Origin of the sequence: Aeromonas rivuli, assembly GCF_000820045.1 — a bacterium.
GTDB lineage: Bacteria > Pseudomonadota > Gammaproteobacteria > Enterobacterales > Aeromonadaceae > Aeromonas > Aeromonas rivuli.
On the sequence record NZ_CDBJ01000055.1, the window covers coordinates 57,188 to 150,459 of the forward strand.

Sequence of the window (93,272 nt, forward strand, 5' to 3'; positions counted from 1 at the left end):
GCCTGATTCGTCACGGCAGATTAATGCACGAACACCATGTAGACGGCGAAGGCGACGACGAAGCGATAGATGGCAAAAGGCACGAAATCGAGGCGACGGATCAGCGCCAGGAAGGTGCGGATGGCGAACATGGCCACCACGAAGGCGGTGACAAAACCGACCGCAAACATGGGGAAGTCGGTCATGGAGAGGAAGTCCCGGCTCTTGTAGAGATCCAGGCCGCTCGCCGCGATCATCATGGGGACCGCCAGTATGAAGGAGAACTCGGCCGCCGCCTGGCGACTGATCCCCATCAGCATGCCGCCACTGATGGTGGCTCCCGAGCGGGAGAAACCGGGCCAGAGTGCCAGACACTGGAACAGGCCTATGCCAAAGGCTTGCTTGTAGCTGATGTCATCCAGGGTTTCGGAGCGCACCGCAGGGCGTTTCCATTCGGCGATCAACAGCAGTATGCCGCCGGCGACCAGGGCATACATCACCGTCTGGGGGCCGAACAGATTTGCCTTGATCCAGCTATGAATGGCGAGGCCTATCACCACGGCGGGCAACATGCCGAGGATGATGTGCACCAGAGAGAGGGTGGCGTGATCCTGAGGGGGCTTCTGGCCAAAATGAATGCCGATGAGGCCGAACAGTCGGCGCCAGAACACGACGACGACTGCCAGGATGGAGCCCAGCTGGATCACCACCTCGAAGGTGGCGGCCTTGGGACCTTCGAAGCCCAGCAGATGGCCGACGATGATCAGATGGCCGGTGGAGGAAACGGGCAGAAACTCGGTCAGGCCTTCCACTACGCCTAACACGAATGCGACAAACAGGGTGTAGTACTCTGTCATGGATCGGATCTCTTGGTTGTCTGGATATGATGCGCCCCCGCAAGCGGGGGCGCGCCAATGATGGCGGAAAACCACGCAGGCAACCAGAGAATATTGCCGCTGGCTCAGTCGAGGGCGGTCAGGATCCGTTGCTGCCAGGCTGTATCCAGAGGGGGCTGACCCAGGGCCTGAACGGCGCTGACGATCTGTTCTGGCCTGCTGGCGCCAATGAGGGCGCTACTGACCACGGCATCGCGCAGCACCCACTGCAGCGCCAGCTGTGACAGGCTCTGTCCGCGCTCCTCGGCCAGGGCGTGCAGGGCACGTATCCGGGCCAGTTTTTCCGCCGTGAGCTGGTCCGGCTTGAGGAAAGGGCTGGGGCTGGCGGCGCGGGAATCGGCCGGAATGCCCGCCAGGTAGCGGTCGCTGAGCAGGCCTCCCGCCAGGGGCGAGAAGGCCACCACGCCCATGCCCTGTTCATGGCAGACCGGCAGGGTCTGCTCTTCAATCTCCCGCTGAAACAGGGAGTATTTGAGCTGATTGACCAGGCAGGGAGTGCCCAGCTCTGCCAGCCGGATCGCGGCCTGACGGGCCAGCTCGGCGGGATAGTTGGAGAGACCGACATAGAGCGCCTTGCCCTGACGCACCATGAGTGCCAGGGCCTGACAAGTCTCTTCCAGGGGCGTGTTCGAGTCCGGCCTGTGGTGATAGAAGATGTCCACATAGTCGAGGCCGAGGCGGCGCAGACTCTGGTGCAGGCTGGCAAACAGATACTTGGCACTGCCGCCATCGCCATAGGGGCCATCCCACATCACGTAGCCCGCCTTGGTACTGATGATCAGCTCATCGCGATGGGCGGCCAGATCCTGCTTGAGCAGGCGACCGAAGCTTGTCTCGGCACTGCCCGGCGGTGGCCCGTAGTTGTTGGCCAGATCGAAGTGAGTGATACCCAGGTCGAATGCCTGACGCACCATGGCGCTCATCTGCTGGGGGGCGGCCTCTGCCCCGAAGTTATGCCAGAGCCCGAGGGCGATGGCGGGCAGGCGCAAGCCGTGGCGACCGACGGCGCGATAGGGCTGCTGCTGGTAGCGAGCCGGGTTGGCCTGATAGGGCTGATCCATACAAGTTCCTTTTGAATATCAATGTCATCGGTTTCAGTGGCTCGGGCCAGTCATGCCCGACATGGCAGACCTCTCCTGATCGCTCAGGGTCAGCGCCTCTCGCTGATCGCTCAAACCCGTGCTGGTTCAGCGAGGCTCAAAGCGGTAGCGGGTGAGGTGGTGATAGCGCTGACCCGGCAGCAGCCAGGGATCCCCCAGCTCGGGTCTGTTCGGGCTGTCCGGCAGCTGCTGGGCCTCCAGGCAGAGGCCGTCGTAATCCTGATAGCGCTGCCCGTCACGACCCAGGGTCTTGGCCAGCCAGTTGCCGGTGTAGAGCTGCAGCGAGGGCTGGTTGGTATGCACTTCCATCACCAGCTGTCCGTCACCCGAGACCAGCAGGGCGGCCCATTCCGATGGTGGCCCATTGAGCAGGAAGGCGTGATCGTAGCCCTTGGCCTGACGTTGCTGGGGGTGGCTCAGCCACTCATCCCCAAGGAGGCGACCGCCACGAAGATCGAAGGGGCCCTCGACAGCGTGGGGCGCCAAGGGCAGGCCGCTGGCATCCGTGGCGAGGAAGCGGTCCGCCTTCAGGGTGAGCTTGTGATGACGCACATCTCCCCCCCCATCGAGGTTGAAGTAGGCGTGGCTGGTCAGGCTGACCGGGGTCGGCGCATCGGTACTGACCCAGCACTCCACCACCAGATCCCGCTCCTCAAGCCGGTATTCCAGCGCCACCCTGAGGTTGCCGGGAAAGCCCTGATCCCCATCCGGGGAGAACAGGCTGAGCCGCACCCGGCTGGCCTCCAGGGTTTCAATCTGCCAGGGTTGGCGATGAAAACCCCCCGCCCCCCCATGGAGGGTGTGGGGAGGCTGATTGGCATCCAATGGCCAGCATTGGCCGTCTCGCGCAAGGGTTGCGCCCCCGATACGGTTGGCAAAACGTCCCGCCACCGCCCCCAGCCACACCTGCTGGGTCGGATAGTCGGCGTCGGAGCAGCCGAGCAGCAGCTCCCGCCTCATCCCACCAACCGGCAGACTCAGGGAGCTCAGGGTGGCACCAACATCGAGGCCGCGTAGCCGCAGCCCGCACTCATTTTCCAGCTCGAAGGATCTCACAGCCGACCCGCTCCGGCGCTGGCGCGGCAGACATAGCTGTCGGCCTGCAGGCCAAAACGGGCGGGATATTCGACGTCGATGGCGGCGATCACCTCATTCAAGCGCTCCGGGCGCAGCAGGGCGACCACGCAACCCCCGAAGCCACCGCCGGTCATGCGTACCCCGCCTTCGCTGCCAATCTTTGCCTTGATGATCTCCACCAGGCCATCGATGGGGGGCACTGTGATTTCGAAGTCATCGCGCATGGCGGTATGGGACTGCGCCATCAGTTCGCCGAGGCGTACCAGATCCCCTGAGGCGAGCGCCTCGGCGGCGGCCAGGGTGCGGCCATTCTCGCCGACGATGTGGCGGGCACGGCGATAGCAGGCCTCGTCCAGTCCGGTCTTGTTCGCCTCCAGGGTGGCGGCATCGAGGTCGCGCAGCGCCTTGACGCCGTAGTGACGGGCCGCGGCCTCGCACTGCTGGCGGCGCAGGTTGTATTCGCTGTCCACCAGGCCACGGCGCACGTTGGAGTTGATGATGAGCACAGCGAGATCCATCGGCATGGGGATGAGCCGACTCTCCAGGCTGCGGCAATCGAGCAGCAGGGCATGGTCCGGCTTGGCGCAGGCCGAGATCATCTGATCCATGATGCCGCAGTTGCAGCCGACAAACTGGTTCTCCGCCTGCTGACCGTTGAGGGCGATCTCGGCCTGGCTGAGGTCGAGGTTCAGCGCCTCCTTGAAGGCCTGGCCTATTGCCACCTCCAGGGAGGCGGAGGAGGAGAGCCCGGCCCCCTGGGGCACATTGCCGGAGACCACCAGATCCAGGCCGCGCAGGGGCTGGCCCCGCGCTTGCAGGTACTTCACCACGCCACGGATATAGTCGCTCCAGCGCTGGTCCGGGTGGTGCTCGATGGGAGCATCCAGGGAGAACTCGTCGTGCTCCTCCCCGTAGTCGGCGGCGATGACCCGCACCCTGGCATCCTGGCGCAGGCCGATGGCGACGCAGGTCTCGTAATCGATGGCGCAGGGCAGCACGAAGCCGTCGTTATAGTCGGTGTGCTCGCCGATGAGGTTGACCCGACCGGGCGCGCGGATCATCAGGTCGGCGGCCCGGCCAAACACCTTGTGGAAGAGGGCGCTGGCCCTGTGGCTGGGGTGATTCATGGGGTGGATCCTCGCATCTTGTAGTGGATGGGGCTCAAGGTACGCAGTCGCTCGGCGGCCTGCTCCGGGGTGAGATCGCGCTGGGTCTCGGCCAGCATCTCGAAGCCCACCATGAACTTGCGCACAGTGGCAGAGCGCAGCAGGGGCGGGTAGAAGTGGGCATGAAGCTGCCAGGCCTCGGGGCAAGTCGAGTGCGGCGGCGCGAAGTGCCAGCCCATGGAGTAGGGGAAGCTGTACTCGAACAGGTTGTCGTAGCGGCTGGTGAGCTCCTTGAGGGCCAGGGCCAAGTCCTGCTGCTGCGCCGGGCTGAGATCCAGCATGGAGGGCACATGGGCCTTGGGCAGCAACAGGGTTTCGAACGGCCAGGCGGCCCAGAAGGGGACCACCGCCAGCCAGTGTTCGCTCTCCACCACGATGCGGGATCTATCTTTCAGTTCCCGTTCCACATAGTCGAGCAGCAGGGGGCGGCCATGCTCGGCCAGCCACTGCTGCTGGCGCTCCTGCTCCCTGGCTATCTCGTTGGGCAGAAAATCGCTGCCCCAGATCTGACCATGGGGGTGAGGGTTGGAGCAGCCCATGACGGCGCCCTTGTTTTCAAAGACTTGCACCCAATCCCACTGCTGGGATAGCTCGGCCACCTGGTCGCGCCAGGTATGGATCACCGCCTCTATCTCGGGCAGGGCCAGCTCGGGCAGGGTCTTGCCGTGATCCGGCGAGAAGCAGATGACCCGGCTGGTGCCACGGGCCGCCTCCAGTTGCAGCAGCGGATCCTGGCCCTCCTGCGCAGCCGGGGTGTCCTGCATCAGGGCGGCAAAGTCGTTGGTGAAGACGAAGGTGTCGCTGTAGTCGGGGTTCTTGTCGCCACTGACGCGGGTATTGCCGGCGCAGAGAAAACAGTCGGGATCATGGGCGTGGCCCGGCGCCTCGCTTATCTTCTCAATCTGGCCCTGCCAGGGGCGCTTGGCCCTGTGGGGGGAGACCAGCACATACTGGCCGGTCAGGGGATTGAAGCGGCGGTGGGGGTGATCCAGGGGATCGAACATCATCACACCTCGTGACTGTCTGTCATGGAAAGGGAGGCTATGGCACCGGGCCGTAGCGAGCGGGTAGCGGCGGTCAGCAAGCGGCTCATTGGTCATAACCCTGGGGGTTGAGGGATTGCCAGCGCCAGCTGTCGGCGCACATGGCCGGGAGATCCCGGGTGGCATGCCAGCCCAGCTCACGTTCGGCCTTGGCGGGATCGGCCCAGCACTCGGCGATGTCTCCCGGGCGCCTTGGTTCCAAGGCGTAGGGAACAGGTCGGCCGCATGCCTGCTCGAATGCCTGAACCATTTGCAATACGCTCTGGGGCTGGCCCGTTCCCAGGTTATAGGCATGAACGCCGGGGCGACTGACGCAGTGTTGCAGCGCCTTGACGTGGCCCTCTGCGAGATCCATCACATGGATATAGTCGCGAACACCTGTGCCATCCAGGGTGGGGTAATCGTTACCAAATACCGATAATTGCGGGCGTCTGCCGATGGCCACCTGAGTCAAAAAGGGCATGAGATTGTTGGGCATGCCCTGGGGATCCTCCCCCATGGTGCCGGATTCATGGGCACCAACCGGATTGAAATAACGCAGTTGCGTCATGCTCCACTGGGGTTCGGCGGCCTGCAGATCCTCGAGGATCTGCTCGATGATCAGCTTGGATCTGCCATAGGGGTTGGTGGCCGAGCGGGGGAACTCCTCGCGGATCGGCACGCTGGCCGGATCGCCATAGACAGTAGCCGAGGAGCTGAATACCAGGTTGTGCACCTGGGCCCGCGCCATGGCCTGTAGCAAATCCAAGGTACCGGCGACATTGTTCTGGTAATAGGCCAGCGGGATCCGGGTCGATTCACCGACGGCCTTGAGCGCGGCAAAGTGGATGACGGCGCTAATCTCATGCTCGGTGAAGATGCGATCCAGCAGGGCGGAATCCCTGATATCCCCTTGATAAAAAACAGGCTTCTGACCAGAAATGGTGGCGATGCGATCCAGCACGGCCAGCTTGCTGTTGCAGAGATTATCCAGGATCAGCGGTGTGATACCCGCGGCCTGCAGTGCGAGGCAAGTGTGGCTGCCTATGTAGCCGCAACCGCCTGTGACCAATACCTTCATCCCTTGTCTCCGGTAAAGGGGGTGTGGATCAGGAGTCTAGCCGAGCCTCTGATGGCTAAACTGTGAGCGGGTTAACAATATTGTGTAAACGATTACACTCTTTTGTTTATAGCCGACTCGGGGGCAGTGCGCTTTTCCCCTGTTATCAAAGGGATTGCTGGTTATAATGACCCGGTCGCGGTCAGTGAAAAGAGTGAAAACAGCATGAGCACCATCAAGGATGTCGCCCGTCTTGCCAATGTCTCGGTGGCAACGGTTTCACGGGTGATGAACAACTCTCCCAAGGCGAGTGCCACCTCGCGCGCCCTGGTCCAGCAGGCCATGGCGGAGCTGGGTTACACCCCCAACGCCAACGCGCGGGCCCTGGTCAGCCGTACCTGTGACACCATGGGGGTGGTGGTCAATGATGTGGCCGATCCCTTCTTCGGCGCCCTGATCAAGGGGGTGTCCGGGGTCGCCGTGGAGCGGGGCTTGCACCTGTTGATGGGTAATGGTTTTCACAATGCGGAGCAGGAGCGGGGCGCCATCGAGCTGCTGATCGGCAAACGCTGTGAGGCCCTGGTGGTTCACAGCAAGGTGCTCAGTGACGAAGTGCTGATTGATTACGCCATGCGAGTACCAGGCATGGTATTGATTAATAGAGATATTCCCGCCTTGAAGGGGCGCTGTATCTCCCTCAACAACAGCTTGGGGGCCGCCACCGCCACGCGCCATCTGCTGGAGCTGGGTCATCGCCGTATTGGTTTCCTCGGTTCGGATCACGCCATCGAAGATGCCAGCTCCCGGTTGCAGGGCTATCGCGACGCCCTGAGCGATGCGGGGGTGGTGGCAGATGCCGAACTGGTGGAGTGTGGCACCCCCAATGAAGAGGGGGGAGAGCGCGCCATGCTCAATCTGCTCGCCAAGGGGCTGAAGGTGACCGCTCTGGTGGCCTACAACGACGCCATGGCGGCCGGCGCCATCTCCGTGTTGGCCGATAACGGCTTCAAGGTGCCGGAGGAGGTGTCCGTGGTTGGCTTCGATGACATCATCTACGCCAGATACCTGAGACCCAAACTCTCTACCATGCGCTACCCCATCGAGCTCATGGCGGCCCAGGCGGCCAAGTTGGCGCTGCAGCTGGCCGCAGGTGAAGGTGAGGCGCAACAGAGCCGCATCTATACGCCGACCCTGATCAATCGTCACTCGGTCGCCCCCCTGCGCAGTTAAATCCCCACCTTGGCCTCGTTTAGACAGCAGACCCGCCTGATGGCGGGTCTGCTGTTTCTGGCATATTCAGCGATGCCACCGTGGCAGGAGGTTGAGGGATCTGCGGCCAGCTCCCCCGATCGACGGGACAATGCGGGTTGCTCGCATGATGACTATTGTGACTCTCACCCCGCATTATTCTGGCCTTATCTATCGAAGTGTAATCGTTTACATCTTTGTGAGGCAGATCGCCGTTTCCCCATAAAAACTTCACTACACTGCAGCTGTTTTCCGAATAATCAGGGAGAGGAAACATGCTCAGGGAGATTCTGGCGCGCCGAGACTGGCAGAACCAAGGGGTAACCTCGGTCAATCGCCTAGCGGCGCATACCCCCCTCGCCAGTTGGCGCGACGAAGAGGCGGCACGTGCCGATCTGCCCTCCGACTCCCGCTTGCTGCTCGACGGCGACTGGCACTTCTCCTTCTTCGAGACTCCCGAGCTGGTGCCCGAGCAGTGGGTTCAGCAGGATCTGGCCGATGCCTGCCTCATCCGGGTGCCCGGCAACTGGCAACTAGATGGTGCCTATCCGGGCACACGGCCGCAGACCGATGGCCCCATCTACACCAATATCAAGTACCCCTTCCTCTGTGATCCTCCTCGGGTGCCAAGCCAGAATCCGACCGGTTGCTACTCTCGCAACCTGCATTTACCCGCCAATTGGCTGGCTTCGGGACAGACGCGCATCATCCTGGATGGAGTCAGCAGCGCCTGCCATCTGTTTTGCAACGGCCACTGGGTTGGTTATTCCCAGGACAGCCGCCTGCCCGCCGAGTTCGACCTGACTCCTTGTCTGCGCGAGGGGGAGAACCGGATAGCCCTGTTGGTGCTGCGCTGGTCCGATGGTTCTTATCTCGAGGATCAGGACATGTGGTGGCTTTCCGGCATCTTCCGCTCGGTCACGCTGCTCCATAAGCCTGAGCGCCACATCGCCGATCTGCGTATCACCCCGTTGCTCGATGCCTGCTACCGGGATGCGCGGCTCACGCTGGCGGTGCGGGTGGCGGGTGGCGCCGGACTGAGTCTGAGAGCCACCCTCTATCAGGGTGATCAGCCGGTGACCAGTCTGGAGCAGGGAGTGGGTACGGCCATCATCGATGAGAAAGGGAGCTTTGAGGACCATGCCGAACTGATCCTGAAGGTGGACAATCCCGCCAAGTGGAGCGCCGAGACCCCGCACCTCTATCGTCTGACCCTGACCCTGCTCGATGAGCGGGGTACCCCCATAGAGAGCGAGGCCCATGATGTGGGCTTTCGGGCGGTGGAGATCCAGGGCGGCCTGCTGCGGCTCAACGGTCAGCCCTTGCTGATCCGTGGCGCCAATCGTCATGAGCATGATCCCGCCCGGGGTCATGCCATCGATGTGGCCAGCATGGCGCGGGATCTGATCCTGATGAAGCAGCACAACTTCAACGCGGTGCGCTGCGCCCATTACCCCAACCATCCCGAATTCTACCGGCTCTGTGACAGGCTGGGTCTCTATGTGGTGGATGAGGCCAATCTGGAGACCCACGGCATGAGTCCCATGGGGCGCCTGGCGCAGGATCCCGACTGGAGCGGGGCCTTTTTGGAACGGGTCACCCGGCTGGTCGCTCGCGATTTCAACCACCCCAGCATCATCATCTGGTCCCTGGGCAATGAGTCCGGCTATGGGGCGGCCCACGATGCCATGTATGCCTGGGTCAAGCGGGCAGACCCGAGCCGACCGGTCCAGTACGAGGGGGGCGGTGCCGACACCCCGGCCACCGACATCATCTGCCCCATGTATGCCCGTACCCATCAGGATCAACCCTTCCCGGCGGTGCCCAAGTGGGCGCTGACCAAGTGGATCGGCCTGCCTGGCGAGCAGCGGCCGCTGATCCTGTGCGAATACGCTCACGCCATGGGCAACAGCCTGGGTGGCTTCGCCGAATATTGGCGGGCATTTCGTGACCATCCTCGCCTGCAGGGTGGCTTTGTCTGGGATTGGGTCGATCAGGGACTCGACAAGTTGACCGAGGATGGCCGCCATTTCTGGGCCTATGGCGGTGATTTTGGCGATCTGCAAAACGATCGCCAGTTCTGCATCAACGGCTTGCTGTTCCCGGACAGGACGCCCCATCCCGCATTGTTCGAGGCCAAGCGGGCCCAGCAGCCGTTCCGCTTCGAGCTGCTGTCACACAGCCCTCTGGTGGTACGCATCGAGAGCGAGCTGCTGTTTCGCGTGACGGATAACGAGCGGCTACGTTGGCGGTTGTGCGAGCAAGGGGTGGTGCTGCAAGAGGGTGAATGCCCACTCACCTTGGCGCCTCAGGCGGCGCTGACCCTGACCCTGCTGCCCACTCTGCCTGCTTTCGCTGCCGGCACGCTGGCCTGGCTGGATCTCTGCATCGAGCAAGTGAATGCCACCCCCTGGTCAGCCCCGGATCATGACGTAGGGCGCCAGCAGTTTTCCCTGCCGACCCCTCTCGCACTCCCTCAACCCCGGACATCGGCTCGATTGATGGAGCAGGCTGAGAGTTGGCACGTGCTGGCCGGTGAGAGCCAATGGTGTCTGGACAAGGAGAGTGGCCGCATCACGGGTTGGCGCAAGGGTGGCCGTGAGCGTCTCCTCGGGGAGCTGGCGGATCACTTCTACCGTGCGCCACTGGATAACGACATCGGCACCAGCGAGGCGGATCATCAGGATCCCCACTCCTGGATTGCTCGCTGGCAACAGGCCGGGCTCGGTGAGCTGAGCCACCGTTGCCTGGGGATAACGCGAGTGGGGGAGGCCAGCCTGCTGGTGGAGCATGGCTACTTCGTCGGCGAGCAACTGAAGATCCTGACTCACTGGCGCCACGACTTCGAGGCAGGCGGCGCCATGAGGCTTGCCATCGACGCCCTGGTGAGTGATGACTTCCCCTCCTTGCCCCGGATTGGCGCCAGCCTCTGGTTGGCGGAGACAGTCGACAGTATCGAGTGGCTAGGCCGTGGCCCTCATGAGAACTATCCGGATCGCTGTCTGAGCGCGGACCTCGGTCGTTGGCAACTGCCCATTGCCGCGCTGCACACCCCCTATATTTTCCCCACCGACAATGGCCTGCGTACTCAGGTTCGGGCGTTGCAGCTCGCCGACCTCAGGGTCGAGGGGGAGTTTCACTTCAGCATCAGTCCCTACCGTCAGTCGCAGCTGACCGAGGCCCGCCATCAGACCGACCTGATTGCAGAGGGGGGTCTGCACCTGTGCCTCGATGGTTTCTATATGGGGATCGGGGGGGATGACTCCTGGAGCCAGAGCGTGCGCCCTGAATATTGGCTGACACCGGGGAGATACTATTGGAACTCTGTACTAAGCTGACTTCGGCGACAGAAGCTGACATTTACCCCAGTGACAGAAAGGTTCAAACAGGCCTCAAGTTAATATAACCATTTGTTTTATATCAAACAAATCACAATGTAACAGAGTGTAAACGTTTTCATTTTGTCGTCAGGATCACAGATTAAATGACAACAACCTGATTACATTAGACTTACACCAGCTCGATTGGTGTACAGCTTTCCTACAAAACAGATAGACACACCGGAGCATAACAATGAGAAAAATCACGACAGTTGCCGCCCTGCTGATGGGACTGACGGCAGGCGCCACCGCCCACGCTGAAACCCGTATCGGGGTTACCGTCTATAAGTACGACGATAACTTCATGGCAGTTGTTCGCAAGGCGATCGAGAAGGAAGCGGCGGCGACCCCGAGTGTGGAACTGCTGATGAATGACTCCCAGAATGACCAGTCCAAGCAGAACGACCAGATCGACGTGCTGTTGGCCAAGGGCGTCAAGGCCCTGGCGATCAACCTGGTCGATCCGGCCGCAGCCCCTGTCGTGATTGAGAAGGCCCGTGGCGAAGAGATCCCGGTTGTGTTCTACAACAAGGAACCGAGTGCCGCCGATCTGGCCAGCTATGACAAGGCCTACTACGTGGGCACCGACTCCAAGGAGTCGGGCATCATCCAGGGTCAGCTGATCGCCAAACACTGGAAAGCTCACCCTGAGTGGGACTTGAACAAAGATGGCATCATCCAGTTCGTACTGCTCAAGGGCGAGCCGGGCCACCCGGATGCGGAAGCCCGTACCACCTACGTCATCAAGACCCTGAACGATGGCGGCCTCAAGACCGATCAACTGCACATGGATACCGGTATGTGGGATACCGCCATGGCCAAAGACAAGATGGATGCCTGGATCTCCGGCCCCAACGCCAACAAGATTGAAGTCGTCATCGCCAACAACGATGGCATGGCAATGGGCGCCGTCGAGTCGCTGAAGGCGCAAGGCAAGTCAGCGATTCCGGTATTCGGTGTCGATGCGCTGCCCGAGGCGCTGGCTATGGTCAAGAGCGGTGCCATGGCAGGTACAGTGCTGAACGATGCGGCCAACCAGGCGAAGGCCACCTTCGATCTGACCAAGAATCTGGCGGAAGGCAAACCGGCCGGGGAAGGTACCAAGTGGAACATCGTCGACAAGGTCGTCCGTGTTGCCTACGTGGGTGTAGATAAAGACAACCTGTCTCAATTCGAGTAATCCCCCCTCCAGGGCAAGGGAGATCCCCTTGCCCTTTTTTCAACCAGATGTGATGGCTGATATGACAACACAGCAACAATCAGAATGGCTGTTGGAGATGATTGACGTCAGTAAGAGTTTTCCTGGCGTCAAGGCACTCGATAATGTCAATTTACGGGTCCGTCCTCATTCTGTGCATGCGTTGATGGGCGAGAACGGGGCAGGGAAATCCACGCTGCTCAAATGCCTGTTCGGCATCTATGAGAAAGATCAGGGCAAGATCTTCTTCAAGGGACAAGAGATCAACTTCACCTCCTCCAAAGAGGCGTTGGAGAATGGCGTTTCCATGGTGCATCAGGAGCTGAACCTGGTATTGCAACGCACCGTGATGGACAACATGTGGCTCGGCCGCTACCCCACCAATGGTTGGTTCGTCGATCACAACAAGATGTACCAGGACACCAAACACATTTTTGACGAGCTGGATATCGACATCGATCCCCGGGTCAAAGTGGGCACCCTGTCGGTGTCCCAGATGCAGATGATCGAGATCGCCAAGGCATTCTCCTACGATGCCAAGATCGTCATCATGGATGAGCCGACCTCCTCCCTGACCGAGAAAGAGGTCAACCACCTTTTCAAGATCATCAACAAGCTGAAAGAGAAGGGCTGCGGCATCGTCTACATCTCCCACAAGATGGAGGAGATCTTCCAGCTATGTGACGAGATCACCATATTGCGGGATGGCCAATGGGTGGCGACTCAACCGCTCAAGGGCATGACCATGGATCAGATCATCGGCATGATGGTTGGCCGTGAATTGACCCAGCGCTTCCCGGAAAAAACCAACCAGCCGAAAGAGGTGATCCTCGAGGTCGAGCACCTGACGGCCAAGAACCAACCCTCCATTCAGGACGTGACCTTCAACCTGCACAAGGGCGAGATCCTCGGTATCGCCGGGCTGGTGGGGGCCAAGCGCACCGACATCGTCGAGACCCTGTTCGGGATCCGCGACCACAGCGAAGGGGTCATCAAGCTTCATGGCAAGCAAGTGGCGAACCATACGGCCCACGAGGCCATCTTGAACGGTTTCGCCCTGGTGACGGAGGAGCGCCGCTCCACCGGTATCTATTCGCGCCTCGATATCGCCTTCAACTCCCTGATCGCCAACATGGACAGCTACAAGGGCTCCATGGGGCTGCTCAGCAACAAAAAGATGAAGAGCGACACCCAGTGGGTCATCGACTCCATGCGGGTCAAGACCCCGACCCAACAGACGCAGATCGGCTCCCTGTCCGGCGGCAACCAGCAGAAGGTCATCATCGGCCGCTGGCTGCTGACTCAGCCGGAAATTCTGATGCTGGATGAGCCGACTCGCGGCATTGATGTGGGCGCCAAGTTCGAGATCTACCAACTCATCCTGGAGCTGGCCAAGAAGGACAAGGGCATCATCATCATCTCCTCAGAGATGCCTGAGCTGCTGGGGATCACAGACCGCATCATGGTCATGAGCAATGGCCGGGTCGCCGGGATCGTCAATACCAAAGAGACTGACCAGAGCGAGATATTGCGCCTGGCCTCTCTGTACCTCTAGAGACAGGAAGATATTTATGGAGTCGGCTAAAAATTTCAATCTGATGCAGGCGCTCAAAGAGAACGCCATCTACCTGGTGCTGCTGGTGCTGCTCATGATCATCGTGATCCAGGAGCCATCCTTCCTGAGCCTCACCAACCTCAGCAACATCCTGACCCAGTCTTCGGTGCGGGTCATCATAGCGCTGGGTGTGGCAGGTATCATCATCACCCAGGGCACCGATTTGTCGGCGGGTCGTCAAGTTGGCCTGGCGGCGCTGATCGCCGCCACCATGCTGCAGTCGCTGACCAACGTCAACAAGGTGTTCCCCGCCCTGGGGGAGGTGCCCATTCCCATGGTGATCCTGCTGGTCTGTGCCGTGGGTGCGCTGATAGGTCTCGTCAATGGCCTGATCGTGGCCTACCTGAACGTGACGCCCTTCATCACCACCCTGGGCACCATGATCATCGTCTACGGCATCAACTCGCTGTACTTCGATTCCGTGGGCGCCTCTCCGGTGGCGGGCTTTGACCCCCGCTTCTCCAGTTTCGCCCAGGGGTTCATCAGGATAGGTAGCTTCAAGCTCTCCTATCTCACCTTCTATGCAGCCATCGCCAGCGTCTTCGTCTGGGTGTTGTGGAACAAGACCCGCTTTGGCAAAAACATCTTCGCCATCGGCGGCAACCCTGAAGCCGCCAAGGTGTCCGGCGTCAACGTGGCCGTCAACCTGGTGATGATCTATGCCCTGGCCGGTGTCTTCTACGCCTTCGGCGGCATGCTGGAAGCGGGGCGGGTCGGCAGCGCCACCAACAACCTCGGCTTCATGTATGAGCTCGATGCCATCGCGGCCTGCGTGGTGGGCGGGGTGTCGTTTGCCGGTGGTGTGGGCACGGTTGCCGGGGTGATCACCGGGGTGCTCATCTTTACCCTGATCAACTACGGCCTGACCTATATCGGCGTCAGTCCTTATTGGCAGTTCATCATCAAGGGCGGCATCATCATCTTGGCGGTGGCGTTGGATTCGATGAAATACGCCAAGAAGAAGTAAGCAGATTGGCAGCTAGAAAACGCAGGTTCGCCCTGCGTTTTCTTTTGGAGGTACCATGGCTTTTAAGATCAAGATATATGCGCTCCTGCTTCTGGCCATTTTGATCACGGTCGCCACCTCCTGGGTGAGCGTCAATCACTTCATCAGCGGTTACATCCGTGACCAGGCAAGCCACAACATCGATGAGCAGATCACCCTGGTCAAAGAGAAGCTGGCGGGGGACATCAATCAGAAGATAGTGCTGGCGGCCAACCTCAACTTCGGGGTGACCAACGTCAAGAAGACCCTGGAGGAGACGGGGTTCCTCAACATCGTCAAGGTGATTGGGGACATGGCCTTCGACACCAACGGCGTCATCAAGGAGCCGGCCCGGGTCGAGGCGCTGCGCCAGCTGATCCCCCAGGCCCGCAATCAGATCCAGGTAAGCGGTTTGCAACAGATAGAGGGCAAGCCTGCCATCTCCATCCTGGTGCCGCGCGGTGATGATTCTGCCTACATCTATTACCTCGACATGAGTGAGTTCAGCGCCCTGCTGCAGAAGATGAGTGGCGAAGGACGTCACTTCGAACTGGCCGATAGCCAGGGGCAGCTGCTCTATAGCGACAAACCGGATGGCGAGTCCTTCCCCAAGCTGCATGAGCTGGACATTCGCGGTCAGCCATGGCGACTGACCGGCTTCGTCGACCAGACCTACATCCGGGCCATGACCCAGGCCATCAACGGCAAGATCACCCTGGCTCTGCTGGGGGTGGCTCTGGTGGTGATGGTGCTGGCCATGGTGGCGTTCAACCTGGCTTATAGACCTATTTTGTCCTTGAAGGGATTGGTGCTGGCCCTCTCCGAGGGGAATGGGGATCTGACCCGGCGTTTACAGGTGACAAGCCATGATGATCTCGGCCAGATCTCGGCGGGCATCAATCGCTTCATCGCCCAGCTGCAGGAGATGATGCAGGAGGTGAGCCAGGCCAGCGGTCAGTTGCATAGCGAGATAGGGGGACTGACCGGGCAAACCCAGGCAGCTCAACGGCTGCTGGCAACCCATGTCAGCGAGACGGAACAGGTCGTCACGGCAGTCAACGAGATGAGCGCCACCGCCGTCTCAGTCTCCCGTAGCGCCGCCGATACTGCCACGCTCACTCGCCAGAGCGAACAGCTTGCCAATGCCTCACGGGCGGTGGTGGATGACGCCATGCGCAGCGTCATGGCCCTGGTGGACGAGGTGGAAGCGACTTCGGGTTCGGTACAAGCCATGCAGCAAGAGGTGCAGCAGATTGGCTCTGTCTTGGGCGTCATCGGCAGCATTGCCGAGCAGACGAATTTATTGGCGCTCAATGCCGCCATTGAAGCGGCGCGTGCCGGCGAGCAGGGGCGGGGATTTGCGGTGGTGGCCGATGAGGTTCGCTCCCTGGCGGCACGCACTCAACAGAGCACGGCAGAGATACAGGCCATGCTGACCCGTTTGCAGCGCGGCAGCAGTGGGGTGGTTGAGGCCATGTCCATGACAAGGCAACGCTGCCAGAGCGCCGCCGAGAACACGACACGGGTCAATGAATCTCTGGATACGATGATGGGCGAGGTGGTGGAGATCAATGGCCTCATCACTCATATCGCCACTGCCGCTGAGCAGCAGAGTGCCGTCGCTGAGGAGATCAATCGCAACATGAGTGCCATCGCCGAGGTGATCCGCCAACTGAAGGGTAATGGTGAGGCGACGGTGGCAAGCTCGGGGGCCATGAAGCAGACTTATGACCGGCTGGGCCGGATAGTGGCGCACTTTCGTCTGGCGTAGCCAGAGGGGAGATAAGCAGAAGAGTGAGTAGGCATCACGGAGTGATGAGCGGGGTGGCGAAAGCCGCCCTTTACTATTGATGCGGGGAGCTTATGGCAAAAATCCAAAAAAGATGGGGGCGACTTGCGTCGCCCCCGATAGTCTTATCGTTCATATCCGTGAACGAAGTTGCTCCCTGCAATCCCTGACTATACCTCTTCCTTTAGGTTTCCCCTTCCCAATCCTTTGGGGTGTCCTTTAGCCATCATGGCCTGACGAGTCATCCATTCCCGTCGCACTTTCTCCATCCTGGGAGGTGTCCTTTACCACATCCTGTGGTGAGTCCATTTGCCCAACCCTGGCAGCCAATCTTCCTGATTGACTTCAACTGCGTCCGTGCAGGAGTAACTATAAGGATTTTCGACTGGCTCACAACGTCATCTTGAAAAACGTTTTGGCCGCTCGCCTTGTCATTCATGTGTCGCTGTATTTTTTTTATTACAAATCAATTTATTACAATTTATTTGTGCTGTTTATAAGATCTATCAATCCGATTATACCTGCCCAGAGATGGGCGTATTGCTCACGCATTAAATGGCGAATATCTCACAACTGTTTCAAGCCAGTCTCAGTCGGGCTCACTCGAATGGATTAAGCCACAGGATCTGCATCTGTTGGTGCGGGTGATGACGTCGGGAGCAGCTGCCATGGCGGCATGGGTTGTGGGGCTTGGTGCCCGGATTCTTGTTCAGGATACCGGGGTGAACCGCCAGGCAAGTTTCAGCAAGGTGCCTCTCAAGACGGGGAAGGCGAGCGATGCAGCCCGTGCCATGCCGGTCACCATGGCGACAGGAGGCGAGGGGTAGCCGTCGGGGGACGCAGGGCGCTCTGGCAGCGAGCGAATGGCAGGGCAGCCAGCGTAACGATCGGATATGGCTATTGGGGGATGGGGAGAAGATGCAAGGGAAGGCTCGCCTTCCCTTGCATTGCATTGCAGCTTAGTAGTGTTGAGTGCCACCGCGCCAGATGCAGACATATTCGGGTACCAGCATTTGCGGCATGTTGTCGACATGGCATACCACCAGCGGCATGGCGGGGGCACCGTCTGCCTGAGCCAGGGTTGGCGTCATGGGCAGAACCAGCGCGGCAAGCAGAAGCAGGGGTTTGATGTTCATGGAACTCTCCTTGATGACATTTATGACGGAAGCGTTAACGTCATATGGATACCGTTGTGATCCGGATCACTTTTCTAGTTAAGTTGAGCAAACCCCCACTGCAAGGATTTGTCATAAATTCAACTAATGAAAAAAGTTTCAAAATAGTGGAAGTCGATGTCATGGGAGGGACAAGCCGCAAGATGCGGTTTTATTGCATAGTCAGCCGGACAGCCCCATTTCTCTTGGGGCCAGCAGCCCTTCCCCCACTATCCTGAGTCCCTTGCTTTGATCCAGAACAATAAAATATCTATGCACGAAATCGTAGGGAGATGACTTTTTATCTCGCTGAGCTCCCCGCAATGGCGAGTGAAAAATTCAAACTCTTGCATATAAAGCCAGTCATGGCTGAGCGTCACAGTTAAGTTGTTGTATTAATTTAATTAAAATTGTATTTGGTACTTATGTAATATGAGTTTACCCCATGGCAACCTGGCCGAGAAAAGGAATAAAAGCGTATGGAAATGAATGATTATGCGATGCGTCCAGGAGCTTAATTGCTGGTTATGTCGGTGGGGTCAAATAAATGCGCTGCATTTTATTCAGCTATAGCTCGATGTGATCTAAGTCTGGTTTTTCATGTTTTCACAGACCTAATCTCTACCTCGAAAGGCAGAGGCAGGATAGAACACAAGCCGAATACCCTACAAAAAGAATATCCCGCCTTGGCCATGAGAAAGAATAGAAGGAGTCTATTCAATCACTCGCATGGACCCCAGAAAGACGGAATATAACCATGAGCAAATTTTATGTAGGTTCTGAAGTTGGCCAACTGCGTCGTGTCATGTTGCATCGCCCCAATCTCAGTCTCAAGCGTCTGACCCCTTCCAACTGTCAGGACCTGCTGTTTGACGATGTCCTCTCTGTTGAGCGGGCTGGCGAGGAGCATGACAAGTTCGCCCAAGTGCTGCGCGATCAGAATGTCGAAGTCTTCCTGCTGACCAACCTGCTGGCCGAAACCCTGGATGTGCCAGAAGCCAAAGCCTGGCTGCTGCAACATCAGGTCTCCGATTATCGCCTCGGCACCGCCCTGGCCAATGACGTGCGCTGCTTCCTGGCTGACATGCCGCACCGCGAGCTGGCCCGCATCCTCTCCGGCGGCCTGACCTACGCCGAGATGCCCTTCAGTGGCGTCAACATGGTGGTCGGCATGCACGCCCCGACCGACTTCATCATAGAGCCGCTGCCCAACCACCTCTTTACCCGTGACACCTCCTGCTGGGTCTACGGTGGCGTCTCCATCAACCCCATGGCCAAGGCCGCCCGTCGCCGTGAGACCAACCATGTGAAGGCCATCTACCGCTGGCACCCGCAGTTCGCCGGTCAGGACTTCATCAAGTACTTCGGTGACGAGGATCGTGACTACGACAACTCCACCATCGAAGGCGGTGACGTGCTGGTCATCGGCCGCGGCGCCGTGCTCATCGGCATGTCCGAGCGCACCACCCCCCAAGGGGTCGAACACCTGGCGCGCAGCCTGTTCAAACACGGCCAGGCCAAGCAGGTCATCGCCATGCAACTGCCGAAACATCGCAGCTGCATGCACCTCGACACCGTCATGACCCACATGGACATAGACACCTTCTCCGTCTATCCGGAAGTCATCCGCAAGGATGTGAACTGCTGGAGCCTGACCCCGGGCGGTGCCAGTGGCATGAACATCAAGGAAGAGGGTTACTTCGTGACCGCCATCGAGAAGGCGCTGGGTGTGGATCAGCTCAAGCTCATCACCACCGGTGGCGACAGCTTCGAAGCCGAGCGCGAGCAGTGGAACGATGCCAACAACGTGCTGACAGTGCGTCCTGGCGTGGTCGTGGGTTACGAGCGCAACACCTACACCAACGAGAAATACGACAAGGCCGGCATCACTGTGCTGTCCATCCCGGGTGAAGAGCTGGGACGTGGCCGCGGCGGCGCCCGCTGCATGAGCTGCCCGATGGAACGTGACGGCATCTAACAAGACGGCGTGGCGCCGGCAGAGGCTGGCGCCACACAGACCCCGAATCGAGATCAACCACTATGAAAAAACCAACTGTCGTCGTCGCCCTGGGGGGCAATGCCCTGCTCCGTCGCGGTGAGCCGCTTGAAGCTGATATCCAGCGCAAGAACATCGCCACCGCCGCCAAGACCATCGCCCAGATCGCCCAGGAATACAACGTGGTACTGGTGCACGGCAACGGCCCGCAGGTCGGCCTGCTGGCCCTGCAAAACAGCGCCTATACCAAGGTGTCCCCCTATCCGCTGGATGTGCTGGGCGCCGAGACCCAGGGCATGATCGGCTACATGCTGATCCAGGAGCTGAAGAACCTGATGCCGAGCAGCAACGTCACCGCGCTGCTGACCCAGGTGCAGGTCGACCCCAAGGATCCTGCCTTCGCCAATCCGACCAAGTTTATCGGTCCCGTCTATGAAGAAGCCGAAGCCCGCGCCCTGGCGGTCGAGAAGCAGTGGAGCGTCAAGGCTGACGGCAAGTTCTTCCGCCGCGTGGTGCCGTCCCCGCTGCCCCAGCGCATCGTCGAAGGCGATGCCATCGAGACCCTGATCGCCCAGGGACACCTCATCATCTGTACCGGTGGTGGTGGCATTCCGGTGACCTGGGATGGCCAGCGTCTGACCGGCATCGAAGCCGTCATCGACAAAGACATGTCTGCCGCCTACCTGGCCAAGCAGATCAAGGCCGACGCCCTGCTGATCCTGACCGACGCCGATGCCGTCTACCTGGATTGGGGCAAGCCGACCCAGCACCCGCTGCGGGTCACCAGCCCGGCCGAGCTGGCTGGCGTCCAGTTCGATGCAGGCTCCATGGGGCCGAAGATCGAGGCGTCCTGTGAATTTGTCAAAGCGACCGGCGGCATGGTCGGGATCGGCTCCCTGGAAGATGGTCTGGCCATCCTCAGGGGCGAGGCGGGCACCAATATAGTCGCCACCCATACCGTGAATGCCTGAGTAACCGAACAACTTTGTACTGTGTATGCGTAGTCAATAACACTGCCCAAATTGGTCTGAACAAATATAGAGAGAACTCATCATGGCTTTTAATCTGCGTAACCGTAACTTCCTGAAACTGCTGGACTTCACCCCGCGCGAAATCCAATACATGATCGACCTGGCCATCGACCTGAAGAAGGCCAAATACGGTGGCTATGAGCGCAAGCATCTGGGCGGCAAGAACATTGCCCTGATCTTCGAGAAGACCTCCACCCGCACCCGTTGTGCCTTCGAAGTCGCGGCCTTCGACCAGGGCGCCCAGGTCTCCTACCTCGGCCCAAGCGGTTCCCAGATTGGCCACAAGGAGTCCATGAAGGACACCGCCCGTGTGCTGGGCCGCATGTATGACGGCATCGAATACCGTGGCTACGGCCAGGAGATAGTGGAAGAGCTGGGCGCCTATGCCGGTGTGCCGGTCTGGAACGGCCTGACCAACGAATTCCACCCGACCCAGATCCTGGCCGACTTCATGACCATGCTGGAGCACGGCAAGGGCAAGCGCCTGGACCAGATCAAGTTCGCCTACCTGGGTGACGCCCGCAACAACATGGGTAACTCCCTGATGGTCGGTGCCGCCAAGATGGGCATGGACATCCGCCTGGTGGCGCCGAAAGCCTTCTGGCCGGAAGAAGAGCTGGTCGCCCAGTGCCGCCTGATCGCCGAAGAGACCGGCGCCCGCATCACCCTGACCGAAGATGTGAAAGAGGGTGTGCTGGGTACCGACTTCCTCTACACCGACGTCTGGGTCTCCATGGGTGAAGCGAAAGAAGCCTGGGATCAGCGGGTGAAACTGATGACCCCCTATCAGGTCAACATGGACGTCATCAACGCCACCAAGAACCCGGATGTGAAGTTCATGCACTGCCTGCCGGCGTTCCACAACGATGAGACCACCATGGGTAAGGAAGTGGCTGACAAATATGGCATGAAGGGTCTGGAAGTGACCGAGGACGTGTTCGAATCCGAGCACAGCATAGTATTCGACGAGGCCGAAAACCGGATGCACACCATCAAGGCAGTGATGGTTGCTACGCTGGGCGACTAAGGTCGCAGTAGTGGTGCCGGGGGGCAACCCCCGGCTTTTCGACCATGTGACGGCGGCATAATACCTCGAACCCTACGACCCGCAGCTTGCATGGATACCGCAGAAGGAAGCTGGACCATGACTAAATTCAAGTTCCCATCAGCCTACACGATATTGTTTGTGCTGATCGCCCTGGTGGCCGCCCTGAGCTGGGTAGTGCCGGCCGGCAAATACGACATGATAATGAACGACGCCCTCGGCAAGGAAGTGCCGGTGGCGGGGACCTACAAGCTGGTAGAGGCCAATCCCCAGGGCATCGTCGACGTGCTGCTGGCACCCATCGATGGTCTCTACAACCACGACACCTATGAGGCAGGCGCCATCGACGTCTCCCTCTTCATCCTGATCATCGGTGGCTTCCTTGGCATAGTGACCAAGACCGGCGCCATCGATGCCGGTATCGAGCGCGTCACCGATCGGCTGCGTGGCCGCGAGGAGTGGATGATCCCGATCCTGATGGCGCTGTTCGCCGCAGGGGGCACCATCTATGGCATGGCCGAAGAGTCGCTGCCGTTCTACACCCTGCTGGTGCCGGTGATGATGGCCGCCCGCTTCGACCCCGTGGTCGCCGCCGCGACCGTGCTGCTCGGCGCCGGTATAGGTACCCTGGGTTCCACCATCAACCCGTTCGCCACCGTGATCGCCGCCAACGCCGCCGGCATCTCCTTCACCGACGGTATCTGGCTGCGAGTCGCCATGCTGGTGGCCGGCTGGCTGCTGTGCGTGGCCTATGTGATGCGCTACGCCAAGATGGTGCGCAACGACCCCAGCAAATCCCTGGTGGCTGACAAGTGGGAAGAGAACCGTGCCCACTTCCTCGGCAACAAGAGCGATGAGATGCTGGAGTTCACCCTGACCCGTAAAATCGTGCTCGGCATCTTCGTCGCCGCCTTCGCCGTGATGATCTACGGTGTGGCCGTGCTCGGCTGGTGGATGGCGCAGATCTCCGGCGTCTTCCTGGCCGCGGCCATCATAGTCGGCGTCATCTCCCGCATGAGCGAGGAGGAGCTGACCACCAACTTCATCGACGGTGCCCGTGACCTGCTCGGCGTGGCCCTGATCATCGGTATCGCCCGCGGTATCGTGGTGGTGATGGACAACGGCATGATCACCCACACCATCTTGCACAGCGCAGAAGGGATAGTGACCGGCCTCTCCACAGTGGTGTTCATCAACGTGATGTTCGTGCTGGAAGTGGTGCTCTCCTTCCTGGTGCCGTCCTCCTCCGGCCTTGCGGTGCTGACCATGCCGATCATGGCGCCCCTTGCCGACTTCGCCAACGTGGGTCGCGAACTGGTGGTCACCGCCTACCAGTCTGCCTCCGGCCTGGTGAACCTGGTGACCCCGACCTCCGCCGTGGTCATGGGTGGCCTGGCGATCGCCAAGGTACCCTATGTCCGCTGGTTGAAGTGGGTCGCCCCGCTGCTGGGTATCCTGACCCTGCTGATCGTGGTCTGCCTGAGCCTGGGTGCCATGCTCTCCTGAGTGAAGTAGCACGAGAAGACGAGTCGAATGAAACGGGATCCAGCGGGCTCCCGTTTTTTATGGTGAGGGCAGTCAGAGCGTGGCCGCCGCGCTTGGTGGGCGGAGCGGTACTCGCCCTGAGGCAGAGGTGAAACAGAGTGAGGCAAGCAAGATAGGCAGTAAAAAGGCGACCCCGGGGTCGCCTTTTGTATTCGGGGGAGGTAAGTCGTCAGCGCGCCTGCGCCAGGGTGCGCACCACGGCGGCGTGGGCCAGGCGGGTGCGGCTGATATGGCGGGGGGCGACCAGCACCACGTCGTTGCCGGCCACGGCGCCCAGGATCTCGGGATCGGCGTTGCGATCCAGCAGGCGGGCCACCACGGTCGCGGCACCAGGGGTGGTGTGCACCAGCACCATCTGCTGGTTATGGACCACTCCGCGCACCATGTCGTGGATGGAGCGGGTGCTGCCGGCGGGCTCCAGCTGGTCATCCACTAGCGTGTAGACTTTCTTGCCGTTGGCGTTCTGGGCCTTGGCCACGCCGAGGCGGCGCAGCAGGCGGGAGATGGTGGATTGGCTGATGTCGGCGAAGCCCCGTTCGGCCAGCTCGCGGCGGATCTCTTCCTGGGTGCTGTAGCAGTGTTGGCCGATGATCTGGCGACAGGCATCCAGCTGGGCCAGGTCCGATTCTTGTTCAACGGGACGACTGGGGGTCTTGACCACGATGGCTTCCTTTGACTATGACCAATGGCTATCGAACGAAACCTGCCATCAGTGCTTTTAATAGCAAAAAACTCTGACTGTAAGGTGAGAGGCAGGGAATGAACGATGTCTAGCCGTTGCGGGATGGCAAATTATAACCAAAAGGGGAATGAGTGATGTGACAGGGGTCAAAAATGGGCCCCAGAGGGCCCAGCTGAATATCAATAACGTTCGCTGACGATGTCCTGGGTGAAGGACTTCTCGCAGTATTTGCACTTCATGCGTACCACTCCCTTCACCTCGCGCACCCGGAAGTAGCTGTCCACCGGCTCGTTGTGGGAGATGCAGTTGGAGTTGGGGCAGTGGAACACGCCCGTGATGAACTCCGGCAGCTCCAGCTGGTGCTTCTTCACCACGGCGAAGTCTTCGATGATGTTGACGGTCGCCTTGGGGGCGAACAGCGCCAGCTGGTTGGCCTGCTCTGCGGTCAAGCGGGTGTTCTCGATCTTGATGAGATCCTTCTTGCCGAGCGCGCCGGATTTCAGGTTGAAACCGACGGTGATGCGCTCCTGGGTCTCGATCAGCTGGAACAGCTTGAGGATCTTGATGCCCTGGCCGGCGGGGACGTGGTCGATGACGGAGCCGTGACGGATGGCTTCGACTTGCAGTTGATTCTTCTCGGACATGATGTGTTCCCCTCGGCTCAGACAGTTTCGTTCAGTACCAGTGCCAGCAGTGCCTGGCGCGCGTAGACCCCGTTTTCCGCCTGCTGGAAGTAGTAGGCGTGAGGGGTCTTGTCGACCGCCACCTCGATCTCGTCGACGCGGGGCAGGGGATGCAGGATCTTCATGCTGGGCTTGGCCCCTTCCAGGGTCGTCAGTTCCAGCACGAACTTGGCGGCCATGTGCTTGTACTCGGTCTCGTCGAAGCGCTCTTTCTGGACCCGGGTCATGTAGAGGATGTCGAGCTCCGGCATCACCTCTTCCATGGTCTCGTGCACGCTGAACTGGATGCCCTTCTCTTCCAGCTCTTCGCACAGGTAGTCCGGCATCGCCAGCGCCTCCGGGGAGATGAAGAAGAAGCGGCAGTTGAACAGGCTCAGGGCCTGGGCCAGGGAGTGGACGGTGCGGCCGTACTTGAGGTCACCGACGAAGGCGACGTTGAGGCCGTCCAGCTTGCCCTGGGTCTCGTGGATGGAGAAGAGATCGAGCAGGGTCTGGGTCGGATGCTGGTTGGAGCCATCGCCGCCGTTGATGACCGGCACCCGGGAGAACTCGGAGGCGAGGCGGGCGGCGCCCTCCTTCGGGTGGCGCATCACCACGGCATCGGAGTAGGAGCCGATGATCTTGATGGAGTCGGCCAGGGTCTCACCCTTCTTGGCGCTGGTATTGCCGCCGTCGGCGAAGCCGATGATGTTGCCGCCAAGGCGCTGGACCGCGGTCTCGAACGAGAGGCGGGTGCGGGTGGAGGCTTCGAAGAAACAGCTGGCGACCAGCTTGTCTTTCAACAGGCGGGTGTCGGGTTCGGCCTTCAACCGCTGGGCGGTTGCGACCACCAGTTCCATGTCGGACCGGGTCAGATCCGAGATGGAGATGACGTGTTTGTTATAGAGTGGATTGGCCATCGTCTGCATTCCCTTTGACATCAATGAAGGTTTTTCGGGCACAAAAAAAAGCCCCTGAAACAGGGGCTCTTTTTAAAAATAATTGGGGATCTGTGGGTCGGGAACCGGAAACAACGACTCGACGCTGGTGAGTTCCACCCGGCTGCGAGGCTATTTTCTGAGTGTGTGACTGCGTCAACATATCCCGACCTTTTTCAAAACCGGACAGATTATAGAGTCGCTTTTTGAATTGTCAAAAATTTATTTATTAGGCACTTTTACGGCAAAAAAACGTTTAACTGTTGCGAATGGGGCGACAAAGCCAGATCTGGTGCAGAGGCTGCAGCGAGGCCCCCTCGAAGGCCATGGCTCGTAAATAGGCGAGCCGATGATGTCCCTCCAGCAGACAATAGGGGGCAGGCATGGCTCGGCCGTCCGGGTACCGGCTCTGCTCATCGGTCGCCAGCACTATGATGGGCTCGGGCCAGCTACCCTGACTCAGCATGTAGTCACCGAGCCAGGAGCGGCGCACGTAACTGTTGTGGTTGAGCAGCTCCTGCCAACGTGCGATCGCCTCCATGTGGCGGGAGCCGACCTGGGTGACAATCTGCGCCGTGGGCCAGGCTTCACACTCAAAGCGGTGCTGGGCGAGGTCGATAAAGCTCCAGTTGGACTCAAAACCGCGCCAATGACGGTAAATCCACTGGGCCAGCACATTTTGGGGAATGAAGGGCACCAGCGGGGCGACCCGATCGAGATAGTCGGGCAGGGACTCGGTGTTGCGTTCATCCCTGAAGTTGAGCGGTGCAAGTTGTTGAAGTAATCGGTAATTGAGCATGAGCAGCCTCCTCTTGCCAAGATCCACCCTACCCCCATTAGTGGGCCTTTCCTACCCTGGCAAGGCTGCAAATACAGCAAGTTACCCGGTGAAGTTGTGCAAATAACCCTGAGTTGCTCGTCATTTGTGCAATCGCATCGAAAGTGAGAAAAAAAGCCTTTACCTTTGATCCCGGCTTTGTATAATTCGCCTCGTTTGTTGCAGGGGCGTAGTTCCAATTGGTAGAACAGCGGTCTCCAAAACCGATGGTTGCGGGTTCGAGTCCTGCCGCCCCTGCCATTTTTAGAAAGGCCAGCTCATTGAGCTGGCCTTTCGCATTTCTGCGTTTCCTGCTCTCCAGGGCGACCTTGCTCGTTTGTTTCCCCTGACGCCTGCTGCTCACCCCCGGTGCCCCCTGCTTTTCGATGGCTTGGCCAGGTCGCCCTTCACTCGTCCCTGTTGCCGTTTTCTACCCTGCGGTTTCCGGCAATGGTGCCATCCGTTTCCTTGCGCGACACCACATGGACTGTGCCACCCAGTGCCGGGAGGTTGCGTGAGCGGTTCGTCGGCCTGGCTGCTCCAGCCGCAGGCGGGCGGCCTGCCTCATTGTGCGTTTTGCTCTTCGGTGGGCGTGGTGGCGGGCACCGCCTATTGACCTATCAAAAATTAAGCAGTGGCGGTTCATGGTCGGGTGTTTCCGGTCGATATAGACCACATAAGGTGTGCAGTTTTTATTTGACACCCTCTCTACCGTTATGAGGAGTTTCCATGAACCTTTCCCTTCGCGGCAAGTTGCTGGCGACCAGTTTGGGGGTCGTAGTGCTGACTGTCTGCCTGCTGGGCTCGATCGTCTACTTCAGCCTGAAGAGCCAGACCCTGAATGCCATCGACAGCGAGGCACGCAACTACGCTGGCGCCTACGCGGAAGGGATAGGCAACTGGATGCAGGACAGGCGGGAGAGCCTCAGTGCCCAGGTGGATGTGATAGCCCGCTATCCGGAGGCGGATCTTGTGTCTCATCTGCAGCAGACCCTGCGCTCCGGTGGCTTCGGACTGGCATACTACGGCTCGACCGAGGGGGTGATGACCCGCAACGATCCCTCCCTCAACAAGGGCAACTACGACCCGCGCGAGCGCCCCTGGTACCAGGATGCGGTCAAGGTGGGCGGGCTCATCATCACCGAACCCTATGTCAGCGTCACCATGCAGCAACTGGTGGTCACCCTGGCCGCGCCCGTGATGCAGCAAGGCAGGCTGGCCGGCGTGGTCGGTGCCAACCTGGCATTGGACAAGTTGATCAAGGACGTGCTGGCCATGCGGGTACAGGGGGATGGCTACGCCATGTTGCTGGACAAGAACGGCCTCATCGTCACCCATCCCGACCAGGCGCTGACCCTGAAGCGGAGCCAGGATCTGGATGCCAATCTGGATGTCGCCCATCTGCAAGCCATGAGTCAGCAGGGGTCACTGCAGGAGGTCGAGATAGGCGGCCAGGCCAGCATGGTGCTGGTGCGGGCCATTCCCAATACTGACTGGCTGCTGACCATGGTCATGAAGCGGGATGTATTGCTGGCCCCCCTCGACAGCCTGCTCTGGCAGCTGGTGATGATAGGCGGCGGCCTCTTGCTGCTGTTTGGGCTGATCCTGACCAGCACCTTCAAGTACCTGTTCCAAGATCTGGGCCGGGTGGCGAGCGCTCTCAATGACATCGCCCATGGCGAGGGCGATCTCACCGTCCAGATCCAGACTCGCAGCCAGGATGAGGTGGGCCAGCTTGCCCGCAGCTTCAACCAGTTTGTGGCCCGGTTGCACGGTATCGTCAGCCGGCTGCGGGAGGTGGGTCAGCAACTGGCCGAACAGTCTCGCAGTCAGGCAGCCGGTGCCCAGGCCCGCAGCCAGCAGGTGCGTCAACAGCAGGACGAGATCGTCATGGTGGCCACCGCGGTGACCGAGATGGCGTCAGCCACCCAGGAGATAGCGGGTAATGCCGAATTTGCTGCCACCACCTCGGGGGAGGCGGTCAAGCTGGCCGTCGCCGGTCAGTCCCAAGTCGGTCAGAGTCAGCGCAGCATCACCGGGCTGGCGGACGAGGTGGCCGATGCCAGCCAGATCATCCACGAGCTCGATGCCCACGCCCAGAAGATCAGCGGCATCCTGGCCACCATCAGCGGCATCGCCGAGCAGACCAACCTGCTGGCGTTGAACGCCGCCATCGAGGCGGCCAGGGCCGGTGAGCAGGGCCGTGGCTTCGCCGTGGTCGCCGACGAGGTACGGGTACTCTCCAAGCGGACCCATGACTCCACCGACGAGATCCAGCAGATGATAGAGACACTGCAGCAGACCACTCGCCGAGCGGTGAGCGGCATGGAGACCAGTCGTCAGCTGGCGGGCACCAGCGTCGAGGATGCGGAATCGGCCAACCAGAGCCTGAGCCGGATCAACGAGGCCATCGGCACCATCAGCGACATGGCGACCCAGATAGCGGCGGCAGCGGAGGAGCAGACCTCGGTCACCGGCGAGATCAGCCGCAACACCGAAAATATCCGCCATGTCTCCCAGGAGCTGGCCGAGCAGGCGCAGGAAGAGGCGGCTCAGGCCGCCGAGCTCAAGTCGTTGACCGAGCGCCTGGCCGAGGAGTTGGGGCGCTTCCGGCTCTAAACCGGCAAGCAAGAAACAGGGCAGCCCGCGGGCTGCCCTGTTCTATTTCGGCGTCGGGGCAGGGGCCTGCCTGACCCAAATAAGCTGGTCGGTGGCAAAGCCCAGCCCCCTGGCCTTGGCGATCAGCGCATCCACCTTGGCCTTGGGCGGCTGGGGGGAGCGGGAGAGGATCCACAGGTAGTCGTGGTTGTAGCTGGTCACCAGGGAGAGCTGGTAGTCGGGGTCCAGATCGATGACGTTGTAGCCGCCGTAGAAGGGGCCGAAGAAGCTCACCTTGAGCCGCGCCTCGTCAGGACTACCGACGAAGTAGGCTTTGCCTTCGGCCTCCCGCCAGTTGCCATCGCTCTGCAGGCCGCGGTTGAGCACCTTGACGCCGCCGTCGTCACGCAGGCTGTAGCTGGCGCTCACCTCTTCCAGCCCCCGCTCGAAGCTGTGGTCGAGACGGGCGATTTCGTACCAGGTGCCGAGGTAGCGATCGAGCTGGAAGCCGGTGACGGGGCGGATGCCGTCGGCGAGGCCGGTGCAGGCCGTCAGTAGCCAGGCGGTGAGCAGACAAAGCAGTGAACGCATGGGGGATCCCTCTCTGTTAGCCTTCGATGATGTGCAACTGGCCTTCCCGGAAGCGGGAGGCCTGATCCGTCGGCGTGCTGCCGAAGAAGCGCTTGTACTCCCGGCTGAACTGGGAGTTGCTCTCGTAGCCGACCCTGGCCGCCGCCGCCCCCGCCTTGATGCCGTCGTGCAGCATCATCATGCGCGCCTTGTGCAGGCGAAACGACTTGATGTACTGCAGGGGCGAGGTGGCGGTGACCGCCTTGAAGTGGTGGTGGAAGGCGGAGACGCTCATGTTCACCTCCCGGGCCAGCTCCTCCATGGTCAGGGTGTCGGCGTAGCGCGCCTCTATCATACGCAGCACCCGGGCTATCTGGCCCACATGATTGTGACGATTGGCCAGCGCCTGCAGCGCCGGGCCGCCCCCCTCGTGCAGGGCGTAGAACAGCATCTCCCGCACCGTCTGCGGCCCCAGCACCCGGGCGTGGTGGGGCTTGTCCATCAGATCGATCAATCGCTCGGCGGCACAGAACATGTCTTCGGACAGGGGGACAGAGTGCACGCCGCTCTTTTGCACAGCCGGGGCGGGCAGGGCATCCCCCAGCTCCAGCAGCAGTTCTTGCAGGGTGGCGACGTTGATCTCCAGGGAGAAGCCGATGAGGGGCTGCTCGGGGGAGGCGAAGCACTCGCACTCGCAGGGCAGCGGCAGTGTCATCAGCAGGTAGTGGCTGGGGTCGTAGCGAAACACCTGATCCGCCAGATAGCCCACCTTGTGTCCCTGCAATATGACGATCATCCGGGGCTGGTAGAGCACGGGCGTGCGGCCGTGATACTCGGTGGTGTAGATGAGGTTCACCTGATCCACCGGGGAGGGGGTGATGCCCGGGGTGGTGACGTGGCGGGCCAGCCTGGCGGCGAGATCGGCGTAACGGTTGGACATGGTCGCTCCGGGTGGATTCTGATGGTTTGTAGAAATAGGCAAACAATGTGCAGAATGTTGCCTTGATGGTAGGTGTTGTCTGTAGAAAAATGCAATCAACATTTTGCGGCCAGGCCGCCGGACTATCAGAAGAAGGCAATGTCGATGAACAACTTTACTCTCCATACCCCCACCAAGGTGCTGTTCGGCAAGGGCCAGGTGGCCCAGCTGCGCGGCCAGATCCCGGCCGACGCCCGTGTCCTCATCACCTACGGTGGCGGCAGCGTGGTGCGCAGCGGCCTGCTGGCGCAGATCCGCAGCGAGCTGGCGGGCCTGACCCTGTTCGAGTTCGGCGGCATAGAGCCCAACCCGGCTTACGAGACCCTGATGGGGGCGGTCGAGCTGGCCCGTGCCGAGCAGATCGACTTTCTGCTCGCCGTCGGCGGCGGCTCGGTGCTCGATGGCACCAAGTTCATCGCCGCCGCCGCTCACTACGATCTGGCCAGGGAGCCCTGGCACATCCTCGAGACGGTCGGTGGCGAGGTGGCTTCCGCCATTCCCTTGGGCGCCGTGCTGACCCTGCCGGCCACCGGCTCCGAGATGAACATGGGGGCCGTCATCACCCGCAGAAGCAGCGGCGACAAGCAGCACTTCTTCTCGCCGTTCGTGATGCCGCGCTTCGCCGTGCTGGATCCCGTGCTCACCTACACCCTGCCGGCCCGCCAGGTGGCGAACGGCGTGGTGGATGCCTTCATCCACACCCTGGAGCAGTACCTCACCTACCCGGTCAACGCCAAGGTGCAGGATCGCTTCGCCGAAGGCCTGCTGCTGACCCTGGCTGAAGAGGGCCCCCAGGCGCTGGTGGAGCCGGAAAATTACGACGTGCGCGCCAACATCATGTGGAGTGCCACCCTGGCGCTCAACGGCCTGATCGGGGCCGGCGTGCCCCAGGACTGGGCCACCCACATGCTGGGCCACGAGCTGACCGCCCTGCACGGCCTCGACCACGCCCAGACCCTGGCGGTGGTGCTGCCCGCCCTGCTCGCTGCCAAGCGTGAACAGAAGCACGCCAAGCTGCTGCAATACGCCGAGCGGGTCTGGGATCTGCGCAGTGGCAGCGAAGAAGAGCGTATCGACGGCGCCATCAAAGCCACCCGCGACTTCTTCGAGCGGATGGGGGTCAAGACCCGGCTGCGGGACTACGGCCTGGCCGACGCCAATATCGACACCCTGCTGGCCAAGCTCGAAGAGCACGGCATGACGGCGCTCGGGGAACACGGTGACATCGACCTGGTGCAGAGCCGGCATATTTATGAAGCCGTCTGGTAAGGGGAGTATTCACCTTACCACCGCACTAAACGACTGACAGTAGGGGCCGGATCCTGCCATTTTGGCGGGGGATCGGCCCCTTCCTTGTTACGAAACCGTTACTTTTACCCTGTTCACTCCGATATCTGCGATTGGAGTGAATTTCGTAAGAACAAAAAGCGCTAAGATAGAGGGCCAGCAAAACATTTTTTTTGACTGGTTGGATCACTTTTTCCAGTGCTTTTTACTGGTATAAGTAGCTAATTTGGTTTGTTTTTTTAAATCACGGTCCTGGATGGGCTGATTTCTGTACGCGTACCATCCGGACGGCGGTTGTAATAAAACTCCAAAATTTGATACTAATCACCTTCGCACCTGAAAAGCGGGGGCCTGACCATGACAGGAGGTTGCGGAAGAGCCTGCTGATTTTCATAACAAAGAGTCCTTGGCCTGCAATTTGGCCGCGCCTTGTTTCGCGAGAGATGAGACACTAGGTCGCGATTATTTATTAACCATCAGGGAATAGTCATGCAGATTGGAATACCGAGAGAGAGTCTCGCCGGTGAGACCCGGGTCGCAGCGACCCCGGCCACCGTTGAGCAGCTGAAAAAGCTCGGCTTCGAGGTTGCTGTCGAGACTGGCGCCGGCCAGCTGGCCAGCTTCGATGACGCCGCCTTCGAGGCTGCCGGTGCCAGCGTGGTGCCGAGCGTCTGGCAAGCCGACCTTATCTTCAAGGTCAACGCCCCGACCGACGCCGAGATCGCCGAAATTAAAGATGGTGCCACCCTGGTGAGCTTCATCTGGCCCGCTCAGAACCCCGAGCTGGTCAAGAAGCTGTCGACACGCAACATCAATGTGATGGCGATGGACATGGTGCCGCGGATCTCCCGTGCCCAATCCCTCGACGCCCTCTCTTCCATGGCCAACATCGGTGGCTATCGCGCCGTGGTCGAAGCAGCGCACCAGTTTGGTCGCTTCTTCACCGGTCAAATCACCGCAGCCGGCAAGGTACCCCCTGCCAAGGTCTTGGTGATCGGCGCCGGTGTGGCCGGTCTGGCTGCCATCGGCACCGCCGGTTCCCTGGGCGCCATAGTGCGTGCCTTCGATACCCGGCTGGAAGTGGCCGAGCAGATTGAGTCCATGGGGGGCAGTTTCCTCAAGCTCGACTTCGGCGGCGAAGATGGTGCCTCCAGCGATGGTTACGCCAAGGTCATGTCCGATGAGTTCATCAAGGCCGAGATGGAGCTGTTTGCCCAGCAGGCCAAGGAAGTGGACATCATCATCACCACCGCCCTGATCCCGGGTCGTCCTGCTCCCAAGCTGATCACCAAAGAGATGGTCGACAGCATGAAGCCGGGTTCGGTGATCGTGGACTTGGCAGCGGCCACCGGTGGCAACTGTGAATACACTGTGCCGACCGAGTTGTTCGTGACCCCGAACGGCGTCAAGGTGATCGGTTACACCGACCTGCCTGGCCGCCTGCCTGCCCAATCCTCCCAGCTCTACGGTACCAACCTGGTCAACCTGATGAAGCTGATGTGCAAGGAGAAGGACGGCCAGGTTGCCATCGACTTCGAGGACGTGGTTCAGCGCAACATGACGGTGATCCAGGCCGGTGACGTGACCTTCCCGCCCCCCGCCATTGCCGTCTCTGCCGCGCCGCAAAAACCGGCAGCCGCCCCGCTCAAGAAGGCCGAAGCCAAGAAGCCATCCAACAAGAAGTATGTGTTTGGTGCCCTCGGCATCGCCGCCTTCGGTTGGGTCGCCGCCGTGGCACCCGCCGCCTTCTTGTCCCACTTCACCGTATTTATCCTGGCCTGTGTGGTCGGTTACTACGTGGTGTGGAACGTATCTCACTCCTTGCACACGCCGCTGATGTCGGTCACCAATGCCATCTCCGGCATTATCGTGGTCGGTGCCTTGCTGCAGATTGGTCAGGGTTCGACACTCGTCACCGCGCTCTCGTTTGTCGCCGTGCTGATTGCCAGTATCAACATCTTCGGTGGCTTCACCGTGACTCAGCGCATGCTGAAGATGTTCCGTAAGGATTAAGGGGGTTTAACGTGTCTCAAGGACTGGTAACAGCATCCTATATCGTTGCCGCCGTGCTCTTCATCCTCAGTCTCGCCGGACTGTCGAAGCAAGAAACGGCCAAGCATGGCAACCTGTTCGGTATCGCGGGGATGGCTATCGCCCTCGTCGCCACCGTACTCAATCCGGAAACCAGTGGTGTGCACTGGATCATTCTGGCCATGGTCATCGGCGGCGCCATCGGCGTGCGGCTGGCACTCAAGGTCGAGATGACCGAGATGCCCGAGCTGGTGGCGGTGCTGCACAGCTTCGTGGGGATGGCGGCGGTGCTGGTGGGCTTCAACAGCTTTATCGATCTGCACCCCTCCGCACCGGCGGCTGTCGTGGTCTCTGTCGGTTCCAATCTGGATGCGACCCTGGCCGCGGCCCGGGCGGCGTTCGAGCAGGCGGCCAGTGCCGCTCAGGCCGAGCACCTCACCGGCGCCATGCTGAACATCCACCTGGTGGAAGTCTTCCTCGGTATCTTCATCGGCGCCGTGACCTTCACCGGTTCCATAGTGGCGTTCGGCAAGTTGCGTGGCCTGATCTCCTCCAAGCCGCTGATGCTGCCCCATCGCCACAAGCTGAACCTGCTGGCCGTGCTGGTTTCGCTGGCGCTGATGGTGCACTTCGTCAACGCCGGTGGCTCCACCATGGCGGTGGTGCTAATGACCCTGATCGCCTTCGCGTTCGGCTGGCATCTGGTGGCCTCCATCGGTGGCGCCGACATGCCGGTGGTGGTCTCCATGCTCAACTCCTACTCCGGTTGGGCGGCGGCGGCGGCGGGCTTCATGCTCTCCAACGACCTGCTGATCGTGGTCGGTGCCCTGGTGGGCTCCTCCGGTGCCATCCTCTCTTACATCATGTGTAAAGCGATGAACCGCTCTTTCATCTCGGTTATCGCCGGTGGCTTCGGCTCCGACGGTGTCGCCTCTACGGCTGATCAGGAGATGGGTGAATACCGCGAAACCAACGCCGAAGATGTGGCCGACATGCTGAAGAACGCCAGCTCCGTCATCATCACTCCGGGCTACGGCATGGCGGTGGCGCAGGCCCAGTACCCGGTGGCCGAGATCACCCAGAAGCTGCGGGATCGCGGCGTCAAGGTGCGCTTCGGTATCCACCCGGTTGCCGGTCGTCTGCCAGGTCACATGAACGTGCTGCTGGCGGAAGCCAAGGTGCCGTATGACATCGTTCTGGAAATGGACGAGATCAATGACGACTTCACCGATACCGACGTGGTACTGGTGATCGGTGCCAACGACACCGTCAACCCGGCCGCCATGGAAGATCCGGGCAGCCCCATCGCCGGCATGCCGGTGCTGGAAGTGTGGAAAGCGCAGAACGTCATCGGCTTCAAGCGCTCCATGAACACAGGCTATGCCGGTGTCCAGAACCCGCTGTTCTTCAAGGAGAACACTCAGATGCTGTTTGGCGATGCCAAGGCCAGCGTCGAGGCTATCCTCAAGGCGCTCTGATCCAGGTCACAGCAAGAGTATTCAAGGGGGCCAAGGCCCCCTTTTCTGTGCCTGTCGTTTGGCGTTCTGATGGCGTCGGGCCCTGTGGTGCCTTGCTCTGAGCATGTCTCATCACCTGACAGACGCCAGGTGGTGGCCTCGTTGAAGTGGATGGCCGAGCGCGATAGCCACTCGGCCCTCACTGCCGATTCTTCAGATTTGATCCCGCCATTATTCCCAGGGCTTGGTTGTGGTAATCGCTCAAAAGTCGGGCATAATGCCTGCCATCACGCCGGGGTTTATCAACTAATTTTTAGTTTTCCCGCAATATTTAGTATGTCGGACATAGAAGAGGCGCCGCGCCAGACCATGGAGCACTTGCAGATGAAGTCACAATGGATCGAATTTATTGCCCTGCTCAAGCGTGAGGTAGTGCCGGCCCTGGGGTGCACCGAACCCATGTCGGTGGCCCTTGCCGCCGCCAATTGCCGCAAGCTGCTGGGGCAGGATCCGACCCGCATCAGCGTCTGGGTCAGCGGCAATCTGTTCAAGAACGGCATGGGGGTCGGGGTACCCGGCACCGGCATGATAGGTCTGCCGGTCGCCGCCGCCGTCGGCATCACGGGGGGTAACCCCGATGGCGGACTGGAGGTGCTCAAGCAACTCACTCCGGCCCAGGTGGAAGCCGCCAAGGCGTTGCTGCCTCTCATCAAGGTCGATGTGAAGGATGTGCCGGACGTGCTCTACGCTGAGGTGCTGGCGGAGGCTGATGGTCACAGTGCCCGGGTGGTGATTTGCACGGATCACACCCGCATCGTGCTGATGGAGAAGGATGGCGAGGTGCTGATGGAGCAAGCCAGCGCCCCCGGGGTGCAGATCCAGCCAGCCAGATCGGCCAAGCCCGCCCTGACCCTGAAGGAGATAGTCGAGTTTTCTCTCGAGGTGCCGCTTGCCGACATTACCTTCATTGGCGAGGCGGCCAGCATGAACCAGGCCCTGGCTGACGAAGGGTTGCAGGGTTATGGCCTGAGCATCGGCAAGATGTTGACCGATCAGGTGGAGCGCAAGCTGCTCTCCGACGATCTGATGACCCTGGCCATGCGACTGTCGTCTGCCGCCTCCGATGCGCGCATGGACGGCGCCATGCTGCCCGCCATGTCCAATTCGGGCTCGGGCAACCAGGGCATTGCCGCCACCATGCCGGTGGTCGCCGCCGCCCGCTTCCTCGCATCGAGCGAGGAGCAGCTGATCCGGGCACTGGTGATGAGCCATCTGGTGGCCATCTACATCAAGATGCATCAGAACAAGCTCTCCGCCCTCTGCGCGGCCAGTACCGCTGCCATGGGGGCGGGATCCGCCATCACCTGGCTGCTGGGCGGCAAGTTCGAACAGATAAGCCACTGCATCAACAACATGATTGGCGATGTTTCCGGCATCATCTGTGACGGCGCCGGCAGTGCCTGCTCCATGAAGGTGTCGACCTCTACCTCGGCGGCGGTCAAATCCTCCCTGATGGCGATCAACAACCTGCGGGTGCCTCAGAGCGAGGGCATCGTCTCGGACGACGTGGATCAGACCATTGCCAACCTGGGTCAGCTATCCAGGAAGGGCATGCTGGATACCGATATCGAGATCATCAACATCATGCGAGCCAAGCAGCGCAACTGAGTCAGTCGTGTGGCGGGGCGCGAGTTGTAGGCTGCTGTGCCCCTACCCGAAGAGGATACTGCCGGGCAGCGTCGGATCGACAGGCAAAAAAAACCGATGGCCGGGGCCATCGGTTTCTGTTCGGGTAGAGGTGATCAGCCCTTGGCGTGCCGGTTTTCCGGGTAGTTCTTGCCAAGCACTTCGCGGGCGTGCTGGGCCAGAGTTGGCATCTTGAGGGTGTCGTAGGACTCGATCATGATCTCCAGTGCCTCTTCGGTCTCCGGTGTGTCCGGGTAGGTCTCAACCACCTGCTTGGCGCGGTTGGCGGCGGCGATCAGCGCATCACGCTTTACATAATATTTGGCCACGCTCAGATCGTAGCGCGCGAGGCGGTTTTTCAGGCCTATCATGCGCGCACGGGCATCGGCGGCGTAACTGCTGTTCGGATAGTTCTGCAGCAAGGTCTTGAAGTCCTGGAACGCCTGACGGGCGTAGGAGGGATCCTTGTCATCCCGCGCTATGCCGAGCTGATCCTGGAAGAAATTGTAATCGCCCGCCATGTTGGTCAAGCCACGCATATAGAAGACGTAATCTATATTTTTGTGCGCGGGATTGAGGCGGATAAAGCGGTCGATATTGGCAGTCGCCTGGGCGGTATCATCCTGCTTGTAATAGGCATAGATGAGGTCGAGCTGCACCTGATTAGAGTAGGCGCCGAAGGGATAACGAGAGTCCAATGCTTCCAATAACTCGATAGCATTCACATAGTTACCGGCATCCAGCTTGAGGCGTGCTTTCTGGTACAGGGTCTCCGGCGGTTCGTCGGGTACCTTGGGTTTGGTGCTGGAACAGCCAGTGATCAGGGTAGCGACCAAGGCGAGCGACATCAGCAGGTGAGACTTCTTTCCCATCAACAACATCCGGTCCATTTCCACGAAATTGGCAAAGTATCCGTTATGCTTGGCTAAAAGAAAAGCTAGAATACCCGGATTATTTCGAATTGAAACCCCCGCTCAAGAGACCATACATGAGCCAGCATATTGAATTAACAGGCGAATTCCAGGATCACCAATTCGGGCAGCGACTCGATCAGGCTCTGGCAGAAATATTTCCCGACTACTCCCGCACCCGGATCAAGGAGTGGATCCTGCAAGACAGAGTGACCCTGGATGGTCAGGTTGCCAACATCCCCCGTGAGAAAGTCATCTCGGGGCAGCAGGTCCATGTCACAGTCGAGCTGGAAGACGACACCCGCTGGGATGCCCAGAATATAGCGCTCAACATCGTTTTCGAAGATGAGCATATTCTGGTGATCGACAAGCCGGCTGGTCTGGTGGTTCACCCGGGGGCAGGCACGCCGGACGGCACAGTGCTGAACGCCTTGCTGCACCTCTATCCCGAGATTGCCGAAGTGCCTCGCGCCGGCATTGTCCACCGTCTGGACAAGGACACCACTGGCTTGATGGTCATCGCCAAGACAATCCCGGCGCAGACCCATCTGGTGGAGGCGCTGCAGGCCCGCCAGATCACCCGTGAGTATGAAGCGGTTGCCATCGGTCACATGACCGCTGGCGGTACCGTGGATGCGCCCATAGGCCGTCATCCTACCCAGCGTACCCACATGGCTGTCATTCCCAATGGCCGTGATTCCGTGACCCACTATCGGGTCCATGAGAAGTTTCGTGGCCACACCCGCCTGCGACTGCGACTGGAAACCGGTCGTACTCACCAGATCCGGGTACACATGGCGCACATCAAGCACCCGCTGGTAGGCGATCCCGCCTACGGTGGTCGCATGCGTCTGCTGCGCAACGGCACCCCCGAGCTGACTGCTGCCCTGCGCGGCTTCCACCGTCAGGCCCTGCACGCCACCATGCTGCAACTGGCTCACCCCATCACCGGCGAAGTCATGCAGTGGCACTCCTCAACGCCGCAGGACATGCTGGATCTGATGGAGGCAATGCGTGCCGATACCCTGGCCAATCCGGATGATCTGATCTGGGGCTAAGCGCGTCGACCAGGCCGGATGATACGGAGTGGTCCAAGAGAGTGCGAAGGGCGGGGTACCCAGTGGGTGCCCCGTTTTTTATGGTATTTTTTCATGATTGATAAGGAGTCAGTGATGGAGACGATAGTACCGAACTGGCCTGCCCCGGCGCGGGTCCGGGCCCTTTCCACCACCCGGGATGGCGGCCTGAGCCAAGGCGCCTTTGCCGGTCTCAACCTGGGGGCCCATGTCGGGGATGAGGCTGCCTTGGTCGAGGCCAATCGTGGCTTGTTGCAACAAGCCGCCGGGATCCCGGGTCGGCTCAACTGGCTCAATCAGGTGCACGGCATCGCCGTCCACCCCGTCAGCAACGAATACGACGGGGCACCGGAGGCCGATGCGGCCTGCGCCCACGAGGCGGGGTTGGCCTGTATAGTGATGACGGCCGACTGCCTGCCGGTGCTGCTGTGCGACCGGGCGGGCACCCTGGTGGCTGCCGCTCATGCCGGTTGGCGTGGTCTGCAAAATGGCGTACTGGAGGCCAGCATCAAAGCCATGGGCTGCAAGCCCGCCGAGATACTCGCCTGGCTGGGCCCGGCCATAGGACCCAGTGCCTTTGAAGTCGGTGGCGAGGTGCGCGACGCTTTTCTCGCCGAGCAGGCCGAAGCCGTTGCCGCCTTCATCCCGTCTGCCAACGAGGGCAAGTGGCTGGCAGATATCTACCAGCTGGCCCGGCTGCGCCTGGCCCGCGCCGGAGTGAGCGCCGTCTATGGGGGCGAGCACTGCACCTTCAGCGACCGCGAGCGTTTCTACTCCTATCGCCGGGATGGCCAGACCGGCCGCATGGCCTCCCTCATCTGGCTGGCAGAGTAGACAGGTGGGCGCTCAGCGAAGCCGGTGAGTGCCCACCTATGAATGCCTGTCTCTCTGGCCGGAACAGCGCACCGGCTCGCCCCTTGCCGGATAACGCGCGGCCCTCTCTGAAACCGCCATTGAGGAAAAAATAAACAACCACTCCCCTTGAAATCCTGGCTGCAGACCTCATCTTCCTTATCAGAAAGTTCCGTTGTTGCCGCCCAAGGCGGCGTCTGTTTCAAAGGGAGGAGTGCAATGCGCCTCGATCGCCTGACCAGTAAATTCCAAGTCGCTATTTCCGATGCCCAGTCTCTCGCACTGGGTCGTGATCACCAATTTATCGAACCCGTCCATCTGATGACTGCCCTGGTCAATCAGGATGGTGGGTCTAGCCGTCCCTTGCTGACCCTGTGCGGGATAGACATCAATGCCCTGCGCTCCCGCCTCGGCGAGGAGCTCGATCGCCTGCCCAAGGTGAGCGGCGTCGAGGGCGATGTACAGCTCTCCAATGGCCTGGGTCGCCTGCTCAACGTCTGTGACAAGCTGGCTCAGCAGCGCAAGGATCAGTTCATCTCATCCGAGCTCTTCCTGCTGGCGGCCCTCGACGAGAAGGGCAACCTGGGCGAGCTGCTGCGCAGCCAGGGTCTGACCAAAGAGAAACTCGAGCAGGCCATCGACAAGGTCCGTGGCGGCAAGAAGATCGATGACGCCAATGCCGAGGAGAATCGCCAGGCGTTGGAGAAGTACACCATCGATCTCACCGAGCGCGCCGAAATAGGCAAGCTTGACCCCGTGATCGGCCGGGACGAAGAGATCCGTCGCACCATCCAGGTGCTGCAACGCCGTACCAAGAACAACCCCGTGCTGATCGGTGCCCCCGGGGTCGGCAAGACCGCCATCGTCGAGGGGCTGGCTCAGCGCATCATCAACGGCGAGGTGCCGGAAGGGCTCAAGAACAAGCGGGTGCTCTCCCTGGACATGGGGGCCCTGGTCGCGGGCGCCAAGTATCGCGGTGAGTTCGAAGAGCGGCTCAAAGCCGTGCTCAGCGATCTCGCCAAGGAGGAGGGCAACGTCATCCTCTTCGTCGACGAGCTGCACACCATGGTCGGCGCCGGCAAGGGCGAGGGAGCCATGGACGCGGGCAACATGCTCAAACCGGCCCTGGCGCGGGGTGAGCTGCACTGCGTCGGCGCCACCACCCTCGATGAATACAGACAGTATGTGGAGAAAGATGCCGCGCTGGAGCGCCGCTTCCAGAAGGTGCTGGTGGAGGAGCCCTCGGTGGAGGACACCATCGCCATACTGCGCGGGCTGAAGGAGCGTTATGAGCTGCACCACCATGTGCAGATCACCGACCCTGCCATAGTCGCGGCGGCTCAGCTCTCCCACCGTTACATCGCCGATCGCCAGCTGCCGGACAAGGCCATCGACCTCATCGACGAGGCGGCGGCCAGCATCCGCCTGCAGATCGACTCCAAGCCGGAGTCGCTGGATCGGCTGGAGCGGCGCATCATCCAGCTCAAGCTGGAGCAGCAGGCGCTGCTCAAAGAAGATGACGACGCCAGTCGCAAGCGCTTGGAGTTGCTCAGTCAGGAGCTGACCGAGAAGGAGCGCGACTACAACGAGCTGGAAGAGATCTGGAAGGCGGAGAAGGCGGCGCTGGCCGGTACCCAGCACATCAAGGCCGCGCTGGAGCAGGCCCGTCAGGATCTCGACGTCGCACGCCGCGCCGGGGACCTGGCCCGCATGTCCGAACTGCAATACGGCCGCATCCCCGAGTTGGAGAAGCAGCTCGATCTCGCCACTCAGGCCGAGATGCAGGAGACCAGCCTGCTGCGCAACCGGGTCACCGATGTGGAGATCGCAGACGTGCTGGCGCGCTGGACCGGGATCCCGGTGGCGCGGATGCTGGAAGGGGAGCGCGACAAGCTGCTGCGGATGGAAGAGCAGCTGCACAGCCGGGTGATCGGCCAGGAAGAGGCGGTGGAAGCCGTGTCCAACGCCATCCGTCGCTCCCGTGCCGGGCTGTCCGATCCGAACCGCCCCATCGGCTCCTTCCTGTTCCTCGGCCCGACCGGGGTGGGCAAGACCGAGTTGTGCAAGGCGCTGGCCGAGTTCCTGTTCGATACCCAGGATGCCATGGTGCGCATCGACATGTCCGAGTTCATGGAGAAGCACAGCGTGGCCCGGCTGGTGGGGGCACCTCCCGGCTATGTCGGTTATGAGGAGGGGGGTTATTTGACCGAGGCGGTACGCCGTCGCCCCTACTCGGTGATCCTGCTGGACGAGGTGGAGAAGGCGCACCCGGATGTGTTCAACATCCTGCTGCAGGTACTGGACGATGGTCGTCTGACCGATGGTCAGGGCCGCACCGTCGATTTCCGCAATACGGTGGTGATCATGACCTCCAACCTCGGCTCGGATCTGATCCAGGAGCACTATGCCGAGAAGGACTATGAGGAGATGAAGGCCCTGTTGATGGAGCTGCTGACCCGCAGCTTCCGACCGGAATTCATCAACCGGATCGACGAGACTGTGGTGTTCCACCCCCTCGGAGAGGATCACATCAAGTCCATCGCCCGCATCCAGCTCAAGAGCCTGATGGGCCGTCTGGAGTCCCAGGGCTTCGAGGTGGAGGTGAGCGAGGAGCTGCTGACCAAGCTGGTCCACGCCGGGTTCGATCCCGTCTACGGGGCGCGACCCCTCAAGCGGGCGATCCAGCAGAAGGTGGAGAACCCCTTGGCCCAGGCCCTGCTCAGTGGTCGGGTTGTCCCAGGCAAGCTGTTGAGCCTGGGGGCCGACAGCCAGGGTCTCACCATCTCGCAATGAGGCCAGTGATCTCATCCGTTATAACAACGCCAGCCCTCGGGCTGGCGTTTTCTTTGACCAGATCGGACCACTGGAGAGCAGCTATGCTATGGCTACCCCTCTTCGATAGGGGGTCTTACCCTGACAAGTATTATGGACTTTACCGCTGTTGATTGGAGATACATCCTTGTCGATAAAGATGCGAGCACTGCTCACCACCCTGTTGACCTGTCTGGTACCCCCTTTGGCCCAGGCCGCTCAGGCAACCCAGGATGTACCCCAAATCTGTGCCACCTGCCATGGTCTGAATGGCGTGCCGAAAGAGTCCAACATCCCCAGCCTCTGGGGACAATCAGAAGCCTATCTGACTGAGCAACTGCACGCCTTTCGCAGCGGCAAGCGAGTCAGCGACTTCATGAATCCCATCATCTATCAACTCAGCGACGAGCAGATAAAGCGTGCAGCCAACCACTTCGCCAGCCAGTCGGCGGCCAAGGAAGTGGCGCTGCATTGGAGCGGAGACAAGTGGCCGGGAGATATGGAGGCTGGTGAGCGGCTGGCTCTGGCGGGCAAACCGGATCGTAACTTGCCTGCCTGTGTTGCCTGTCATGGGCCCAGTGGCATAGGGGTCATGCCCCTGTTTCCCCGCCTCGCCGGCCAGGATCCGGCCTACCTCAAGCGTCAGCTGATGTATTGGAAAGCGGACAAGCGTCCGGCGGGCGCCATGGGATCCATGTCCGCCATCGCCAAGTCGCTTAGCGAGTCAGAAGTGGAGGCCGTAGCCAACTACTTCGCCGCCCAGGGGGTGACGAAATGAAATATCTCTATCTGATGAGCTGCCTGCTGGCTGGGCTGGTCCATGCCGAATCCTTTGATGATCAGTTCAGCGTCCCCCTTGGAGAGAAGGCGCCGGATGGCAACTATCACAAGGTGCCCGACTGGTCTGCGGTGCCGGATGGTGAGATGGGTGCCGCCATCAAGCGGGGCTACAACCTGTTCGTCAACACCCAGCAGCTCAAGGGGCAGGGTCAGCCCGGTAATGGCCTGCAGTGCAGCAATTGCCATCTGGGTTCCGGCATCATTCCCGGCGCCAGTCCGCTGTGGGGTGCCTATCCTTCCTATCCCGCCTATCGCAAGAAGAACAACAAGGTGAACACCTATGAGGATCGGCTGCAAGGCTGCTTCCTCTATTCGATGAATGCCAAGGGGGGGCAGCCTCCCGCCTATGACAGCCCTGCCATCCGCGATCTGGTGGCCTACTCCTACTGGCTGGCGAGCGGTGCCCCCATCAGTGACAAGCTGCCGGGTCGCAACTTCTTTACCATCGCCACCCCTCCCCAGTCCCCCGACTTCAAGCGGGGCCAGAGCGTCTATGCCGAGCGGTGTGCCGATTGCCACGGCGCCGAGGGGGAGGGCAAGAAGGTAGCGGATCGCTACGTCTTCCCGCCATTGTGGGGCAAGGAGAGCTACAACTGGGGCGCGGGTATGCACGGCATCGACAAGGCGGCCGCTTTCATCAAGAGCAACATGCCGCTCTCTCAGGGGGGAAGCCTGAGCGACCAGCAGGCCTGGGATGTGTCGCTTTACATCAATAGTCAGGAAAGGCCCCAGGATCCCCGCTTCAAGGGCGACCTTGGCCAGACCACCAAGGCGTTTCATGGCAAGAACTCCCAGTACGGTTTACCCTCGCCGGTCGATGGTCACTTGCTGGGCAGCAAGGCATATTGAGCCTTCATGGGAGACAAGCTCGCTGAGACGCCACGCGCAGTGTCAGTGAGCCGCCAGGGCTAACGTTAGCCTGACAAGCGTCGACACTATCCGCCGTTTTTCGCATTGCAGCGAAAGACGGCGGATTTTTTCATGGCATTGCCAAGTCCGAAGGGGGCCGCTGTGTGCTGAGCCGCTGCCGTTGGGATCATGATGGGGCTGGCAAAGGAGGAGCTTGAAATCGCAGCATGGCGGGCCCCCCTTGTGGCTGGGGGCCAGCCGAGCTCAGGAAAATCGAGTTCTTTCAGCTTGCGGGTGAGGGTTGCTCCAGCGCCGTCTCCAGCATGATGCGTTCGGGCGTTGGAGCCTGGCGTTGGGTACTCAGGAGAAATCGAGCTCCTTGAGCTTGCGGGTGAGGGTGTTACGGCCCCAGCCGAGCAAGCGAGCCGCTTCCTGCTTATGGCCATGGGTATGCTCCAGCGCCGTCTCCAGCATGATGCGTTCGAACTGAGGCATGGCATCGGCCAGTATGTCTATCTCTCCCAGAGCCAGCTTGGCTGCGACCCAGTCGCGCAGCTGTTGCTGCCAGCCACCGGCCAGTGCAGGCTGACCCGGCTCGGCGACGCTGGTGATCGGGGTCAGCAGTTCGGGAGGCAGATCGGCGACCAGCACCTCCTGTCCCGAGGCCATGACGGTCAGCCAGCGGCAGACGTTTTCCAACTGACGGACGTTGCCAGGCCAGGGGAGCCGGCTGATGAACACCTGGGTATCCGGGTGCAGACTCTTGGCCTCGACGTTGAGCTCCTTGGCGGCTCGCAGCAGGAAGTGGTGCGCCAACTGGGGGATATCCTCACGGCGCTCCTTGAGGGCCGGGATATGGATGCGGATGACGTTGAGGCGGTGGAACAGATCCTCCCGGAATTCGCCATCGGCGACCCGCTTCTCCAGATTCTGGTGGGTGGCGGCGATGATGCGCACGTCCACCTGTACCGGCTGATGGCCGCCGACGCGATAGAACTGGCCATCGGCCAGTACCCGCAACAGCCGGGTCTGCACATCGAGTGGCATGTCGCCGATTTCATCGAGAAACAGGGTGCCGCCATCCGCTTGCTCGAAGCGGCCATGGCGAATGTTGTTGGCCCCGGTGAAAGCGCCCTTCTCATGGCCGAACAGCTCAGATTCGATGAGATCTTTCGGGATGGCCGCCATGTTGAGGGCAATGAAGTTTTTGTGGGCACGCGGGCTGTGGCGATGGAGGGCGTGGGCGACCAGCTCCTTGCCGGTGCCGCTCTGGCCGTTGATCAGCACCGAGATGCTGGACCGCGACAGCCGGCCTATGGCGCGAAACACCTCCTGCATGGCGGGGGCTTCACCGATGATCTCCGGGCTGCTGCTGGCGTCTTGCGGGCGGGTCTTGCGTTTGGTGCGCTGCTCTTTCAGGTGATTCTCGGCGCGGCGCACCAGGGTGACCGCCTCCTCGATATCGAACGGCTTGGGCAGATATTCGAAGGCGCCACGCTGGTAGGCGTTGACGGCGGAATCGAGATCCGAGTGGGCGGTCATGATGATGATGGGCAAGTCCGCCTGACGACGATGGATCTGTTCCAGCAGGCTGAGGCCATCGATGCCGGGCATGCGGATGTCGGACAGGATCACATCGGGAGATCGTGCCTCCAGGGAGTGCAGCAGGGCCTCGCCATCGGCGAAACTCTCGCACTCGAAACCCTCGTTGCCCAGGGTGCGCTCCAGCACCCAGCGGATCGAACTGTCGTCATCGACGATCCATACTTTTGCGGTCATGACGTTCCCTTATTTGCGAAGCGGTAGATAAACGGTGAACTCGGTATGTCCTGGCCAACTGATGCAGTCGATACGGCCCTTGTGCTGATCGATCAGGTTCTGGGCGATGGAGAGGCCGAGCCCCGTTCCCCCCTCTTTACCGGTGATCATGGGGTAGAAGAGGGTGTCACGGATGGCATCCGGGATGCCGGGTCCGTTGTCGATGATCTTTATCTCGGCGGCGAGCCGGTAACGCTGGCCATGGATGGTGATCTGGAACACGGTGCGGGTGCGCAGGCTGATCAGGCCTGTCTGGCTGACCAGTGCCTCGGCGGCGTTGCGCACTATGTTGAGGAAGGCCTGTTGCAGCTGATCCGGTTCCATCTCGAATTCGGGAATGCTGGGGTCATAGTCCCGCTCTATGCGGATCCCGGCGGGCAGTTCCAGCTCCACCAGGCGGCGAACCTGCTCCAGTACCGAGTGGACATTGTGAACCTGATGGCGGCCGGGACGCTGGGGGCCAAGCAGGCGATCGACCAGCAACCGCAACCTGTCAGCCTGCTCGATGATGATGCCGGTATATTCACGCAAGGCCGGATCCGGCAACTCCTTTTGCAGCAACTGGGCCGCACCACGCAGGCCACCCAGGGGATTTTTAATCTCGTGGGCCAGACCGCGCACCAGCTCTCTGGCCGCCTGCTGTTGAGCATGCTGCTGCAACTCCTGACTGATCTTCTTCTGCTGGTCGATTTTGCGCAGCTCTACCACGATCAAACGCTGTTCATGGTCGGCCAGGGGGCTGGCACTGAGTTCGACCAGGCGGGGTTCCCCTTCCACGACCAGGGTCACCTCGCTGTCGGTGAAGCCTTGCCCCGAGATGAGGCACTGACGAAAGCGTTGCAAGTCGAGGGAGATGTGTTCCAGCAGATGGGGCAGCTCCAGCCCGATCAGCCGGCGTTGACTGAGGGAGAGCAGCTGTTCTGCCGCAGGATTGACGTGCTGAATGCAGAGACGTTCGTCCATCAGGATGACGGCAGTCAGCAGGTTGTCGAGTAATGTCTTGGCTTGATCCGAGCGGACTGGCACAGGTTTCTCCCTAAAACGGTGCTACACACCGGCAATGCACCAATATAGTGCATTCAGTCTACCCGCATAGGTGCAGAGGATCACCCTTTATGAGGCGTAGGGCCCAGGGTGGCTGCCTGATTGGCTCTGGTTCTGTGCAGATAGAAAGTCACAACTTCTGATTTAGCAAGGATCGTACCGTCTTTTGCCAGTAGCTCGAGCTGCACCCTATGGGTGCCCCGATCCAGGTTTTCCAGGCGGATGATCAGCGTGTTGTGGATCCGGACCCGCTCCTTGCCATCGAGCAAGAGGCGCAGGTCGAACTGGGGTGGGGGGACTGGGGTGACCTGGGCTTCGAACACTATGTTGCCCGTGTTGTCGCGCAGGGTGCTGTCTGGCTCGGGGGAGAGCAGGGAGATGGCCAGTTCGGCCTGTCTGACATCGGCGCCAATGAGGTGGTTGTAATTATCGACCTGTACCGAATGGGTGTTGGTGCCGACCAGGGGGGCGACCCGCAGATCGATCTCCTGAGTTTGCTGACCGGCGGGAGGGGTGCTGGTGTAGTGGGTGATCCCTCTGCTGTCGATCCAGGAGTAGATCTTGGCCCCCTGGGCGTTCAGGCAGATCAGCAGCAAGAACCCGGCATAGCGGCTCATTCTCATCCATCTCTCCTTGGTGGGATCTCGCCTAAAGCCTATCAGAGAAAAAACCCGCCATGAGGCGGGTTTTGTATCTATTGGGTTCTGACTGTATCTGTTAGACAGAGTAGTACAGTTCAAACTCCAGCGGGTGCGGGGTCATGCGGACGCGGTCCACGTCGTGCTGCTTCAGCTCCAGGTAGGAGTTGATGAAGTCATCGCTGAACACGCCACCGCGGGTCAGGAACTCGCGATCTGCATCCAGACCTGCCAGGGCTTCGTCCAGAGAGCCGGCAACGGTCGGCACTTCTGCGGCTTCTTCCGGCGGCAGGTCGTACAAGTTCTTGTCCATGGCATCGCCCGGATGGATCTTGTTGATGATGCCGTCCAGACCGGCCATCAGCTGGGCCGCGAAGGCCAGGTAGGGGTTGGCAGCCGGATCCGGGAAGCGCACCTCGATGCGACGGGCTTTCGGGCTAGGTACGACCGGGATGCGGATGGAAGCGGAACGGTTACGTGCGGAGTAAGCCAGCATGACCGGGGCTTCGTAGCCTGGTACCAGACGCTTGTAGGAGTTGGTGGTCGGGTTGGCGAAGGCGTTGATGGCCTTGGCGTGCTTGATGATGCCGCCGATGTAGTGCAGTGCCATCTCGGACAGGCCGCCGTACAGGTCACCGGCGAACAGGTTGACGCCGTTCTTGACCAGAGACTGGTGGCAGTGCATGCCGGAGCCGTTGTCGCCAAACATGGGTTTTGGCATGAAGGTGACTGTCTTGTTGTAGGCGTGGGCCACGTTGTGGATCACGTACTTCAGCACCTGGACTTCATCAGCCTTCAGGGTGAGGGTGTTGAAGCGAGTGGCGATCTCGTTCTGACCGGCGGTAGCCACCTCATGGTGGTGCGCCTCGACGACCTGACCCATCTCTTCCAGCACCAGACACATGGCGGCGCGGATGTCCTGGGAGGAGTCAACCGGTGCAACCGGGAAGTAACCACCCTTGACGAAGGGACGGTGGCCCTTGTTGCCGTGCTCGTAGGCGGTACCCGAGTTCCAGGCGGCTTCTTCGGATTCAATCTTGACGAAGCTGTGACCCATGGTGTTCGAGAAGGTGATGTTGTCGAACATGAAGAATTCGGGCTCTGGTCCAAACAGGACGGTGTCGGCGATGCCGCTGGACTTCAGGAAGTCTTCGGCACGCTTGGCGATGGAGCGCGGATCGCGATCGTAGCCTTGCATGGTGGCCGGTTCCAGGATGTCACAGACGATGTTCAGGGTGGTCTCTTCGGTGAACGGATCCAGCTTGGCGGAGGCCGCATCCGGCATCAGCACCATGTCAGACTCGTTAATACCTTTCCAGCCGCCGATGGAGGAGCCATCGAACATCTTGCCGTCTTCGAAGAACTCTTCGTTGACCTGGTGGGAAGGGATGGAAACGTGCTGCTCTTTACCCTTGGTGTCGGTAAAGCGCAGGTCGACAAACTTGACTTCATGTTCCTGGATCAAGGCCATTACGTTCTGAGCTGACATGCTAAGTAACCTCCGGTGTTAAAACTCTTTGGGTGAATTCGTCATCACATTCACATAAGCGAGTATCGTGCCAAGTTTGTGACAGCATGATTTCAGGGCAGTTGCCGCATCTTGGCGTCCCAAAATCTGCTGCTCCCGCCCTACATTGCACCAACTTGGTGCTATCCAGGATCTTTTTGGTGCGCCAAACAAGTGCAAGAGGGCAGGAACCCCATATAAACAGGCTTGTTGGCGCGGGTCTATGATCCAGATCCATTGCAGTGCGTGAATCTACTGCGATTCTGCTAGGCAGATCACAAAGGCGAGAGTACAATTAGCGCCCAATTTTACCCGGTGATTGAGGCGAGAATGTTAGAGAATTTACGCAATATTGCGATTATTGCGCACGTAGACCACGGCAAAACTACCCTGGTTGATAAACTGCTGCAGCAGTCTGGAACCCTCGACCGTACCACTGATGGTCAAGAGCGTCTGATGGATTCCAACGATCTGGAAAAAGAACGTGGTATTACCATTCTCGCCAAGAACACTGCAATCCGTTGGAACGACTACCGCATCAACATCGTTGATACCCCGGGTCACGCCGACTTCGGTGGTGAAGTAGAGCGTGTCATGTCCATGGTTGACTCCGTGTTGCTGCTGGTTGACGCCGTTGACGGCCCAATGCCGCAAACCCGTTTCGTCACCCAGAAAGCATTCGCCCAGGGTCTGAAGCCGATCGTCGTCATCAACAAGATCGACCGTCCGGGTGCTCGCCCTGACTGGGTAATGGATCAGGTCTTCGATCTGTTCGACAACCTGGGTGCCACCGATGAGCAGCTGGACTTCAAAGTTGTCTACGCCTCTGCACTGAACGGTTGGGCCACCATGGACCAAAGCGTTGAGTCCGACAACATGGAACCCCTGTTCCAGGCCATCGTTGACAACGTGGAAGCACCTGCGGCTGATGTCGACGGCGGTTTCCAGATGCAGATCTCCCAGCTGGACTACAACTCCTACGTCGGTGTTATCGGTATCGGCCGTATCACCCGTGGTCGTGTCAAGACCAACCAGCAGGTCACCATCGTCGGTGCCAACGGCAAGAACCGGACCGGTAAAGTGGGTCAGGTACTGGGCTACCTGGGTCTGTCCCGTACCGAAGTGGCCGACGCGCAAGCGGGCGACATCATTGCCATCACCGGTCTGGGCGAGCTGAAAATCTCCGACACCATCTGTGACAACAATGCTGTCCAAGCCCTGCCGCCGCTCTCCGTTGACGAGCCGACCGTGAACATGACCTTCCAGGTCAACACCTCACCGTTCGCCGGTAAAGAAGGCAAGTTCGTGACCTCCCGCAACATCATGGAGCGTCTGACCCATGAACTGGTCCACAACGTGGCCCTGCGCGTGGAAGAGACTGAAGATCCGGACAAGTTCCGCGTCTCCGGCCGTGGTGAACTGCACCTGTCCATCCTGATCGAAAACATGCGTCGCGAAGGTTACGAGCTGGCGGTTTCCCGCCCGGAAGTTATCCTGCGCACCATCGACGGCGTCCTGCACGAGCCGTTCGAAACCGTTACTGTGGACGTGGAAGAGACCCACCAGGGTTCTGTCATGGAGCAACTCGGCCTGCGTAAGGGCGAGATGACCAACATGACCCCGGATGGCAAGGGTCGTGTCCGTCTTGACTTCATGATCCCGAGCCGTGGCCTGATCGGTTTCCAGACCGAATTCCTGACCATGACCTCAGGTACCGGTCTGCTGTACCACACCTTCGACCATTACGGCCCGCACAAGGGTGGCAGCATCGGCGAGCGTCAGAACGGCGTGCTGATCTCCAACGCGACCGGTAAGGCCCTGACCTTCGCCCTGTTCGGTCTTCAAGACCGTGGTCGTCTGTTCATCGGTCACGCGACCGAAGTGTACGAAGGCCAGGTGATCGGTATTCACTCCCGTTCCAACGATCTGACCGTGAACTGCCTGAAGGGCAAGCAGCTGACCAACATGCGTGCCTCCGGTACCGATGAAGCTCAAGTGCTGACTCCGCCGATCCGCATGACCCTGGAACAGGCTCTCGAGTTCATCGACAACGATGAATTGGTAGAGATCACTCCCAAGGCAGTACGTATTCGTAAGAAGCTGCTGACCGAGATGGATCGCAAGCGCTCCGGTCGCGCCTGATCTCTCTCCCATCAGGCCGCTAATCCGGTCTGATGGTGGTGATAAAAAATCCGAACACCCCTGGTGTTCGGATTTTTTTATGGGCGCATGGCAAGGAAGGCGTCGGGAATGGGGTGGTGATCCGGGCTCGGTGACCCTCATCGGGGCAGTCGCAGAGATGACGCCGTCAGGTCGGAAACAGGACTCATTTTATCTGGGGTCGGGCAATCCCGTGGCGAGTCTGACACAATAGGGGGCAGGATCTGTCTCGTAGGACGTTAATATGCAACATCATTTTCGCCAGCAACTGGCGCACGCCTCCGCATTCTTGCGCCACGATGGCCGCCATTTTGCCCACTTCGTCTGGGGTCGTTTTCAACAAGACCGGCTGACGGTCACTGCGGGCTATCTGGCGTATGTGACCCTGCTCTCCCTGGTGCCCATGATAGCGGTCGTGTTTGGCATGATGTCGGCTTTCCCGGTGTTTGAAGGGATCAAGCAGGCGATGGAGCAGTTCGTCTACGTCAACTTCGTGCCGACGGCGGGAGATGCCCTCAAGCAGTACATCGATGGCTTCGTTGCCAATGCCACCAATACCACGGCCGTGGGGATAGGGGCGCTGGTGGTGGTGGCGCTGATGCTCATCTCGGCCATCGACAAGAACCTCAACTACATCTGGCGCTCTACCCGGGGCAGGCCCCTCGGCCAGGCATTCGCCATGTACTGGATGATCCTGACCCTGGGCCCTGTGCTCATCGGGGCCAGCATTGCCGTCTCCTCCTATATCATCTCGCTGCGGATCTTCCAGGGAGAGGCGCTGTTCGGGGTCGGTTACTGGCTGCTGCGGGGCCTGCCTTTCCTCTTCTCCGTCATTGGTTTTCTGCTTATTTATACTGTGGTGCCCAACTGCAAGGTGCGGCTCTCCCACGCCCTGGTCGGTGCCCTGGTCGCGGCCGTGTTGTTTGAGTTAGCCAAGCGTGGCTTCGCGCTCTACATCACCAATTTCCCCTCTTATCAGGCCATCTATGGTGCCTTGGCGACGATCCCCATCCTCTTTGTCTGGGTCTATCTGAGCTGGCTGGTGGTACTACTGGGCGCCGAGACTACCGCCTGCTTGGGAGAGTACGAGAAGCCGGGCGCTGAAGAGCTGGGCTAGCTCGACAGGCGCCCTCCGGGCCTATCCTGTTTGTCTGGCTATGTGAGCTTGTTCAGCTCGCTGCCGAGACCACGGCCTGTCTCGGGGGGATGAGAAGCCGGCCATTGAGGAACTGGGCTGACTCGGCCTCTTGTTGGTAACATGGACGACCGCCCCGGGGCGGTCGTTTCATTTCAAGCTGTACCAGGCAAAGGAGTCGCGGATGATTGCATTGATTCAAAGGGTTAGCGAGGCCAGCGTCACCGTTGAGGGAGAAGTGGTTGGCGCCATAGATCAGGGGCTGCTGGTGCTGCTCGGGGTGGAGCAGGGGGATGACGAGGGCAAGGCCGACAAGCTGCTGCACAAGGTGAGTGGCTATCGCATCTTCTCCGACGAGAACGGCAAGATGAATCTCAATGTGAGCCAGGTGGGGGGCAGTCTGCTGGTGGTATCCCAATTTACCCTGGCGGCGGACACCGGCAAGGGGATGAGGCCCAGCTTCTCGGGGGGCGCCAGGCCGGAGGAGGCCAACAGGCTCTATGAATACTTTATCGACCAGGCCAGGGGGGCGGGTCTGCGGACCGAGACCGGGCGATTCGCCGCCGACATGAAGGTGGCACTGCTCAACGATGGCCCCGTCACCTTCTGGTTGCAGGTATGAGGCTTCTCAGGCTTGGCGAGCATGGACTATCTGGTTGATGCAACCCGGCACTCCCCTCAACTGCGGCTGGCCTATCCAGCGCTCGACCAGCAGCAGCACCTGATCCCGCTCTCGTCCGGTTCTGGGCAGCAGATTGATGATGAGTTCACCGCGCAGTCGACTCGCCAGGGCTTGATAGAAGTGGGGGCTGAACAGCAGGGGCGGGTTGCCGTCCTGACTGAACAAGTCCACCAGGATGAGATCGTAGTCACCGCTCTGCTCGAGCAGGAAGGCGAGGGCATCGGCCTGATGCAGGCACTGGCGCTCCGCACTTCCCGTCGTCATGAAGAAGTCGCGATAGAGGCTGATCACCTCGGCGTCGAGATCCACGCTGTCGAGGCTGGCCTCTGGCCAGCGACCCAGCAGGTGACGGCCTATGTCGCCGCCGCCGAGACCCAGCTCAAGTATGCGTTCGGCCCTTGCTGGCAGCAGGTTGGCGATGGCTTGCTGGTGGGGCAGACAGAGCTGTTGCGGTGCGGTGCGCACCATGGCGGATTGCACCACGCCATCTATCTCCAGCCAGCGATGAGCGCTATTTTGCTGAACGCAGATGCGGCGGCTCGGACTGACTCCCAGATGTAATAACTGTTCGGCCTGATACGTCTGTAGATTGAAGTCCATGAAATTGCACGGCAAGATGGCTTTCGACCAGTGTAACCCAAGGATGTCGCTATGTACCGGGTGGTAACCCCTCAAACAGAGTCAGAGCTGGATGCTTATTACCAACTGCGCTGGGAACTGCTGCGCAAGCCATTCAACTTTCCCCCTGGCTCCGAGCGAGACGAATATGACTCAGTCGCCATTCATCGCATGATGCTGGCCCCCGATGGTACCCCCATCGCCGTGGGCCGCCTGTTCGTGGGTGGGGACGAGGCCCAGATCCGCTTCATGGCCATGCTGCCCGAGTACCGTGGTCAGGGGTTGGGGATGCGCATGGTCGCGGATCTGGAACAGCTCGCCTGTGAGGAGAAGGTCAAGCGACTGGTGATGAATGCCCGCCAGGAGGCGGTGGAGTTCTATCGCAGATGCGGCTTCATCGAGGTGGGTGAGGGCCCCGTCTCGTTCGGTCGTATTCCCCACCGTCAGATGATCAAGTCCCTGAGCCCGCTGCAGACCATAGAGTACAGACCCCAATGGTGCCAGGATCTCACCACCCGCTGGTCGAGGGGCATTCCCATCAGCGAAAAGATGGGGGTACACATCACCCATTACGACGGCCAGACCTTCCATCTCAAGGCCAATCTGGCGGCCAACCTCAATGTCCATGACACCATGTTCGCCGGCAGCATCTATAGCCAGTGCGTGCTGGCAGGCTGGGGCCTGATCTGGCTGCAACTGAAGGAAGAGGGACTGGTCGGTGATACCGTGCTGGCGGAGGGGGATATCAAGTATTACCGCCCGGTGACCAAGGAGCCGGAGGCCAGGGTGGCTCGTGAGGGGATGCCCGCCGTGCTGCAACCGTTGCGGGAGGGGAAATCGGCCAAGTTCAGCCTCAAAATAAAGCTGTTCAGCGGCAGCCAGCTCGCCGCCGAGTTCCTCGGCCGCTATGTGGTGCAGCCAGCGAAGCGCAGCTAGGACGCAAGCATCAGAGGCCTCCCCTGGGAGGCCTTTGATGCTGATGGGGAGAGCATCTGCAGGGCTCAGCCACCTGAGTTCGTCGCCGACGGACTATCGGGGGGTGGGGGGCGATGGAGCGGGGTGTCACGCCCCTGAGCGGGGTAGCTGACCCCAACCTGCCAGTCGCAATTTGCCTTGGCTGCACTGAACTGCCAGGCGAGTTCGGGGGCCGCGAGCGGACCGCGCCATTGACCGATGAGCTCGGCGCACCCCTCTCGATTGAGGGCGCCTATGTCGACTTGCCACAGATCGCCGCCCAGATCCAGGCCGCCGCTCAAGGCGAGCAAGTGGGTGATGGTGGAGGCGCCGCCGCGGGTCAGTTGTAGCTTGCCCCCCTGAATCGTTGCGGCCAGGGCTAGTTGGTAGAAGGGGGTATCGCCCCCCTGCATGGCTTGCCAAAGGGCGTCCTGAGTCAGGCCCGGGGGCGTGGCTTGGGCAAACCACTCATCGAGGAGAGGATCCAGTTTCACACCGTCCCAGAAGGGGTCCTTGGCATCCAGGCTCAGGGTACCGCTCAGGCTGGTGCGCCACTCTGGCAAGCTGGCTTGCAGATCCATGGCGAGATCGGCCTTGCCGGCAAAGGAGAGCGGGCTGTGGAGCAGCTTGCCCCATTGAGCCAGATCCAGTTTTTCGCCCTTGAGGGTGAGGCTGGAGGGGAGTTGCGCCTCGCGGCTCCACTGGCCATTGATAGCCAGACTGCCCTCATCGGGCAACTGGCTGCTGAGCTTGCTCAGCTGCCAGAGCCCAGGGGCCGCGCTGAGGGCCAGCTGACCATTGCGGGCCGAGAGGCCGTCCCAGGCCAGCTCTATCCAGTCGCTATTGAGGAGCCCCTGTTCGCTCAGGGCCAGGGGCTGTCTGCCATCCAGCCCCAGCTGCTGCAGATCCAGGTTCCAGCCGCTCAGGGAGAGTGGCAGGGCCTCATCGAAGGAGAGCACCCTCAGCTTGTCGAAATGGAGCTGGCTTATCTCGAGCCGCGCTGGACGCGCGGCCTGCCAGGCTTGCCACCACCCCTGGGGCAGGTTGATGTCCATGCCAGTCAGGCTCAGCTGGCGCAGGCGCAACTGCTGGCGATCGGGATCCAGGCTGAACATGGCATCGAAGCTGCCGTCATAGCCTTTGCCCTTGAGAGTGGCGTTGATCTGCTGACCGGAGAAGCTCAGCTGCCCCTCGATATCTTCCAGCTGAAACAGGCCGCGGCCCGCATCTCCCAGGCTGCCGAGCAGCTGGCCGCTGGCCGCGCTGCCCCTCTGCCACTCGAACTGGCTCAATTCACCATTGAAGTCATTGAGGGAGAACTCGTCGGTCAGGGAGTTGAGGCTGACATGCTGGAAGTCGCCGCGATCCAGACTGACCCGGCGCAGGGGCCAGGGTTGGTCGCCAAGGTCCGCCAGCTCGATGCGCAGCCCCCTGGCCTTGAGATCCTGCAGGCGCAGGCTGCGGGCGGGCCAGTCCAGCACCACGCCAGCCTCGGCGACACCGTCAAACAACTGAGTCACCAGTCTATCCGTGGTCAGCACCTGACCCTGCAGCTTGCCAGCCAGCGCCAGGCGGGTCAGGGTCAGTTTGGGCGTCTCCAGCCGGTTGATGTTGAGCGAGAGATCCGCCAGCACGGGTTGGCCCGGGCTGAGCAGCTGCCAGTTGCTCAGGGTGGCGCTGGCCCCCTGCAGCTTGAGCTCATCGCTGATGAGGTTGAGCCCGTCAATCTTGCTGTCTTGCACTGTGAGGGAGCGCAGCGGCAGGCTCGGCAGCTGGTTGGGCAGTGGCCAGCGAATGCTGGGCTTGATCAGGTCCAGATGGGCGAGGCGCACATCCCGGCTGAGCCAGTCTATGCTGTCGACCTCGATGTAGACCTTGTCAAACTTGACCGCCTCGCCATAGCTCACCTGTTCCGCCAGCAGGGTATAGGGGTGGAGCGGGTTGAACACCAGCCGGCCTATGGCCACGGGTTCACCGGTCTGGCGGCTGAGCCAGTTGGCGATGGGGTCCTTGGCTCGCTCGGCATCGAACAGCCCCAGTCCCATCCAGACGAACAGCAACAGGAAAGCGAGAGTGTAGAGCAGGGCGCGTAACCAGGCATTCATGAGTCACAGCCTCCTTGGCATCAGATTAAGTGGCAACAGAGTGGGGCTCCCCGGGGTCAGGCATTGGAGTAGTGATCCCGCAGACCCAGCCAGCGGCGGATCAGGGGCTCGACATGACTAGGGTGCTGATCCATCAGATAGCGGGCCAGCTTCTGCACCTGGGGAATGAGCGCCTGGTCGCGTACCAGATCGGCTATCTTGAGATCCGCCAAGCCGGTCTGGCGGGTACCGAGCAGCTCGCCGGGGCCACGCAACTCCAGATCGCGCTGGGCGATCAGGAAGCCGTCATTGGTCTCCCGCAACACCCCGAGCCGGCTCTGGGCCGTCTTGGAGAGGGGGGCGTGATAGAGCAGCACGCAGTGGGAGGCGACCGATCCCCGGCCGACCCGGCCCCGCAGCTGATGCAACTGGGCCAGCCCGAGTCGCTCCGGGTTTTCGATGATCATCAGGCTGGCGTTGGGCACATCCACCCCCACCTCGATGACGGTGGTGGCGACCAGTAGCTGCAAGATGCCCGCCTTGAACTCCTCCATGACCCGCTGCTTCTCGATGGGGCGCATCCGGCCGTGGACCAGACCGATATGCAGGCCGGGCAGCAGGGTCTGCAGCTCGCTGGCGGTATCTTCGGCGGCCTGGCACTCGAGCACCTCGGACTCCTCGATCAGGGTGCAGACCCAGTAGGCCTGCTTGCCCTCCTGGCAGGCGAGCTTGACCCGCTCTATCACGTCGCCACGGCGGCTGTCCGGCAGGGCGACCGTGGTGACTGGAGTGCGGCCCGGCGGCAGTTCATCGATGACGGAGGTATCGAGATCCGCATAGGCGGTCATGGCCAGGGTGCGGGGAATGGGGGTTGCGGTCATGATGAGCTGGTGGGGGTGGACCCCCTCCCGCTCTCCCTTCTCGCGCAGGGCGAGGCGCTGATGCACCCCGAATCTGTGCTGTTCGTCTATGATGACCAGCCCGAGGCGCTCGAACACCACCTGCTGCTGGAAGATGGCGTGGGTGCCGACAATCATGCGCACCCTGCCATCGGCAATGGCAGCCAGCGCCTCCTCCCTCGCCTTGCCTTTCTGCTTGCCCGCCAGCCAGCCGACCTGGATCCCCAGGGGAGCCAGCCAGTGATTGAAGTTGATGGCGTGTTGTTCGGCCAACAGCTCGGTCGGCGCCATCAATCCCACCTGGCAGCCGCTGCCGATGGCCTGCAGTGCCGCCAAGGCCGCCACCAGGGTCTTGCCCGAGCCCACGTCCCCCTGTACCAGCCGCATCATGGGATGGCTCTGTTGCAGATCGTGGCTTATCTCCGCCACTACCCGGCTCTGGGCGCCGGTGGGGCTGAAGGGCAGGGCACCCAGCAGGCGCTGAACCAGCTCGGGGGCGGGCGCCAGGGCGTGGGCATGCTGGGTCTGGGCCTGGGCCCGAACTTTCAATATCGACAGGTTGTGGGCCAGCAGCTCTTCGAGCACCAGACGGCGCTGGGCCGGATGTTGACCGCTGTCGAGTTGATCCAGGGCGACCGAGGGCGGTGGCCTGTGCAGCAGTTGCAGGGCGGCAGCCAGATCCGTCTGCTGGGGATAGAGACCGGCGGGCAGCAGCTCTTCCACCCCGTGTTGTGCCAGCAATAGCAACGCTTGATCGGTGAGATTGCGCAGGGTGAGCTGACGCAGCCCCTCGGTGGCGGGATAGACGGGGGTGAGCGCCTCTTCGGTCTGACCGGCCTGCTCCTCACCGAGCAGCTTGTATTCGGGGTGGGCCATCTCCAGGCCGAACTTGCCGGGTCGGGTCTCGCCGAAGCAACGGATGAGTCTGCCCTGGGCCAGGCTGTTTTTCTGGGCGGCGGTGAAATTGAAGAATCGCAGGGTGAGGGAGCCGGTGCCGTCGCTGATGCGGCACACCAGCATGCGGCGACGGCCCATCACCAGCTGGGTATCCTGGATCTCTCCCTCGACCGCCCCATGCAGACCGGGAATGAGATCGCCGATGGGCCACACCTGAGTGCGATCTTCGTAGCGGTGGGGCAGGTGGAACAGCAGATCCTGCACGGTGGCCAGTCCGAGCCGCTCGAACTTCTCCTGCATCTTGCTGCCGACGCCCTTCAGGCTATCGAGAGGAATTTTATCCAATTTCATCAATCAGATGCCCGCGAATACTGTAAATATGTCCAGATGATAGGGGTTATTGAGGTTGCGGTGCAAGCCGCGTTGCAGCGACAAGCAGCCAGCCGCCATGACAAAGGCCTGCCGAAAACGGCAGGCCTTTGGTGTTAGGCGCAGCATGGGCAGGGGATCAGATAATGCGTTTCAACAACAGGTGCGCCTTGACCCTGTGGATCCGGGCAAGCAGCTTGCGCACCTGCTCCGGGTAGTCCTTGGGCTCTTCCACCTGGCTGTAGTTGCCGATGCGGCTGGTGTTGGCCAGTATGTTGGCCTTCTCGGTGGCAAACTGTTCGGCCAGCCGGCGATCCCTGTCCTGAATGAGCAGGCCATTCTCGAGATCCAGCGCCCAGGCGCGCGGGTTGAGGTTGTTGCCGGTGAGCAGGGCCCACTCCTCATCGACGAAGATGCCCTTGAGGTGATAGGAGTTGCGCTCATGACGCCACAGCATGAGGTTGAGTCGACCCGCATCGATGTGATGCTGATTGCGCTCGGCGAACTTGCGCAAATTGGTCTCATACAGATAGGGCAGGCCGCCGATGGTGCTGAACTTCTCACCGGGGGGGATAAAGAAGTCGTTGGCCGTCTTGTCACCCACCACTATGGTCACCTTGCAACCCCGGTTGAGCAGGGACTCTATGTCCTTGTTCAGCTCCTTGGGCGGGTTGAAATAGGGGGTGCAGATAAAGATCTCCCGCTCGGTGGCGCGCACCAGATTACGAATGGTGCGGTTGAGCAGGTTGTTGCGCTTGCCCAGGCCCGCCAGCGGCGTGATGGCGATCTGCTGGCCATCGGCCTTGCTGGTGTTGAAGCGGTATTGGCTCTGGCGCAGGCTCATCTTGAAGCGGCGGATAGGTCCCTTGAGCTGCTTGGCAGTCGGGATCTCGGCACTGTCGAGGCGCTGCACGGCGGGATTGGCGACGAACTGGTCATCCACGTAGTTGACCATGGCGCGGCACAGCTCAGTGCTCTCTATTTGGTGGTAGCGGTCGAAGCGGTAACGTTCCTGCTGATGCAGATAGATGTCATTCAGGCTGGCACCGGAATAGAGCAGGGTGTCATCGAAGATGAAGCCCTTGAGGTGCAGCACCCCCAGCAGCTCGCGCCCCTTGACCGGTACGCCGTAGGTCTCGATCTGGTACGGATACTGGGCAGCCATCTCTTGATACATCAGATGGTTGCCCCCCTGTTTGCCCTTGCCGATCAGGCCGCGCTGGGCACGGTGAAAGTCGACGAACAGCTTGATGTCGAGGGCTGGATTGCGTTGTTTGGCGGCGTAGAGGGCAGCCATGATTTCACGGCCAGCCTCGTCATCTTGCAGGTAGAGGGCGACCAGATAGATGCGTTGGCGGGCGTGCTGGATAAGCGACAGGATCCGGCTCTTGAAATCCCGGGCACTGTAGAGTGTCTGGAACTGTTGTGCGGCGACGGCAATCTGGGGCAAGTTCGCCAACAGGTGTCGATAATGGGCCGATGAATACATAGAGAAACCTGATATCACTGAGTTAAGCGTTCCACTCGGGGCGACGAATAGGCGATTCTAGCAATCTCACCCCCTCAGCCAAAGCAACAATCATCAGAAAGGTGAAAAAGGCCTCAGGATGGAGGCCTTTTATTGACAGGCTTGTGCTTAAAGCAGGCTGAAAATGATCATGGCGACCACGCCGCCCGTGGTGCCGATGATGGTCTCCATCACCGTCCAGGTCTGCAGTGTCTGCTTCTCGGAGAGCCCCAGATAACGGTTCGCCAGCCAGAAGCCGGAGTCGTTGACGTGGGACAGCACGATGGAGCAGCACCTTGGTCAACGGCCTGGTCGCCCTGCTCGCCTCCGGCGGCAGCTCCAACCACAGCATTCACATGGTGGCTCTGGTCCGCGCCGCGGGTCTGGTGCTGACCTGGGACGACTTGAGCGACCTCTCCGATGTGGTGCCGCTGCTGGTGCGCATGTATCCGAGCGGACCGGCCGACGTGAACGCCTTCCAGCAGGCGGGTACCGTGCCCGGCCTGATGCGCCGTCTGGCCGAACTGGATCTGCTCAACATGGACGCCACTCCCACCTTCGGTACCATGGCGGACTACCTCACGGCGCCGCAGTTGATCGAGGGCGTCTTGGCGTGGCATCCGGTGGGCGAGAGCACGGATCCCAGCGTGCTCTCTTCGAGCGGCCAGCTGTTCCAGGCCAGCGGCGGCACCAAGGTGCTCGACGGCAATCTGGGCCGCGCCGTGATCAAGGTCTCCGCCGTGGCCCCGAGTATCGGGTGGTTGAGGCACCGGCCCGGATCTTCTCTTCCCAATATGCCGTGGCGGCCGCTTATCAGGCGGGTGAACTCAATGAGGATGCCATCATAGTGGTGCGCCATAATGGGCCAGCCGCCAACGGCATGCCCGAGTTGCACATGCTGATGCCGGTGCTCGGCAACTTGCAGAAGGCGGGATACAAGGTCGCCCTGGTCACCGATGGTCACCGATGGTCGCCTCTCCGGCGCCTCCGGCAAGATACCGGCCGCCATCCACGTCACGCCGGAGGCACTGCATGGCGGCGCCATCGGCCTGCTGCGTGACGGCGACATGCTGCGTCTGGATACAGAGTCCGGCCGCCTCGATAGCCTGAGCGAATTGACTGGCCGCACTCAGGCCGAGATCGATCTCAGCCTGGAGCAAGAGGGGTGGGGCCGTGAACTGTTCAGCGTGATGCGCCGCACCGTATCGAGCGCCGAGTGCGGCGCCACCATTTTCGAGTAATGACGAGTCGAATAAGGAAAAGACGATGAAAAACTGGAAATTGACCCCGGCCGAGGTGTTTGCCGCCTCTCCGCTGGTGCCTGTCATGGTCATCAATGAACTGGATCAGGCGCTGCCCATGGCCAGGGCTCTGCTGGCCGGTGGCATCTCCGTGTTCGAGATCACCCTGCGTACCCCGGTGGCGTTGGAGGCCATCAAGCTGATCGCCGAGGCGATGCCGGACGCCATGGTGGGCGCCGGTACTGTGCTTAACAGTGCCCAGTATGATGCCGCTGTGGCCGCCGGGGCCCGCTTCGTCATCTCCCCAGGCATGACACCGGCACTGCTGGCCCATGCCACCAGCGGCACGGCGCCACTGATCCCGGGGGTGGCCACCGCCTCCGAGGTGATGCAGGCGCTGGAAGCCGGTTATGACCATCTCAAGTTCTTCCCGGCCGAAGCCAATGGCGGTACCAAGGCGCTTGCCGCCATCGCCGCGCCCCTGCCGCAGATCCGCTTCTGTCCCACAGGCGGCATAGGCCCGCACAATGTCGCCGACTACTTGGCGCTGAAATGCGTTGCCACCGTCGGCGGCTCCTGGATGCTGCCAGCCGAGGCGCTCAAGAGTGGCAACTGGGCAGAGGTGACCCGCCTCTCCCGCGAGGCGGTTGCCTTGGTGACACGCTAAACAAGCGTTGCTCAAGAGCCCATCTCCCCGGGTCCGTGACGGCACCCCACAAGAGAGGCCACCCCAGGGTGGCCTCTCTTTTATGTTGCGCGCGACCCAGCGTGCTGTGGATGAGGGGAATTTAGCCCAGGCTGTCACCTTGATAGAGGGTGAAACCGAGATCGATCCGGGTCTGGGGCATGGGGTTGCCGGCGAGCCTCGCCATCAGCAGGGTGGCGGCCTCGCGCCCCATGGCTTCACGGGGGGTAATGATACTGGCCAGGCTGGGGCTCATGGCGCGGCCAATGTCCAGGGCATTGCTGCCGGCGATGGCGAGCCGCTCTGGTACCGCTATGCCCAGCGCCTGGCAGCGCAGCAGGGCGCCGACCGCGAGATCGTCGTTGGTGCAGTAGAGGCCATCGAGATCCGGATACTCGGCCAGAGCCTGCTCCAGCAGTTCTCCCCCCAGGGTGAAGCTGGAGGCGCGCTCGGTCAGCAGGTGGCGACCGGGCAGATTAGCCTCCGCCATGGCCTGGTAATAACCCTCCATCCGCAGTCGGGTGCGCACATCGAGTCGGGCTCCCAGATAGATGGGACGACGGCGGCCCCGGCTGAGCATCTCTGTTACCATGGCCCGGGCGGCGGCGCGGTGATCCATGCCGACCACCAGATCGATGGGCTGCTCCGGCAGATCCATGGTCTCCACCACCGGGATGCCGGCGGTGGCAATCATCTTGCGGGTGCGGGGGGTATGCAGGCTGTCCGAGAGGATCAAGGCATCCACATGATAGGAGAGCAGGGAGGCCACCTGCTCCTCTTCCCGCTCCGGGCTGTAGCCGTAGTGAGCGAGCAGCGTCTGATAGCCAGCGGGCCGGGTCACCGACTCTATGCCACGCACCAGGGCCGAAAAAACCTGGTTGGAGAGGGAGGGGATCAGGATGCCGATGGCGCGGCTGGTGGCCTTGGAGAGAATATCCGGCGCCCGGTTGGGTATGTAGCCAAGCTGCTCGACGGCGGCGGCGATCCGCTCCCGGGTAGCCTCGGCCACGGCCTGGGGATCGCGCAGGTAGCGGCTCACCGTCATCTTGGTCATGCCGGTCAGATCGGCAATGTCCTGCAGGGTAGGGCGGCGTTTACGGCTGTCGTTCATGATGGGATCCCGGGGTAATGTTACGTGTAACATTACCGTTTTTGCGCAAAAAAGTCAGCATATGACGCCAGTGAAGAGGAGGGAATCATGGTGAAGGGCAAGACATTCCAGGGGCACAGGTTTGCGGCCGATGAGGTGGAGGGGGAGCAATTCGAGCACTGCCTCTTCCTGGGGTGCAACTTTTCCTGGCTGGATCTGCGGGAGTGCCGCTTCGTGGAGTGTCGCTTCTATGACAGGGAGACGGAGCAGCACTGCCTGCTGCAGGGTTGCGATCTGCGCGAAGCCAGTTTCTTGCGCTGCGATCTCACCCTGGCGGATCTCAGCCGCAGCCAGTGCCTGGGATTGGAGATGCGCGACTGCCAGGCGGTGGGCATCAACCTCGCCCAGGCCAGCTTCGCCAACCAGATCACCCCCAAGAGCTACTTCTGCGAGGCCTATCTTACCGGCAACAACTTCAGCTTCGCCAATCTGGAGTCCTGTCTGCTGGAGCGTTGCGAGCTGAGCAACAACCGCTGGCAGAACGCGAACCTGAGAGGGGCTTCCCTGGTGGGCTCGGATCTGAGTCATGGGGAGTTTGACCAATTTGACTGGCAGAGTGTCACACTCACCGGCTGCGATCTGCGTGGCTGCGATCTGCCCGGTCTGGATCTGCGCCGGGTTGATCTCCAGGGGGTCCAGATCAGCGAGTACCAGCAGCAGGGCCTGCTGGAGACCCTGGGTATCCAAGTCTTCCCCTGAGCCCTCGTCACTCCGTCATCTTTCAACATGTCGCCCTCGTCAGTCGGGGGGCGGTAGACAACAAAGAGCCCGCAGTCGCGGGCTCTTGGTGTGAACTGATGAGTGGTCTTAGCGGCGCGCCAGCCACTTGCTGGGGTTGATCGCCTCGCCCTGGTAGCGGATTTCGAAGTAGAGACCGGGCCTGTCCTGGCCACCGCTGTCACCGACCAAGGCGACGGGCTCACCCTGCTCTACCTTCTGACCGGTCTGGCGTAGCAGCGACTGGTTATGACCATACAGACTCATGTAGCCCTTTCCGTGATCAATCACCAGCAACATGCCGAAGCCATCCAGCCAGTCGGCATAGACCACCTGCCCCGGCGCCACTGCCTTGACCTGAGTCCCTTCGTTGGCACCGATCAGGGTGCCTTTCCACTTGAGCTGGCCGGTGCGCTGGGAGCCGTAAGAGATGAGGATGGGGCCCTGCACCGGCCAGCGCAGGCTGCCGTTGGTGCTGAGGCCGGCGTAGCCGTTGGCACTTGCCTTGGCGCTGTTGCGGGCGGTGGCTTGCTGCTGTGCAACCCTGCCTTGTTGCGCGGCGACTCTCTGCTGCTCGGCGGCGAGCCGCTTCTGCTCGCCGACCTTCTGCTGCGCGGCCGCGATCCGCTGCTGTTCGGCAATCCGCTTCTGCTCGGCGGCCAGGCGTTGCGCCTCCAGACGGCGCTGGCGCTCCTGCTCGGCCTTCAACTTGGCCAGTCGCTCCCGCTCGGCCCGTTCACGGCGTTCCTGCTCTTCCCGTTGGCGACGCAGCTCTTCCAGCCGGGCCTTCAGGGCTTTCTCCGCCTTGACCAGCTTGGTCAGCTTCTGTTCGTCGTCTTGTACCGATTGCTGCAGCTGGTTGCGCACCTTGGCGCGGCTCTGCTGGCTGGCCAGCAGGCTCTGGTGATGCTCTTGCTGCTCGCCAAGCAGGCTCTGCAGTGCCTGTTCGGTCTGCTGGGTGGCTTGCTGGTTCTTGGCGAGCTTGGTGCGGGTGGCTCTCAGGGCATCGATGGCCTCGATGCGCGCCTTGTTGAGGTAGTCGTAATAGTCGAGGGAGCGGCTGATCTTGGCCGGATCCTGCTGATTGAGCAGCAGTTTGAGATAGTCGTGATTACCGGCCTGGAAGGCGCTCTCGGCCTGTTTGGCCAGCAGTTGCTTCTGGTGCTTGGCCTCTTGCTCCAGCTCGCTCTTGTTCTGTTGCAGTTCAACCAGCTTGCGCTGGTTCTGCTGCAGCTGCCGCCTGGTTTCGTTGAGTTTGGCGGCCGCCGCGGAAATGGATTGCTCATCTTGCTTCAACTGATTGTTGAGCTTGGCGAGTTCGCCCTTGCTGAGCTTGATGGTCTTGCGCTGATCCTTTATCTGGGACTGCATCTGACCGAGTTCGTTGGCTGCCGACACAGGGGCCGGGCCAAACGCAAAAAACAGCGCGCCTGCCAACAGGCAGACGCGACTGGTTTTGAGTGAAATATATCCGCATCCCCGCATGGGGCAGGATTATTTCAGAATCATCAGGGGCTTGCCAGTCATTTCCGGCGGCACCGGCAGACCCATCAGGGTCAGCATGGTCGGGGCCAGATCGGACAATTTACCGTCTTGCGCCACTTCAGCCTTGCGGCCGAAATAGATGAGCGGCACCGGCAGGTTGGTGTGGGCGGTGTGGGCCTGACCGGTCTCTTCGTCCAGCATCTTCTCGGCGTTGCCATGGTCGGCGGTGATCAGGCATTCGCCACCCACTTCCGCCAGGGCTTCGGTGACGCGGCCGATGCAGTGGTCAACGGCTTCACAGGCTTTGACTGCGGCATCGAACACACCGGTGTGGCCGACCATGTCGCCGTTCGGGTAGTTGCAGATGATGACATCGTACTTGCCGCTCTTGATGGCGCCGACCAGCTTGTCGGTCAGCTCTTCCGAGCTCATCTCCGGCTGCAGGTCATAGGTGGCCACTTTCGGGCTGGCGACGATCTCGCGATCCTCGCCGGGGAAGCAGGCCTCTTCGCCACCGTTGAAGAAGAAGGTGACGTGGGCGTACTTCTCGGTTTCGGAGATGCGCAGCTGGGTCTTGCCCTGCTTGGCCAGCCACTCACCCAGGGTGTTGACCAGGGCGGTGGGCGGATAGGCGCAGACGGCTTTGATGTCGGCCGCGTATTCGGTCAGCATCACGAAGTTCAGGGCCGGGGTCGCTTCGCGGGCAAAGCCGGTGAAATCGCTATCGACGAAGGCACGGGTGATTTCGCGGGCACGGTCGGCACGGAAGTTCATGAAGATCAGCGCATCGCCGTCGTTCATGGGCGCGGCGGCACCGATGCGGGTGGCCTTGACGAACTCGTCGTTCTCGTCGCGGGCATAGGCGGCGGCCAGGGCGTCGCTGGCGTTGTCGGCGGTGAACTCGCCCTTGCCCTGGGTCATCAGGTCATAGGCTTGCTGCACGCGATCCCAGCGGTTGTCGCGGTCCATGGCGAAGTAGCGGCCGATCATGGAGGCGAAGCGACCCTTGCCCAGACGGGCAAACAGGGCATCGAACTGTTCGATGGAGGATTGGGCGGAGCGCGGCGGGACGTCGCGGCCATCCAGGAAGGCGTGGAAGTAGATCTGCTCGGCGCCACGCTTGGCGGCCATCTCGATCATGCCCATGATGTGTTCTTCATGGCTGTGTACGCCACCCGGGGACATCAGGCCCATGATGTGCACGGCCTTGCCGTTGCTGACGGCGCTGTCGACGGCCTTGCCCAGCTCGACGTTATTGAAGAAAGTACCTTCAGCAATGTCTTTGGAGATGCGGGTCAATTCCTGATAGACGATGCGACCGGCGCCAATGTTGACGTGGCCCACTTCGGAATTGCCCATCTGGCCATCGGGCAGGCCCACGTCCAGGCCGGAGCCTGAGATGAGGGTGCTGGTGTAGTCATGGGCCAGGCGGTCCAGGTTCGGGGTCTTGGCGGCGGCAACGGCATTGTGCTCTTGCTTGGTGCTGTAGCCCCAACCGTCCATGATGACCAAAACCAGGGGTTTTTTCGCTGTTGACATAAAGCTATGTCCTCTCGGATAGGAATGAACTGGGGAATCGAAACTAGCGTAATATTACTACATCTGCCGAAATAGTCACCTGATCCCCAAGCGCCTCTCCCCCTTGGATTTTTCGCTGTTATCGAGCCGTTTTCGGCATGTTGTCAGCTTGTCTATCGAGGGTTATCCCGTTGCCCAAGATGACCATCAAGCCTCCATCCTTATATAGAAGACGGCCCATTGAGGGGGAGGTGGCCCGAGGCGGCACCTTGATGGGAGCCCGCTCTCGCTTTGCCGCCAAGATGGCTGATCTTCACTGGGGGCCCATGTATACTCGGCCACTTGTCTCGGTCTTTGGATAGTAAAAGATGCAAGAGTATTTGGATTTTGCGACCCGCAATCCGCTGTTGTCGGCGGCTTGGTTGGGTCTGGCGGGCACCCTGATCTACACCACGGTACGTGCCAGCCTCTCTCCGGTTAAAACGGTAAATAACCACGGTGCAACGCTGCTTATCAACCGTGAGAACGCCATCGTGGTTGATACCCGCAGCCAGGACGAATATGCCAAGGGTCATCTGGCCGGTGCCCAGCACCTGCCCGCCAGCCAGATCCAGGCCAATAATCTGGGCGCGGTTGAAAAGCATAAAGATGCCCCCATCATAGTGGTGTGCGAGTCGGGGATGACCGCTGGTGGCGCGGCCCGTCAGTTGAGCAAGGCCGGCTTCAAGCAGGTGTATGTGCTCAGCGGTGGCATGGCCCAATGGCGTGCAGACAATCTGCCGGTAACCAAAAAACGCTGATTTAAGGGCGTGCGCCCAACATTTTTATCAAAGGAATCAAAAGAATGGCTGACGAAATCAACAACCAGGAAGTACAACCGGAATTCCACATCCAGCGTGTTTACACCAAGGATGTCTCCTTCGAAGCGCCGAACACGCCGCACATCTTCCAGAAAGAGTGGCAACCGGACGTCAAGCTGGACATGGACACCAAGACCAGCGTCCTGGCTGACGGCGTGTATGAGGTTGTACTGACCCTGACCGTCACCTGCAAGCTGGAAACCGAGACCGCCTTCCTGTGTGAAGTGCAGCAAGCCGGTATCTTCAGCATCGGCAACCTGCCGGAGCCACAGCTGGCGCATTGCCTGGCCGCTTTCTGCCCGAACATTCTGTTCCCTTATGCCCGCGAAGCCGTGGCCAACCTGGTCAGCAAGGGTTCCTTCCCGCAGCTGAACCTGGCACCGGTCAACTTCGATGCCCTGTTTGCCCAGCACATGGCACAGGCTCAGGTTCAACAGGCAACAGCGGAAGCCTGATCAATGGCCGACCCGATCGCGATTTCGGTGTTGGGGGCGGGGTCTTATGGCTCCGCCCTTGCCATTTCTCTGGCCCGTAACGGTCATTCGACCCTGCTATGGGGCCATAATCCGGCTCATGTCGCCGTGTTGGAAGCCGATCGTTGCAACAAGGCCTTCCTGCCGGATGTGCCCTTCCCCGCTACGCTGCAGCTGAGCGCGGATCTCGAACAGGCGGTACAAGCCGCTCCCGTGCTGCTGCTGGTGGTGCCGAGTCATGTCTTTGGCCAGGTGCTGACCGAGATCAAACCCTTCCTGCGTCCCGATACTCGTATCGCCTGGGCCACCAAGGGATTGGAGCCGGACAGCGGCCGGCTGCTGCAGGATGTGGCCCGCGAGATACTGGGGGAGGAGATACCGCTGGCGGTCATCTCGGGTCCGACCTTCGCCAAAGAGCTGGCCGCCGGTTTGCCGACGGCCATCTCGGTCGCCTCGACCCACGACGATTTCGCCGACGACCTCTCCCATCTGCTCCATTGCGGCCGATCATTCCGGGTCTATACCAATCCGGACTTCATCGGTCTGCAACTGGGGGGGGCGGTCAAGAACGTCATCGCCATCGGCGCCGGTCTCTCGGATGGCCTGGGCTTTGGCGCCAACGCCAGAACCGCGCTCATCACCCGGGGTCTGGTGGAGATGCAGCGCCTCGGTGCGGCCCTGGGTGCCGATGCCAAGACCTTTATGGGGATGGCGGGGCTCGGGGATCTGGTGCTGACCTGTACCGACAACCAGTCCCGCAACCGCCGCTTCGGTCTGGCGCTCGGGGCCGGTAAAGAGGTGGATACCGCCATGGCCGAGATCGGTCAGGTGGTGGAAGGCTATCGCAACACCAAGGAAGTGCATCTGCTGGCGGCCCGCTGCGGCGTCGAGATGCCCATCTGCGAGCAGATCTTCCAGGTGCTCTATCAGGGCCGCAACCCGAAAGAGGCTGCCATCGCTTTGCTCAGTCGCGACAAGCGCGACGAATGATCCCTGGTTGATCCCGGCATATCCGATAGCAAAAAGCCCCGCCAAATTGGCGGGGCTTTTTCATGGGTAATGTACGAGGGGGCAGGGCAACCTCAATGGATAACGGACATGAGCACAGGAGTACTCATGCCTGCGCTATCAATAGTAGGAGTGATCGCCACGCTGGTGCTCGGTGGCATCTTTGACGCCGTTGAGCTCGCCCGGGAATTTCTCCAGCAGCTGCTTCTCGATCCCCTCTTTCAGGGTGTAATCCACCTGTGAACAGCCGTTGCAACCACCACCGAACTGCAAAATCGCCAGCTTGTCGTCGGTGATGTCAATCAAGGTCACCTTGCCACCGTGACCGGCCAGCATGGGGTTAACCTCTGACATCAGCACGTATTCGATGCGATCGGCCAGGGGGGCATCGTCGGCCACCTTGCGCATCTTGGCGTTGGGCGCCTTGAGAGTGAGCTGGGAGCCCATCTGATCGGTGACGAAATCGATGGTGGCATCGACCAGGTAAGGGGCGCTCAGGGGATCGACCAGGCAGTCGAAGCCGCTGTAAGGGAGGTGTTGATCTTCCGGGTCCACCGCATCCGGTGGGCAGTAAGAGACGCCGCACTCGGCGTTCTGGGTTCCCGGATTGACCACAAACACCCGGATGTTGGTGCCATCAGGCTGATTTTCCAGCAGCTTGCGGAAATGCGCCTGGGCGGTGTCGGAAATGCTGATCATCACTATCCTCATAAACCTGAGTGTACGACTAGGGTATTCATGATAACGCGGTTGCCGCCCCTTGGATAGCGCGTGTTCAAGGCTTGGACGCGCAGTTATGGCACGCAGGATCTACACCTCACGCCGCCCGATGGCACTGTTATGTTGCCACTGTTCCGGTTGGCTCACAGGACCGCCGTTACTTGACGTGGGGCAGGGTACGGCACAGCGCCCACACCTCGACTCTTGCGATCCCGCTCTCATGGAGCAGACGGGTGAGCTGACCCGCCGTAGCACCCGTCGTGACCACATCGTCGAGCAGGGCGACATGCTGGTAGTGATGGGGAGCGATGTGAAAGGCCCCCTTGAGATTGCGGCGGCGCTGGCTGGCGCTGAGCTGGGTCTGCTGAGGGGTCGCCCGGATGCGGCGAATGACCCGAAGATCGAGAGGGATGCCGGTTAAACGGCTCAGACAGAGACCCAGCTGCTCGGCCTGATTGAAACCACGGCGCCACTGGCGCCACCAATGCAAGGGCACCGGGATGATGGCCTCGGGGGGATCCTCCAGGGTCAAGTGATCGGCCAGCAGCCTGGCGAGCAGGGGGGCCAGCAGCAAGTCGCCGCCATATTTCAGGCGGGGAATAAGCCAGGGGTAGGGCGGCAGATAGTCCCCTATGACCTGCAACCTGTCCCAGGGGGGAGGCCTGCGCTGACAGCGGCCACAGAGTGGCCACCTCTCTTCGAGAGGGGTGGCGCAGAGTCGGCAGCGATGCTCTTGCTGGCGCAGGCTGGTACGACACCAGTGGCAGAGCAGGGGATCGGTGTCACAGGGTTGTCGACAGAGCAGGCAGAGTCCCAACCAGTCGACCGGGGTACCGAGGATCGGACTTGCTTTGGCGAGCAGGCGCTTTAACATGCGACCCCAATGAATGGATGTGAGGGAGTCTGATGAGCATAGTGGTGGAGCGCCTCGGTCAGGGGCCAGATCTGGTGTTGTTGCATGGTTGGGGCATGAATGGTGCCGTCTGGCACGGGATAGCCCCCCTGCTCAGCCCGCATTTTCGGTTGCATCTGATCGACTTGCCCGGCTTTGGCGCCAGCCCGCTGGCCGAGGGGGTGGATTATGACCTCAACTGGCTGGCGCGGCAGGTCGCCGCCATATTGCCGCCGCGCGCCCACCTGCTCGGCTGGTCCCTCGGTGGTCTGGTGGCGAGCCGCATTGCCCTCGATACACCGGAGCGGGTCGCCTCCCTCATCACCGTTGCCAGCTCCCCCTGCTTCATGGCGCGAGAGGAGTGGCCCGGTATAGCTCCCAAGGTGCTGGAGGGTTTCATGACGGCGCTGGGGGGGGATTTTCGCCAGACGGTGGAGCGCTTCCTGGCCATTCAGGCCATGGGCAGCGAACATGCCCGGGACGATATCCGCCAGTTGAAACAGTGGTTGGCGCAGCGGCCTGTGCCGCAGCTGGCCGCTCTCACGGCGGGCCTGACCATGCTGGCCGAGGTGGACTTGCGCGAGGAGCTGGCGCAGCTGGCTCTGCCCTGGCTACGTGTCTATGGTCGCCTCGACTCCCTGGTACCCAGGGCCAGCATTGCGCTGCTCGATGGACGCTATCCCTGCAGCGAGAGCCAGGTACTGGCCAAGGCCTCCCATGCTCCCTTTATTTCTCACCCTGAGCTTTTTGTCAGCGGTCTGAGGGTGTGGCTCGCCATGGGGGCTGACTGCGCTGATCAAAAATCGAGCGCCATGCTTTGATAATCCCGCGAGGCGGTGGATACTTACTCCACTGTCAGGGAGATAGCACCATGCAAATTGATTCCGCCTTTACCACTGGCCTGCAGGGATATCAGCGGGCCGAGCAGAGGGTTGACCAGGCAAGCGAGGCCATTGCCAGCGTCAATGTGGCGCGGCCTGAACCCGAGGCGGCCCCGGTGGCGCTCACCGACGAGCTGATCAACCTCAAGATCGGTGAGCTGCAGGCCGGTGCCTCGGCCAGGGTGATCCAGACGGCCAGTGACATGCTCGGCAGTCTGATCGACATTCGGGTCTAAGAGGCCTGCTCGGCCACCCTTGGGGTGGCCGAGCACTATCATGAGCCTCAACGTCACGCTTCCCCCCAGCCTGCCCAACGCGCTGCAACCTCAGACGGAAGCGGCGCGCACCGACAATCGCCGCGCCGAACTGATCCCCCAGCCTCCTCAGGGTGCTGCCGCGAGCGGCAGCCAGAAATCGGCCAGTCAGCAGGATCAGGAGAGGCAGACCCTCCGCCAGGGGTTGCTCCGTGACGGTGCGATGCGGGAGGGGGCGGGCACCCTCTCCTCGGCTCCTCATTCGCTACCTCAGCGGGTCGATGAGCGTGGGCATCAGGACGGCCAGGGCAGCCAGCAAGGGACGCATCGGGAGAGTCATCAAGATGCCGAGCGGGCAGGGGATCAGAGGGGCAGCCACGGGATCGCCTCGGCGTTGGTGTTCGGTGGTGGGCTACCAACCCGAGTTGGCCAATATGCTCATCCCGGCATGCAAGGCGGGGTGTTGAATGCCTACATGGAGATACGCAGCCAGGCCATCGCCCAGCGCTATCGCACGGCTAGCCGACCCGCCACGCCCCAGCAATTCGATCTGAAAATCTGAACCGCCGTTGCCATGACAGGGCTCCTTGAGCCTGATGCTAGCGGCAGAGAAGGGGAGATCCCCTACAACAAGAAGCCCCTCGCGGGGCTTCCTGTTTATCCGGGCATTTGAGGCGCTATTTTTTAGCCTTGGCAAACGCGGCCGCAAAGGCGTTGCCGAAGGCGGCACTCTCGGCCGGTTTGCTGCCTGGCTGTGGGGGGCGAGCCGGTTTGGCAGCCTGCCCCCGGGGCGCCGCCCGGTCGTTTATCTCTGCTCTGGGCTTGCGTCCCCCCTGATTGCCGGCCTGCTGATCCAGGCGCATGGTCAGGCTGATGCGTTTGCGGGGGGCATCCACCTCCAGCACCTTGACCCTGACCACGTCCCCTGTCTTGACCACTTCCCGGGGATCCTTGATGAAGCGATCGGTCAGGGAGCTGATATGCACCAGGCCATCCTGATGGACCCCTATGTCGACGAAGGCGCCGAAGTTGGTGACGTTGGTGACCACCCCTTCCAGCACCATCTCGGGTTGCAGGTCGCTTATCTTCTCCACCCCCTCCTTGAAGGTGGCGGTCTTGAACTCGGGACGGGGATCCCGGCCCGGCTTGTCCAGCTCGCCAATGATATCGGTGACAGTCGGCACCCCGAATTTGTCATCGACATAGTCGGCTGGCTTGAGGCTACGTAGCAGGGGGCCGTTGCCGAGCAGGTCGTCTACCGCCTGCTGGAGCTGCGCCAGGATCCGCTCAACCACAGGGTAAGACTCGGGATGCACCGCCGAGCCATCGAGGGGATGAGTGCCGCCACGAATGCGCAGGAAACCGGCACACTGCTCGAACGCCTTGGGGCCGAGTCGACTCACCTTGAGCAACTGCTGGCGGCTCTTGAAGGCGCCATGTTCATCACGGTAAGCCACTATGTTCTGGGCCAGGGTCTGGGAGAGGCCGGAGACTCGGGTCAGCAACGGTACCGAGGCGGTATTCACATCCACACCGACCGCATTCACGCAATCTTCCACCACGGCATCGAGCTTGCGAGCCAGCTGGCTCTGACCGACATCATGCTGATACTGGCCCACCCCTATGCTCTTGGGATCTATCTTGACCAGCTCGGCCAGGGGATCTTGCAGGCGGCGGGCGATGGAGACGGCGCCGCGGATGGAGACATCAAGATCCGGAAACTCCTGGGAGGCGAGCTCGGAGGCGGAGTAGACGGAGGCGCCCGCCTCGCTGACCACGATCTGCTGGGCGCGCGCCTCTGGGTAGCGTTTGAACAGTTCAGCCGTCAGGCGATCCGTCTCGCGGGAGGCGGTGCCATTGCCGATGCTGACCAGCTCTACCTTATGTTTGACGCAGAGATCGCGCAGGGTGGCCAGGCTCTGTTCCACCTGTTTTCTCGGCTCGAAGGGATAGATGGTGGCGCTATCGACCAGCTTGCCGGTGGCGTCGACCACTGCCACCTTGACCCCGGTGCGGATGCCGGGATCCAGCCCCATGGTGCAACGCATGCCGGCCGGCGCCGCCATCAGCAGATCCTGGAGATTCATGGCGAACACCTTGATTGCCTCTTCTTCGGCCTGTTCGCGGACTTGGCCGATGAGCTCGGTCTCCATCTGCAAGGAGAGTTTGATGCGCCAGGTCCAGCTCACCACCCCTTGCAGCCACTTGTCGGCGGGACGGCCCTGGGCCTTGACGCCAACCTGCTGGGCGATGATGCCCTCGCAGGGGTGGCTGGCCTCATCCTCACCCACTATCAGCGCCAGGTTGAGCACCCCTTCGTTGCGGCCGCGCAACATGGCCAGCACCCGATGGGAGGGGGCCTTGTGTAGCGGTTCGTCATGTTCGAAGTAGTCCTTGAACTTGGCTCCCTCCTGCTCCTTGTCCTCGACCAGCCGGGCGCGCAGGGTGGCGTTGTGCCACAGATAATCGCGCAGCCGGGCGAGCAGGGGGGCTTGCTCCGCGAAGCGCTCCATCAAGATGTAGCGGGCACCGTCGAGGGACGCCTTGGTATCGGCTATGCCAGCCTCGATATTGATAAAGGCGGCGGCCTCTCGCTCGGGATCCAGATTGGGATTGGCGAACAGGCGATCGGCCAGGGGTTCCAGCCCAGCCTCTATGGCCATCTGCCCCTTGGTGCGGCGTTTGGGTTTGTAGGGCAGGTAGAGATCTTCGAGGCGGGTCTTGGTATCGGCCTCGCCCAAAGCACGGGCCAGTTCCGGGGTCAGCTTGCCCTGCTCCTTGACGGAGTTGAGGATCACCTGGCGCCTCTCTTCCAGTTCGCGCAGATAACCGAGCCGGGTCTCCAGGGTGCGTAACTGGCTGTCATCCAGCCCGTCGGTGACCTCCTTGCGGTAGCGGGCGATGAAGGGCACAGTGGCCCCTTCGTCCAGCAGGCGGATGGCGGCTTGTACCTGCTGTGGCCGGGCATTCAGCTCGCTGGCTATCTGTCGTTCTATGGTTTGCATCTGTGCTCTGGGTCTCCATGGTCACTGGCTGGCGGCTCGCGGGCCCACCCCACGCGGGGTTAGAATAGAACCCAAGTGGCAAGGACATGTAAAGATGAAAAAAAGCGATTATATCACCCGTGAAGGGTGGCTCGAACTGGATCGGGAATTCAAGACCCTCTGGAAGGAGGAGCGGCCCAGGGTGACGCAGGCGGTGTCTGAGGCCGCGGCCCTCGGCGACCGATCCGAGAATGCCGAGTACATCTATGGCAAGAAGCGACTGCGGGAAATAGACCGGCGGCTGCGCTTTCTTGGCAAGCGGCTCGATGCCCTCACCATAGTGGATCCCAGCCCCCAGCAGCAGGGGCGGGTCTTCTTTGGCGCCTGGGTTGAGCTGGAAGATGAAGCCGGTCAGCGGGTGCGCTATCGATTGGTGGGGCCCGACGAGTTCAACCTCTCTGAAGGCAAACTCAGCGTGGACTCCCCCCTGGCGCGTGCCCTGCTCAAGAAACAGGTCGATGACGAGGTGGAGGTGAGCACGCCGTCCGGCTTGCAGTTCTGGTATATCAACGAAATTCGTTACAGCCCCTTCGAGGCGCGGGCAACGCTCCCAAGCAATAACCGGTAACACTTTTCGTCTTGGCCGGGGCAGGGCAAGCGCCTAGGATGACCCCTCATGGGTAAGGAGAGGCAAAATGAGTCAGCAATACAAGGTGTTGGTGGTCGATGATGACCTCAAGCTGCGGGCCCTGCTGGAGCGTTATCTGAGCGAACAGGGGTTCGGGGTGCGCGGCGTCGCCAATGGTGAGCAGGCCGATCGCCTGCTGGCGCGGGAGAACTTCAGCCTGATGGTGCTCGATCTCATGCTGCCAGGGGAAGATGGCCTCTCCATCTGTCGCCGTCTGCGCGAAGCGGGCAACCAGATCCCGGTGTTGATGCTCACCGCCAAGGGGGACGAGGTCGATCGTATCGTCGGCCTGGAGATGGGCGCCGATGACTACTTGCCCAAACCGTTCAACCCGCGGGAGCTGCTGGCCCGGATCCGTGCCGTGCTGCGCCGCCATCAGGTGGAGCTGCCGGGTGCCCCCTCCGCCACCGAGAAGGTCGTCAGCTTTGGTGCCTACCGCCTCGATCTCGCGACCCGGGAGCTGACCCGGGACCATGAACCCCTCTCCCTGACCAGCGGCGAGTTCGCCGTGCTCAAGGTGCTGGTCAGTCATCCCCGTGAGCCGCTATCCCGTGACAAGTTGATGAATCTGGCCCGTGGCCGCGAATATACCGCCACCGAGCGCAGCATCGATGTGCAGGTGTCGCGCCTGCGTCGCTTGCTGGAGCAGGATCCGGCCCAACCCAGGTATCTGCAGACCGTTTGGGGTCTGGGCTATGTGTTTGTACCGGACGGAGAGAGCCGATGAGGCGCACGACCAGCATGTTCTCCCGCACCCTCTGGTTTCTGGGCTCGGTGCTGTTGGTCTATCAGCTGGTCTCCTATGCCGCCTTCTACAACTATCTGCTGGAGCCCACGGTCAAGCAGATCAGTCACCTGCTGGCCAATCAGGTCAAGCTCATCTTCCCCGCCGAACTGGACGGTACCCTGCCCGATGAAGCTGAGGCTCTGGTCCACATGGCGACGGGTATCGATATTTACAGTCAGCACGAGGCTGAGCAGCACGGCCTGAAGATGGCCAAGCGTTATGAATATCTGGAGGAGGGGATCAGTCATGAGCTGGGCGGCCCGGCCCAGGTGCGGGTCGAGATCCAGGATCACTACATCATCTGGATCCAGCCGCCCCAGGCGAGCGAGATCTGGCTGCGGGTGCCGCTCACCGAGATAGATGATGACGACATTCAGCCGCTGCTCCTTTATCTGAGCATATTGCTGGTTGTGGTGCTGTTTGGCGCCTGGCATTTTGCCCGTCAGTTGATGCGCCCGCTCGAGGCGCTGGAGGCGGGGGCTGTCGCCGTGGCAAGGGGGCAATTCCCCGATGCACTGCCCGAGAAGGGCTCGCGGGAGCTGCGCCGGCTGACCCGCAGCTTCAACCACATGTCCCATTCCATCAAGGATCTGATCGAGGAGCGTAACCTGATGATGGCTGGCGTCTCCCACGATTTGCGCACCCCGCTCACCCGCATCCGTCTCGCCACCGAGATGATGTCGTCCCGGGAAGAGGGACTCAAGGAGAGTATCAACGCCGACATCGATGAAACCAATGCCATTATCGATCAGTTCATCGACTACATAAGACCGGCTGGCGAGGTCGAAACCCGGACCACCGACCTGACCCAGCTGATCCACGATGTGCTGCTGCTACAGGGGGATCAGGGACTGGAATTGGAGCTGGCCCTGCCAACCGAGGCCGTGCTGGTCGAGTGCCACCCCCTTGGCTTGCGCCGGGTGCTCAATAATCTGTGCGGTAATGCCCAGCGTTATGGCGCCAGTCGGGTACATGCTGAGTTGAGGGACGATGGTCACTGGGTTCGCCTGCGGCTGTCCGATGATGGCCCGGGCATCCCGGAGGGAGATTATCAGCGGGTGCTCAAACCTTTCACTCAGGGCAGCCTGGCGCGCACCGGAGGGGGCAGTGGCCTGGGGCTCGCCATCGTCGCCAAGATAGTGGCGCAGCACCACGGCACATTGCGGCTCGGGGTCTCGATGTGGGACGGCTTGCTGGTCGAGATCCGCCTGCCCAAACAGCAGCCCCTGGAGTGGGTTGACTAATGGGGTGAATCTAGAGACAGAGAGGGGGCCAATGGCCCCCTCTCTGTTATCCGACATCTTGCTCAGGCATCTGGTGTGGCTGGTTGGCGGTAGCGTTTGCCGTATTTGAGCTGCTGCACCAGCAAGGCGATGACGATGAGAGCCAGGCCTATGGGGGTGGCCGGATGTATCTGCTCGCCGATCAGCAGGTTGAGCAGGATCAGGGAGGCGAAGGGGGAGATGAAGATAAGATTGCTGAGCGGCGCCGTGTCCGTGGCACTGCGCATGGCCATCAACCAGAGTACGAAGCCAAAGCCCATCTCGAACAGCCCGACATAGATGGCGCCAGCCCAGCCTTGCCAGGCGGTCATGCGGAAGTCGGCCAGCCACCAAGTCGCCACCAGAATGAGCGGCAGGCTGAGCAGGAAGCCGAGCAACAGACTGACGATGGGATCCCCCTGATTACGGGTGTTGAGGATCCAGTAGCCCGCCCAGATCAGGGTAGAGAGCAATGCCAGCCCCACCCCAAGCGGGCTGTCGAACTGCAGGCCGAGCAGATCACCCTTGGTGGCGATCACCAGGGCGCCGAAGTAGCCGAGCAGTATGGCCACCCCATCCCGACGGCGCAGTTTCTGACCGAGGAAGGGCACGGCCAGCAGACTCAGGCTGATGGCCCAGGTGTAGTTGATGGTCTGCGCCTGTTGCGCCGGCAGCAGGTCATAGGCTTTGAACAACAGCAGGTAATAGAGGAAAGGATTGAGGGTGCCCAGCGCCAGATAATAGATAGGGCGCTCTCGCAAGTAGAGCCCCAGCAGCGGCAGCTTACCCTGTTTGAGCACCAGGGCACCCAGAGCCAGGGTCGAGGTGAGGGCGGCGACCAGTAGCAGTTGTACCGGCTCGAAGTAACGCAGCGACAGCTTGAAGGCGGTGGCAACCGTGGACCAGAGTGCCACGGCGCACAGACCGTATTGATAGGCTCTCTTCTGATTTTTCAACATACTGCAGATCCTTGCATGATCAGCTGAAGGGGCAATTGGCTCCGCAGTCTAGCAGTCTGACCTCGCTACTGTCGTTAGCTGGATGGGATTGGCGGCTGTCCGGAGGTCTGGGTCTCCGGGGAGAACCATTGCGGGTAAAAATTGCGCACTATCTGCACGAGTCAGCTTGCGCCAATTGAAAATATCCGTATAATTCCCCCCGCTTACCCATGAGGTAAGCCAGACGATATGTCTGCATGCTGAGCTTCCCGTTTACGAGTCGCCAGCCTTACAGTCCTCCCGATATGGGGGGAAACGTGAAAAATCACACCTCTGGCGGGATAACTCCCAGTCGGGCGGTGTTGATTTATGTTCTTTTATCTATTGGAGCTCTGTCAATGCAGAACCAAAGAATCCGTATTCGCCTGAAGGCTTTTGATCATCGTCTGATAGATCAGTCCACAGCGGAAATCGTTGAAACTGCAAAGCGCACTGGCGCGCAGGTTCGCGGTCCTATCCCGCTGCCGACTCGCAAAGAGCGCTTCACCGTCCTGATCTCCCCGCACGTCAACAAAGATGCGCGTGATCAGTACGAGATCCGCACTCACAAGCGTCTGGTAGACATCGTTGAGCCGACTGACAAGACCGTAGACGCCCTGATGCGTCTGGATCTGGCAGCCGGTGTAGACGTCCAGATCAGCCTGGGCTAATTACGGAAAGGATTGATAACAATGACAATCGGTCTTGTAGGTCGCAAAGTGGGTATGACTCGCATCTTCACTGAAGATGGCGTTTCTATCCCGGTGACTGTTATCGAAGTTGAAGCTAACCGTGTAACTCAGGTCAAATCTGTAGAAACCGATGGCTACAACGCTATTCAGGTTACCACTGGCGCCAAAAAAGCCAGCCGTGTGACCAAGCCGGAAGCGGGCCACTTCGCCAAAGCTGGTGTAGAAGCCGGTCGTGGTCTGTGGGAATTCCGTCTGAACAACGGTGAAACTTTCACTGTTGGCGGCGAGTTGAAAGTAGATCTTTTCGCTGACGTTAAGCTGGTAGATGTTACTGGCACATCCAAGGGTAAAGGTTTTGCCGGTACTGTTAAGCGCTGGAACTTCCGCACCCAGGATATGACCCACGGTAACTCCTTGTCTCACCGCGCTCCGGGTTCTATCGGTCAGAACCAATCCCCGGGTAAGGTATTCAAGGGCAAAAAGATGGCTGGTCACATGGGAGCTGAGCGTGTAACGACTCAGAACCTGGAACTGGTTCGTGTTGACGCTGAACGCAACCTGCTGCTCATCAAAGGTGCAGTACCGGGTGCTACCAACGGCAACGTGATCGTCAAACCTGCCGTTAAAGCGTAACGTCTGAGGAGATAGTAATGGAATTGGTAATGAAAGACGCCAAGAGCGCTCTTGAAGTTTCCGAGACTACCTTCGGGCGCGAATTCAACGAAGCTCTGGTTCACCAGGTCGTCGTTGCATATGCCGCAGGTGCCCGTCAGGGTACTCGCGCGCAGCTGACTCGCTCTGAAGTGTCTGGTGGCGGCAAAAAGCCGTGGCGTCAGAAGGGTACTGGTCGTGCCCGTGCTGGCTCCATCCGTTCGCCTATTTGGCGTTCCGGTGGTGTGACTTTTGCTGCTAAGCCGCAAGATCACAGCCAAAAAGTAAACAAGAAGATGTACCGCGGCGCTATCCGTAGCATCCTGTCCGAGCTGGTACGTCAAGAGCGCCTGATCGTTGTCGAGAAATTCGGCATCGAAGCGCCGAAGACCAAAGAACTGATCGCCAAGCTGAAAGAGATGGAACTGAAAGACGTTCTGATCGTGACTGCTGAAGTCGATGAGAACCTGTTCCTCGCCGCTCGCAACCTGTACAAGGTCGATGTGCGTGACGTAGCCGGTATCGACCCCGTCAGCTTGATCGCTTTCGACAAGGTTCTGATGACTGCTGATGCAGTTAAGCAAATCGAGGAGATGCTGGCATGATCCGCGAAGAGCGTCTGTTGAAAGTTCTGAAGGCTCCGCATATCTCTGAAAAGAGCACCATGGTCGCCGAGAAGCAGAACACTATCGTGTTCAAAATTGCTGTCGACGCCACCAAGGCGGAAGTCAAAGCTGCAGTTGCGAAACTGTTCGAGGTCGAAGTTGAGACCGTCCGTACCCTGAACATGAAGGGTAAGACCAAGCGCTCAGGTGCGCGTGTAGGCCGTCGTTCCGATTGGAAAAAGGCTTATGTGACCCTGAAAGCTGGTCAGGACATCGACTTCATGGGCGCAGCCGAGTAAGAGGAGTTCTGAAAAATGGCAATCGTTAAGTGCAAGCCTACTTCTCCGGGCCGCCGCCACGTCGTTAAGATCGTCAACCAAGAGCTGTACAAGGGCAAGCCCTTCGCCGCTCTGCTGGACAGCAAAAGCAAGTCCGGTGGTCGTAACAACAACGGTCGTATCACTACCCGTCATATCGGTGGTGGTCACAAGCAGCATTACCGTATCGTCGACTTCAAACGCGACAAAGACGGCATTCCTGCCAAAGTAGAGCGTCTGGAATACGATCCTAACCGTACCGCTAACATCGCCCTGGTGTTGTATGCAGACGGTGAGCGTCGTTACATCCTGGCCCCTAAAGGCCTGAAAGCTGGCGATCCGATCGCTTCTGGTGCTGATGCTGCCATCAAGGTGGGTAACTCCCTGCCGATGCGCAACATCCCGGTCGGTTCTACCGTTCACGCCGTTGAGATGAAACCTGGTAAAGGTGCCCAGCTGGCTCGTTCCGCTGGTACTTTCATCCAGATCCTGGCTCGTGAAGGTAACTATGTAACTCTGCGTCTGCGTTCCGGCGAAGTACGTAAAGTTCTGTCCGAGTGCCGCGCTACCATCGGCGAAGTGGGTAACTCCGAGCACATGTTGCGTCAACTGGGTAAAGCCGGTGCCAACCGCTGGCGTGGTATTCGTCCGACCGTTCGCGGTATGGCGATGAACCCGGTTGATCACCCGCACGGTGGTGGTGAAGGTCGTAACAAGGGCATGCAGCCTGTGTCCCCTTGGGGCCAGAAGGCTAAGGGCTTCAAGACCCGTAAGAACAAGCGTACCGACAAGTACATCGTACGTCGTCGTAACAAGTAATTGTTAACATAGAGGAATCACCATGCCACGTTCTCTCAAGAAGGGTCCATTTATTGACCTGCACTTGCTGAAGAAGGTAGAGAAAGCGGTGGAAAGCGGGGATAAAAAGCCGGTTAAAACCTGGTCCCGTCGCTCAATGATCATCCCGAACATGATCGGTTTGACCATCGCTGTCCATAATGGTCGTCAGCACGTTCCGGTTTTCGTTACCGAAGAAATGATCGGTCACAAACTGGGTGAATTCGCACCGACTCGTACTTATCGCGGCCATGCTGCTGATAAGAAGGCTAAGAAGCGCTAAGGGATAAATGATGGAAGCTATCGCTAAACACCGTTATGCCCGTACTTCTGCCCAGAAAGCTCGTCTGGTAGCCGATCAAGTACGTGGTCTGTCCGTAGACAAGGCTCTGACTCTCCTGACCTTCAGCCCGAAAAAGGCTGCAGTGCTGGTGAAGAAGGTGCTGGAATCTGCCATTGCAAACGCTGAGCACAACGAAGGCGCCGATATCGACGCCCTGCGTGTTGCTACTATCATGGTCGACGAAGGTCCCTCCATGAAGCGCATCCGTCCTCGTGCCAAAGGTCGCGCGGATCGTATCCTCAAGCGTACCGCTCACATCACTGTAGTGGTATCCGACGCTAAGGCTGGGAGATAAGCAATGGGTCAGAAAGTACATCCTAATGGCATTCGCCTGGGTATTACCAAGCCTTGGAATTCTACCTGGTTCGCGAACACCAAAGACTTCGCTGACAACCTGTACAGCGATTTCCAAGTACGCCAGTTCCTGACCAAGGAGCTGAAAAACGCTTCCTTGTCCAAGATCACCATCGAGCGTCCGGCCAAGAGCATCCGTGTGACCATTCACACTGCTCGTCCGGGTGTCGTGATCGGCAAGAAAGGCGAAGACGTTGAGAAACTGCGCAAAGCTGTCGCCGCTATCGCTGGCGTGCCTGCACAGATCAACATTTCCGAAGTCCGCAAGCCGGAGCTGGATGGCAAACTTGTTGCTGACAGCATCACTTCCCAACTGGAACGTCGCGTAATGTTCCGTCGTGCTATGAAGCGCGCCGTACAAAACGCAATGCGCCTGGGTGCCAAGGGCATCAAAGTGGAAGTGTCTGGTCGTCTGGGCGGCGCTGAAATCGCGCGTACCGAATGGTACCGTGAAGGTCGTGTGCCTTTGCACACCCTGCGTGCCGACATCGACTACGCAACTTCTGAAGCCCACACCACCTACGGTGTGATCGGCGTTAAGGTTTGGATCTTCAAGGGCGAAGTTCTGGGTGGTCTGGCTGCAGTTAATGCTGCCGCTGCTCAAGAGCAAGCTCCTGCGAAGCCCAAGCGCGATAACAAACGCCGCGGTAAGTAAGGAGATTCGGTAAATGTTGCAACCAAAGCGTACTAAATTCCGCAAGACCCATAAGGGTCGTAACCGCGGTCTGGCCAACTCTGGTAACGAAGTATCCTTCGGTACCTTTGGCCTGAAGGCGACATCCCGTGGTCAACTGACTGCTCGTCAAATCGAAGCAGCCCGTCGTGCCATGACCCGTCACGTCAAGCGTCAGGGTAAAATCTGGATCCGTGTGTTCCCGGACAAACCCATTACCGAAAAGCCCCTCGAAGTTCGTATGGGTAAAGGTAAGGGTAACGTCGAATACTGGGTATGCCCGATCCAACCTGGCAAGGTTCTGTACGAGATGGACGGTGTTCCCGAGGCTCTGGCCCGTGAAGCATTCGCCCTGGCCGCTGCTAAGCTGTCCGTTCAGACCACTTTCGTAATTAAGACGGTGATGTGATGAAAGCTCAAGATCTGCGTCAAAAGAGCGTCGATGAACTGAACCAGGAGCTGCTGGGTCTGCTGCGTGAGCAATTCAACATGCGCATGCAAGCTTCCACTGGCCAACTGGCTCAGACTCACACTCTGAAGCAAGTGCGTCGTGACGTCGCACGTATCAAGACTGTACTGACTGAGAAGGCAGGTGCGTAATGACTGACAAAATCCGTACTCTGCAAGGTCGTGTAATTAGCGACAAGATGGATAAATCCATCACCGTCGCTATCGAGCGCAAGGTAAAGCACCCGATCTACGGTAAGATCATCAAGCGCACTACCAAGCTGCACGTACACGATGAGACCAACGAGTGTAAAGCTGGCGATCTCGTGGAAATCCGCGAGTGCCGTCCGCTGTCCAAGACCAAGTCTTGGACCCTGGTCGGGATCCTGGAAAAGGCTTAATCAGCCTTTTGTAGTCCAAACGGCCCCCATCGGGGGCCGTTTGTTTTTTAGGCTACCTTTTCCAATTTCTCTGTGTTATAGTTTCGCGCCTTTTGAAGGCAGCCAGATCCCGTAAGGGATAAGAAGTAAACAAAGCGGAGCACTAAAATGATCCAGATGCAAAGTATGCTGGGTGTAGCCGACAACTCCGGCGCTCGCAGTGTAATGTGTATTAAGGTTCTGGGTGGCTCGCACCGCCGTTATGCCGGCATCGGCGACATCATCAAAGTTTCCATCAAGGAAGCCATTCCTCGCGGTAAAGTGAAGAAAGGTGATGTATATAACGCGGTGGTCGTACGCACCCGTAAAGGCGTTCGTCGTCCGGACGGCTCAGTCATCCGTTTCGACAACAATGCGGCTGTTTTGCTTAACGGCAACCAACAGCCAATCGGTACTCGTATTTTTGGCCCGGTGACCCGTGAACTCCGTAATGAGAAGTTCATGAAGATTGTGTCCCTGGCACCCGAAGTACTGTAAGGAGTCGAACGATGGCAGCTAAAATCCGTCGCGAAGACGAAGTGATAGTTCTTACCGGCAAAGACAAGGGCAAGCGTGGCAAAGTCACTCAAGTTCTGATTGCTAAAGGTAAGGTTCTCGTGGAAGGCATCAACCAGGTGAAGAAACACCAGAAGCCGGTACCCGCTTTGGGTCAGGCTGGCGGTATCGTCACCAAAGAAGCCCCCCTCGATGTTTCAAATGTAGCACTGTTCAACTCTGCCACTGGCAAGGCTGACCGTGTTGGTTTCCGGATTGAAGACGGCAAAAAAGTTCGTTTCTTCAAGTCTACCGGCGAACTTGTGAAGTAATTGGAGTTTAACGATGGCGAAACTGCATGATTACTACAGATCCGATGTAGCACAAGAACTGTCAAAGCAGTTCGGTTACAAGACGATCATGCAAGTCCCTCGGATCGAGAAAATCACCCTGAACATGGGTGTTGGTGAGGCGATTTCTGATAAGAAACTGCTGGAAAATGCTGCTGCCGATATGGCTGCCATTTCCGGTCAGAAGCCGCTGATCACCAAAGCTCGCAAATCTGTTGCGGGCTTCAAGATTCGTGAAGGCTACCCGATAGGTTGTAAAGTAACCCTGCGTGGCGAGCGTATGTGGGAGTTCCTGGAACGGCTGATTTGCATCTCCGTACCGCGTATCCGTGACTTCCGTGGCCTGAATGCTAAAGCGTTCGATGGTCGTGGTAACTACTCCATGGGCGTGCGTGAGCAAATCATCTTCCCGGAAATCGACTATGACAAAGTCGATCGCGTCCGTGGTCTGGATATCACCATCACCACTTCCGCGAATACCGATGAAGAAGGCCGTGCTCTGCTGGCTGCCTTTAACTTCCCATTCCGCAAGTAAGGTTAGGGTTATGGCTAAAACATCCATGAAAGCACGTGAAGCAAAGCGTGCGAAGCTGGTAGCCAAGTTCGCCACTAAGCGAACCGAGCTGAAAGCTATCATCGTTGATATGAACGCTTCTGAAGAAGCGCGTTGGGATGCTGTCTTGCAACTGCAACAGCTGCCCCGTGATTCCAGTCCGTCCCGCCAGCGTAACCGTTGCAATATTACTGGTCGTCCGCACGGTTTCCTGCGCAAGTTTGGCCTGTCTCGCATCAAGGTGCGTGAGCATGCCATGAAGGGCGAAATTCCAGGTCTCAAAAAGGCCTCTTGGTAAGAATCTCGGGAGTTAGACTATGAGCATGCAAGATCCGATCGCGGACATGCTGACCCGCATCCGTAACGGTCAAGCGGCGAGCAAAGTTGCGGTTTCCATGCCTTCTTCCAAGCTGAAAGTGGCTATCGCCCACGTGCTGAAAGAAGAAGGTTACATCACTGGCTACTCCGTAGCTGGCGATGTGAAACCGGAACTGGAAATTGAACTGAAATATTTCCAGGGCAAACCGGTTGTAGAACTGATCCAACGCGTAAGCCGTCCCGGCCTGCGTATTTATAAGCGCACTACTGACCTGCCGAAAGTTATGGGCGGTCTCGGTGTTGCTATCGTGTCCACGTCTAAAGGTGTGATGACTGACCGTGCAGCTCGTAAAGCTTGCATGGGCGGTGAGATCATCTGCTACGTCGCTTAATAGGAGGTAGGATATGTCTCGTGTTGCTAAGGCACCCGTCACTATTCCTGCTGGCGTAGAGGTGACTCTGAACGGTCAGGAACTGTCCATCAAAGGTGGTAAAGGTTCCCTGGTTCGTTCTATTCACGCCGGTGTAGAAGTGACCAAAGAAGACAATGTACTCAAGTTCGCCCCGCGCGACGGCTCCACTGGTGCCGACGCTCAGGCTGGTACTGCACGTGCATTGGTCAACAACATGGTAATCGGTGTTACCCAAGGCTTCGAGCGTAAGCTGCAGCTGGTTGGTGTAGGTTATAAAGCCTCCATCAAGGGCAATGCTGTCGCGCTGGCCCTGGGCTTCTCTCACCCGGTTGAGCATGCGCTGCCGGCTGGTGTGACCGCTGAGTGTCCTACTGCTACTGAGATCATTCTCCGTGGTGTAGACAAGCAGATGGTTGGCCAAGTCGCCGCCGATATCCGTGCTTACCGCGCTCCGGAGCCCTACAAGGGCAAGGGTGTACGCTATGCCAACGAGCAAGTGCGTACTAAAGAAGCTAAGAAGAAGTAAGGTAACACTATGGACAAGAAAGCAGCTCGTCTCCGTCGTGCTACTCGTGCTCGGAAGAAGATGCAGGAACTGGGAGCAACCCGTCTGGTTGTTCACCGTACCCCGCGTCATATCTACGCGCAGGTAATCGCAGCCAACGGTTCCGAAGTTCTGGCCTCTGCTTCCACAGTAGAGAAAGCCATCAGTGAAGCAATCAAGTACTCCGGTAATGCAGATGCAGCTACCGCAGTCGGTAAAGCTATCGCTGAGCGAGCTATCGCCAAAGGCATTCAGAACGTATCTTTCGATCGTTCCGGTTTCAAGTATCACGGTCGTGTAGCCGCTCTGGCTACCGCTGCTCGTGACGCTGGTCTTCAGTTCTAAGCTAGGAGTCGAAGATGGCTAAAGTCGAATCTCAAGCCGGCGAACTGCAAGAAAAGCTGATTGCAGTAAACCGTGTTTCGAAAACTGTTAAAGGTGGTCGTATCATGTCCTTCACCGCGTTGACCGTGGTGGGTGATGGTAACGGCCGTGTAGGTTACGGTTACGGTAAGGCCCGTGAAGTTCCCGCCGCTATTCAAAAAGCGATGGAACAGGCTAAACGTAACCTGAGCAAGGTAGAACTGAACAATGGCACTCTGCACCACCCGGTGCAAGGCGTTCACTCCGGTTCCACCGTGTTCATGAAGCCGGCCTCTGAAGGTACTGGTATCATTGCAGGCGGCGCCATGCGTGCTGTGCTGGAAGTTGCTGGTATCCACAACGTGCTGGCAAAGACCTACGGTTCCACTAACCCGATCAACGTTGTTCGCGCAACTGTAGACGCTCTGGTACAGGGTCAATCCCCTGCCCAGATCGCTGCCAAGCGTGGTCTGCGCGTTGAAGAAATTCTGGGGTAATGCGACATGGCTAACACTGTAAAAGTAACTCAAACGCGCAGCTCTATCGGCCGTCTGCCTAAGCATAAGGCGACTCTGCGTGGTCTGGGTCTGCGTCGCATTGGTCACACCGTTGAGCTGGAGGATACTCCTTGCGTCCGTGGTATGATCAACCAGGTTTACTACATGGTTAAGGTGGAGGGCTAAGCATGCGTCTGAACACTCTGTCTCCGGCCCCAGGCTCTAAGTCTGTCAAGCACCGTCCAGGCCGTGGTATTGGTTCTGGTCTGGGCAAGACTGGTGGTCGTGGTGTTAAAGGTCAGACCTCTCGTTCCGGTGGCGGTAAAGTCCGCGCTGGTTTCGAAGGCGGCCAGATGCCTTTGAAAATCCGTCTGCCGAAGTTCGGTTTCTTCTCTCGCAAATCTTTGGTTTCTGCCGAAGTGCGTCTGAACGAAATCGCCATGGTAGAAGGTGATGTGGTCGATGTGAGCACTTTGAAGCAAGCCGGCGTTCTGACTAAGAACATCGTTTTCGCTAAAATTGTTCTGTCTGGCAACATTGACCGTGCTGTGACCGTTCGTGGTGTGTCCGTCACCAAAGGTGCACGTGCAGCCATCGAGGCCGCTGGCGGTAAAATCGAGGAATAATCAGTACAATGGCTAAGAAACCAGGATTGGATGTTAAAGCGCAGGGTGGTCTGAGCGAACTGAAGAGCCGTCTGCTCTTCGTTCTCGGGGCGATTATCGTTTTCCGTGCAGGCTCTTATGTGCCGATTCCTGGTATTGACGCCGCCGTACTGGCCGAGTTGTTCCAGCAACAGAAGGGCACCATCATTGAGATGTTCAACATGTTCAGTGGTGGTGCACTCTCGCGTGCTTCTATTCTTGCGTTGGGGATCATGCCGTACATTTCGGCGTCGATCATCATCCAGTTACTGACCGTGGTTCATCCCGCTCTTGCTGAACTCAAGAAAGAAGGTGAATCCGGCCGTCGCAAGATCAATCAGTATACCCGCTGGGGTACATTGATTTTGGGAACCTTCCAGGCCATTGGTATCGCAACCGGTCTGCCGAATATGATGCAAGGACTCGTGACTCATCCGGGTTTGGGCTTCTATTTCACGGCGGTTGTGAGTCTGGTTACCGGCACCATGTTTTTAATGTGGTTAGGTGAACAGATTACCGAGCGTGGTATCGGTAACGGCATCTCGTTGATTATTTTCACCGGGATCGTTGCTGGGCTGCCTCATGCCATTGGTGCTACGGCCGAACAGGCACGTCAAGGGGAATTGCACATCCTGCTGTTGTTGTTGCTGGGCTTGATTGTTTTCGCAGTGACTTACTTTGTGGTGTTCGTAGAGCGTGGTCAGCGTCGTATCGTCGTTAACTATGCAAAACGTCAACAAGGCCGCCAGGTATTTGCCGCGCAAAGCACACATCTGCCATTGAAAGTGAATATGGCCGGTGTGATTCCTGCGATTTTCGCATCCAGTATCATCCTCTTCCCAGGGACCATCACCTCTTGGTTTGGTCAGGGCGAGGGCAAGGTAGCAGACGTTCTGCAACAGGTCTCTATGGTCCTGCAGCCGGGTCAGCCCTTGTATGAGATGCTGTATGCAGCAGCCATTATCTTCTTCTGTTTCTTCTATACTGCGTTGGTGTTCAATCCACGCGAGACGGCAGATAACCTGAAGAAGAGTGGAGCCTTTATCCCGGGGATCCGCCCGGGCGAGCAGACAGCACGTTATATCGATAAGGTTATGACTCGCCTGACATTGGCAGGTGCACTCTATATAACCTTTATCTGTCTGGTACCCCAGTTCCTGATGACTGCCTGGAACGTACAGTTCTATTTCGGCGGCACTTCGCTGCTGATTATCGTGGTGGTTATCATGGACTTCATGGCTCAGGTACAAACCCATATGATGTCTCATCAATATGGCGACGTCCTGAGGAAGGCCAACCTGAAGGGCTACGGCCGCTAAAGGTCGGCGTAGTTACGGAGTTAAGCAATGAAAGTTCGTGCTTCCGTTAAGGCAATCTGCCGTAACTGCAAAATCATCAAGCGTCACGGTGTGGTGCGTGTGATTTGCAGCGAGCCAAAGCATAAACAGCGCCAAGGCTAATTTTTTACGGTTAGGACTTGCAACAAACAGTTGTGCTGGCTAATATAGCCAGCCAACTTTTGTTGTGTATTGGTTGACCGCCACGTATCCGCTCACGGGCTTTGTGGTGGTCGTTATCTACTCTATGTAGGAGTGAACAGTGGCCCGTATCGCTGGCATTAACATTCCTGACCATAAGCATGCAGTCATTGCGTTGACTGCGATTTATGGCGTCGGTCGTACCCGCTCCAAGGCCATTTGTGCCGCAGCCGGTATCGCTGAGAATGTGAAAATTAAAGACTTGGACGAAGCTCAGATCGAGAGTCTGCGCGAGCAAGTAGGTAAATTCACCGTTGAAGGTGACTTGCGTCGTCAGATATCCATGAACATCAAACGCTTGATGGATCTGGGTTGCTACCGTGGTTTGCGTCACCGTCGTAGCCTGCCTGTTCGTGGTCAACGTACCAAGACCAATGCTCGTACCCGTAAGGGTCCGCGCAAGGCTATCAAGAAGTAACGGGAAGGTAGAAAATGGCTAAAACTCCGACTCGTGCTCGCAAGCGCGTTAAAAAGCAAGTGAGCGACGGTATTGCACACGTTCATGCATCTTTCAACAACACAATCGTGACCATTACTGACCGTCAGGGCAATGCTCTGTCATGGGCTACCTCTGGTGGTTCAGGTTTCCGTGGTTCCCGTAAGTCCACTCCGTTTGCTGCCCAGGTAGCTGCTGAGCGTGCTGGTGAGATCGCCAAAGAATACGGCGTGAAGAACCTGGAAGTCATGGTCAAAGGTCCGGGTCCCGGTCGTGAGTCCTCCATCCGCGCGCTGAACGCGGCTGGTTTCCGCATCACTAATATTACTGATGTGACTCCGATCCCGCACAACGGTTGTCGTCCTCCCAAGAAGCGCCGCGTATAACGCTGTTGCTTATTGGTCTAGGATTGTTGGAGAAAGAAGATGGCAAGATATATCGGTCCTAAGCTTAAGCTTAGCCGTCGTGAGGGCACCGACCTCTTCCTGAAGTCAGGTGTTCGTGCGATAGATTCCAAGTGCAAGATTGACACTGCTCCTGGTCAACACGGTGCGCGTAAAGCGCGTCTGTCTGACTACGGCGTGCAACTGCGCGAGAAACAAAAAGTTCGTCGTATCTACGGCGTGTTGGAAAAACAGTTCCGCAACTACTACCGCGATGCTGCCCGTCAAAAAGGCAACACCGGCGAAAACCTGTTGCAGCTGCTGGAAGGTCGTTTGGATAACGTCGTTTATCGCATGGGCTTTGGCGCTACCCGCGCTGAATCACGTCAGCTGGTGAGCCACAAGGCTATCTTGGTAAACGGTCGCGTTGTTAACATTCCTTCTTTCCAGGTTTCCCCTGAGGACGTGATCTGCGTTCGTGAGAAGGCTAAGAAGCAAGCGCGTATCAAAGCTTCCCTGGAAGTTGCTGGTCAGCGTGAGAAGCCGACTTGGGTAGAGGTTGATACCGCTAAAATGGAAGGTGCCTTCAAGCGCCTGCCAGAGCGTTCTGACCTGTCTGCCGACATTAACGAGCAGCTGATCGTCGAGCTTTACTCCAAGTAAAGCTAGCTTCTAAAGAGAGGACACAATGCTGGGTTCTGTAACAGATTTTCTTAAGCCGCGGCTAGTTGACATCGAGCAAGTTAGCCCGACTCACGCAAAAGTGACTCTTGAGCCACTTGAGCGTGGTTTTGGTCACACGCTGGGTAATGCCCTGCGTCGTATTTTGCTGTCATCTATGCCCGGTTGTGCAGTCACAGAAGTCGAGATCGACGGTGTGCTGCATGAGTACAGCAGCAAAGAAGGTGTACAGGAAGACATTCTTGAAATCCTGCTCAACCTGAAAGGTATCGCTGTGAAGCTGGAAGGCAAGGACGAGGTAACTCTGTCCCTGACCAAGTCTGGAACAGGCCCCGTTACCGCAGGTGATATCACTCACGGTGATGAAGTCGAGATTGTTAACCCGGAGCACGTAATCTGCCACCTGACTGGTGCAAACGCTGAGATCAGCATGCGCCTGAAAGTTCAGCGCGGTCGTGGTTATGTGCCTGCTTCTGCTCGTGTTCACAACGATGATGAAGAGCGTCCTATCGGTCGCCTGTTGCTGGACTCTGCGTTCAGCCCCATCGTTCGTATTGCCTACAATGTTGAGGCAGCACGTGTGGAACAGCGTACCGACTTGGACAAGCTGGTCATCGACATGGAGACCAATGGTACTCTGGATCCTGAAGAAGCTATCCGTCGCTCTGCCACTATTCTGGCTGAGCAACTGGAAGCCTTCGTGGATCTGCGCGATGTCAGCGTGCCCGAGAAGAAAGAAGAGAAACCCGAGTTCGATCCGATCCTGCTGCGTCCTGTCGATGATTTGGAGCTGACAGTTCGTTCTGCGAACTGTCTGAAGGCAGAAGCTATCCACTATATTGGTGATCTGGTACAGCGTACCGAGGTTGAGTTGCTTAAGACTCCCAACCTTGGTAAGAAGTCCCTGACTGAGATCAAGGATGTGTTGGCCTCCCGTGGTCTGTCTCTTGGCATGCGCCTTGAGAATTGGCCGCCCGCCAGCATCGCTGACGAGTAATCCAGATTACGGGTTTCACAGATTTAGTTAGAAGGATAAGGTCATGCGCCATCGTTTGAGTGGTCGTCAACTGAACCGGAACAGCAGCCATCGTCAGGCTATGTTCCGCAACATGGCCAGCTCCCTGGTTCGTCATGAGATCATCAAGACGACTCTGCCTAAGGCAAAAGAGCTGCGTCGTGTCGTTGAACCGCTGATCACCCTTGCCAAGACCGATAGCGTTGCTAATCGTCGTCTGGCATTTGCCCGCACTCGCGACAACGCGATTGTGGCTAAGCTGTTCAATGAACTGGGCCCGCGCTACCTGGAGCGCGCCGGCGGTTATACTCGCATTTTGAAATGCGGTTTCCGTGCCGGCGACAACGCTCCGATGGCTTACATCGAGCTGGTAGACCGCCCGGCCGCTGCTGAAGCAGCTGCTGAGTGATAAAGAAAAAGCCGGGCTTGTCCCGGCTTTTCTTTTAATGGAACCTGATACTGCCTCAACTGCCTCAAC

At 59.8% G+C, this 93,272-nt stretch carries 93 protein-coding genes, 1 tRNA gene and 3 pseudogenes; 67 read left to right on the forward strand and 30 right to left on the reverse strand.

The annotated features are described in order from the left end of the window. Nucleotides 1-20: 20 nt before the first annotated feature. The 6 genes from bacA to galE form a co-directional block, all read right to left on the reverse strand. A complete protein-coding gene (bacA, locus tag BN1130_RS13395) occupies nucleotides 21-836 on the reverse strand; it encodes an undecaprenyl-diphosphate phosphatase (protein ID WP_042042576.1) in 816 nt (271 codons plus the stop codon). 104 nt (nucleotides 837-940) lie between these two features. After that, nucleotides 941-1,936: an aldo/keto reductase gene (locus BN1130_RS13400; protein ID WP_042042577.1), complete on the reverse strand. Its 996-nt coding sequence runs from the start codon at nucleotides 1,934-1,936 to the stop codon at nucleotides 941-943. A 126-nt stretch (nucleotides 1,937-2,062) separates the two neighbouring features. Continuing rightward, complete coding sequence (locus BN1130_RS13405; RefSeq protein ID WP_042042578.1) at nucleotides 2,063-3,031, reverse strand: galactose-1-epimerase; 969 nt, start codon at nucleotides 3,029-3,031, stop codon at nucleotides 2,063-2,065. Continuing rightward, nucleotides 3,028-4,179, reverse strand: coding sequence for a galactokinase (gene galK, locus BN1130_RS13410; RefSeq protein WP_042042582.1), 1,152 nt, complete (start codon nucleotides 4,177-4,179; stop codon nucleotides 3,028-3,030). The genes BN1130_RS13405 and galK overlap by 4 nt, the downstream gene beginning before the upstream one ends. Then, nucleotides 4,176-5,222: a UDP-glucose--hexose-1-phosphate uridylyltransferase gene (locus tag BN1130_RS13415; RefSeq protein WP_042042673.1), complete on the reverse strand. Its 1,047-nt coding sequence runs from the start codon at nucleotides 5,220-5,222 to the stop codon at nucleotides 4,176-4,178. Before BN1130_RS13415 ends, galK begins: the two co-directional genes overlap by 4 nt. An 85-nt stretch (nucleotides 5,223-5,307) precedes the next feature. Continuing rightward, complete coding sequence (gene galE / locus BN1130_RS13420; protein WP_042042584.1) at nucleotides 5,308-6,321, reverse strand: UDP-glucose 4-epimerase GalE; 1,014 nt, start codon at nucleotides 6,319-6,321, stop codon at nucleotides 5,308-5,310. A 204-nt stretch (nucleotides 6,322-6,525) separates the two neighbouring features. Between galE and BN1130_RS13425 the strand changes: the two genes are divergently transcribed. The 7 genes from BN1130_RS13425 to BN1130_RS13455 all read left to right on the forward strand — a co-directional run bounded on the left by BN1130_RS13425 (nucleotide 6,526) and on the right by BN1130_RS13455 (nucleotide 17,342). Continuing rightward, a complete protein-coding gene (locus BN1130_RS13425) occupies nucleotides 6,526-7,530 on the forward strand; it encodes a substrate-binding domain-containing protein (RefSeq protein ID WP_042042586.1) in 1,005 nt (334 codons plus the stop codon). Between the two features lie 293 nt (nucleotides 7,531-7,823). Continuing rightward, nucleotides 7,824-10,886 (forward strand): beta-galactosidase, encoded by a 3,063-nt coding sequence (locus tag BN1130_RS13430; protein ID WP_042042588.1) that lies wholly within the window; start codon nucleotides 7,824-7,826, stop codon nucleotides 10,884-10,886. A gap of 235 nt (nucleotides 10,887-11,121) precedes the next feature. After that, complete coding sequence (mglB, locus tag BN1130_RS13435; RefSeq protein WP_042042590.1) at nucleotides 11,122-12,108, forward strand: galactose/glucose ABC transporter substrate-binding protein MglB; 987 nt, start codon at nucleotides 11,122-11,124, stop codon at nucleotides 12,106-12,108. Between the two features lie 52 nt (nucleotides 12,109-12,160). Further along, nucleotides 12,161-13,681, forward strand: coding sequence for a galactose/methyl galactoside ABC transporter ATP-binding protein MglA (gene mglA / locus BN1130_RS13440; protein WP_042042674.1), 1,521 nt, complete (start codon nucleotides 12,161-12,163; stop codon nucleotides 13,679-13,681). 16 nt (nucleotides 13,682-13,697) lie between these two features. Next, nucleotides 13,698-14,708, forward strand: a complete 1,011-nt coding sequence (gene mglC, locus BN1130_RS13445; protein WP_042042592.1) for a galactose/methyl galactoside ABC transporter permease MglC — start codon at nucleotides 13,698-13,700, stop codon at nucleotides 14,706-14,708. Between the two features lie 55 nt (nucleotides 14,709-14,763). After that, entirely contained in the window at nucleotides 14,764-16,497 is a 1,734-nt protein-coding gene (locus BN1130_RS13450; protein ID WP_042042594.1) for a methyl-accepting chemotaxis protein, read from the forward strand. Between the two features lie 686 nt (nucleotides 16,498-17,183). Next, on the forward strand, nucleotides 17,184-17,342 hold the full coding sequence (locus BN1130_RS13455; RefSeq protein ID WP_157014018.1) for a hypothetical protein: 159 nt from the start codon (nucleotides 17,184-17,186) through the stop codon (nucleotides 17,340-17,342). 132 nt (nucleotides 17,343-17,474) lie between these two features. On the opposite strand, the gene BN1130_RS22665 is transcribed toward BN1130_RS13455, so the two are convergent. Next, on the reverse strand, nucleotides 17,475-17,651 hold the full coding sequence (locus BN1130_RS22665) for a hypothetical protein (RefSeq protein ID WP_198135285.1): 177 nt from the start codon (nucleotides 17,649-17,651) through the stop codon (nucleotides 17,475-17,477). A gap of 775 nt (nucleotides 17,652-18,426) precedes the next feature. Here BN1130_RS22665 and arcA point away from each other — a divergent pair. From arcA to BN1130_RS13475, 4 genes are all read left to right on the forward strand, one after another. Next, entirely contained in the window at nucleotides 18,427-19,647 is a 1,221-nt protein-coding gene (arcA, locus tag BN1130_RS13460) for an arginine deiminase (protein ID WP_042042597.1), read from the forward strand. 62 nt (nucleotides 19,648-19,709) lie between these two features. Then, nucleotides 19,710-20,636, forward strand: a complete 927-nt coding sequence (gene arcC, locus BN1130_RS13465; RefSeq protein ID WP_042042598.1) for a carbamate kinase — start codon at nucleotides 19,710-19,712, stop codon at nucleotides 20,634-20,636. Between the two features lie 82 nt (nucleotides 20,637-20,718). After that, nucleotides 20,719-21,723 (forward strand): ornithine carbamoyltransferase, encoded by a 1,005-nt coding sequence (gene argF, locus BN1130_RS13470; protein WP_042042599.1) that lies wholly within the window; start codon nucleotides 20,719-20,721, stop codon nucleotides 21,721-21,723. 117 nt (nucleotides 21,724-21,840) lie between these two features. Continuing rightward, entirely contained in the window at nucleotides 21,841-23,247 is a 1,407-nt protein-coding gene (locus BN1130_RS13475) for a YfcC family protein (protein WP_042042601.1), read from the forward strand. 208 nt (nucleotides 23,248-23,455) lie between these two features. Here BN1130_RS13475 and BN1130_RS13480 read toward each other — a convergent pair whose 3' ends face one another. The 4 genes from BN1130_RS13480 to BN1130_RS13495 all read right to left on the reverse strand — a co-directional run bounded on the left by BN1130_RS13480 (nucleotide 23,456) and on the right by BN1130_RS13495 (nucleotide 26,367). Next, the gene (locus BN1130_RS13480) at nucleotides 23,456-23,947 is read right to left on the reverse strand and encodes an arginine repressor (protein WP_042042602.1); all 492 of its coding nucleotides are present in this window, start codon (nucleotides 23,945-23,947) and stop codon (nucleotides 23,456-23,458) included. A 200-nt stretch (nucleotides 23,948-24,147) separates the two neighbouring features. Further along, on the reverse strand, nucleotides 24,148-24,612 hold the full coding sequence (gene pyrI / locus BN1130_RS13485) for an aspartate carbamoyltransferase regulatory subunit (protein WP_005318436.1): 465 nt from the start codon (nucleotides 24,610-24,612) through the stop codon (nucleotides 24,148-24,150). Between the two features lie 17 nt (nucleotides 24,613-24,629). Beyond that, on the reverse strand, nucleotides 24,630-25,550 hold the full coding sequence (pyrB, locus tag BN1130_RS13490; RefSeq protein WP_042042604.1) for an aspartate carbamoyltransferase: 921 nt from the start codon (nucleotides 25,548-25,550) through the stop codon (nucleotides 24,630-24,632). Nucleotides 25,551-25,824: 274 nt separating this feature from the next. After that, on the reverse strand, nucleotides 25,825-26,367 hold the full coding sequence (locus tag BN1130_RS13495) for a hypothetical protein (protein ID WP_042042606.1): 543 nt from the start codon (nucleotides 26,365-26,367) through the stop codon (nucleotides 25,825-25,827). Nucleotides 26,368-26,569: 202 nt separating this feature from the next. Between BN1130_RS13495 and BN1130_RS13500 the strand changes: the two genes are divergently transcribed. Beyond that, nucleotides 26,570-26,646, forward strand: a tRNA-Trp gene (locus tag BN1130_RS13500). 468 nt (nucleotides 26,647-27,114) lie between these two features. Continuing rightward, nucleotides 27,115-29,004, forward strand: coding sequence for a methyl-accepting chemotaxis protein (locus BN1130_RS13505; RefSeq protein WP_042042607.1), 1,890 nt, complete (start codon nucleotides 27,115-27,117; stop codon nucleotides 29,002-29,004). Between the two features lie 42 nt (nucleotides 29,005-29,046). Here the strand turns inward: BN1130_RS13505 and BN1130_RS13510 are convergent, their stop codons facing one another. After that, entirely contained in the window at nucleotides 29,047-29,574 is a 528-nt protein-coding gene (locus BN1130_RS13510) for a lipocalin family protein (protein WP_042042608.1), read from the reverse strand. A gap of 16 nt (nucleotides 29,575-29,590) precedes the next feature. Then, nucleotides 29,591-30,493, reverse strand: a complete 903-nt coding sequence (locus BN1130_RS13515) for an AraC family transcriptional regulator (protein ID WP_042042609.1) — start codon at nucleotides 30,491-30,493, stop codon at nucleotides 29,591-29,593. 144 nt (nucleotides 30,494-30,637) lie between these two features. On the opposite strand from BN1130_RS13515, the gene yqhD reads away from it, so the two are divergent. From yqhD to BN1130_RS13535, 4 genes are all read left to right on the forward strand, one after another. Further along, entirely contained in the window at nucleotides 30,638-31,801 is a 1,164-nt protein-coding gene (gene yqhD / locus BN1130_RS13520) for an alcohol dehydrogenase (protein WP_042042611.1), read from the forward strand. A 507-nt stretch (nucleotides 31,802-32,308) separates the two neighbouring features. Further along, nucleotides 32,309-33,832, forward strand: coding sequence for a Re/Si-specific NAD(P)(+) transhydrogenase subunit alpha (locus BN1130_RS13525; protein ID WP_042042612.1), 1,524 nt, complete (start codon nucleotides 32,309-32,311; stop codon nucleotides 33,830-33,832). An 11-nt stretch (nucleotides 33,833-33,843) separates the two neighbouring features. Continuing rightward, nucleotides 33,844-35,328, forward strand: coding sequence for a Re/Si-specific NAD(P)(+) transhydrogenase subunit beta (pntB, locus tag BN1130_RS13530; protein ID WP_042042613.1), 1,485 nt, complete (start codon nucleotides 33,844-33,846; stop codon nucleotides 35,326-35,328). Between the two features lie 363 nt (nucleotides 35,329-35,691). Further along, complete coding sequence (locus BN1130_RS13535) at nucleotides 35,692-36,975, forward strand: L-cysteine desulfidase family protein (RefSeq protein WP_370736614.1); 1,284 nt, start codon at nucleotides 35,692-35,694, stop codon at nucleotides 36,973-36,975. Nucleotides 36,976-37,109: 134 nt separating this feature from the next. Here the strand turns inward: BN1130_RS13535 and BN1130_RS13540 are convergent, their stop codons facing one another. Next, complete coding sequence (locus BN1130_RS13540; protein ID WP_042042677.1) at nucleotides 37,110-37,865, reverse strand: outer membrane protein assembly factor BamD; 756 nt, start codon at nucleotides 37,863-37,865, stop codon at nucleotides 37,110-37,112. A gap of 116 nt (nucleotides 37,866-37,981) precedes the next feature. On the opposite strand from BN1130_RS13540, the gene rluD reads away from it, so the two are divergent. The 6 genes and pseudogenes from rluD (at nucleotide 37,982) to BN1130_RS23195 (ending at nucleotide 44,332) form a co-directional block, all read left to right on the forward strand. After that, on the forward strand, nucleotides 37,982-38,962 hold the full coding sequence (gene rluD, locus BN1130_RS13545; protein ID WP_042042615.1) for a 23S rRNA pseudouridine(1911/1915/1917) synthase RluD: 981 nt from the start codon (nucleotides 37,982-37,984) through the stop codon (nucleotides 38,960-38,962). Between the two features lie 114 nt (nucleotides 38,963-39,076). Beyond that, nucleotides 39,077-39,814 (forward strand): peptidoglycan editing factor PgeF, encoded by a 738-nt coding sequence (gene pgeF / locus BN1130_RS13550; RefSeq protein ID WP_042042616.1) that lies wholly within the window; start codon nucleotides 39,077-39,079, stop codon nucleotides 39,812-39,814. 237 nt (nucleotides 39,815-40,051) lie between these two features. Next, nucleotides 40,052-42,625 (forward strand): ATP-dependent chaperone ClpB, encoded by a 2,574-nt coding sequence (gene clpB / locus BN1130_RS13555; protein ID WP_042042617.1) that lies wholly within the window; start codon nucleotides 40,052-40,054, stop codon nucleotides 42,623-42,625. Nucleotides 42,626-42,791: 166 nt separating this feature from the next. Continuing rightward, complete coding sequence (locus tag BN1130_RS13560; protein WP_042042618.1) at nucleotides 42,792-43,421, forward strand: c-type cytochrome; 630 nt, start codon at nucleotides 42,792-42,794, stop codon at nucleotides 43,419-43,421. A gap of 146 nt (nucleotides 43,422-43,567) precedes the next feature. After that, a pseudogene (locus tag BN1130_RS23190) lies at nucleotides 43,568-43,834 on the forward strand (c-type cytochrome); the annotation flags it as partial. 21 nt (nucleotides 43,835-43,855) lie between these two features. Further along, nucleotides 43,856-44,332 carry a c-type cytochrome gene (locus tag BN1130_RS23195; RefSeq protein WP_370736615.1) on the forward strand — a complete coding sequence of 159 codons (477 nt, stop codon included), beginning with the start codon at nucleotides 43,856-43,858 and terminating at the stop codon, nucleotides 44,330-44,332. A gap of 360 nt (nucleotides 44,333-44,692) precedes the next feature. On the opposite strand, the gene glnG is transcribed toward BN1130_RS23195, so the two are convergent. From glnG to glnA, 4 genes are all read right to left on the reverse strand, one after another. Beyond that, complete coding sequence (gene glnG, locus BN1130_RS13570) at nucleotides 44,693-46,111, reverse strand: nitrogen regulation protein NR(I) (protein ID WP_042042621.1); 1,419 nt, start codon at nucleotides 46,109-46,111, stop codon at nucleotides 44,693-44,695. Nucleotides 46,112-46,120: 9 nt separating this feature from the next. Beyond that, nucleotides 46,121-47,176, reverse strand: coding sequence for a nitrogen regulation protein NR(II) (gene glnL, locus BN1130_RS13575; RefSeq protein WP_042042624.1), 1,056 nt, complete (start codon nucleotides 47,174-47,176; stop codon nucleotides 46,121-46,123). A gap of 80 nt (nucleotides 47,177-47,256) precedes the next feature. Further along, nucleotides 47,257-47,811, reverse strand: a complete 555-nt coding sequence (locus BN1130_RS13580) for a DUF4124 domain-containing protein (protein ID WP_042042626.1) — start codon at nucleotides 47,809-47,811, stop codon at nucleotides 47,257-47,259. A 100-nt stretch (nucleotides 47,812-47,911) separates the two neighbouring features. Then, nucleotides 47,912-49,321, reverse strand: coding sequence for a glutamate--ammonia ligase (glnA, locus tag BN1130_RS13585; protein ID WP_042042627.1), 1,410 nt, complete (start codon nucleotides 49,319-49,321; stop codon nucleotides 47,912-47,914). 348 nt (nucleotides 49,322-49,669) lie between these two features. Here glnA and typA point away from each other — a divergent pair, with 348 nt between their 5' ends. The 3 genes from typA (at nucleotide 49,670) to dtd (ending at nucleotide 53,256) form a co-directional block, all read left to right on the forward strand. Continuing rightward, the gene (gene typA, locus BN1130_RS13590; protein ID WP_042042628.1) at nucleotides 49,670-51,481 is read left to right on the forward strand and encodes a translational GTPase TypA; all 1,812 of its coding nucleotides are present in this window, start codon (nucleotides 49,670-49,672) and stop codon (nucleotides 51,479-51,481) included. Nucleotides 51,482-51,743: 262 nt separating this feature from the next. Continuing rightward, a complete protein-coding gene (locus tag BN1130_RS13595; RefSeq protein ID WP_042042629.1) occupies nucleotides 51,744-52,616 on the forward strand; it encodes a virulence factor BrkB family protein in 873 nt (290 codons plus the stop codon). Between the two features lie 202 nt (nucleotides 52,617-52,818). Continuing rightward, a complete protein-coding gene (gene dtd, locus BN1130_RS13600; protein WP_042042630.1) occupies nucleotides 52,819-53,256 on the forward strand; it encodes a D-aminoacyl-tRNA deacylase in 438 nt (145 codons plus the stop codon). Nucleotides 53,257-53,262: 6 nt separating this feature from the next. On the opposite strand, the gene BN1130_RS13605 is transcribed toward dtd, so the two are convergent. Continuing rightward, entirely contained in the window at nucleotides 53,263-53,916 is a 654-nt protein-coding gene (locus tag BN1130_RS13605) for a spermidine synthase (RefSeq protein ID WP_042042631.1), read from the reverse strand. A gap of 51 nt (nucleotides 53,917-53,967) precedes the next feature. Here BN1130_RS13605 and BN1130_RS13610 point away from each other — a divergent pair, with 51 nt between their 5' ends. Next, nucleotides 53,968-54,870 (forward strand): bifunctional GNAT family N-acetyltransferase/hotdog fold thioesterase, encoded by a 903-nt coding sequence (locus tag BN1130_RS13610; protein WP_042042633.1) that lies wholly within the window; start codon nucleotides 53,968-53,970, stop codon nucleotides 54,868-54,870. Between the two features lie 65 nt (nucleotides 54,871-54,935). Here the strand turns inward: BN1130_RS13610 and BN1130_RS13615 are convergent, their stop codons facing one another. The 4 genes and pseudogenes from BN1130_RS13615 to BN1130_RS21740 all read right to left on the reverse strand — a co-directional run. Further along, on the reverse strand, nucleotides 54,936-56,993 hold the full coding sequence (locus tag BN1130_RS13615; protein ID WP_042042634.1) for an AsmA family protein: 2,058 nt from the start codon (nucleotides 56,991-56,993) through the stop codon (nucleotides 54,936-54,938). Between the two features lie 56 nt (nucleotides 56,994-57,049). Then, a complete protein-coding gene (gene recG / locus BN1130_RS13620; protein ID WP_042042635.1) occupies nucleotides 57,050-59,119 on the reverse strand; it encodes an ATP-dependent DNA helicase RecG in 2,070 nt (689 codons plus the stop codon). Between the two features lie 157 nt (nucleotides 59,120-59,276). Further along, on the reverse strand, nucleotides 59,277-60,626 hold the full coding sequence (pssA, locus tag BN1130_RS13625; RefSeq protein ID WP_042042636.1) for a CDP-diacylglycerol--serine O-phosphatidyltransferase: 1,350 nt from the start codon (nucleotides 60,624-60,626) through the stop codon (nucleotides 59,277-59,279). 147 nt (nucleotides 60,627-60,773) lie between these two features. Next, nucleotides 60,774-60,932: pseudogene (locus BN1130_RS21740) on the reverse strand (GntT/GntP/DsdX family permease); the annotation flags it as partial. Between the two features lie 5 nt (nucleotides 60,933-60,937). Here BN1130_RS21740 and BN1130_RS13630 point away from each other — a divergent pair. After that, nucleotides 60,938-61,885, forward strand: a pseudogene (locus BN1130_RS13630) (dihydroxy-acid dehydratase domain-containing protein); the annotation flags it as partial. Nucleotides 61,886-61,910: 25 nt separating this feature from the next. Continuing rightward, on the forward strand, nucleotides 61,911-62,552 hold the full coding sequence (locus BN1130_RS13635; protein WP_042042637.1) for a bifunctional 4-hydroxy-2-oxoglutarate aldolase/2-dehydro-3-deoxy-phosphogluconate aldolase: 642 nt from the start codon (nucleotides 61,911-61,913) through the stop codon (nucleotides 62,550-62,552). Between the two features lie 121 nt (nucleotides 62,553-62,673). Here the strand turns inward: BN1130_RS13635 and BN1130_RS13640 are convergent, their stop codons facing one another. After that, the gene (locus BN1130_RS13640) at nucleotides 62,674-63,681 is read right to left on the reverse strand and encodes a substrate-binding domain-containing protein (protein ID WP_042042639.1); all 1,008 of its coding nucleotides are present in this window, start codon (nucleotides 63,679-63,681) and stop codon (nucleotides 62,674-62,676) included. An 87-nt stretch (nucleotides 63,682-63,768) separates the two neighbouring features. Between BN1130_RS13640 and BN1130_RS13645 the strand changes: the two genes are divergently transcribed. After that, nucleotides 63,769-64,419 carry a Qnr family pentapeptide repeat protein gene (locus BN1130_RS13645; RefSeq protein WP_042042641.1) on the forward strand — a complete coding sequence of 217 codons (651 nt, stop codon included), beginning with the start codon at nucleotides 63,769-63,771 and terminating at the stop codon, nucleotides 64,417-64,419. 108 nt (nucleotides 64,420-64,527) lie between these two features. Here BN1130_RS13645 and BN1130_RS13650 read toward each other — a convergent pair whose 3' ends face one another. Together BN1130_RS13650 and gpmM are read right to left on the reverse strand one after the other, a co-directional pair. Next, the gene (locus tag BN1130_RS13650; RefSeq protein WP_042042643.1) at nucleotides 64,528-65,922 is read right to left on the reverse strand and encodes a peptidoglycan DD-metalloendopeptidase family protein; all 1,395 of its coding nucleotides are present in this window, start codon (nucleotides 65,920-65,922) and stop codon (nucleotides 64,528-64,530) included. Between the two features lie 9 nt (nucleotides 65,923-65,931). Beyond that, complete coding sequence (gene gpmM / locus BN1130_RS13655) at nucleotides 65,932-67,461, reverse strand: 2,3-bisphosphoglycerate-independent phosphoglycerate mutase (RefSeq protein WP_042042644.1); 1,530 nt, start codon at nucleotides 67,459-67,461, stop codon at nucleotides 65,932-65,934. 347 nt (nucleotides 67,462-67,808) lie between these two features. On the opposite strand from gpmM, the gene BN1130_RS13660 reads away from it, so the two are divergent. From BN1130_RS13660 to gpsA, 3 genes are read left to right on the forward strand one after another with little or no spacing between them, the layout of a single operon-like run. Next, a complete protein-coding gene (locus BN1130_RS13660) occupies nucleotides 67,809-68,240 on the forward strand; it encodes a rhodanese-like domain-containing protein (protein WP_005890807.1) in 432 nt (143 codons plus the stop codon). Nucleotides 68,241-68,284: 44 nt separating this feature from the next. Further along, nucleotides 68,285-68,755 (forward strand): protein-export chaperone SecB, encoded by a 471-nt coding sequence (secB, locus tag BN1130_RS13665; protein ID WP_042042645.1) that lies wholly within the window; start codon nucleotides 68,285-68,287, stop codon nucleotides 68,753-68,755. Between the two features lie 3 nt (nucleotides 68,756-68,758). After that, the gene (gene gpsA, locus BN1130_RS13670; protein WP_042042646.1) at nucleotides 68,759-69,763 is read left to right on the forward strand and encodes an NAD(P)H-dependent glycerol-3-phosphate dehydrogenase; all 1,005 of its coding nucleotides are present in this window, start codon (nucleotides 68,759-68,761) and stop codon (nucleotides 69,761-69,763) included. A gap of 138 nt (nucleotides 69,764-69,901) precedes the next feature. Here gpsA and nfuA read toward each other — a convergent pair whose 3' ends face one another. After that, complete coding sequence (gene nfuA / locus BN1130_RS13675; protein ID WP_042042648.1) at nucleotides 69,902-70,480, reverse strand: Fe-S biogenesis protein NfuA; 579 nt, start codon at nucleotides 70,478-70,480, stop codon at nucleotides 69,902-69,904. Nucleotides 70,481-70,658: 178 nt separating this feature from the next. Continuing rightward, nucleotides 70,659-71,375, reverse strand: coding sequence for a ComFC family protein (locus BN1130_RS13680; protein ID WP_042042651.1), 717 nt, complete (start codon nucleotides 71,373-71,375; stop codon nucleotides 70,659-70,661). Nucleotides 71,376-71,407: 32 nt separating this feature from the next. Here BN1130_RS13680 and bioH point away from each other — a divergent pair, with 32 nt between their 5' ends. Genes bioH through BN1130_RS21345 form a run of 3 tightly spaced genes read left to right on the forward strand, consistent with a single transcriptional unit; the run spans nucleotide 71,408 to nucleotide 73,090 of the window. After that, on the forward strand, nucleotides 71,408-72,214 hold the full coding sequence (gene bioH / locus BN1130_RS13685; RefSeq protein ID WP_042042653.1) for a pimeloyl-ACP methyl ester esterase BioH: 807 nt from the start codon (nucleotides 71,408-71,410) through the stop codon (nucleotides 72,212-72,214). A 50-nt stretch (nucleotides 72,215-72,264) separates the two neighbouring features. Further along, nucleotides 72,265-72,510 carry a hypothetical protein gene (locus BN1130_RS13690; protein ID WP_042042655.1) on the forward strand — a complete coding sequence of 82 codons (246 nt, stop codon included), beginning with the start codon at nucleotides 72,265-72,267 and terminating at the stop codon, nucleotides 72,508-72,510. 40 nt (nucleotides 72,511-72,550) lie between these two features. Next, nucleotides 72,551-73,090, forward strand: coding sequence for a hypothetical protein (locus BN1130_RS21345; protein WP_052448233.1), 540 nt, complete (start codon nucleotides 72,551-72,553; stop codon nucleotides 73,088-73,090). A gap of 115 nt (nucleotides 73,091-73,205) precedes the next feature. Here BN1130_RS21345 and BN1130_RS13700 read toward each other — a convergent pair whose 3' ends face one another. Continuing rightward, complete coding sequence (locus BN1130_RS13700) at nucleotides 73,206-75,533, reverse strand: Tex family protein (protein WP_042042656.1); 2,328 nt, start codon at nucleotides 75,531-75,533, stop codon at nucleotides 73,206-73,208. Between the two features lie 94 nt (nucleotides 75,534-75,627). Here BN1130_RS13700 and greB point away from each other — a divergent pair, with 94 nt between their 5' ends. The 3 genes from greB (at nucleotide 75,628) to envZ (ending at nucleotide 78,231) form a co-directional block, all read left to right on the forward strand. Continuing rightward, the gene (gene greB / locus BN1130_RS13705; protein ID WP_042042658.1) at nucleotides 75,628-76,140 is read left to right on the forward strand and encodes a transcription elongation factor GreB; all 513 of its coding nucleotides are present in this window, start codon (nucleotides 75,628-75,630) and stop codon (nucleotides 76,138-76,140) included. Nucleotides 76,141-76,207: 67 nt separating this feature from the next. Continuing rightward, the gene (gene ompR, locus BN1130_RS13710) at nucleotides 76,208-76,927 is read left to right on the forward strand and encodes an osmolarity response regulator transcription factor OmpR (RefSeq protein ID WP_005890831.1); all 720 of its coding nucleotides are present in this window, start codon (nucleotides 76,208-76,210) and stop codon (nucleotides 76,925-76,927) included. Next, the gene (gene envZ, locus BN1130_RS13715; RefSeq protein WP_042042659.1) at nucleotides 76,924-78,231 is read left to right on the forward strand and encodes a two-component system sensor histidine kinase EnvZ; all 1,308 of its coding nucleotides are present in this window, start codon (nucleotides 76,924-76,926) and stop codon (nucleotides 78,229-78,231) included. Before ompR ends, envZ begins: the two co-directional genes overlap by 4 nt. Before the next feature lie 62 nt (nucleotides 78,232-78,293). On the opposite strand, the gene BN1130_RS13720 is transcribed toward envZ, so the two are convergent. Beyond that, complete coding sequence (locus BN1130_RS13720; protein WP_042042660.1) at nucleotides 78,294-79,208, reverse strand: DMT family transporter; 915 nt, start codon at nucleotides 79,206-79,208, stop codon at nucleotides 78,294-78,296. Between the two features lie 377 nt (nucleotides 79,209-79,585). On the opposite strand from BN1130_RS13720, the gene rpsJ reads away from it, so the two are divergent. The 28 genes from rpsJ (at nucleotide 79,586) to rplQ (ending at nucleotide 93,203) form a co-directional block, all read left to right on the forward strand. Then, the gene (gene rpsJ, locus BN1130_RS13725) at nucleotides 79,586-79,897 is read left to right on the forward strand and encodes a 30S ribosomal protein S10 (RefSeq protein WP_005307944.1); all 312 of its coding nucleotides are present in this window, start codon (nucleotides 79,586-79,588) and stop codon (nucleotides 79,895-79,897) included. Nucleotides 79,898-79,918: 21 nt separating this feature from the next. After that, a complete protein-coding gene (gene rplC / locus BN1130_RS13730) occupies nucleotides 79,919-80,551 on the forward strand; it encodes a 50S ribosomal protein L3 (protein WP_042042661.1) in 633 nt (210 codons plus the stop codon). A gap of 17 nt (nucleotides 80,552-80,568) precedes the next feature. After that, nucleotides 80,569-81,174: a 50S ribosomal protein L4 gene (rplD, locus tag BN1130_RS13735; RefSeq protein ID WP_005890881.1), complete on the forward strand. Its 606-nt coding sequence runs from the start codon at nucleotides 80,569-80,571 to the stop codon at nucleotides 81,172-81,174. Continuing rightward, nucleotides 81,171-81,473 (forward strand): 50S ribosomal protein L23, encoded by a 303-nt coding sequence (gene rplW / locus BN1130_RS13740; RefSeq protein ID WP_005319747.1) that lies wholly within the window; start codon nucleotides 81,171-81,173, stop codon nucleotides 81,471-81,473. The genes rplD and rplW overlap by 4 nt, the downstream gene beginning before the upstream one ends. A 15-nt stretch (nucleotides 81,474-81,488) precedes the next feature. Then, nucleotides 81,489-82,310, forward strand: a complete 822-nt coding sequence (gene rplB / locus BN1130_RS13745; protein ID WP_042042663.1) for a 50S ribosomal protein L2 — start codon at nucleotides 81,489-81,491, stop codon at nucleotides 82,308-82,310. Nucleotides 82,311-82,332: 22 nt separating this feature from the next. Beyond that, the gene (gene rpsS, locus BN1130_RS13750) at nucleotides 82,333-82,611 is read left to right on the forward strand and encodes a 30S ribosomal protein S19 (RefSeq protein WP_005307960.1); all 279 of its coding nucleotides are present in this window, start codon (nucleotides 82,333-82,335) and stop codon (nucleotides 82,609-82,611) included. A 10-nt stretch (nucleotides 82,612-82,621) separates the two neighbouring features. Further along, nucleotides 82,622-82,966: a 50S ribosomal protein L22 gene (gene rplV, locus BN1130_RS13755; RefSeq protein WP_005890899.1), complete on the forward strand. Its 345-nt coding sequence runs from the start codon at nucleotides 82,622-82,624 to the stop codon at nucleotides 82,964-82,966. Between the two features lie 3 nt (nucleotides 82,967-82,969). Continuing rightward, a complete protein-coding gene (rpsC, locus tag BN1130_RS13760) occupies nucleotides 82,970-83,680 on the forward strand; it encodes a 30S ribosomal protein S3 (RefSeq protein ID WP_005890900.1) in 711 nt (236 codons plus the stop codon). 13 nt (nucleotides 83,681-83,693) lie between these two features. Further along, nucleotides 83,694-84,107 carry a 50S ribosomal protein L16 gene (gene rplP, locus BN1130_RS13765; protein ID WP_005307963.1) on the forward strand — a complete coding sequence of 138 codons (414 nt, stop codon included), beginning with the start codon at nucleotides 83,694-83,696 and terminating at the stop codon, nucleotides 84,105-84,107. Beyond that, the gene (rpmC, locus tag BN1130_RS13770) at nucleotides 84,107-84,298 is read left to right on the forward strand and encodes a 50S ribosomal protein L29 (protein ID WP_005319733.1); all 192 of its coding nucleotides are present in this window, start codon (nucleotides 84,107-84,109) and stop codon (nucleotides 84,296-84,298) included. Before rplP ends, rpmC begins: the two co-directional genes overlap by 1 nt. Further along, a complete protein-coding gene (rpsQ, locus tag BN1130_RS13775; RefSeq protein WP_005890905.1) occupies nucleotides 84,298-84,546 on the forward strand; it encodes a 30S ribosomal protein S17 in 249 nt (82 codons plus the stop codon). The genes rpmC and rpsQ overlap by 1 nt, the downstream gene beginning before the upstream one ends. Before the next feature lie 147 nt (nucleotides 84,547-84,693). After that, on the forward strand, nucleotides 84,694-85,062 hold the full coding sequence (gene rplN / locus BN1130_RS13780) for a 50S ribosomal protein L14 (RefSeq protein ID WP_005890908.1): 369 nt from the start codon (nucleotides 84,694-84,696) through the stop codon (nucleotides 85,060-85,062). 11 nt (nucleotides 85,063-85,073) lie between these two features. Next, on the forward strand, nucleotides 85,074-85,391 hold the full coding sequence (gene rplX, locus BN1130_RS13785; RefSeq protein WP_005890910.1) for a 50S ribosomal protein L24: 318 nt from the start codon (nucleotides 85,074-85,076) through the stop codon (nucleotides 85,389-85,391). 13 nt (nucleotides 85,392-85,404) lie between these two features. Next, on the forward strand, nucleotides 85,405-85,944 hold the full coding sequence (gene rplE, locus BN1130_RS13790) for a 50S ribosomal protein L5 (RefSeq protein WP_005890912.1): 540 nt from the start codon (nucleotides 85,405-85,407) through the stop codon (nucleotides 85,942-85,944). A gap of 10 nt (nucleotides 85,945-85,954) precedes the next feature. Beyond that, entirely contained in the window at nucleotides 85,955-86,260 is a 306-nt protein-coding gene (rpsN, locus tag BN1130_RS13795) for a 30S ribosomal protein S14 (RefSeq protein ID WP_005319722.1), read from the forward strand. A 19-nt stretch (nucleotides 86,261-86,279) separates the two neighbouring features. Next, nucleotides 86,280-86,672: a 30S ribosomal protein S8 gene (gene rpsH / locus BN1130_RS13800; protein WP_005890915.1), complete on the forward strand. Its 393-nt coding sequence runs from the start codon at nucleotides 86,280-86,282 to the stop codon at nucleotides 86,670-86,672. Nucleotides 86,673-86,685: 13 nt separating this feature from the next. Next, the gene (gene rplF / locus BN1130_RS13805) at nucleotides 86,686-87,219 is read left to right on the forward strand and encodes a 50S ribosomal protein L6 (protein ID WP_005890917.1); all 534 of its coding nucleotides are present in this window, start codon (nucleotides 86,686-86,688) and stop codon (nucleotides 87,217-87,219) included. Nucleotides 87,220-87,228: 9 nt separating this feature from the next. Beyond that, complete coding sequence (gene rplR / locus BN1130_RS13810; RefSeq protein ID WP_005890919.1) at nucleotides 87,229-87,582, forward strand: 50S ribosomal protein L18; 354 nt, start codon at nucleotides 87,229-87,231, stop codon at nucleotides 87,580-87,582. 14 nt (nucleotides 87,583-87,596) lie between these two features. Then, on the forward strand, nucleotides 87,597-88,097 hold the full coding sequence (gene rpsE, locus BN1130_RS13815; protein ID WP_005890922.1) for a 30S ribosomal protein S5: 501 nt from the start codon (nucleotides 87,597-87,599) through the stop codon (nucleotides 88,095-88,097). Nucleotides 88,098-88,103: 6 nt separating this feature from the next. Next, nucleotides 88,104-88,283, forward strand: coding sequence for a 50S ribosomal protein L30 (rpmD, locus tag BN1130_RS13820; protein WP_005307985.1), 180 nt, complete (start codon nucleotides 88,104-88,106; stop codon nucleotides 88,281-88,283). 2 nt (nucleotides 88,284-88,285) lie between these two features. Next, nucleotides 88,286-88,723, forward strand: a complete 438-nt coding sequence (gene rplO / locus BN1130_RS13825) for a 50S ribosomal protein L15 (RefSeq protein WP_005890925.1) — start codon at nucleotides 88,286-88,288, stop codon at nucleotides 88,721-88,723. A gap of 8 nt (nucleotides 88,724-88,731) precedes the next feature. Beyond that, nucleotides 88,732-90,060 (forward strand): preprotein translocase subunit SecY, encoded by a 1,329-nt coding sequence (gene secY, locus BN1130_RS13830; RefSeq protein ID WP_005890927.1) that lies wholly within the window; start codon nucleotides 88,732-88,734, stop codon nucleotides 90,058-90,060. 27 nt (nucleotides 90,061-90,087) lie between these two features. Further along, on the forward strand, nucleotides 90,088-90,201 hold the full coding sequence (rpmJ, locus tag BN1130_RS21745; protein ID WP_005319705.1) for a 50S ribosomal protein L36: 114 nt from the start codon (nucleotides 90,088-90,090) through the stop codon (nucleotides 90,199-90,201). Nucleotides 90,202-90,340: 139 nt separating this feature from the next. Beyond that, nucleotides 90,341-90,697 carry a 30S ribosomal protein S13 gene (gene rpsM / locus BN1130_RS13835; protein WP_005307991.1) on the forward strand — a complete coding sequence of 119 codons (357 nt, stop codon included), beginning with the start codon at nucleotides 90,341-90,343 and terminating at the stop codon, nucleotides 90,695-90,697. 14 nt (nucleotides 90,698-90,711) lie between these two features. Continuing rightward, nucleotides 90,712-91,101: a 30S ribosomal protein S11 gene (rpsK, locus tag BN1130_RS13840; protein WP_005319702.1), complete on the forward strand. Its 390-nt coding sequence runs from the start codon at nucleotides 90,712-90,714 to the stop codon at nucleotides 91,099-91,101. A 39-nt stretch (nucleotides 91,102-91,140) separates the two neighbouring features. Further along, on the forward strand, nucleotides 91,141-91,761 hold the full coding sequence (gene rpsD, locus BN1130_RS13845) for a 30S ribosomal protein S4 (protein ID WP_005890929.1): 621 nt from the start codon (nucleotides 91,141-91,143) through the stop codon (nucleotides 91,759-91,761). A 25-nt stretch (nucleotides 91,762-91,786) separates the two neighbouring features. Then, on the forward strand, nucleotides 91,787-92,776 hold the full coding sequence (locus tag BN1130_RS13850; RefSeq protein ID WP_005307997.1) for a DNA-directed RNA polymerase subunit alpha: 990 nt from the start codon (nucleotides 91,787-91,789) through the stop codon (nucleotides 92,774-92,776). Nucleotides 92,777-92,819: 43 nt separating this feature from the next. Beyond that, the gene (gene rplQ, locus BN1130_RS13855; protein WP_005307999.1) at nucleotides 92,820-93,203 is read left to right on the forward strand and encodes a 50S ribosomal protein L17; all 384 of its coding nucleotides are present in this window, start codon (nucleotides 92,820-92,822) and stop codon (nucleotides 93,201-93,203) included. Nucleotides 93,204-93,272 lie beyond the last annotated feature (69 nt).

What these genes read in the sequence shown, in the direction of transcription:
- bacA (WP_042042576.1), bottom strand. Translation starts at nt 836, where the DNA reads ATGACAGAGTACTACACCCTGTTTGTCGCATTCGTGTTAGGCGTAGTG.
- BN1130_RS13400 (WP_042042577.1), bottom strand. Translation starts at nt 1,936, where the DNA reads ATGGATCAGCCCTATCAGGCCAACCCGGCTCGCTACCAGCAGCAGCCC.
- galK (WP_042042582.1), bottom strand. Translation starts at nt 4,179, where the DNA reads ATGAATCACCCCAGCCACAGGGCCAGCGCCCTCTTCCACAAGGTGTTT.
- BN1130_RS13415 (WP_042042673.1), bottom strand. Translation starts at nt 5,222, where the DNA reads ATGTTCGATCCCCTGGATCACCCCCACCGCCGCTTCAATCCCCTGACC.
- galE (WP_042042584.1), bottom strand. Translation starts at nt 6,321, where the DNA reads ATGAAGGTATTGGTCACAGGCGGTTGCGGCTACATAGGCAGCCACACT.
- BN1130_RS13425 (WP_042042586.1), top strand. Translation starts at nt 6,526, where the DNA reads ATGAGCACCATCAAGGATGTCGCCCGTCTTGCCAATGTCTCGGTGGCA.
- BN1130_RS13430 (WP_042042588.1), top strand. Translation starts at nt 7,824, where the DNA reads ATGCTCAGGGAGATTCTGGCGCGCCGAGACTGGCAGAACCAAGGGGTA.
- mglB (WP_042042590.1), top strand. Translation starts at nt 11,122, where the DNA reads ATGAGAAAAATCACGACAGTTGCCGCCCTGCTGATGGGACTGACGGCA.
- mglA (WP_042042674.1), top strand. Translation starts at nt 12,161, where the DNA reads ATGGCTGATATGACAACACAGCAACAATCAGAATGGCTGTTGGAGATG.
- mglC (WP_042042592.1), top strand. Translation starts at nt 13,698, where the DNA reads ATGGAGTCGGCTAAAAATTTCAATCTGATGCAGGCGCTCAAAGAGAAC.
- BN1130_RS13450 (WP_042042594.1), top strand. Translation starts at nt 14,764, where the DNA reads ATGGCTTTTAAGATCAAGATATATGCGCTCCTGCTTCTGGCCATTTTG.
- BN1130_RS13455 (WP_157014018.1), top strand. Translation starts at nt 17,184, where the DNA reads ATGGCGGCATGGGTTGTGGGGCTTGGTGCCCGGATTCTTGTTCAGGAT.
- BN1130_RS22665 (WP_198135285.1), bottom strand. Translation starts at nt 17,651, where the DNA reads ATGAACATCAAACCCCTGCTTCTGCTTGCCGCGCTGGTTCTGCCCATG.
- arcA (WP_042042597.1), top strand. Translation starts at nt 18,427, where the DNA reads ATGAGCAAATTTTATGTAGGTTCTGAAGTTGGCCAACTGCGTCGTGTC.
- arcC (WP_042042598.1), top strand. Translation starts at nt 19,710, where the DNA reads ATGAAAAAACCAACTGTCGTCGTCGCCCTGGGGGGCAATGCCCTGCTC.
- argF (WP_042042599.1), top strand. Translation starts at nt 20,719, where the DNA reads ATGGCTTTTAATCTGCGTAACCGTAACTTCCTGAAACTGCTGGACTTC.
- BN1130_RS13475 (WP_042042601.1), top strand. Translation starts at nt 21,841, where the DNA reads ATGACTAAATTCAAGTTCCCATCAGCCTACACGATATTGTTTGTGCTG.
- pyrI (WP_005318436.1), bottom strand. Translation starts at nt 24,612, where the DNA reads ATGTCCGAGAAGAATCAACTGCAAGTCGAAGCCATCCGTCACGGCTCC.
- pyrB (WP_042042604.1), bottom strand. Translation starts at nt 25,550, where the DNA reads ATGGCCAATCCACTCTATAACAAACACGTCATCTCCATCTCGGATCTG.
- BN1130_RS13495 (WP_042042606.1), bottom strand. Translation starts at nt 26,367, where the DNA reads ATGCTCAATTACCGATTACTTCAACAACTTGCACCGCTCAACTTCAGG.
- BN1130_RS13505 (WP_042042607.1), top strand. Translation starts at nt 27,115, where the DNA reads ATGAACCTTTCCCTTCGCGGCAAGTTGCTGGCGACCAGTTTGGGGGTC.
- BN1130_RS13510 (WP_042042608.1), bottom strand. Translation starts at nt 29,574, where the DNA reads ATGCGTTCACTGCTTTGTCTGCTCACCGCCTGGCTACTGACGGCCTGC.
- BN1130_RS13515 (WP_042042609.1), bottom strand. Translation starts at nt 30,493, where the DNA reads ATGTCCAACCGTTACGCCGATCTCGCCGCCAGGCTGGCCCGCCACGTC.
- yqhD (WP_042042611.1), top strand. Translation starts at nt 30,638, where the DNA reads ATGAACAACTTTACTCTCCATACCCCCACCAAGGTGCTGTTCGGCAAG.
- BN1130_RS13525 (WP_042042612.1), top strand. Translation starts at nt 32,309, where the DNA reads ATGCAGATTGGAATACCGAGAGAGAGTCTCGCCGGTGAGACCCGGGTC.
- BN1130_RS13535 (WP_370736614.1), top strand. Translation starts at nt 35,692, where the DNA reads ATGAAGTCACAATGGATCGAATTTATTGCCCTGCTCAAGCGTGAGGTA.
- BN1130_RS13540 (WP_042042677.1), bottom strand. Translation starts at nt 37,865, where the DNA reads ATGGGAAAGAAGTCTCACCTGCTGATGTCGCTCGCCTTGGTCGCTACC.
- rluD (WP_042042615.1), top strand. Translation starts at nt 37,982, where the DNA reads ATGAGCCAGCATATTGAATTAACAGGCGAATTCCAGGATCACCAATTC.
- pgeF (WP_042042616.1), top strand. Translation starts at nt 39,077, where the DNA reads ATGGAGACGATAGTACCGAACTGGCCTGCCCCGGCGCGGGTCCGGGCC.
- clpB (WP_042042617.1), top strand. Translation starts at nt 40,052, where the DNA reads ATGCGCCTCGATCGCCTGACCAGTAAATTCCAAGTCGCTATTTCCGAT.
- glnG (WP_042042621.1), bottom strand. Translation starts at nt 46,111, where the DNA reads ATGACCGCAAAAGTATGGATCGTCGATGACGACAGTTCGATCCGCTGG.
- BN1130_RS13580 (WP_042042626.1), bottom strand. Translation starts at nt 47,811, where the DNA reads ATGAGCCGCTATGCCGGGTTCTTGCTGCTGATCTGCCTGAACGCCCAG.
- glnA (WP_042042627.1), bottom strand. Translation starts at nt 49,321, where the DNA reads ATGTCAGCTCAGAACGTAATGGCCTTGATCCAGGAACATGAAGTCAAG.
- typA (WP_042042628.1), top strand. Translation starts at nt 49,670, where the DNA reads ATGTTAGAGAATTTACGCAATATTGCGATTATTGCGCACGTAGACCAC.
- BN1130_RS13595 (WP_042042629.1), top strand. Translation starts at nt 51,744, where the DNA reads ATGCAACATCATTTTCGCCAGCAACTGGCGCACGCCTCCGCATTCTTG.
- dtd (WP_042042630.1), top strand. Translation starts at nt 52,819, where the DNA reads ATGATTGCATTGATTCAAAGGGTTAGCGAGGCCAGCGTCACCGTTGAG.
- BN1130_RS13605 (WP_042042631.1), bottom strand. Translation starts at nt 53,916, where the DNA reads ATGGACTTCAATCTACAGACGTATCAGGCCGAACAGTTATTACATCTG.
- BN1130_RS13610 (WP_042042633.1), top strand. Translation starts at nt 53,968, where the DNA reads ATGTACCGGGTGGTAACCCCTCAAACAGAGTCAGAGCTGGATGCTTAT.
- BN1130_RS13615 (WP_042042634.1), bottom strand. Translation starts at nt 56,993, where the DNA reads ATGAATGCCTGGTTACGCGCCCTGCTCTACACTCTCGCTTTCCTGTTG.
- recG (WP_042042635.1), bottom strand. Translation starts at nt 59,119, where the DNA reads ATGAAATTGGATAAAATTCCTCTCGATAGCCTGAAGGGCGTCGGCAGC.
- pssA (WP_042042636.1), bottom strand. Translation starts at nt 60,626, where the DNA reads ATGTATTCATCGGCCCATTATCGACACCTGTTGGCGAACTTGCCCCAG.
- BN1130_RS13635 (WP_042042637.1), top strand. Translation starts at nt 61,911, where the DNA reads ATGAAAAACTGGAAATTGACCCCGGCCGAGGTGTTTGCCGCCTCTCCG.
- BN1130_RS13640 (WP_042042639.1), bottom strand. Translation starts at nt 63,681, where the DNA reads ATGAACGACAGCCGTAAACGCCGCCCTACCCTGCAGGACATTGCCGAT.
- BN1130_RS13645 (WP_042042641.1), top strand. Translation starts at nt 63,769, where the DNA reads ATGGTGAAGGGCAAGACATTCCAGGGGCACAGGTTTGCGGCCGATGAG.
- BN1130_RS13650 (WP_042042643.1), bottom strand. Translation starts at nt 65,922, where the DNA reads ATGCGGGGATGCGGATATATTTCACTCAAAACCAGTCGCGTCTGCCTG.
- gpmM (WP_042042644.1), bottom strand. Translation starts at nt 67,461, where the DNA reads ATGTCAACAGCGAAAAAACCCCTGGTTTTGGTCATCATGGACGGTTGG.
- BN1130_RS13660 (WP_005890807.1), top strand. Translation starts at nt 67,809, where the DNA reads ATGCAAGAGTATTTGGATTTTGCGACCCGCAATCCGCTGTTGTCGGCG.
- secB (WP_042042645.1), top strand. Translation starts at nt 68,285, where the DNA reads ATGGCTGACGAAATCAACAACCAGGAAGTACAACCGGAATTCCACATC.
- gpsA (WP_042042646.1), top strand. Translation starts at nt 68,759, where the DNA reads ATGGCCGACCCGATCGCGATTTCGGTGTTGGGGGCGGGGTCTTATGGC.
- nfuA (WP_042042648.1), bottom strand. Translation starts at nt 70,480, where the DNA reads ATGATCAGCATTTCCGACACCGCCCAGGCGCATTTCCGCAAGCTGCTG.
- BN1130_RS13680 (WP_042042651.1), bottom strand. Translation starts at nt 71,375, where the DNA reads ATGTTAAAGCGCCTGCTCGCCAAAGCAAGTCCGATCCTCGGTACCCCG.
- bioH (WP_042042653.1), top strand. Translation starts at nt 71,408, where the DNA reads ATGAGCATAGTGGTGGAGCGCCTCGGTCAGGGGCCAGATCTGGTGTTG.
- BN1130_RS13690 (WP_042042655.1), top strand. Translation starts at nt 72,265, where the DNA reads ATGCAAATTGATTCCGCCTTTACCACTGGCCTGCAGGGATATCAGCGG.
- BN1130_RS21345 (WP_052448233.1), top strand. Translation starts at nt 72,551, where the DNA reads ATGAGCCTCAACGTCACGCTTCCCCCCAGCCTGCCCAACGCGCTGCAA.
- BN1130_RS13700 (WP_042042656.1), bottom strand. Translation starts at nt 75,533, where the DNA reads ATGCAAACCATAGAACGACAGATAGCCAGCGAGCTGAATGCCCGGCCA.
- greB (WP_042042658.1), top strand. Translation starts at nt 75,628, where the DNA reads ATGAAAAAAAGCGATTATATCACCCGTGAAGGGTGGCTCGAACTGGAT.
- ompR (WP_005890831.1), top strand. Translation starts at nt 76,208, where the DNA reads ATGAGTCAGCAATACAAGGTGTTGGTGGTCGATGATGACCTCAAGCTG.
- envZ (WP_042042659.1), top strand. Translation starts at nt 76,924, where the DNA reads ATGAGGCGCACGACCAGCATGTTCTCCCGCACCCTCTGGTTTCTGGGC.
- BN1130_RS13720 (WP_042042660.1), bottom strand. Translation starts at nt 79,208, where the DNA reads ATGTTGAAAAATCAGAAGAGAGCCTATCAATACGGTCTGTGCGCCGTG.
- rpsJ (WP_005307944.1), top strand. Translation starts at nt 79,586, where the DNA reads ATGCAGAACCAAAGAATCCGTATTCGCCTGAAGGCTTTTGATCATCGT.
- rplC (WP_042042661.1), top strand. Translation starts at nt 79,919, where the DNA reads ATGACAATCGGTCTTGTAGGTCGCAAAGTGGGTATGACTCGCATCTTC.
- rplD (WP_005890881.1), top strand. Translation starts at nt 80,569, where the DNA reads ATGGAATTGGTAATGAAAGACGCCAAGAGCGCTCTTGAAGTTTCCGAG.
- rplW (WP_005319747.1), top strand. Translation starts at nt 81,171, where the DNA reads ATGATCCGCGAAGAGCGTCTGTTGAAAGTTCTGAAGGCTCCGCATATC.
- rplB (WP_042042663.1), top strand. Translation starts at nt 81,489, where the DNA reads ATGGCAATCGTTAAGTGCAAGCCTACTTCTCCGGGCCGCCGCCACGTC.
- rpsS (WP_005307960.1), top strand. Translation starts at nt 82,333, where the DNA reads ATGCCACGTTCTCTCAAGAAGGGTCCATTTATTGACCTGCACTTGCTG.
- rplV (WP_005890899.1), top strand. Translation starts at nt 82,622, where the DNA reads ATGGAAGCTATCGCTAAACACCGTTATGCCCGTACTTCTGCCCAGAAA.
- rpsC (WP_005890900.1), top strand. Translation starts at nt 82,970, where the DNA reads ATGGGTCAGAAAGTACATCCTAATGGCATTCGCCTGGGTATTACCAAG.
- rplP (WP_005307963.1), top strand. Translation starts at nt 83,694, where the DNA reads ATGTTGCAACCAAAGCGTACTAAATTCCGCAAGACCCATAAGGGTCGT.
- rpmC (WP_005319733.1), top strand. Translation starts at nt 84,107, where the DNA reads ATGAAAGCTCAAGATCTGCGTCAAAAGAGCGTCGATGAACTGAACCAG.
- rpsQ (WP_005890905.1), top strand. Translation starts at nt 84,298, where the DNA reads ATGACTGACAAAATCCGTACTCTGCAAGGTCGTGTAATTAGCGACAAG.
- rplN (WP_005890908.1), top strand. Translation starts at nt 84,694, where the DNA reads ATGATCCAGATGCAAAGTATGCTGGGTGTAGCCGACAACTCCGGCGCT.
- rplX (WP_005890910.1), top strand. Translation starts at nt 85,074, where the DNA reads ATGGCAGCTAAAATCCGTCGCGAAGACGAAGTGATAGTTCTTACCGGC.
- rplE (WP_005890912.1), top strand. Translation starts at nt 85,405, where the DNA reads ATGGCGAAACTGCATGATTACTACAGATCCGATGTAGCACAAGAACTG.
- rpsN (WP_005319722.1), top strand. Translation starts at nt 85,955, where the DNA reads ATGGCTAAAACATCCATGAAAGCACGTGAAGCAAAGCGTGCGAAGCTG.
- rpsH (WP_005890915.1), top strand. Translation starts at nt 86,280, where the DNA reads ATGAGCATGCAAGATCCGATCGCGGACATGCTGACCCGCATCCGTAAC.
- rplF (WP_005890917.1), top strand. Translation starts at nt 86,686, where the DNA reads ATGTCTCGTGTTGCTAAGGCACCCGTCACTATTCCTGCTGGCGTAGAG.
- rplR (WP_005890919.1), top strand. Translation starts at nt 87,229, where the DNA reads ATGGACAAGAAAGCAGCTCGTCTCCGTCGTGCTACTCGTGCTCGGAAG.
- rpsE (WP_005890922.1), top strand. Translation starts at nt 87,597, where the DNA reads ATGGCTAAAGTCGAATCTCAAGCCGGCGAACTGCAAGAAAAGCTGATT.
- rpmD (WP_005307985.1), top strand. Translation starts at nt 88,104, where the DNA reads ATGGCTAACACTGTAAAAGTAACTCAAACGCGCAGCTCTATCGGCCGT.
- rplO (WP_005890925.1), top strand. Translation starts at nt 88,286, where the DNA reads ATGCGTCTGAACACTCTGTCTCCGGCCCCAGGCTCTAAGTCTGTCAAG.
- secY (WP_005890927.1), top strand. Translation starts at nt 88,732, where the DNA reads ATGGCTAAGAAACCAGGATTGGATGTTAAAGCGCAGGGTGGTCTGAGC.
- rpmJ (WP_005319705.1), top strand. Translation starts at nt 90,088, where the DNA reads ATGAAAGTTCGTGCTTCCGTTAAGGCAATCTGCCGTAACTGCAAAATC.
- rpsK (WP_005319702.1), top strand. Translation starts at nt 90,712, where the DNA reads ATGGCTAAAACTCCGACTCGTGCTCGCAAGCGCGTTAAAAAGCAAGTG.
- rpsD (WP_005890929.1), top strand. Translation starts at nt 91,141, where the DNA reads ATGGCAAGATATATCGGTCCTAAGCTTAAGCTTAGCCGTCGTGAGGGC.
- BN1130_RS13850 (WP_005307997.1), top strand. Translation starts at nt 91,787, where the DNA reads ATGCTGGGTTCTGTAACAGATTTTCTTAAGCCGCGGCTAGTTGACATC.
- rplQ (WP_005307999.1), top strand. Translation starts at nt 92,820, where the DNA reads ATGCGCCATCGTTTGAGTGGTCGTCAACTGAACCGGAACAGCAGCCAT.